Annotated in this window: 110 protein-coding genes and 1 tRNA gene (1 of these 111 cut by a window edge); 59 read left to right on the top strand and 52 right to left on the bottom strand. The window is 64.2% G+C overall.

Annotated features, from left to right (window positions below; genetic code table 11):
• From ABLE86_RS01860 to ABLE86_RS01840, 5 genes are all read right to left on the bottom strand, one after another.
• A protein-coding gene (locus tag ABLE86_RS01860) for a methylenetetrahydrofolate reductase (protein WP_348777212.1) crosses the window boundary here: on the bottom strand, positions 1-18 show its beginning. It extends 1092 nt beyond the left edge of the window; only the first 18 of its 1110 coding nucleotides appear in the window; the start codon lies at positions 16-18; its stop codon lies beyond the left edge, outside the window.
• Positions 15-599: a methylenetetrahydrofolate reductase C-terminal domain-containing protein gene (locus ABLE86_RS01855; protein WP_348777211.1), complete on the bottom strand. Its 585-nt coding sequence runs from the start codon at positions 597-599 to the stop codon at positions 15-17. Before ABLE86_RS01855 ends, ABLE86_RS01860 begins: the two co-directional genes overlap by 4 nt.
• The gene (locus ABLE86_RS01850) at positions 592-894 is read right to left on the bottom strand and encodes a virulence factor (RefSeq protein ID WP_348777210.1); all 303 of its coding nucleotides are present in this window, start codon (positions 892-894) and stop codon (positions 592-594) included. The genes ABLE86_RS01855 and ABLE86_RS01850 overlap by 8 nt, the downstream gene beginning before the upstream one ends.
• Positions 895-1053: 159 nt before the next feature.
• A complete protein-coding gene (locus ABLE86_RS01845) occupies positions 1054-1833 on the bottom strand; it encodes a formyl transferase (protein ID WP_348777209.1) in 780 nt (259 codons plus the stop codon).
• Positions 1834-1929: 96 nt separating this feature from the next.
• Positions 1930-2562 (bottom strand): DUF1638 domain-containing protein, encoded by a 633-nt coding sequence (locus tag ABLE86_RS01840; RefSeq protein ID WP_348777208.1) that lies wholly within the window; start codon positions 2560-2562, stop codon positions 1930-1932.
• Positions 2563-2648: 86 nt separating this feature from the next.
• On the opposite strand from ABLE86_RS01840, the gene ABLE86_RS01835 reads away from it, so the two are divergent.
• Complete coding sequence (locus tag ABLE86_RS01835; protein ID WP_348777207.1) at positions 2649-2789, top strand: EncA/B family entericidin; 141 nt, start codon at positions 2649-2651, stop codon at positions 2787-2789.
• A 79-nt stretch (positions 2790-2868) separates the two neighbouring features.
• Here ABLE86_RS01835 and ABLE86_RS01830 read toward each other — a convergent pair whose 3' ends face one another.
• Positions 2869-3567, bottom strand: a complete 699-nt coding sequence (locus ABLE86_RS01830) for a B12-binding domain-containing protein (RefSeq protein ID WP_348777206.1) — start codon at positions 3565-3567, stop codon at positions 2869-2871.
• A 249-nt stretch (positions 3568-3816) separates the two neighbouring features.
• Here ABLE86_RS01830 and ABLE86_RS01825 point away from each other — a divergent pair, with 249 nt between their 5' ends.
• The 6 genes from ABLE86_RS01825 to ABLE86_RS01800 all read left to right on the top strand — a co-directional run bounded on the left by ABLE86_RS01825 (position 3817) and on the right by ABLE86_RS01800 (position 9289).
• Complete coding sequence (locus ABLE86_RS01825; RefSeq protein ID WP_348777205.1) at positions 3817-5400, top strand: trimethylamine methyltransferase family protein; 1584 nt, start codon at positions 3817-3819, stop codon at positions 5398-5400.
• 96 nt (positions 5401-5496) lie between these two features.
• Positions 5497-6186, top strand: coding sequence for a hypothetical protein (locus tag ABLE86_RS01820; protein ID WP_348777204.1), 690 nt, complete (start codon positions 5497-5499; stop codon positions 6184-6186).
• A 109-nt stretch (positions 6187-6295) separates the two neighbouring features.
• Complete coding sequence (locus tag ABLE86_RS01815) at positions 6296-6973, top strand: FadR/GntR family transcriptional regulator (protein ID WP_348777203.1); 678 nt, start codon at positions 6296-6298, stop codon at positions 6971-6973.
• 33 nt (positions 6974-7006) lie between these two features.
• A complete protein-coding gene (locus ABLE86_RS01810) occupies positions 7007-8275 on the top strand; it encodes an MFS transporter (protein ID WP_348777202.1) in 1269 nt (422 codons plus the stop codon).
• A gap of 176 nt (positions 8276-8451) precedes the next feature.
• Positions 8452-8886, top strand: a complete 435-nt coding sequence (locus ABLE86_RS01805) for a DUF1810 domain-containing protein (RefSeq protein ID WP_348777201.1) — start codon at positions 8452-8454, stop codon at positions 8884-8886.
• Between the two features lie 160 nt (positions 8887-9046).
• Positions 9047-9289, top strand: a complete 243-nt coding sequence (locus ABLE86_RS01800; RefSeq protein ID WP_348777200.1) for a hypothetical protein — start codon at positions 9047-9049, stop codon at positions 9287-9289.
• Positions 9290-9303: 14 nt separating this feature from the next.
• Here the strand turns inward: ABLE86_RS01800 and bmt are convergent, their stop codons facing one another.
• Both bmt and ABLE86_RS01790 read right to left on the bottom strand, forming a co-directional pair.
• Entirely contained in the window at positions 9304-10332 is a 1029-nt protein-coding gene (gene bmt, locus ABLE86_RS01795) for a betaine--homocysteine S-methyltransferase (RefSeq protein ID WP_348777199.1), read from the bottom strand.
• A gap of 79 nt (positions 10333-10411) precedes the next feature.
• On the bottom strand, positions 10412-11263 hold the full coding sequence (locus ABLE86_RS01790; RefSeq protein WP_348777198.1) for a helix-turn-helix transcriptional regulator: 852 nt from the start codon (positions 11261-11263) through the stop codon (positions 10412-10414).
• A gap of 215 nt (positions 11264-11478) precedes the next feature.
• On the opposite strand from ABLE86_RS01790, the gene ABLE86_RS01785 reads away from it, so the two are divergent.
• The 3 genes from ABLE86_RS01785 (at position 11479) to ABLE86_RS01775 (ending at position 13928) form a co-directional block, all read left to right on the top strand.
• A complete protein-coding gene (locus ABLE86_RS01785; RefSeq protein WP_348777197.1) occupies positions 11479-12492 on the top strand; it encodes a fatty acid desaturase in 1014 nt (337 codons plus the stop codon).
• Between the two features lie 41 nt (positions 12493-12533).
• Complete coding sequence (locus tag ABLE86_RS01780) at positions 12534-13307, top strand: PhnD/SsuA/transferrin family substrate-binding protein (RefSeq protein WP_348777196.1); 774 nt, start codon at positions 12534-12536, stop codon at positions 13305-13307.
• Between the two features lie 153 nt (positions 13308-13460).
• Entirely contained in the window at positions 13461-13928 is a 468-nt protein-coding gene (locus tag ABLE86_RS01775; RefSeq protein ID WP_348777195.1) for a DUF1203 domain-containing protein, read from the top strand.
• Between the two features lie 85 nt (positions 13929-14013).
• Here the strand turns inward: ABLE86_RS01775 and ABLE86_RS01770 are convergent, their stop codons facing one another.
• The 3 genes from ABLE86_RS01770 to ABLE86_RS01760 all read right to left on the bottom strand — a co-directional run bounded on the left by ABLE86_RS01770 (position 14014) and on the right by ABLE86_RS01760 (position 18899).
• Positions 14014-16584 (bottom strand): FAD-dependent oxidoreductase, encoded by a 2571-nt coding sequence (locus ABLE86_RS01770; protein ID WP_348777194.1) that lies wholly within the window; start codon positions 16582-16584, stop codon positions 14014-14016.
• 4 nt (positions 16585-16588) lie between these two features.
• Positions 16589-17035, bottom strand: a complete 447-nt coding sequence (locus tag ABLE86_RS01765; RefSeq protein WP_348777718.1) for a DUF559 domain-containing protein — start codon at positions 17033-17035, stop codon at positions 16589-16591.
• A 286-nt stretch (positions 17036-17321) separates the two neighbouring features.
• Positions 17322-18899 (bottom strand): trimethylamine methyltransferase family protein, encoded by a 1578-nt coding sequence (locus tag ABLE86_RS01760; protein ID WP_348777193.1) that lies wholly within the window; start codon positions 18897-18899, stop codon positions 17322-17324.
• Between the two features lie 232 nt (positions 18900-19131).
• On the opposite strand from ABLE86_RS01760, the gene ABLE86_RS01755 reads away from it, so the two are divergent.
• The 3 genes from ABLE86_RS01755 to ABLE86_RS01745 all read left to right on the top strand — a co-directional run bounded on the left by ABLE86_RS01755 (position 19132) and on the right by ABLE86_RS01745 (position 22370).
• Positions 19132-20310, top strand: a complete 1179-nt coding sequence (locus ABLE86_RS01755; RefSeq protein WP_348777192.1) for an MFS transporter — start codon at positions 19132-19134, stop codon at positions 20308-20310.
• 207 nt (positions 20311-20517) lie between these two features.
• On the top strand, positions 20518-21900 hold the full coding sequence (locus ABLE86_RS01750) for an aspartate aminotransferase family protein (RefSeq protein WP_348777191.1): 1383 nt from the start codon (positions 20518-20520) through the stop codon (positions 21898-21900).
• 59 nt (positions 21901-21959) lie between these two features.
• Complete coding sequence (locus ABLE86_RS01745) at positions 21960-22370, top strand: carboxymuconolactone decarboxylase family protein (protein WP_348777190.1); 411 nt, start codon at positions 21960-21962, stop codon at positions 22368-22370.
• Positions 22371-22683: 313 nt separating this feature from the next.
• On the opposite strand, the gene mmsB is transcribed toward ABLE86_RS01745, so the two are convergent.
• Positions 22684-23568, bottom strand: coding sequence for a 3-hydroxyisobutyrate dehydrogenase (mmsB, locus tag ABLE86_RS01740; protein ID WP_348777189.1), 885 nt, complete (start codon positions 23566-23568; stop codon positions 22684-22686).
• Between the two features lie 197 nt (positions 23569-23765).
• Positions 23766-24932 (bottom strand): isobutyryl-CoA dehydrogenase, encoded by a 1167-nt coding sequence (locus ABLE86_RS01735; protein WP_348777188.1) that lies wholly within the window; start codon positions 24930-24932, stop codon positions 23766-23768.
• A 284-nt stretch (positions 24933-25216) separates the two neighbouring features.
• On the opposite strand from ABLE86_RS01735, the gene ABLE86_RS01730 reads away from it, so the two are divergent.
• A complete protein-coding gene (locus ABLE86_RS01730; protein WP_348777187.1) occupies positions 25217-26686 on the top strand; it encodes a cobyric acid synthase in 1470 nt (489 codons plus the stop codon).
• Here ABLE86_RS01730 and ABLE86_RS01725 read toward each other — a convergent pair whose 3' ends face one another.
• From ABLE86_RS01725 to ABLE86_RS01695, 7 genes are all read right to left on the bottom strand, one after another.
• Positions 26687-27121, bottom strand: coding sequence for a VOC family protein (locus tag ABLE86_RS01725; RefSeq protein WP_348777186.1), 435 nt, complete (start codon positions 27119-27121; stop codon positions 26687-26689).
• 87 nt (positions 27122-27208) lie between these two features.
• Complete coding sequence (locus ABLE86_RS01720; protein WP_348777185.1) at positions 27209-27994, bottom strand: TSUP family transporter; 786 nt, start codon at positions 27992-27994, stop codon at positions 27209-27211.
• Between the two features lie 80 nt (positions 27995-28074).
• Entirely contained in the window at positions 28075-29700 is a 1626-nt protein-coding gene (locus ABLE86_RS01715; RefSeq protein ID WP_348777184.1) for a dipeptide ABC transporter ATP-binding protein, read from the bottom strand.
• Positions 29697-30569, bottom strand: a complete 873-nt coding sequence (locus ABLE86_RS01710) for an ABC transporter permease (protein WP_348777183.1) — start codon at positions 30567-30569, stop codon at positions 29697-29699. Before ABLE86_RS01710 ends, ABLE86_RS01715 begins: the two co-directional genes overlap by 4 nt.
• Positions 30566-31513, bottom strand: a complete 948-nt coding sequence (locus ABLE86_RS01705) for an ABC transporter permease (RefSeq protein WP_348777182.1) — start codon at positions 31511-31513, stop codon at positions 30566-30568. Before ABLE86_RS01705 ends, ABLE86_RS01710 begins: the two co-directional genes overlap by 4 nt.
• 79 nt (positions 31514-31592) lie before the next feature.
• Positions 31593-33074, bottom strand: a complete 1482-nt coding sequence (locus ABLE86_RS01700; RefSeq protein ID WP_348777181.1) for an ABC transporter substrate-binding protein — start codon at positions 33072-33074, stop codon at positions 31593-31595.
• A 143-nt stretch (positions 33075-33217) separates the two neighbouring features.
• Positions 33218-34498, bottom strand: coding sequence for an acetylornithine deacetylase/succinyl-diaminopimelate desuccinylase family protein (locus ABLE86_RS01695; RefSeq protein ID WP_348777180.1), 1281 nt, complete (start codon positions 34496-34498; stop codon positions 33218-33220).
• 284 nt (positions 34499-34782) lie between these two features.
• On the opposite strand from ABLE86_RS01695, the gene ABLE86_RS01690 reads away from it, so the two are divergent.
• The 4 genes from ABLE86_RS01690 to ABLE86_RS01675 all read left to right on the top strand — a co-directional run bounded on the left by ABLE86_RS01690 (position 34783) and on the right by ABLE86_RS01675 (position 40058).
• Positions 34783-35190 (top strand): L,D-transpeptidase, encoded by a 408-nt coding sequence (locus ABLE86_RS01690; RefSeq protein WP_348777179.1) that lies wholly within the window; start codon positions 34783-34785, stop codon positions 35188-35190.
• A 142-nt stretch (positions 35191-35332) separates the two neighbouring features.
• Positions 35333-38179: a molybdopterin oxidoreductase family protein gene (locus ABLE86_RS01685; protein ID WP_348777178.1), complete on the top strand. Its 2847-nt coding sequence runs from the start codon at positions 35333-35335 to the stop codon at positions 38177-38179.
• Between the two features lie 184 nt (positions 38180-38363).
• On the top strand, positions 38364-39131 hold the full coding sequence (locus tag ABLE86_RS01680; RefSeq protein WP_348777177.1) for a 4Fe-4S dicluster domain-containing protein: 768 nt from the start codon (positions 38364-38366) through the stop codon (positions 39129-39131).
• Between the two features lie 3 nt (positions 39132-39134).
• Complete coding sequence (locus tag ABLE86_RS01675; protein ID WP_348777176.1) at positions 39135-40058, top strand: DmsC/YnfH family molybdoenzyme membrane anchor subunit; 924 nt, start codon at positions 39135-39137, stop codon at positions 40056-40058.
• 15 nt (positions 40059-40073) lie between these two features.
• On the opposite strand, the gene ABLE86_RS01670 is transcribed toward ABLE86_RS01675, so the two are convergent.
• The 7 genes from ABLE86_RS01670 to ABLE86_RS01640 form a co-directional block, all read right to left on the bottom strand.
• Complete coding sequence (locus tag ABLE86_RS01670) at positions 40074-40241, bottom strand: hypothetical protein (protein WP_348777175.1); 168 nt, start codon at positions 40239-40241, stop codon at positions 40074-40076.
• A gap of 64 nt (positions 40242-40305) precedes the next feature.
• Positions 40306-41283 (bottom strand): lipid A biosynthesis lauroyl acyltransferase, encoded by a 978-nt coding sequence (locus ABLE86_RS01665; protein ID WP_348777174.1) that lies wholly within the window; start codon positions 41281-41283, stop codon positions 40306-40308.
• 8 nt (positions 41284-41291) lie between these two features.
• Positions 41292-42320, bottom strand: a complete 1029-nt coding sequence (locus tag ABLE86_RS01660; RefSeq protein WP_348777173.1) for a zinc-binding dehydrogenase — start codon at positions 42318-42320, stop codon at positions 41292-41294.
• 136 nt (positions 42321-42456) lie between these two features.
• Entirely contained in the window at positions 42457-43728 is a 1272-nt protein-coding gene (locus ABLE86_RS01655; RefSeq protein ID WP_348777172.1) for a beta-ketoacyl-ACP synthase, read from the bottom strand.
• A 12-nt stretch (positions 43729-43740) separates the two neighbouring features.
• Positions 43741-44934: a beta-ketoacyl-ACP synthase gene (locus tag ABLE86_RS01650; RefSeq protein ID WP_348777171.1), complete on the bottom strand. Its 1194-nt coding sequence runs from the start codon at positions 44932-44934 to the stop codon at positions 43741-43743.
• Between the two features lie 40 nt (positions 44935-44974).
• Positions 44975-45259 carry an acyl carrier protein gene (locus tag ABLE86_RS01645; RefSeq protein ID WP_348777170.1) on the bottom strand — a complete coding sequence of 95 codons (285 nt, stop codon included), beginning with the start codon at positions 45257-45259 and terminating at the stop codon, positions 44975-44977.
• A 161-nt stretch (positions 45260-45420) separates the two neighbouring features.
• Complete coding sequence (locus ABLE86_RS01640; protein ID WP_348777169.1) at positions 45421-45978, bottom strand: histidine phosphatase family protein; 558 nt, start codon at positions 45976-45978, stop codon at positions 45421-45423.
• Positions 45979-46116: 138 nt separating this feature from the next.
• On the opposite strand from ABLE86_RS01640, the gene ABLE86_RS01635 reads away from it, so the two are divergent.
• From ABLE86_RS01635 to ABLE86_RS01625, 3 genes are all read left to right on the top strand, one after another.
• Positions 46117-47067: an AEC family transporter gene (locus tag ABLE86_RS01635; RefSeq protein ID WP_348777168.1), complete on the top strand. Its 951-nt coding sequence runs from the start codon at positions 46117-46119 to the stop codon at positions 47065-47067.
• A 203-nt stretch (positions 47068-47270) separates the two neighbouring features.
• Positions 47271-48728 (top strand): NAD-dependent succinate-semialdehyde dehydrogenase, encoded by a 1458-nt coding sequence (locus ABLE86_RS01630; RefSeq protein ID WP_348777167.1) that lies wholly within the window; start codon positions 47271-47273, stop codon positions 48726-48728.
• A gap of 66 nt (positions 48729-48794) precedes the next feature.
• Complete coding sequence (locus ABLE86_RS01625; protein ID WP_348777166.1) at positions 48795-49814, top strand: aldose epimerase family protein; 1020 nt, start codon at positions 48795-48797, stop codon at positions 49812-49814.
• Positions 49815-49833: 19 nt separating this feature from the next.
• Here ABLE86_RS01625 and ABLE86_RS01620 read toward each other — a convergent pair whose 3' ends face one another.
• On the bottom strand, positions 49834-50751 hold the full coding sequence (locus ABLE86_RS01620; RefSeq protein WP_348777165.1) for a sugar kinase: 918 nt from the start codon (positions 50749-50751) through the stop codon (positions 49834-49836).
• 141 nt (positions 50752-50892) lie between these two features.
• On the opposite strand from ABLE86_RS01620, the gene ABLE86_RS01615 reads away from it, so the two are divergent.
• Together ABLE86_RS01615 and ABLE86_RS01610 are read left to right on the top strand one after the other, a co-directional pair.
• Positions 50893-51333, top strand: coding sequence for a FixH family protein (locus tag ABLE86_RS01615; protein WP_348777164.1), 441 nt, complete (start codon positions 50893-50895; stop codon positions 51331-51333).
• Positions 51330-52544, top strand: a complete 1215-nt coding sequence (locus ABLE86_RS01610; protein WP_348777163.1) for a cytochrome c peroxidase — start codon at positions 51330-51332, stop codon at positions 52542-52544. The genes ABLE86_RS01615 and ABLE86_RS01610 overlap by 4 nt, the downstream gene beginning before the upstream one ends.
• On the opposite strand, the gene ABLE86_RS01605 is transcribed toward ABLE86_RS01610, so the two are convergent.
• Entirely contained in the window at positions 52541-52990 is a 450-nt protein-coding gene (locus tag ABLE86_RS01605; protein ID WP_348777162.1) for an Lrp/AsnC ligand binding domain-containing protein, read from the bottom strand. The two genes, ABLE86_RS01610 and ABLE86_RS01605, sit on opposite strands and share 4 nt — an antisense overlap.
• Positions 52991-53132: 142 nt before the next feature.
• On the opposite strand from ABLE86_RS01605, the gene putA reads away from it, so the two are divergent.
• Positions 53133-56759 (top strand): bifunctional proline dehydrogenase/L-glutamate gamma-semialdehyde dehydrogenase PutA, encoded by a 3627-nt coding sequence (gene putA, locus ABLE86_RS01600; RefSeq protein ID WP_348777161.1) that lies wholly within the window; start codon positions 53133-53135, stop codon positions 56757-56759.
• A 68-nt stretch (positions 56760-56827) separates the two neighbouring features.
• On the opposite strand, the gene ABLE86_RS01595 is transcribed toward putA, so the two are convergent.
• The 5 genes from ABLE86_RS01595 to hemB form a co-directional block, all read right to left on the bottom strand.
• A complete protein-coding gene (locus ABLE86_RS01595; protein ID WP_348777160.1) occupies positions 56828-57724 on the bottom strand; it encodes a DMT family transporter in 897 nt (298 codons plus the stop codon).
• Between the two features lie 52 nt (positions 57725-57776).
• Positions 57777-58535 carry an arginyltransferase gene (locus tag ABLE86_RS01590; protein WP_348777159.1) on the bottom strand — a complete coding sequence of 253 codons (759 nt, stop codon included), beginning with the start codon at positions 58533-58535 and terminating at the stop codon, positions 57777-57779.
• Between the two features lie 149 nt (positions 58536-58684).
• Entirely contained in the window at positions 58685-59155 is a 471-nt protein-coding gene (locus tag ABLE86_RS01585) for an RDD family protein (protein WP_348777158.1), read from the bottom strand.
• A 155-nt stretch (positions 59156-59310) separates the two neighbouring features.
• A complete protein-coding gene (locus ABLE86_RS01580) occupies positions 59311-59607 on the bottom strand; it encodes a nucleotidyltransferase domain-containing protein (RefSeq protein WP_348777157.1) in 297 nt (98 codons plus the stop codon).
• A gap of 38 nt (positions 59608-59645) precedes the next feature.
• Positions 59646-60677: a porphobilinogen synthase gene (gene hemB / locus ABLE86_RS01575; RefSeq protein ID WP_348777156.1), complete on the bottom strand. Its 1032-nt coding sequence runs from the start codon at positions 60675-60677 to the stop codon at positions 59646-59648.
• 186 nt (positions 60678-60863) lie between these two features.
• On the opposite strand from hemB, the gene ABLE86_RS01570 reads away from it, so the two are divergent.
• The 11 genes from ABLE86_RS01570 to ABLE86_RS01520 all read left to right on the top strand — a co-directional run bounded on the left by ABLE86_RS01570 (position 60864) and on the right by ABLE86_RS01520 (position 71325).
• Entirely contained in the window at positions 60864-61907 is a 1044-nt protein-coding gene (locus ABLE86_RS01570; protein WP_348777155.1) for an enoyl-CoA hydratase/isomerase family protein, read from the top strand.
• Between the two features lie 29 nt (positions 61908-61936).
• Positions 61937-62335, top strand: a complete 399-nt coding sequence (locus ABLE86_RS01565) for a DUF6163 family protein (RefSeq protein WP_348777717.1) — start codon at positions 61937-61939, stop codon at positions 62333-62335.
• A gap of 166 nt (positions 62336-62501) precedes the next feature.
• On the top strand, positions 62502-63017 hold the full coding sequence (locus tag ABLE86_RS01560; protein ID WP_348777154.1) for a winged helix DNA-binding protein: 516 nt from the start codon (positions 62502-62504) through the stop codon (positions 63015-63017).
• Positions 63018-63384: 367 nt separating this feature from the next.
• The gene (locus ABLE86_RS01555; RefSeq protein ID WP_348777153.1) at positions 63385-64638 is read left to right on the top strand and encodes a L,D-transpeptidase family protein; all 1254 of its coding nucleotides are present in this window, start codon (positions 63385-63387) and stop codon (positions 64636-64638) included.
• Positions 64639-64873: 235 nt separating this feature from the next.
• Complete coding sequence (gene glyA / locus ABLE86_RS01550) at positions 64874-66187, top strand: serine hydroxymethyltransferase (protein ID WP_348777152.1); 1314 nt, start codon at positions 64874-64876, stop codon at positions 66185-66187.
• Between the two features lie 512 nt (positions 66188-66699).
• A complete protein-coding gene (gene nrdR, locus ABLE86_RS01545) occupies positions 66700-67179 on the top strand; it encodes a transcriptional regulator NrdR (RefSeq protein WP_348777151.1) in 480 nt (159 codons plus the stop codon).
• Complete coding sequence (ribD, locus tag ABLE86_RS01540) at positions 67166-68293, top strand: bifunctional diaminohydroxyphosphoribosylaminopyrimidine deaminase/5-amino-6-(5-phosphoribosylamino)uracil reductase RibD (RefSeq protein ID WP_348777150.1); 1128 nt, start codon at positions 67166-67168, stop codon at positions 68291-68293. The genes nrdR and ribD overlap by 14 nt, the downstream gene beginning before the upstream one ends.
• A 24-nt stretch (positions 68294-68317) precedes the next feature.
• The gene (locus tag ABLE86_RS01535) at positions 68318-68926 is read left to right on the top strand and encodes a riboflavin synthase (RefSeq protein ID WP_348777149.1); all 609 of its coding nucleotides are present in this window, start codon (positions 68318-68320) and stop codon (positions 68924-68926) included.
• 223 nt (positions 68927-69149) lie between these two features.
• Positions 69150-69605, top strand: a complete 456-nt coding sequence (ribH, locus tag ABLE86_RS01530) for a 6,7-dimethyl-8-ribityllumazine synthase (RefSeq protein WP_348777148.1) — start codon at positions 69150-69152, stop codon at positions 69603-69605.
• A 2-nt stretch (positions 69606-69607) separates the two neighbouring features.
• Positions 69608-70105, top strand: coding sequence for a transcription antitermination factor NusB (gene nusB / locus ABLE86_RS01525; RefSeq protein WP_348777716.1), 498 nt, complete (start codon positions 69608-69610; stop codon positions 70103-70105).
• On the top strand, positions 70102-71325 hold the full coding sequence (locus ABLE86_RS01520; protein WP_348777147.1) for an MFS transporter: 1224 nt from the start codon (positions 70102-70104) through the stop codon (positions 71323-71325). The genes nusB and ABLE86_RS01520 overlap by 4 nt, the downstream gene beginning before the upstream one ends.
• 35 nt (positions 71326-71360) lie before the next feature.
• Here ABLE86_RS01520 and ABLE86_RS01515 read toward each other — a convergent pair whose 3' ends face one another.
• Positions 71361-71678 carry a hypothetical protein gene (locus ABLE86_RS01515; protein ID WP_348777146.1) on the bottom strand — a complete coding sequence of 106 codons (318 nt, stop codon included), beginning with the start codon at positions 71676-71678 and terminating at the stop codon, positions 71361-71363.
• On the opposite strand from ABLE86_RS01515, the gene ABLE86_RS01510 reads away from it, so the two are divergent.
• Both ABLE86_RS01510 and ABLE86_RS01505 read left to right on the top strand, forming a co-directional pair.
• The gene (locus tag ABLE86_RS01510) at positions 71677-72171 is read left to right on the top strand and encodes a DUF2165 domain-containing protein (RefSeq protein ID WP_348777145.1); all 495 of its coding nucleotides are present in this window, start codon (positions 71677-71679) and stop codon (positions 72169-72171) included. The genes ABLE86_RS01515 and ABLE86_RS01510 overlap by 2 nt on opposite strands.
• A 234-nt stretch (positions 72172-72405) precedes the next feature.
• The gene (locus tag ABLE86_RS01505; RefSeq protein WP_348777144.1) at positions 72406-74544 is read left to right on the top strand and encodes a sodium-translocating pyrophosphatase; all 2139 of its coding nucleotides are present in this window, start codon (positions 72406-72408) and stop codon (positions 74542-74544) included.
• 78 nt (positions 74545-74622) lie between these two features.
• On the opposite strand, the gene ABLE86_RS01500 is transcribed toward ABLE86_RS01505, so the two are convergent.
• Positions 74623-75129, bottom strand: coding sequence for an outer membrane protein assembly factor BamE (locus ABLE86_RS01500; RefSeq protein WP_348777143.1), 507 nt, complete (start codon positions 75127-75129; stop codon positions 74623-74625).
• Positions 75130-75254: 125 nt separating this feature from the next.
• On the opposite strand from ABLE86_RS01500, the gene ABLE86_RS01495 reads away from it, so the two are divergent.
• From ABLE86_RS01495 to ABLE86_RS01470, 6 genes are all read left to right on the top strand, one after another.
• Positions 75255-75794, top strand: coding sequence for a ubiquinol-cytochrome C chaperone family protein (locus tag ABLE86_RS01495; protein WP_348777142.1), 540 nt, complete (start codon positions 75255-75257; stop codon positions 75792-75794).
• A gap of 16 nt (positions 75795-75810) precedes the next feature.
• A complete protein-coding gene (locus ABLE86_RS01490; protein ID WP_348777141.1) occupies positions 75811-76371 on the top strand; it encodes a DUF177 domain-containing protein in 561 nt (186 codons plus the stop codon).
• Between the two features lie 109 nt (positions 76372-76480).
• Complete coding sequence (plsX, locus tag ABLE86_RS01485; protein ID WP_348777140.1) at positions 76481-77548, top strand: phosphate acyltransferase PlsX; 1068 nt, start codon at positions 76481-76483, stop codon at positions 77546-77548.
• Between the two features lie 8 nt (positions 77549-77556).
• Positions 77557-78528, top strand: coding sequence for a beta-ketoacyl-ACP synthase III (locus ABLE86_RS01480; RefSeq protein WP_348777139.1), 972 nt, complete (start codon positions 77557-77559; stop codon positions 78526-78528).
• Between the two features lie 191 nt (positions 78529-78719).
• Positions 78720-79043, top strand: coding sequence for an integration host factor subunit alpha (locus ABLE86_RS01475; RefSeq protein ID WP_348777138.1), 324 nt, complete (start codon positions 78720-78722; stop codon positions 79041-79043).
• Between the two features lie 320 nt (positions 79044-79363).
• Positions 79364-79903, top strand: coding sequence for a MerR family transcriptional regulator (locus ABLE86_RS01470; protein WP_348777137.1), 540 nt, complete (start codon positions 79364-79366; stop codon positions 79901-79903).
• Between the two features lie 24 nt (positions 79904-79927).
• On the opposite strand, the gene ABLE86_RS01465 is transcribed toward ABLE86_RS01470, so the two are convergent.
• The 9 genes from ABLE86_RS01465 to moaA form a co-directional block, all read right to left on the bottom strand.
• Complete coding sequence (locus ABLE86_RS01465) at positions 79928-80203, bottom strand: DUF2188 domain-containing protein (RefSeq protein WP_348777136.1); 276 nt, start codon at positions 80201-80203, stop codon at positions 79928-79930.
• Between the two features lie 47 nt (positions 80204-80250).
• On the bottom strand, positions 80251-81150 hold the full coding sequence (locus tag ABLE86_RS01460; protein ID WP_348777135.1) for an NAD(P)-dependent oxidoreductase: 900 nt from the start codon (positions 81148-81150) through the stop codon (positions 80251-80253).
• A gap of 190 nt (positions 81151-81340) precedes the next feature.
• Positions 81341-82171 (bottom strand): ABC transporter permease, encoded by an 831-nt coding sequence (locus tag ABLE86_RS01455; protein WP_348777134.1) that lies wholly within the window; start codon positions 82169-82171, stop codon positions 81341-81343.
• A complete protein-coding gene (locus ABLE86_RS01450) occupies positions 82168-82884 on the bottom strand; it encodes an ABC transporter permease (RefSeq protein ID WP_348777133.1) in 717 nt (238 codons plus the stop codon). Before ABLE86_RS01450 ends, ABLE86_RS01455 begins: the two co-directional genes overlap by 4 nt.
• Positions 82885-82988: 104 nt before the next feature.
• The gene (locus ABLE86_RS01445; protein WP_348777132.1) at positions 82989-83765 is read right to left on the bottom strand and encodes an ABC transporter substrate-binding protein; all 777 of its coding nucleotides are present in this window, start codon (positions 83763-83765) and stop codon (positions 82989-82991) included.
• A 206-nt stretch (positions 83766-83971) separates the two neighbouring features.
• Positions 83972-84484 (bottom strand): molybdopterin-guanine dinucleotide biosynthesis protein B, encoded by a 513-nt coding sequence (gene mobB, locus ABLE86_RS01440; protein WP_348777131.1) that lies wholly within the window; start codon positions 84482-84484, stop codon positions 83972-83974.
• 137 nt (positions 84485-84621) lie between these two features.
• Positions 84622-85830: a multidrug effflux MFS transporter gene (locus ABLE86_RS01435; protein ID WP_348777130.1), complete on the bottom strand. Its 1209-nt coding sequence runs from the start codon at positions 85828-85830 to the stop codon at positions 84622-84624.
• 2 nt (positions 85831-85832) lie between these two features.
• Positions 85833-86750 (bottom strand): DMT family transporter, encoded by a 918-nt coding sequence (locus ABLE86_RS01430; protein ID WP_348777129.1) that lies wholly within the window; start codon positions 86748-86750, stop codon positions 85833-85835.
• A gap of 242 nt (positions 86751-86992) precedes the next feature.
• Complete coding sequence (moaA, locus tag ABLE86_RS01425; protein WP_348777128.1) at positions 86993-87988, bottom strand: GTP 3',8-cyclase MoaA; 996 nt, start codon at positions 87986-87988, stop codon at positions 86993-86995.
• A 208-nt stretch (positions 87989-88196) separates the two neighbouring features.
• Between moaA and ABLE86_RS01420 the strand changes: the two genes are divergently transcribed.
• Entirely contained in the window at positions 88197-88547 is a 351-nt protein-coding gene (locus tag ABLE86_RS01420; protein ID WP_348777127.1) for a DUF971 domain-containing protein, read from the top strand.
• Positions 88548-88615: 68 nt separating this feature from the next.
• Positions 88616-89224 (top strand): pyridoxamine 5'-phosphate oxidase family protein, encoded by a 609-nt coding sequence (locus ABLE86_RS01415; protein WP_348777126.1) that lies wholly within the window; start codon positions 88616-88618, stop codon positions 89222-89224.
• 6 nt (positions 89225-89230) lie between these two features.
• Here the strand turns inward: ABLE86_RS01415 and ABLE86_RS01410 are convergent, their stop codons facing one another.
• A complete protein-coding gene (locus tag ABLE86_RS01410) occupies positions 89231-89683 on the bottom strand; it encodes a MarR family transcriptional regulator (RefSeq protein WP_348777125.1) in 453 nt (150 codons plus the stop codon).
• A gap of 47 nt (positions 89684-89730) precedes the next feature.
• Between ABLE86_RS01410 and ABLE86_RS01405 the strand changes: the two genes are divergently transcribed.
• Entirely contained in the window at positions 89731-90642 is a 912-nt protein-coding gene (locus ABLE86_RS01405) for an alpha/beta fold hydrolase (RefSeq protein ID WP_348777124.1), read from the top strand.
• A gap of 9 nt (positions 90643-90651) precedes the next feature.
• Here ABLE86_RS01405 and ABLE86_RS01400 read toward each other — a convergent pair whose 3' ends face one another.
• A complete protein-coding gene (locus ABLE86_RS01400) occupies positions 90652-91047 on the bottom strand; it encodes a rhodanese-like domain-containing protein (protein ID WP_348777123.1) in 396 nt (131 codons plus the stop codon).
• Between the two features lie 275 nt (positions 91048-91322).
• Between ABLE86_RS01400 and ABLE86_RS01395 the strand changes: the two genes are divergently transcribed.
• Positions 91323-93200: a L,D-transpeptidase family protein gene (locus tag ABLE86_RS01395; protein WP_348777122.1), complete on the top strand. Its 1878-nt coding sequence runs from the start codon at positions 91323-91325 to the stop codon at positions 93198-93200.
• Positions 93201-93365: 165 nt separating this feature from the next.
• Here the strand turns inward: ABLE86_RS01395 and ABLE86_RS01390 are convergent.
• Both ABLE86_RS01390 and ABLE86_RS01385 read right to left on the bottom strand, forming a co-directional pair.
• Positions 93366-93440: transfer RNA gene (locus ABLE86_RS01390), tRNA-Val, on the bottom strand.
• A 66-nt stretch (positions 93441-93506) separates the two neighbouring features.
• Positions 93507-94190, bottom strand: coding sequence for an HAD family hydrolase (locus ABLE86_RS01385; protein ID WP_348777121.1), 684 nt, complete (start codon positions 94188-94190; stop codon positions 93507-93509).
• Between the two features lie 160 nt (positions 94191-94350).
• On the opposite strand from ABLE86_RS01385, the gene rpiA reads away from it, so the two are divergent.
• From rpiA to ABLE86_RS01365, 4 genes are all read left to right on the top strand, one after another.
• Complete coding sequence (rpiA, locus tag ABLE86_RS01380; RefSeq protein WP_348777120.1) at positions 94351-95049, top strand: ribose-5-phosphate isomerase RpiA; 699 nt, start codon at positions 94351-94353, stop codon at positions 95047-95049.
• A 19-nt stretch (positions 95050-95068) separates the two neighbouring features.
• Positions 95069-95638, top strand: coding sequence for a DUF2059 domain-containing protein (locus ABLE86_RS01375; protein ID WP_348777119.1), 570 nt, complete (start codon positions 95069-95071; stop codon positions 95636-95638).
• Positions 95639-95742: 104 nt separating this feature from the next.
• Entirely contained in the window at positions 95743-97134 is a 1392-nt protein-coding gene (gene gor, locus ABLE86_RS01370; protein WP_348777118.1) for a glutathione-disulfide reductase, read from the top strand.
• 133 nt (positions 97135-97267) lie between these two features.
• On the top strand, positions 97268-98641 hold the full coding sequence (locus tag ABLE86_RS01365; RefSeq protein ID WP_348777117.1) for a 3-deoxy-7-phosphoheptulonate synthase class II: 1374 nt from the start codon (positions 97268-97270) through the stop codon (positions 98639-98641).
• Positions 98642-98788: 147 nt separating this feature from the next.
• Here ABLE86_RS01365 and ABLE86_RS01360 read toward each other — a convergent pair whose 3' ends face one another.
• On the bottom strand, positions 98789-99859 hold the full coding sequence (locus ABLE86_RS01360) for a GGDEF domain-containing protein (protein WP_348777116.1): 1071 nt from the start codon (positions 99857-99859) through the stop codon (positions 98789-98791).
• A 340-nt stretch (positions 99860-100199) separates the two neighbouring features.
• On the opposite strand from ABLE86_RS01360, the gene ABLE86_RS01355 reads away from it, so the two are divergent.
• The 8 genes from ABLE86_RS01355 (at position 100200) to gltX (ending at position 108325) form a co-directional block, all read left to right on the top strand.
• Complete coding sequence (locus ABLE86_RS01355) at positions 100200-100610, top strand: GFA family protein (protein WP_348777115.1); 411 nt, start codon at positions 100200-100202, stop codon at positions 100608-100610.
• Between the two features lie 105 nt (positions 100611-100715).
• On the top strand, positions 100716-101513 hold the full coding sequence (locus ABLE86_RS01350) for a class III extradiol ring-cleavage dioxygenase (RefSeq protein WP_348777114.1): 798 nt from the start codon (positions 100716-100718) through the stop codon (positions 101511-101513).
• A gap of 51 nt (positions 101514-101564) precedes the next feature.
• On the top strand, positions 101565-101924 hold the full coding sequence (locus tag ABLE86_RS01345) for a diacylglycerol kinase (RefSeq protein WP_348777113.1): 360 nt from the start codon (positions 101565-101567) through the stop codon (positions 101922-101924).
• 33 nt (positions 101925-101957) lie between these two features.
• A complete protein-coding gene (locus ABLE86_RS01340) occupies positions 101958-102671 on the top strand; it encodes a DNA-3-methyladenine glycosylase I (protein ID WP_348777112.1) in 714 nt (237 codons plus the stop codon).
• A 54-nt stretch (positions 102672-102725) separates the two neighbouring features.
• A complete protein-coding gene (locus ABLE86_RS01335; protein WP_348777715.1) occupies positions 102726-104411 on the top strand; it encodes an NAD+ synthase in 1686 nt (561 codons plus the stop codon).
• Positions 104412-104440: 29 nt separating this feature from the next.
• On the top strand, positions 104441-104860 hold the full coding sequence (locus ABLE86_RS01330) for a GNAT family N-acetyltransferase (protein ID WP_348777111.1): 420 nt from the start codon (positions 104441-104443) through the stop codon (positions 104858-104860).
• A gap of 196 nt (positions 104861-105056) precedes the next feature.
• The gene (locus ABLE86_RS01325; RefSeq protein WP_348777110.1) at positions 105057-106859 is read left to right on the top strand and encodes an ABC transporter ATP-binding protein; all 1803 of its coding nucleotides are present in this window, start codon (positions 105057-105059) and stop codon (positions 106857-106859) included.
• Between the two features lie 92 nt (positions 106860-106951).
• The gene (gene gltX / locus ABLE86_RS01320; protein ID WP_348777109.1) at positions 106952-108325 is read left to right on the top strand and encodes a glutamate--tRNA ligase; all 1374 of its coding nucleotides are present in this window, start codon (positions 106952-106954) and stop codon (positions 108323-108325) included.
• On the opposite strand, the gene ABLE86_RS01315 is transcribed toward gltX, so the two are convergent.
• Positions 108243-109385, bottom strand: a complete 1143-nt coding sequence (locus ABLE86_RS01315) for a DUF2865 domain-containing protein (protein ID WP_348777108.1) — start codon at positions 109383-109385, stop codon at positions 108243-108245. The genes gltX and ABLE86_RS01315 overlap by 83 nt on opposite strands.
• 124 nt (positions 109386-109509) lie before the next feature.
• Positions 109510-111837 (bottom strand): NADP-dependent malic enzyme, encoded by a 2328-nt coding sequence (locus tag ABLE86_RS01310; protein WP_348777107.1) that lies wholly within the window; start codon positions 111835-111837, stop codon positions 109510-109512.
• Positions 111838-111993 lie beyond the last annotated feature (156 nt).

Here is a 111993-nt window from a genome sequence, read left to right as displayed (position 1 = left end):
CGGCGTGGCCATGTTCATGCAGGTTCCTTGTTTGCGGCCTCGCGCGCGGCGGCGGCTTGCGCGGTCACGCGCAGCCAGGCCGAGGTTTCGCGCAGCGACTGGTCGACCGGCTTCTGGACGTTGAGGATGGCGTCGCCATTGGCCATGTTGCGCGAGCCTTCCCATGCCTTCACCCACACGCAGGGCATGTCGGGCTCGACCTCGCAATTGCCGTTGGCGCGCACGCCGCCGCAGGGGCCATTGCGCAGCTGCTTGGGGCAGTTCATCGGGCAGGACATGCCGGTGGAGGAAAGCACGCACTGGCCGCACATGCGGCAGTCGAACATGAAACCCTTCACGCGCTTTTCGACGAACTTCACCGGCGCCTCGACGCGGGCGTAGCCGATGCCCTTCCACAGCGGATGCAGCAGAAGGAAAACATCCGCGAAACGGGCGTAAAACCATTCGAGCAGGCGCGAGTGGCGGATCGACCACAGGCGGACACTGTACTTGCGCTGCACGCGCCGCTGCGGCGACACGTCGGCCGGCTTGTAGTCGCTCTTCGGCGCGGCCTTCTTGACCAGGGTGGCCTGGGTAACGATCGGCTTGGTGTCAGACATTTTCCTTGCCGCCTGCTTTCACGAGGGCAACCAGCCGCTCGCGGGGATAGTCGCTGTCGAGCGCGGCAGCGGCCTTGTCGGCCTCGGCTTCCAGGTCGTCGCCCACCGGCACCGGGTCGGCCTTACGCCACTCGGCCAGGTAGGCGTCGGTGTCGCCGGCGCCGGTGCGCATGGCGCACATGTCGATCGCCTCGGTGAAGCGCAGCGGCAGCTCGCGCTTGGCATTCTGCCGGCCCTTCTTGACGATGACCTGGGCGGGAATGTCGCGCCAGTAAACTATGATCAGATCGGCCATTTCGGTCTCGCTTTGTTGCTGATCGAGCATTGCCGCAACCGTCGCCATCCCGCTTGTTATGGGACGACGCGCGCGCCTTCAAAAGCGACGTAGGGCCGTGTCGCAAACAGGAATAGCGATGAGGCATTCAGGTGGGAGCGAAAACCTGCTGCGCGGGGCCTACCAGACGCCCCGGCTGATGCCGTTCCAGAGATAGGTCCATATCGGCGGATGGTACCATTGTTTCGAGGGCAGGCCGGTGTCCAGCGGCGTCAGGCGGTCGGCCAGTGCATCCTCGAGGGCGCGCACGCACATGCCCCGCGACATGGCGGCCAGCCGCAGCGCATAGGAGGCGATGTTGTCGCCTTGGCCGGGCTTGCAGCGCAACTGGTAGAGCACCGCGCCGGTGTCGACGCCTTCGTCCACCAGATGAATGGTGGAGCCGAAATTTTCCGTATCGCCGGTAGCCAGCGCCCAATAGGCACCATTCATGCCGCGGTATTTCGGGTTTATGGCGGCGTGGTAGTTGAGCACCGGACAGTCGATTGCCGCGAGCGTGCGACGCGTCAGCATACGGCAGCCGGCCAGGAAAACGACGCCCGGCCGGATTTCGCTGATCGCCGCCAGGCATTCGGGCGAATTGGCCGAAGGCACACGCACGATCCGCTGGCTGGGCCGCGGCTCGGTGATGAGGTTGTTCTCGGCGATTATATTTTCCATGCGGCCCGCCAGGAAACGCTTGCCGAGTCTTGTTAGCACCATCGTGGCCGCTTGCCCGCCGACAGAGATCCAGCCTTGCCGGCGCGCCCGTCGCCTGAGGATGCCGGCCTTGGATTCCGGCGTTTCGAGGATGACGATAACCGGGCCGAGCGCTTCGTTGATGGCGTTGATGATGGCCCAGACATGCGGGCCGCCTTCGGTCACCACGACGATGGGCTTCTTGTCCGGATGGGGAATCATGGGAACTCGACAGGCGCTGGGTGCGGGGGCTGCTTAGTCAGCCGGCCGCTGCCATATTTTTGCACGGCGAGTTTTACCGGCCGCTTAATGCCGCGCTCAGGCGCCGGGGTCTGCCGCCTTCGCCAGCGACGAGGTCAGGTCGCCATAGCCGGTGAAGCGGCGTTCATAGGCAAGGCCAAGAAGTTTGGCGGCATCTTCCGCCACCTTGTCGAGTTCGGGGTCGTTGGTCTGGGCCAGATAGACCACTTTCTGGTAGTGCCCGAAATAGTCGCGGATCAGTTCCGGATGGCGGTCGAGACCCAGCGGCTTGATGAAGAAGGCGTCGAACTGCCGGCACAGGAAATCGGTCATGTAGAAGGAAAGCATGTCGCCATCGGCGATCGCCTCGAAGGCCTTCATGCCTTGGTAGAAGGCGAAGCAGTGGGGCCCGGCCATGCGCTCCACGCCATGCTTCTCGCACACGCTGTCGAGCATTCCGCCGGTACCGCAATCGGCATAGCCGACGAAGATGCGGTCATATCCTTCGGCCTTGGCCTTGAGGATGGCCTTGTCCAGCGCAGGCGGAATGCGATCGGGATAGTAGTGGAACTCGGCCGGCAGGCAGGTGAGGTCGAGATGGTCGAGCGCAAGCTGCTCCTTCACCGCCAGAATCTCGCGCGCAATCATGCCGCAGGCGATCACCAGGAGCCGGTCGGGACTGTCTTTGGCGATGTTCGGTGCGGTTTCCATGGCGAGTGTGGGCTTTTTGTCCTTGCGCGTATATCTCGACTATCTAATACCAGCGCGGCCTGTTTGTATCCAAGAGGGAGACGCCCATGAAACTGTCGCGCTTTGCGTCGCTTGCCGCCATTCTGGCTTGCGCACTGGCGATTTCCGCCTGTGCCAATACGGTTCGCGGCGTCGGCAAGGACGTCAAGTCGACCGCGAAGGCCGTCAAGGAGGCCGTCGTCAACTAGGGGCAGGTTAGGGGCGGGGGCCCCGATCCGGCTGTCGCCGGAAAGAAAAAGGCCGCGCTTCAGCGCGGCCTTTTCCGTATCAGGCGGAGGCGCGGGCGTTATGCCGGCGCTTCATGTATTCCTTGGCTGTCTCGACTGCCACCGCCGCGTCGCGGCAATAGGCATCGGCGCCAACGGCCTTGCCGAACTCCTCGTTCAGCGGCGCGCCGCCGACCAGCACGACGTAGTCGTCGCGGATGCCCTTTTCCTTCATCGTGTCGATGACGACCTTCATGTAGGGCATGGTCGTGGTCAGCAGGGCCGACATGCCGACGATGTCGGGCTGATGCTCCTCGATGGCGGCCAGATAGTTCTCGACCGGGTTGTTGATGCCGAGGTCGACCACGTCGAAGCCCGCGCCTTCCATCATCATGCCGACGAGGTTCTTGCCGATGTCGTGAATGTCGCCCTTGACCGTGCCGATCACCAGCTTGCCCTGCTTGGGCGCGCCGGTGGCGGCCAGCAGCGGGCGCAGGATGGCCATGCCGGCCTTCATGGCGTTGGCGGACAGCAGAACTTCCGGCACGAACAGGATGCCGTCGCGGAAATCCTCGCCGACGATGCGCATGCCCTCGACCAGCGCTTCGGTGAGCACCTTGTAGGGAACCCATCCGCGCTCGAGCAGGATGTTGGTGCCTTCCTCGATTTCCTCCTTGAGGCCATCGTAAAGATCGTCGTGCATCTGCTGCACGAGTTCGTCATCGGAAAGCTCGGAAAGGATGATCTCGTCGTCGGACATTTTCTGGCTCCTCGTGGCCGCGGCAACTCTTCTTCGCGGCGCGAAATTTCGTCCCAATAACTAGCTTGCAAAGGCATGCGCGCCATAGCTGATTTGCGACTTCCGGCAAAAGGAAAGCGACCGCCAAATCGCGTCGGTTTTGTCGATTTTGAGACAGCTCTTGGCGCTCGCGGGCCGTTTCGCTAATGGTGCATGGCTACGATCCTGACAAGGGCGCGAACTGAGGCGCCCCATGTGTGATTTCTAAGGATGACTTCGATGGAAGAGAACCTCTCGGCAGAGCAGGAAGGCTCCGGCACGCGGCGCGGCCGTGGTGCAAGCGGCGGTGCTGCGGCGCGCCGCGCGGCCCGCTCGGGCGGCGGCCCCGGCGTGCAGCAGACCTACATCAACCGCAACATCAAGGTCTACGAAGTCCTCGACGAGGAAGGCCTGTCGCTGATCGAACAGAACGCCGAGACCGTTCTGGAGGAAGTCGGCATCGAGTTCCGCGACGACGCCGAAGCGCTCGCGATGTGGAAGGAAGCCGGCGCCGACGTGAAGGGCGAGCGCGTGCATTTCCCCAAGGGGCTCTGCCGCTCGCTGCTGAAGACGGCGCCCTCGACCTACACCCAGCATGCCCGCAATCCCGCCCGTTCGGTGCAGATCGGCGGCAACTCCACCGTCTTCGTGCCGGTTTATGGCCCGCCCTTCGTACGCGACCTCGACGGCAATCGCCGCTATGCCACGATCGAGGATTTCCAGAATTTCGTGAAGCTTGCCTATATGGCGCCGTCCATCCATCACTCGGGTGGCACGGTGTGCGAGCCGGTCGACGTGCCGGTCAACAAGCGCCATCTCGACATGATCTATGCGCACATCAAATATTCCGACAAGCCTTTCATGGGCTCGGTCACGGCGCCCGAGCGCGCGGAAGACACGGTGGCGATGTGCAAGATTCTGTTCGGCGACAAGTTCGTCGAAGAGAACACGGTGCTCACCAGCCTCATCAACGCCAACTCGCCGATGGTGTTCGACGAGACCATGCTTGGCGCGCTGAAAGTCTATGCCCGCAACAACCAGGCCTGTATTGTCACGCCGTTCATCCTCGCCGGCGCCATGAGCCCGGTGACGGTGGCCGGCACGCTGACGCAGGTTCTGGCCGAAGTGCTGGCCGGTGCCTCCTTCACGCAGCTCGTGCGCCCCGGCGCGCCGGTGATCTTCGGCACCTTCGCGTCGTCGATCTCCATGCAGTCGGGCGCGCCGACCTTCGGCACGCCGGAACCGTCGCTGGTGTCCTATGGCGCGGCGCAGTTCGCCCGCCGTCTCGGCCTGCCGTTCCGCACCGGCGGGTCGCTCTGCGCCTCCAAGGTTCCGGACGCGCAGGCAGCCTATGAAAGCGCCAACACGCTGAACTCGACAGTGCTGGCCGGCACCAACTTCGTGCTGCACGCCGCAGGCTGGCTCGAAGGTGGCCTGGCTTCCTGCTACGAGAAGTTCATGATGGACATCGACCAGCTCGGCATGCAGCAGAAGTTTGCCGAGGGAGTGGACCTGTCGGAGAACGGCCAGGCCATGGACGCCATCCGCCAGGTTGGGCCGGGAAGCCACTATCTCGGTTGCGACCACACCCAGGCCAACTTCCAGAGCGCGTTCTACCGCTCGTCGATCGCCGACAACAATTCCTACGAGCAGTGGCTGGCCGAAGGGCAGAAGACCGCGCCGCAGCGCGCCAACGAGCTCGCCCGCCGCTGGCTGGAAAGCTACGAGGCGCCGTATCTCGACCCGGCCATCGATGAGGCGTTGAAGGACTTCATCGCCAAGAAGAAGGATTCGATGCCCGACGCCTTCACTTGAAGAGAGCCCGATTCAGGCCGGGCTAAAGTGGCCAACATCATCCACCAGGAAGTCTGGCGGACGGCGTTTTCCGATCCGGCCAGGAAGGGGTGACGTTTGTCGCCCCGCTTCCTTGAAGAAATTTCCGCCGCGCTGGCTGGGCATGGTCTCATCCCGCGCGGCGGTTTTGTTTTTGATGCCGCCGAGGACGCGCCGCCCGGACCGTCGGGTTCGCCGGCCATGTCTGTGCTGCTGGTGGGGCAGGCGGGCGCTGCGCCCTGGGGGCATTTTTCACTCTGGCGGAAAAGCCAGCCGTCCGACCTTGAGAACCCGCTGGATGCATGGTCTCGCGAGGTGATCGGCAAGGTCGCAAAACAATTCGGCGCGCGCGCCGTGTCGCCATCCGACCGGCCGTGGCTGCCGTTCCAGCAATGGGCCATGCGTGCCGAGGGTCTAAAGCCGTCGCCGCTCGGCATTCTCATGCACCCGGAATACGGCCTGTGGCACGCCTATCGCGGTGCGCTGCTGTTCGAGGTTGAGATTCCGATTCAAGCGCCTCGCAAATCGAGTCACCATTGCGATGCATGTAGCGGAAAACCTTGCCTGAACTCCTGTCCGGTGGGTGCCTATTCGGCGTCCGGGTTCGCCTATGACGAGTGCCTGGCGCATGTGCGCGGAGCCGGTGGTGCAGTCTGTCGCGGCACCGGCTGCCTTGACCGCAACGCCTGTCCGCATGGCGCGCAATACCGCTATCCGGCCGAGGTGCAGGCATTCCACATGGCAAGCTTTGCCGATCCCGAGAGGTGATCGAGGCGGCCGCACGCTCGCGCGATCTTGACCGCGCTGTTCCTCCGCCTCGGTTGACGCGAGTTGGCCGGTGCAGCTATCAAGTCATCAGATGATCTGATGAATGTTCATGCAGCCCGTAACCCGAACCAATCTTGCCGACAGCGCCGCCGAAAGCCTTCGCGGCGAAATCGCCAGCGGGCGCTGGGTGGTGGGCGAGCGCATTCCCAATGAGGCCGCGTTGAGCGATATGCTGGCGGTCAGCAGGGGCACTGTACGTGAGGCGGTTAGGGCGCTGGTGTCGCGGGGCCTGCTGGAGACGCGCCAGGGCTCGGGCACCTATGTACGCTCTGCCGTCGATCCTGCCGGGACGCTGAAGCGGCTGCGGCGCACGGGCCTGCGCGACCAGTGGGAAGTGCGCGCTGCACTCGATGTGGAGGCGGCGCGACTGGCGGCGCTGCGCCACATGCCGGAAGATATTGCGCGCATGCGCCGGCTGTTGGCCGAGCGCGGCGCGGTGGCCGAAGGCGGCCGCGAGGCCTTCATCCGTCGCGACATCGCTTTTCACAAGGCGGTCGTAGCCGCATCCGGCAACCGGGCGATGGTGGAGATCTATGAGTTCTTCACCGCCGCGATCATGGAGCTCATCGATTCGACCATCGCGGGCGAACTGCCCGAACCGGATGCCGAGGCTCACGCCTCCATCATTGATGGCATCGCTTCGGGCGATCCCCAACGAGCCGAGGCGGCGGTCCGGGCCTTCGTGGCGCCCGTTCTCCTCGAACTCGACAGGCTTCTCGCAGAATAATTCAGGATTTTTGGGCCGCGGCGCAGGTTTTTCATGACAACGAATGCTCTAGACGATCAACTCATCGACGCGGAAACCGATAGCCTGCCGCAACCGCAGCCGCCGGTGCTCGCTAGCCCCGCTGCGCGCATTCTGCTTGGCGCCAGCCTGGTGCTGATCGCCTTCAACCTTCGCCCGCTGTTTTCCAGCCTTTCGGTGCTGCTGCCGGAGGTGATGCGCGAAACCGGGCTCTCGACCACTGGCGCCAGCCTGTTGACCACGCTTCCGGTGGTCTGCCTCGGGGTGTTTGCACCGCTGGCGCCGAAACTGGCGCAGCGTTTCGGGGCCGAGCGCACCCTGCTGGGCGCGTTGCTGGTGCTCGCACTGGGCACGGCCCTGCGCGGGGTGGAATCGGTGCCGCTGCTGTTTTTCGCCACCTTCTCCGCCGGTGCGGCCATCGCCGTCGGCAATGTGCTGCTGCCGGGGCTCGTGAAGCGCGATTTCGCCGACAAGGCCGCAATCATGACCGGGCTCTACACGATGGCGCTGTGTGGCGGCGCAGCCAGCGGCGCCGGGCTGACATTGCCGATCGAGCACGCCTTGGGCGGCTCGTGGTTGGCCGCGCTCGCCGCCTGGTCGCTTCCGGCCGTGATCGTGTTGCTGATCTGGGCGCCGCAGGCGCTGGGCCAAAAGGCCCAGGCCAGCCATGCCGGCTACCGGGTGGTGGGGCTGTGGCGCGATCGGCTGGCCTGGCAGGTCACGCTGTTCATGGGGCTGCAGTCGGCCCTTGCCTACTGCGTCTTCGGCTGGCTGGCTCCGATCCTGCGCGAGCGCGGCTTCGACGCCGCCGAGGCGGGCGCCATCGTTTCGCTATCGGTCATGGTTCAGGTCATCACCTGCCTGGCGGTGCCGTCGATCGCCGTCCGTTGCAAGGACCAGCGCGGCATCAACGTGGCGCTGCTCGCCGCTGCCGTGATCGCGCTGCTGGGGCTGTTGTTCGCGCCGACCTCGACCGTGCTTGTCTGGGCGGTGCTGCAAGGCATCGGGCAGGGCGGCCTGATCGCGGTTGCCATGACGGTCATCGTGCTGCGTTCGCCCGATCCGCATGTCGCGGCGCATCTGTCGGGGATGGCGCAGGGTGTCGGCTATGTGCTTGCGGCGATCGGACCTCTGATGGTCGGCCTTATTCGCAGCTGGACTGGCAGTTTCGACGCGGCCGCGCTGCTCTTCATCGCTCTTGGAGGCGGCGCGGCAATCATGGGCGCCGGCGCCGGCCGCGCGATCTATGTCGGGGCAAGAACGGTGAGGATAGAGGACCGCTGAAACCTGCTTGGTGGCAGCCCCTCCACCGCTGCGAAACCTTGCCCTCGCTTCGCGCTGGGATATCTATCGCATCGGAGGTGAGGGAGCGGAGATGACGAAGCGAGACGCTGAATTCAACCCCGCGAACGCCCCCGCAACAGTGGAGTCACGCCCGGAGACGCTCAAGGAGGGCTGAGATGGCGGCGGCTTCGGACCCTTTCGACCTCGCCCGCTTCGTAAGGGCACAGGATCCCGTCATAGCGTCTGTGCGCGCCGAACTGAAAAACGGCCTCAAGGTCAGCCACTGGATGTGGTTCGTCTTTCCCCAGATTGCCGGCCTTGGCATGAGCGCCATGTCGCGGCGCTATGCGATTTCATCGATCGACGAGGCGCGCGCCTATCTGGCGCATCCGCTGCTCGGGCCCCGCCTCAGGGATTGCGTGGAAGTCCTGCTCGACCTGCAGAGCTTGTCGGCTCATGACATCTTCGGCAGTCCAGACGACCGCAAGCTGCGGTCATCGCTCACATTGTTCGAGCAGGCTGCCCCCGGGGAGGCGCTGTTTGCCCGCGCGCTGGAGCGCTATTTCAGCGGAAATCGGGACAACGCCACTCTCGAGCGGTTGGCTTCGTAAGAAAAGGCGAAGCTCTGAACTCGCCAAAAACTTGAATCAAATGCAGGCGCCTGCGGACACCCTTTGGCAAGGCGCTTTTGCTATGGGCACGCCATTCAGATTTCGGGGGGCGTGGATGCAAATTGGCAGAGCGGGAGGCTCGGACCTTGGTCGTGCAGTCATGGCTGAGGTGCCGCAGGGTGCTGCATCGCGCGGGGCCGATACCGAACGCCTCAGGCAGGATGTTGCCGCCGCGCGCGACGTCGCCCGCTCGGCGCTTGCCAACGAGCGATTTGGCCGCATGCTGGAGCAGATGTTCAGCCCCTCCCTGTCAGACGCGCTGATGCGGATGACGGACCATGGCGGCAGCAGCACTGACCTGCGCACCGCCCAATTGCGTTACGAGGAAAGCGTCTCGGACTGAAACGGACGCCGGGGTCAGCTGCGGCTGCGCCGACGTTCGCGGCGCGCGCCGCCATCCGCCTCGCCGGCCGAGGCGCCGCTCTCGTCCGCAGTCTTGTTGCGCAGCGGGCCGATGCGATCGACGATCGTCTCGAGTGTCGGGCGGGCGGCCTTGTGGTGCGTGTCCAGCGCCTGGCGCATGGCGGCAAGGTGGCCGAACGAGGTGCCGCAGCATCCGCCGATAATCTTCGCGCCACTGTCCACCGCCAGCCGCACATAGTCGGCCATCAGTTCCGGCGTGCCGGAATAGTGGATTTCGCTGCCGTGGAATTCGGGGATGCCGCAATTGCCCTTCACGATCACCGTCGCCTCCGGCTTGGCGGCGGTCATGTCGAGCAGCGAGGCGAGAATGTCGGAAGCGCCCACGCCGCAATTGGCCCCGACGGCGACCGGATTTTCGCTCAAGCCTTCTGAAACGCCATGGATGTCCTTCGGCGCCAGCCCCATCATCGAGCGGCCGGCGGTGTCGAAGGAGACAGTGTAGGTGTAGGGCAGGCCGACATCGATCGCCGCCTGTGCTGCCGCGCGTGCCTCGTCCGGTGCGGACATGGTCTCGATCCAGGCGATCTCGGCGCCGCCGTCCTTCAGGCCCCTGATCTGCTCGGCAAATGCCTCGACGGCTTCCTCATAGGTGAGGGCGCCGAGCGGCACCAGAAGCTCGCCGGTCGGGCCGACCGAGCCGGCCACGATGACCTTGCGGCCGGCCTTGTCGGCAACGGCATGCGCGATCTCGGCGGCGCGCTTGTTGAGCTCGTAAACACGGTCCTGCGCATGGTGCAACTTCAGGCGATGCCGCGTGCCGCCGAAGGAGTTGGTGAGGATGATGTCGGCGCCCGCGTCGACAAAATTCTGGTGCAGTGCCGTGATCTTTTCAGGCGCGGTCTCGTTCCACAGCTCCGGCGCTTCTCCGGCCGCCAGCCCCATGCCGAACAGGTTGGTGCCGGTGGCGCCGTCGGCGAGAAGCACGCCCTTTTCCGCCAGGAGCGCGTCGATGGGGTTGTTCATGGAACGATGCCTTCCGAATAGGGAGAGTTGAGATAAGGATATAAAGAAGTCCTTATATCCAGTCAACGGAGCGCAGGCGCTATGCCGGCGAAAGCTCCGTCTCGGCCAATTGGCGGGCAAAGCCGGCTGCCTCATGGGCGTTGATCTCGGCACTGCGGATCAGATTGTCGAAATGCCGCGTCAGCGTGCGGATGGGGGCCGTGGCGTTGAGAACCAGATACATGTCGCCGACATAGATGGCGGCACGATAGGGTCCGAAGATGGTGTAGGGCACCGAATAGCGCAGCCGCCCGTCGTAGAGGAACAGCCGGAAGGTCGGGTACAGGTCCTCCAGCAGGTCGGCCATGTGGAGAAGCTGGTCGCGCCGCTCGCGTTCCGACAGGCCGGTCCACACGCCCATGCCGCGCGCGAATATCTCGAGCGTATGGCGGGGCATGCAAACTTCCATGTCGGTTTCCGGCCGCCGCGTATAGTCGATGCGGTACTGGGTCTCGCCGGCCTGCGTCTGCCGGCTGCGGTTGGAAATGTCGGCCTCGTATTCCACCAGGACGTCGGTGCGCAGCAGGTCGGGAATGCCGGCCGGCACATAGCGGATCTTGGTGCCGGCCGCTTCCGAATGCCATTTGGCCAGCAGCGTGCGGTCGAAGCCGCCAGGGCCTTCCTCGATCTCCAGGCTTTCGCGGATTTCTCCGGTCAGGCCCTCGTCGTGGCTGAGGCCCAGCAGCCAGTCGAGAGAAACCTTGTGCTCGGCCGCGATCGTCATCAGCGTCTCGGCCCGGGGCAGGCGGGTCGTCTCTTCCGACAGGAGTTGCGAAAGGGCGGAGCGGTCGATGCCGACCGAGGCCGCAAAGGCGGACTGATTCTGGCCGGAGCGCTGAAGCAGGGTCCTCAGCCGCTCTCGAAACAGTCCGGAAAGATCACGTTTGTCCACCTTGAGGCTCCCGGCAGGCTTTGTTCTGAAAACATCGCGCTTATGAACGTCCGCAACAGTGCATTCGTTCCATGCGTTTGTTTACAATGCGCAACAAATGAGGATCAACAAGACCAAAATAAACATTCTGTTCCCATTGTCGCGTTGAATCTTGGCCTGACTACTGACAGCATCCTGTCAGGACATGCCGCTACAAGGCATGCGGGGATTGGGGCATGGCATACGATTACGACACATCGGGCGGCACTGCGCCCGCAATTGAGTGGCCGACGGTCGGGCTGATCGCGGTGACCTACGGCGGCTGGGCGGGGGCCGGTCTTTTCCTCTGGCCGAACTATCCGGTTCTGGCGCTACTGATGCTGACGGTTACGCTGGCCCTGCAGTCGTCATTGGTCCACGAGGCGCTGCATGGCCACCCGACGCGCAAGGCTTGGGTCAACGAATTGCTGGTCGGCCTGCCGATAGGGCTGGTTTATCCCTATCGCCGCTACAAGGCCCTGCATCTGCGCCACCACGCGGACGAGAACCTCACCGACCCCTTCGACGATCCGGAAAGCTACTACCATGCCGTCTGGAAGCATCAGGAGCTTCCGCGCTTCATGAAAAGGCTGCTTGCCTTCAACAACATCATGTTGGGGCGCTGCGTGCTCAACCCGTTGCTGGGCACGGTCGGGTTCCTGCTTTCCGAAGCGCGGCTGATGGTCGAAGGCGACCGCGCCGTGCGCAAGGCGTGGCTGCTGCACGCAATTGGACTCGCCATTGTCATTCCGCTGGTGGTGTTCGTTTTCGAAATCCCCTTCTGGCTTTATGTGCTGGTGCCGGTCTGGCTCGGCCAATCGCTGATATCGGTGCGCACATTCGCGGAGCATCAGTGGTCCGAGCGGCCGGACGGGCGCACGATCATCGTCGAGCGTTCGCCGCTCGCCATCCTGTTCCTCAACAACAATTTGCATCTCGTGCACCACAAGCGCCCTACGGTCGCTTGGTACAAGCTGCCGAAACTTTTCCGCGAACGCCGCGAGGAGTGGGTCGCCATGAACCGCGGCTACGTGTTCCCAAACTATCTGGCGCTGCTGCGCGAATATGCGTTCCGGGCCAAGGAGCCGGTGGTGCACCCGGCCCTGCGCCGCGCGCCGGATGTCGGTCGCGCCTTCGCGCCACGCATGCGCGCCCGCTCGGTGCATGGGCTGGGCACCGCGCCCGTTCCGGCCGAGCCCCCCAAGGAATAGTTTTGCTTGTCAGCCCTGCCTGTCCCTGGCGAGATGAGGTCATGAACCGATTCATCGCGGCACTGCCCATGTATGACTGGCCCGAGGCGCGGGCCGAGACGGATGCCGAGTGGGCGCGCCTGCGCGATGCCTTCCGCGCGGCCGGCATTGACGCGCCCGAGCATCTTGCCCGCCAAAATGCCGACATGCCGCCGGTGCCGGGCGGCATACGCGACGGCGAAGGCAATGTGATCGCGCCCGACCCCGCCACGCTGCCGCCCGACGAATTTGACCTGCCGACGCTGTGGCGGCACCCCGACCTGCTGTTTGCCCAGGCATGCTGGGGGCCTATGGAGCTTGGCCTTGCGCGGCATGTGCGGGTGGTGGGCCAGCCCGACTATTCCGCCTTCGAAGGCGGGCAGGGTGAGCTTTATTCCAGCGTGCTCTTGATGCGGGCGGAGGAGCCGTCTGACCTCAACATCCCGGTTCATGGCTCGTCGCGCCTGCCTCTCGACCTGATCCGGAGCAAACGCTTGGCCTACAACAGCGACGACTCCATGTCGGGCATTATCGCGCTCACGCGCGATCTTGCAGCGATGGGCGAAAGCCTCGATGTGTTTTCGCAGCGCCTCGAAACGGGGGGCCACCGGCGGTCCATCGTCGCGGTTGCCGAAGGCAAGGCGGATGTGTGCGCCGCCGATTGCCGGAGCTGGGCCATGGCGCGGCGTTTCGAGCCGGCGTCAGGGCGCCTGCGCGTCGTGGGCTGGACAGGGTTGCGAAAAGGGCTGCCGATCATAGCCGCGCGCGGCGCTCCCCACTATTCAGTGCCTCTTTAATAACCGCCCCCAGTCCGCCTCAACAAGCGAGAGCCGGACGGGACAGTGTCGCATGTCCGGAAGCACTTGCGTTCAGACCCGCGAGCACGAAACGGGTGGCTGGCGAGCCGTATTGCTGGCTTGATCGGAGCAACCGATCATAGGAGCCCCATCATGACCTTCCGAATTACCGGTCTTTCGCCGGAACCCTTCCGTTCGCTTTTCGGCTTGTCGGAGGCTGAACTGGCCGCGCGGGGAGTAAGGCGTTATCTTGTCGACGAAAAGCCGGGCTTTCCCGACCGGATCGAGATGCGCGAGGCTAATCCCGGCGAAACGGTCCTTCTGCTCAATCACGTCTGTCAGCCAGCCGACACACCCTACCGAGCTTCACACGCGATCTTCGTGCGGGAGGGAGCTACCGAGCGCTACGACGCTGTCGGCCAAATCCCCGAGGTGATGCGATCGCGGCTGTTGTCGCTGCGCGCCTACGCCAATGACGGCATGATGCTCGACGCCGACGTCGCGGAGGGTGCCGGTATCGAGCCGCTCATAGAGCGACTGTTTGCCAACGCCGAGGTGAGCTACATCCACGTGCACAACGCCAAGCGGGGATGCTATTCGGGCCGGATCGACCGGGCCTGACGGTTTTTTCCAATCCGGGCACCGTGCGAAACGAAGCGGGGGCGAGGCCTTCCGCCCCGTCCCGTTGGTCTGAGCGATAGGTTGCCTATCCCCGCATCTTCTCGCCGGCCGGGTCGAACAGCGGCAGGACGTTGATGCGGGCAGGGCGACGCTTGCCCAAAATCTCGATCTCGAACATGCCTTCGCTCTCGTCTTCCGCGAGGGCTGCGGGCACATACCCCTGAGCCAGCGACTTCTGCACGTAGTGCGCATAGCCGCCCGATGTGACCCAGCCCACCACGCGCCACTCGCCGTCGACAATTCCGCGCACGGCGGAGGCGCCATCGGCAGCAGCCGAGCCGCGCACTTCCTTGCCGGTCTCGTCGAAGCGCGGCGCGCCGTAGCCATGCGGCTTTTCCACCGTGCCGTAGTCGGTCGAGATTTTTGCCCAGATCGGCTCGTCGCCCATGACGTCGGCGCCGTCGGCCTCCACCACCATGGAGACGCGGCGCAGTTTTGGATCTTCGGCCTGCTCCTTCGCGGCCGCCTCGCGGCCGATGAAGTCCTTCTTTTCCATGCGGATGAAGCGATCCATCGAGCCTTCGAACGGGCCGTAGATGGGGCGCAACTCGCGGAACCAGGTCGGGAAATTCTTTTCCAGGCGCATGGACAGCAGCGCGCGCATGCCGAAATCGACGATGCCGAATTCCTCGCCTGCCTCCTTGATGCCCTTGTAGACGAGGCGCTGATAGGCCGGCTCCATCCAGATCTCGTAGCCGAGGTCGCCGGTGTAGCTGATGCGGTTGACCATGCAGGGCGCACCGCCCACGGCCATCTCGCGGAAATCCATGAAGCGGAAAGCCTTGGTCGAAACGTCCGCATCGACCAGCTTGGCGAGCAGGTCCTGCGCCCGCGGGCCGGCAATCGACAGACCCACCAGCGTCTGGTCGAAGCGGTGGAGCTTGACCGAGCCGTCCTTGGGTAGGTGGCTCTCGAACCAGCGCATGTGGTATTTCTGTGCGGCGGAAGAACCCCAGATCATGAAGCGGTCTTCGGCTGCCTTGGCGATGGTGAAGTCGCCGATCAGCTTGCCGAATTCATTCAGCATCGGGGTCAGCACCAGGCGGCCGGTCTTCGGCATGCGGTTGGTCATCAGCCGGTTGAGGAAATCTTCCGCGCCGGAGCCGGACACTTCATACTTAGCGAAGTTTGCGATCTCGGTCACGCCGACGCGCTCGCGGGTCGCGCGCACCTCGTTGCCGATGTGCTCGAAATCATTGGAGCGGCGGAAGGAGACGATGTCCTTCGGCTCGCTGCCCTTCGGCGCGAACCACAGCGGCGTTTCCAGGCCCCAGCTGTCGCCCATGACGGCGTTGTTGGCGATCATGGTGTCGTAGAGCGGGGTGGTCTGCGCGGGTCGTGCGGCCGGCAGTTCCTCGTTGGGGAAGCGGATCGAGAAACGGCGCGAATAGTTTTCGCGCACCTTAGCGTTGGTGTAGCGCAGCGTCGCCCACTCGCCATAGCGGGTCACGTCCATGCCCCAGACGTCGAAGCCCGGATCGCCATGCACCATCCAGTTGGACAGCGCCAGCCCGACGCCGCCGCCCTGTGAAAAGCCGGCCATGACGGCGCAGGCGGTCCAGTAGTTGGTCAGGCCCTGCACCGGGCCGACCAGCGGGTTGCCGTCGGGCGCGAAAGTGAAGGGGCCGTTGATGATCTGTTTTATCCCCGCATTCGCAATGCCCGGGAAGTGCTTGAAGCCGACTTCCAGCGACGGCGCGATGCGGTCGATGTCGGGTGGCAAGAGCTCGTGGCCGAAGTCCCAGGGCGTATTGACCGGCGACCAGGGCTTGCAAGCCTTCTCATAGGTGCCGAGCAGGATGCCGTTGCGCTCCTGGCGCGTGTAGATCTCGCCCTTGAAGTCGAGCACGCCGACGAGCTCGCGGCCGGTCGACTTGTTGAATTCTTCCACCTCCGGCATCGGCTCGGTGAGCAGATACATGTGCTCCATGGCCAGAACCGGCAGCTCCAGGCCCACCATGCGGCCCACCTCGCGCGCCCACAGGCCGCCGCAGTTCACCACATGCTCGGCCTTCACCGTGCCCTGCTCGGTGACGACGTTCCAGGTGCCGTCCACGTCCTGCGTCAGCTCCTTGACCGGGTTGCGCAGCACGATCTCGGCGCCCAGCTTCTGAGCTGCCTTGGCGTAGGCGTGCGTGGTGCCGGAGGGATCGAGATGACCTTCGACCGGGTCCCACATGGCGCCGACGAAATTCTTCTCGTCCATCAGCGGGAACATCGCCTTGGCTTCGGACGGCGTGATCAGCTCGGTGTCCATGCCGAGATAGCGGCCCTTGGCATGCGCCAGCCGCAGGAAATCCATGCGCTCAGGGCTGTCGGCCATCATGATGCCGCCGGTCAGATGCAGCGAGCAGGACTGGCCGGAAATCTCCTCCAGCTCCTTGTAGAGCTGCACGGTATAGGCCTGGAGCTTCGCGACATTGGGGTCGCCGTTCAGCGTGTGGAAGCCGCCCGCTGCGTGCCAGGATGAGCCGGACGTCAACTCCGACCGCTCGATCAGCATGACGTCCTTCCAGCCGGCGCGAGCGAGGTGATAGAGCACAGAGCAGCCGACGACACCGCCGCCAATGACTACAGCTTTTACGTGGGATTTCATGGGCTTAGATCTCTTGGTTGAAAGAAGTGGGTCGGGAATTCAATTGCTGTGCAAACACGAAGCGCAGGTCGAACGCGTTGACGTTCTCGGCAAGCCGGCCGTCGAGGGCAGCGAGGATGGTTTCGCAGACGGACGCGCGGTGCTTGAGGACGTCGGTGTTCCAGAAGCGCAGGACGGAATAGCCTTGTGCTCGCATGAATTCGTCGCGGACGCGGTCGTGGGCGCTGTCTGCGTGCTGTGATCCGTCGATTTCGATGACGAGCCACCGCTCGCGGCAGGCGAAATCCGCAAAATAAGGGCCAATCGGCAGTTGGCGCGTGAAACGATAGCCACCAAGCTTTCTGTTCTTCAGCTCAAGCCAAAGAAGAGCTTCGGCTTGATTGCCACCCTGGCGAAGTCTGCGGGCGCGAATGGTTGTTCCTTGCTTGCGGCGGCTGCGGGTTGCATCGATGCCTTCCCCCACTCCGTCGCCGCTTCGCGTCGCCACCTCTCCCCCCTCCGGAGGGAGAGGAAAGGAGCCAGGTTCGGCGGCCTCTCGCCCTTCCTCCCCACCTTCCGAACAGAAAGGAAAGGAGCCAGGTTTGCCGAGCTCGCGCCCTTCCTCTCCCCCTTCCGGAGAGAGCGGAAACGAGACAGGTTCGGCAAGCTCGCGCCCTTCCTCTCCCCCGTCGATCGGGGGAGAGGTGGTCGGCGCAGCCGACCGGAGTGGGGGTCGATTTGCCGCCACCATCATCGGCTCAAAAATCCGTCGGAGCGCCGCCTTCGGCCTTGCGCTTTTCCACGAAGGCGTCGAGTTCCTCGCGGATGGCCGGGTCGATCGGCGGTTCCTCGTAATTCGCCAGGCGTTCCTTCCAGACCCGATTGGCCTTCTCCACCGCAGTCGGCGATCCGGCCTCCGCCCAGGTCTCGAAGTTGCGCCAGTCGGAGATGACCGGTGCATAGAACGCGGTCTTGTAGCGCGCCTGCGTATGCGCGGTGCCGAAGAAGTGGCCGCCGGGGCCGACATCGCGGATAGCGTCGATGGCCAGCGCATCCTCCGACACGTCGAGCGGAGTCAGGAATTCCGCCACCATCTGCAGCAGGTCGATGTCCAGTATGGTCTTCTCGTAGGAGCAGGTCAGGCCGCCCTCCAGCCAGCCGGCGGCATGCTTGATGAAATTGCCGCCGCCCTGGATGCAGCCCCACAGCGAAAACACGCTTTCATAGGCCGCTTGCGCGTCCACCGCATTGGCGGCGCAGACATTGGAGGTGCGATAGGGGATTCTGTAGCGCCGGGCGAGCTGGCCGCCCACGAGCTGGGCCTTCATATATTCCGGCGTTCCGAAGGCGGGTGCGCCCGACTTCATGTCGACATTGGAAGTGAAGCCGCCATAGCCCACCGGCGCGCCTTTCCTTACCATCTGGGTGAAGGCAATGCCGGCAAGCGCCTCGGCGTTCTGCTGCACCAGCGCGCCGGCCACGGTGACGGGCGCCATGGCGCCGGCCAGCGTAAACGGCGTGACGATGACCACCTGCCCATGCGAGGACATCTGAATGATGCCTTCCATCATCGGAATGTCGAGCTTCAGCGGCGAGTTGGTGTTGATGATGGTAAGCAGCGAGGGCTCTTCCACGAACTGCTCCATCGGCACCCCGCGGCCGATGCGGCAAATCTCGATGCCGTCCAGATTGCGCTCCCGGCCCAGCGAATAGGCGTGGAAAGCCTTGTCGGTCAGCAGCACGAAGTCGCGCAGGCACTCCAGGTGCCGGATGGAGGGATGCAGGTCCACCGGCTCGACCGGATAGCCGCCTGTGACGTGAAGGATGTTGTGCATCTGGCCGAGCTTCACCAGATTGCGAAAATCCACCTGGTTGCCGGCCCGCCGGCCCCGGTCGAGATCGGAGCAGTTTGGGGCGGATGCCACCTGCGAGAAGACGAGGTTGTTGCCGCCGAGTTGCACATTGTGCGCGGGGTTGCGGGCATGCAGCGTGAATTCCGGCGGCGCGTGCGAAATCAGTTCCAGGATCATGTCGGCGTCGAAGCGCACGCGCTCGGAACCCTCGCGCACATCGGCGCCGTGGCGCTTCATGATCGCCCGGGCTTCGTCATGCAGCACGTCGACGCCGATTTCCTTCAGCACACGCAGCGAGGCGAGGTGAATCGCTTCCAGCTCGTCGTCGGAGACTATACGCGTGGGCTCGAACGGTATGCGCAGTTGCATGAACGGCGGCTGCTCGAAAGCGGCCGAGCCGCCGGCGCGTTTGCCCGCGCGGCCGCCACGGCGGGAGCGTTCGTGGGCGGGCGCGGGTTCTGCTGGATAGAGGGCGGCGGTCATCGTGGTCCTCACGGCAATGGCAATGCGCGGTAGAGCCGCATAATGGACCGCGGTTTTCGCCTTGATTGCGGATGCGACGACCATTAGCGCGAGCAAAGCGACATGCCAGCGGGCAGGGAGGTCGCAATTCCGCCTGTCCGGTCGATCGCCCAGCCCTGGAGCATCCAGACGGGGGCGCGGGGCGCTAGGGTGGCGCGTTCGGGAAGAGCAGGGCATGCACGGAGGGGGAAGCATGGACGTCGTTCGCAACAAAACTCAGCTGTCTGCGGACGTGCCATGGGTGCCGATTCTCGGCGTCATCGCCACCGTCTCGGTCTTCGCCCTCGCGCAGGGGCTCAGCTATCCGCTTTTCACCTTCCTGATGCAGAAGCAGGGCATGCCGCCGGCGCTGATCGGCCTGTCGGCGGCCATGACGCCGCTCGGCCTCATCGTGTCTGCGCCCTTCGTGCCGCTGCTGGTGCAGAAGGTGGGGGCGCGGCGCATCGTTGTCAGTTGCGCGCTGGCGGCGGGCGCGCTGTTCCTGCTGGTGGGCCTGCTGCAGAACGCGTTCGCCTGGTTTGTGCTGCGCTTCCTCATCGGCATTGTCATCGACCCGCTCTATGTGCTCAGCGAGGTCTGGATGCTTTCGCTTGCCCCGCCGTCACGGCGAGGCAGGCTGATGGGCGTCTATACGGCAATCATCGGCGCGGGGTTCGCGGCGGGGCCGTTCAGCCTCATGGTGGTGGGCACCGCTGGCTGGCCTCCTTTCGCCATCGGCATCACGGCCTTTCTGACCTGCGCCGTCTGCCTGGCGATCATCGCCCCGCGCTTGCCTTCGATGATCGACGGCAGTGGCCACACGCCGCTGTCCCGCTTTGTCCGGCATGCGCCAGCGCTGCTTCTGGCGGTCGTCGTTTCCGCCGCCTTCGAACAGAGCGCGCTGGCGCTGCTGCCGGTCTACGGCGCCAGCTACGAGATCGCCGAACGCGTCATGGCGGCGCTGCTTGCCACCATGATCGCGGGCAATATCGCACTGCAGATTCCGCTTGGACTTCTGGCAGAGCGCTTCACCGCCCGTGCCGTGATGATCGCCTGCGCGGTGCTGAGCCTGATAGGTGCGGCGCTGCTGCCGGCGCTGATCGAAACTCCGGCAATCTGGCCGATGCTGTTCGTGCTCGGCGCCGTTTCCTACGGCATCTACACCATGGCGCTGATCGAGCTCGGCAACCGTTTCACCGGCTCGATGCTGGTGACCGGAAATGCCGCCTTCGGGCTGATGTGGGGCCTGGGCGGCATTGCCGGGCCGCCGGGCGCGGGCAGCATCATGCAGTTCATCGGCGTGCAGGGCCTGCCGGTCTTGCTGGGTGCGCTTTGCGTCGTGCTGATCGGCTTCGCCTGCTTCCGTGCCTGGCAACGCGGAAACGAGGGTTGAAAATCTGCCCCCGCCTCGTTTAGATTTGCGCGATGGTTCCAAACCGCATTTCCTGCGCGCATCTGATTGCCGTGACGCCTTCGCCGCGTACACGGCATGCGGAGCTTTTGCGCCTGTGCGCGCGCATCGGCTATTCGCCGCCGTCCTTCTTCCGCTGAAACACACGACCGGCCTTGCCGGAATGATTCAACTGGAAGGGACAATCCCATGACTTACCAGAACTTTTCGCTTTCGCAGCTGCAAGCGATCGACGCCGCACACTATCTGCACCCGTTCACCGACCACAAGGACCTGCGTGCTGCCGGCACGCGCATGATCGTGCGCGCCGACGGGCCGTTCATCTATGATTCCGAAGGTCACGCGCTGCTCGACGGCATGGCCGGCCTGTGGTGCGTCAACATCGGCTATGGCCGCCACGAGCTGGCCGAAGCAGCTTACGAGCAGATGAAGGAGCTGCCCTACTACAACTCCTTCTTCCGCTGCGCGACGCCCACCCCGGTGCTGCTCTCCAAGAAGCTGGCGGAAATCGCGCCCAAGCACATCAACCAGGTGTTTTACGGCTCGTCGGGTTCGGAATCGAACGACACCGCGCTTCGCCTCGTGCGCCACTACTGGGCGCTGGAAGGCAAGCCGCAGAAGAACATCATCATCTCGCGCAACATGGCCTATCACGGCTCCACGGTTGCCGGCACGTCGCTGGGCGGCATGGAAGGCATGCACGAGCAACTGGGCGGCGCGGTGCCCAACATCGTCCACGTGATGCCGCCCTATTCCTATGGCCTGGCGCTGCCGGGCGAGAGCGACCACGACTTCGGCTTGCGCGCGGCCAAGGCTGTGGAGGACGCCATTCTGGAGGCCGGCGCCGAAAACGTCGCCGCCTTCATCGGCGAGCCGATCATGGGCGCTGGCGGCGTGAAGATCCCGCCGGCAAGCTACTGGCCGGAAGTGCAGCGCATCTGCCGCAAATACGACGTGCTCCTGATGCTCGACGAGGTCATCACCGGCTATGGCCGCACCGGCGAGTGGTTCGCCGCGCAGTCGATGGGCATCGAGCCCGATACCATCACCACGGCCAAGGCGCTGACCTCCGGCTATCAGCCGCTGTCGGCGCTGCTGGTCGGCGACCGCATCTCCAAGACGCTGGTCGAGAAGGGCGGCGAGTTCTACCATGGCTACACCTATTCGGGTCACCCGGTGGCCTGCGCGGTGGCGCTGAAGAACCTCGAGATCATCGAGAGCGAGGGCCTGATCGAGCGGGTGAAGAACGACACCGGCCCGTATTTCGCAAAAATGCTCCAGGAGCGCATCTCCGACCACCCGCTGGTGGGCGAAGTGCGCAGCTTCGGCCTGATGGGCGCGATCGAGATCGTGAAGGACAAGGCCACGCGCGAGCGCTTCCAGCCGGAAGGCAGCGCGGCCGTCGTCGTCCGCGACCACGCGATTGCGCAGGGCATGATGATGCGCGCCACCGGCGATTCCATGATCCTCTCGCCGCCGCTGATCTGGACCCGCGAGACCATCGACATGGCGGGCGACCGCATCGCCAAGGCACTCGATCTCGCCTTGGCCGACCTGAGCAAGGCCAAGTAATTTGTCCAACGACGGGCGCGGAACTCCTCCGCGCCCGTTTCACTTCCGGGAGGCGTTTCATGAGCGGCAAGCCAATCGTTCCCCTGATCGAATACGAGGCGGCAAGCGACGAGGTCCGAGCCGTCTATGACGACATCATGCGAACCCGTAATGTCGACTGGATCAACAACTTCTGGAAGGTTTTGGCGCATGACCCGGCGCTGCTCAAGCGCACCTGGGAAACGCTGCGCGACGTGATGGCACCCGGCGCGCTCGATCCTCTCGTCAAGGATATGATCTACATCGCCGTCTCGGCGACCAACGGTTGCGAATACTGCACCTATTCGCACACCGCCTCGGCGCGGGCCAAGGGCATGAGCCAAGCCGAATTGATGGAGCTGCTGGCGGTTGTCGGCATGGCCAATGAGACCAACCGGCTCGCCAACGCCTTGCGTCCGCCTGTGGACGAAAAATTCCAGCCGCGCGACTGAGCATCGGACTCTGCCGTCGGGGAACAGGGGCTGGCTCGGGAAGCCTTGAAAAAATTGAAAAGGCAAAAACCGCGTCCTCCGCTGGTCGGAAGAGCACGGCTTTGCCATAGATACGCATGGCCCTTCGCCACCCAGATACGCTGCGAAGGTAACGGCTCCGGTACGCAAGACCTGATCCGGAGCGGTTGGCGGCTGCGTTGTCCGCCTGCACATCGTTCTAGCGGCACATCGTTACCGCGTGGTTAGCGAGAGCTTAATTAAACCTAAATTTGTATCTTTTTCGCGACTTTCGGATGGAAAAGTCGGGCCGTGCTTATGCGCCGCTTCCGCGCAGGAAGTTGATGATGCCCGAGAAGTCGGCGCCGCCCTGGCCCTGCGCGTTGAACAGGGCGTAGAGCTGCGCGGCCTCCGCCCCGAGCGGCGTGACGGCGCCGGCGCCCTGCGCGGCTTCCTGCGCCAGCTTCAGGTCCTTCAGCATCAGCGCCGCCGCAAAGCCGGGCTTGTACTCGCGATTGGCCGGCGAGGAGGGCACCGGCCCCGGCACCGGGCAATAGGTGGTCAGCGACCAGCACTGGCCGGACGAAGTGGACGCGACGTCGAACAGCGCCTGGTGCGACAGGCCGAGCTTTTCGGCCAGCACGAAGGCTTCGGCCACGCCGATCATCGAGATGCCGAGGATCATGTTGTTGCAGATCTTGGCTGCCTGGCCCGCCCCGTCGCCGCCGCAATGCACGATGCGGCCCGCCATCGGCTGCAGGATCGGCTCGGCCCTGGCGAAGGCCTCATCCGAACCACCGGCCATGAAGGTGAGGGTGCCTGCCGCCGCCCCGCCGGTTCCGCCCGAAACCGGCGCGTCGATCGAGGGCAGGCCGTGCCGTGCCGCGATCGCATGCGCCTTGCGTGCCGATTCCACGTCTATGGTGGAGCTGTCGATGAACAGTGTGCCCGCCGCCGCCTTCGGCGCGATGTCCTCATACACCGCCAGCACATGCTTGCCCGCCGGCAGCATCGTGATCACCACTTCCGCGTCCTTCACCGCCGCGGCGGCATCTGCCACCACAGTCACGCCATGCGCGCGCGCGGCGGTCAGGTTCTCGGCGATCAGGTCGAAACCCTGCACCTTGTGCCCGGCCTTGACGAGGTTGGCGGCCATGGGGTTGCCCATATTGCCAAGGCCGATGAAGGCGATGGTGGTCATGTTTGCTCCTCCAAATACGTTGTGGACGAAGCACCCTCACTCCGGCTCGCTGCGCTCGCCACCTCTCCCCCCTGCCCGGGGGAGAGGAAACGCTTCCGTGCAGCCGGCGCCAGTCCAGCTTGGGTTCCTCTCCCCCAGGCAGGGGGAGAGGTGGCCCGAAGGGCCGGAGTGGGGGTGGTTGAACCGTTCCAAGATCGTTAGCGCCCGATCAGGCTGCGCGCGATGATCACGCGCATGATCTCGTTGGTGCCTTCCAGGATCTGGTGCACGCGCAGGTCACGCACCAGCTTTTCCACGCCGTAGTCGTGCAGATAGCCATAGCCGCCGTGCAGCTGCAGCGCCTCGTTGGCAACGTTGAAGCCTGTGTCTGTGACGAAGCGCTTTGCCATGGCCGACCATTTTCCGGCATCGGGCGCCTTGCGGTCGAGCTTGGAGGCGGCGGTGTAGAGGAAGATGCGCGCTGCCTGCAGCTCCGTCTCCATGTCGGCGAGCCGGAACTGCAGCGCCTGGAACTGGTTGATCGCCTGGCCGAAGGCCTTGCGGTCTGCGGTGTAGGCGAGCGCCTTTTCGAGCGCAGATTGCGCCCCGCCCAGCGAGCAGGCGGCGATGTTGAGCCTGCCGCCGTCCAGCCCCGCCATGGCGATGCGGAAGCCGGCGCCTTCGTCGGAGAGCAGGTTTTCGGCCGGCACCTTGCAGTCCTCGAAGAGCACCTGGCGCGTGGACTGCATGTGCCAGCCCATCTTGTGCTCCTGCGCGCCGAAGGAAAGGCCGGGCGCATCCTTCGGCACCACCAATGTGGAAATGCCCTTGGGGCCTTCCTGGCCAGTGCGCACCATGGTCACGTAGATGTCGCTGTCGCCCGCGCCGGAGATGAACTGCTTGGCGCCGTTCAGCACATAGTCGCCGCCCGAGCGCACCGCCCGCGTCTTCAGCGCCGCCGCGTCCGAACCCGAGCCCGGTTCGGTCAGGCAGTAGCTCGCCAGCAGCTCCATGGAGGTCAGGCTCGGCAGGAAGCGCTCGCGCTGCTTCTCATCCCCAAACGTGTCGATCATCCACGCCGCCATGTTATGGATGGAGATGAAGGAGGAAAAGGCCGGGCAGGCCTTCGAGAGCGCCTCGAACACCAGCACGGCATCCAGCCGCTTCAGCGCCGAGCCGCCGACATCGTCGCGCACATAGATGCCGCCGAAGCCGAGGCTTCCGGTCTCGCGGATTACGTCGGCCGGAAAATGGTGGTTTCGGTCCCATTCCAGCGCCTGCGGCGCGACGCGGTCCTGAGCGAAGGCCTCGGCCATTTCCTGGATGGCGCGCTGCTCCTCGTTGAGTTCGAACTGACCGGCGTCCGGTTCCGCGGCGGCGTCCATGGCGTGCTCCCGAGATTCCTTCCGACACCAAAAGGCCGGCTGGCCTGCGGGCGTCGAAAATGTTCGCATTGCCGCATGATCCGATCCGAAAAGTCTGCGACTTTCGCGGTGCGGGTCTAGGCACGCTGATCAATCTAGACCAATGATGCCCCCGCGCAAGCCGACCTTGTGCGGAGCGGCCGCTTGGGAAATGTTCGATAGGGGGCACGTGTGACGACGATTTTTGCAGGCCGGCTGGCGGCGTGCTCGACCATCAACGGCGTGGCCGGGCAAGGGTGAGCGGCGTGGCAAAGGCGATCATGCTGCAGGGCACCGGCTCGGATGTCGGCAAGACGGTGCTGGTCGCCGGCCTGTGCCGGGCAGCGAAGAAGCGCGGGCTGAAAGTGCGTCCGTTCAAGCCGCAGAACATGTCCAACAACGCCGCCGTCGCCGACGTTCCGGGCGAGAGCGGCGGCGGCGAGATCGGCCGCGCCCAGTGGCTGCAGGCCATCGCCTGCGGCGTTGCGCCCTCCATCCACATGAACCCTGTTCTGCTCAAGCCGCAGAGCGATGTCGGCGCGCAGGTCGTAGTGCAGGGCAAGGTGTTCGGCCAGGCCAGGGCGCGCGACTACCAGGCCATGAAGCCGCATCTGATGGGCGCCGTGCTCGATTCGTGGGCGAAGCTCGGTGAGGATGCCGACCTCGTCATCGTCGAGGGCGCTGGCTCGCCAGCCGAAATCAACCTGCGTCCGCGCGACATCGCCAATATGGGTTTTGCCACGCGCGCCGACGTGCCGGTCATCCTCGTAGGCGATATCGATCGCGGCGGGGTCATCGCCTCGGTCGCCGGTACGCACCTGATCCTGCCGGAGGAAGACCGGCGCATGGTCGTCGGCTATCTCATCAACAAGTTCCGCGGCGACGTGACCCTGTTCGACGACGGCATCGCGGCCATCAACCGCTTCACCGGCTGGCCGTGCTTCGGCGTGGTGCCGTGGCTGAAGGCCGCGGCCCTGCTGCCATCGGAAGACTCGGTCATTCTCGAACGGCTGACGGCGGGCGAAGAGAAGGCGCTGAAGGTGGCGGTGCCGATGCTCGGCCGCATCGCCAATTTCGACGATCTCGATCCGCTGCGCGCCGAGCCGCAGGTGGAAGTGGTGTTCGTTGCGCCGGGCCAGCCGCTGCCTGCGGATGCGGGGCTGGTGGTCATCCCCGGCTCCAAATCGACCATCGCTGACCTGATACGGTTTCGCGAGAACGGCTGGGACCGCGACCTGGCCGCCCATCGCCGGCGCGGCGGCCATGTGGTAGGCATTTGCGGCGGCTACCAGATGCTCGGCCGCGTGGTGCGTGACCCGCACGGCATCGAAGGCTCGGTCAAAGAGACCGAGGGGCTCGGCCTGCTCGACATCGAGACTGTGATGGAGCCCGAAAAGACCGTGCGCAACGTCATGGCCCGCTCGGTGCATTTCGACACGCTGCTCGAGGGCTACGAGATCCATCTCGGCGTGACCAGCGGCCCGGACTGCCTGCGGCCCGTCGCCGTCATCAACAATGCCGAAGATGGCGCTACCTCGGCCGACGGCAAGGTGTTCGGCACCTATATGCACGGCCTTTTCGGCGCCGACGCGTTCCGGGCCAGGTTCCTCGAAAGCCTCGGCATCAAGGGTGCCGGTATCGACTATCGCGGCGAGGTCGAGCGCGCGCTGGATGAGATCGCGACGCATCTGGAGAAGCATCTCGATGTCGACGCGATCCTTGCCGCCGCGCGGTGATCAATCCGCGGGCTCATAGGCCTTCGGCCAATAGGTGCCGAAGGACCAGACATTGCCCTCCGGGTCGGCGCAGATGAATTCGCGGCTGCCGTAGCTGCGTTCCACCAGGGTTTCCAGGATCGTTGCGCCAGCCGCCTCGGCGCTGGCAAACATGGCCTCGACATCGTCCACCGCGATATAGGTGGCCTTGCCGCCGTTCTCTCCCGGCCATCCGACGACCTTGCCAAAACCGTCGTCGCGCGCCGTGCCGATCATGATCATGGACGAGCCGAGCGCCAGCTCGGCGTGCTGCACCATGCCCGCGTCGTCGTCATAGCGGGCGCGGACGATGAAGCCGAAGGCATCGACCAGCCAGCCGATCATGTAAGCGGCATCGCGATAGCGGAAGGTGGGATAGATGCGGGGCGGCTCGGCAGGCGTCGTGACGGCAGTCATGGTGTCCTCCGGTTGTATGCTGCGGATAGGCATAGTGCCGGAAGCGCACTCCGTGGTCACGGCGAAATTTTGCGGCCGCGCTTGCCTTCAGGCGCCGATCAGCGTCCGCAGCGGGTGCGCCGGGTCCATCAGAAGCTTCACCGCAAGCGCGACGCAGATGACGACCAGCAGCGGCTTGATCAGTTTTGCGCCGTTGCGGATCGCCATATGTGCGCCCACGCGCGCGCCCAGAAACTGCGCCACGCCCATGATGATGCCGACCTTCCACGAGATCACGCCAACGAACGCGAAGGCAGCGAAGGCGCCGAGGTTGGACGCGAAGTTGAGCAGCTTGGTGTGTGCGGTGGCCTTCAGCACGCCGAAGCCGGCCAGCGCCACGAAGGCCAGCATGAAGAAGGAGCCGGCGCCGGGGCCGAACACGCCGTCATAGAAGCCGATGGCCGGCACGATGACGAGCCCGAACAGGAAAGGCGACAGGCGCTCGGCGCGGTCGATATCGTTCAGGTTGGGCTTTAGCGCGAAATAGAGCGCGATGGCCACCAGCACCACCGGCAGCACGAGGTTCAGGAGCTTGGCCGGCAGCACGGTTGCCAGCAGCGCGCCCGCCACGCTGCCCAGGCACGACATGAGTGCGGAGGGCAGTTGCCGGCGCAGGTCGACATGGCCCTTCGCCGCATAGGTGATGGTGGCCGAGCCGGAGCCGAACAGGCCTTGCAGCTTGTTGGTGCCAAGCGCCTCCACGGGTGGGAAGCCGGCAAGCAGCAGGGCGGGAACGGTGATCAGCCCGCCGCCGCCAGCGATGGAATCCACGAAGCCGGCGACGAATGCCGCGGCTGCAAGGAAAGCAATGATTTCGGTGGCGAGGTCGAACATGGGACCTGTCGGGTGGGCGTTCAGGCGGTTCGACCACAGGCCGGGGCTTTGCGCAAGCCGGATTTCGTGCCAGCGAGGACCTACCCCTGTTCCTGCAGCTTCTTCGCAATCGCACGGCGCAGGTCGGGAGAGGCGGAGACGAGAGCCTTGGCCGCTTCCGACTGCGGGTTGTCGAGCACTTCCGAGGTTTTGCCCCGCTCCACGATCCGGCCGTCATGCATCACCATCACGTCGTCGGTAATGGCACGCGCCACCGAAAGGTCGTGCGTGATGAACAGATATGCCACGCCCAGCCGCTGGTTGAGGTCGGCGAAGAGGTCGAGGATCTGCGCGCGGATCGAGACGTCCAGCGCCGAAACCGGCTCGTCGGCCACCACCAGCTTTGGCCGGGTAATGATGGCGCGGGCAATCGACAGGCGCTGGCGCTGGCCGCCGGAAAATTCGTGCGGATATTTGTCCATGTCGGCGGGCTTCAGCCCGACGTCGTGCAAGGCGCGCGCCACCATCTCCCGGCGCTCAGGGCTTTGCGGCTCTTTCTCCAGCGTGTGCAGCGGCTCTGCCACCAGCCGCTCCACCTTATGCCGTGGGTTGAACGAGCCGTAAGGGTCCTGGAATACCACCTGCATGTTGCGCCGCGCCGGCTTCAGTGCGGCCTCGTCGCGGCCAGTCAGGGGCGCGCCCATGAAGCGGATGGCGCCGCCTGTCGGCTGGTCGAGCGCCAGGATCATGCGCGCCAGCGTCGACTTTCCGCAGCCCGAACGCCCCACCAGCGCGACCGACTGGCCTTCCTTCATTGAAAAGGACACGCCATCCACCGCGCGCACCGGTTCCGGCTTGCGAAACAGCGAGGTGCGGTGGCCCGGATAGTCGCGTGTCACGCCCTCGACGGACAGGAGATCGTGCGTGGGCTGCTCGGTCCCCGAGATTCTTGCCCGCGCCGGCACATGCATGGAGGCTTGGGCAAGCTGCCGCGTATAAGGATGTTCCTGCGCGGAAAGCGTCGGCGCGGTATCGCCTGCTTCCATCACCTGGCCATTGCGCATGATGGTGACGCGATCGGCCATCTCGGTGACGACGGCCAGATCGTGCGAGATCAGCAGCAGCGCCATGCGGTTTTCTTCGACCAGATCGCGCAGCAGGTCGAGGATCTGCGCCTGCAGAACCACGTCGAGCGCGGTGGTGGGCTCGTCGGCAATCAGCAGCTTGGGTTTTAGGGCACAGGCAATGGCGATGACCACGCGCTGGCGCTGCCCGCCGGAAAGTTCGTGCGGATAGCGCGACAGCGGGAATTTTGTTTCCGGCAGCCCGACACGGTCGAGGATTTTTCGGGCGCGGTCTTCCGCCTCGGCGCGAGAGGTACGCGCGTGCCAGCGAATGCCCTCGGCCACCTGCTCGCCGATGGTCTTGACCGGGTTCAGAGCCGTCATCGGCTCCTGGAACACCATGCCGATGTCATCGCCGCGCAGCTTGCACATGCGTTCCTCGCCGACGGCGAGGATATCGACGCCGTCGAAATGCACGCGGCCGCTCGCCTTGGCGACGCTCGGCAGCAACTGCATGATGGTCAGCGCGGTCATCGACTTGCCCGAACCGGATTCGCCCACCAGTCCCATCACCTCGCCGGCGTTAAGCGCCAGGTCCACGTCCTTCAGGATCGGGATGCGGCCGATGTTCAGCGACAGCTTTTCGATTTCCAGCAGGCTCATCGCTGGCGCCTCAGCTTGGGATCGATTGCGTCGCTGATGCCGTCGCCGAGCAGGTTGAGGCCGAGCACGGTGATGACGATTGCCAGGCCGGGGAACAGCGCCAGCGACGGGGCCACTGCCATGCGCGTCTGCGCGTCGAACAGCATGCGGCCCCAACTCGGCATCGGCGGCTGCACGCCGAGCCCGACATAGGACAGGCCGGCTTCGGCCAGCACGCCGAGCGCGAACTGGATCGTGCCCTGCACCAGAAGCAGATTGGCGATGTTGGGCAAGATGTGCTCGAGCGTGATCCGCGCCTTGCCCTTGCCGGCGGCCCGGGCGGCGAGGATGAATTCGCGCGGCCAGATGGCCAGCGCGCCTGCGCGCGCCACGCGGGCGAAGACCGGGATGTTGAATATGCCAATGGCGACGACGGCGTTGATCGCGCTCGGCCCGAAGATCGCGGTGATCAGGATAGCCATCAGCAGGGCAGGGAAGGCGAATACCACGTCGTTGAAGCGCATCAGCACCTCATCGACCACGCCGCCGCGCGCGGCCGCCCAGCAGCCGAGCGGCACGCCTACGCCTAAGCCGATCACCACGGCCACCAATGCCACCGCGATCGAGGCGCGGGCGCCGACCATGATCATCGACAGCACGTCGCGGCCGAACTGGTCGGTGCCGAAGGGATGCGCGGCCGAAAGCGGCAGCATGCGGTCGGCCACCACCAGCTTGGTCACGTCATAGGGGGTCCAGAAGAACGACAGCAGGGCTGTCGCGGCAATGATCGCGATCAGGATCGAGCCGACCACGAAGGAGCGGTTGCGCAGCGCCAGCGCGAGGAAACCGGGCTGCGGCTCGGGAGCGGGTTCCCGGACAATGATCGTCATCGTCTTGTCCTCAGGCGCGGGTCGACGATCGCGTAGGAGAGATCGACCAGCAGGTTGACGAGCACCACCACCGCCACCAGCAGCATCACCACGCTTTCCACCACGATCAGGTCGCGCTGGGTTATGGCCTGGAAGACTAGCCGGCCGAGGCCGGGAAGATAAAAGACATTCTCGATGATGATGGTGCCGGCCAGCAGGAAGGCGAATTGCAGGCCCAGGATCGTCAGCACCGGGATCAGCGCGTTGCGCAGCGCATGGCGCCACAGCACCATGTTGCGCGGCAGGCCTTTGGCGCGCGCGGTGCGGATATAGTCCTCGCCCAGCACGTCCAGCATGGCCGAGCGCGTCACGCGCGACAGGATCGCCGCCTGCGGCAGGGCAAGCGCAATTGCCGGCAGGATAAGCGACTTCAATGCAGGCCACACGCCTGCGGACCAGCCGGGAAAGCCGCCAGCCGGCACAAGGTGCAGCCAGACCGCGAAGACGTAGACCAGCAGCAGCGCGAACCAGAAGTTGGGCACTGCCACGCCAAGCTGGGCTGCGCCCATTGAGATGGTGTCGGCCATGCGCCCGCGCCGCTCGGCTGAAAAAATGCCGACGGGAATGGCAATCAGCGTGGAGAGCGCCAATGCCATCAGCGCCAGCGGCAGCGAGACCACGACGCGTTCGGCGACGAGGTCGCGGACCGGCACGTTGTAGGTGTAGGACTTGCCGAAATCGAACACCAGCAGCCGGCCGATCCAGTCGAGGTAGCGGACGAGCAGAGGCTGGTCGAGGCCCATCTGGTCGCGCAGCGCCTGCACCGCGTCGGCCGTCGCGTTCATGCCCAGCATCAGCCGCGCCGGGTCGCCGGGAACGATCTCGATCACCGAGAACACCACCACCGAGGCAAGCGCGAGCGTCACCACGGCAATCAGCAGCCTCTTGGTCAGGTAGGCAGTCATGGGTTGTCAGCCTGCCCAAAAAGCAACTGCCCCGGAAGCAGTTTCGGCTCCGGGGCAGCATTTCTCAACAGATGCTTGCTCAATCCGCCCACTTCACCTTGGTCAGGTCGTTGGCAGGGATCGGCGAGTTTTCCCAAAGGCCCTCGAGCTTGGCGTCCCACACGCCGATCTTGGGCAGCTCGAACAGGAAGCCCACCGGCGCATCCTGCGCGAGGATCTTCTGCGCTTCGCCGTAGAGTTCCTTGCGCTTGGCCTCGTCGGAAGTGAGGTTCAATTCCTCGATCACCTTGTCGAAGCCGGGGTTGTGGTAATTGAAGTAGTAGTCCTTGCGGGCATAGATATCGATGTCGTTCGGCTCGGTGTGCGAGACGATCGTCATGTCGTAGTCCTTGTCGGTAAAGACCTGCTTCAGCCAGTCGGCCCATTCGAGCGGGATGATCTCGGCGTCGATGCCGATCTCGCGCAACTCCGAGGCGATGATCTGGCCGCCGTCGCGGGCATAGGGCGGGGGCGGCAGCTTCAAGGTGGTCTTGAACCCGTTTTCGAGGCCGGCTTCCTTCAGCAGTTCCTTGGCCTTTTCCAGATCATGCGGATAGGTGCCGGTCAGGTCGATATAGGCCGGATTGTGCGGTGCAAAATGCGAGCCGATCGGCGTGCCGAGGCCGTTGGACGCGCCGTCGATTATCGCCTTGCGGTCGAGCGCATGCGAAATCGCCTGACGGACCTTGATGTTGTCGAAGGGCGGCTTCTTGTTGTTCATGGCCAGGATGGTCTCGCCCTCGGTCGAGCCGACCACCACCTTCAGGCGCGGGTCGGCCTCGAGCTGGGACATGCTGTCGCCCACCGGCATGTTCGGGAAGGCCTGCACGTCGCCGGACAGCATCGCCGGGACCGCGGCCGATGCATCGGGGATGATGCGGAACTCGACCTTGTCGAGATGGGCCGGCTCGCCCCAGTAGTGGTCGGCCTTGACCAGCTTGATCGCGGAACCGCGCGCCCAGCTGTCGAACTTGAACGGGCCGGTGCCGATAGGCTTTTCCTTGTTGGTGTCGGCAGATTTGGGCGAGACGATCACCGCATCGCCCCAGCCCATATTGTAGAGGAACGAGCCCTGCGGGTGCTTCAGCGTCACCTTGACGGTCGTCGGGTCGACAACCTCGACTGTGTCGATGGCCTCGAAAAGCCCCTTCTGGGCGTTGGTCGAATCCGGCGCGCGGGCCCGGTCGAGCGAGAACTTCACATCGTTGGCGGAGAAATCGGAGCCGTCGTGGAATTTCACGCCGCTGCGCAGCTTGAAGGTGTAGACCTTGCCGTCGTCGGAAACGGTCCAGCTTTCAGCCAGGTCGGGCAGCACTTCGCCTTGGGGGCCGATGCGGGTCAGGCCCTCGAACACGTTGGCATAGACCACCTCGCGGATAGCCGCGGCGGCACCCGCCGTCGGGTCGAGATGCGGGGGCTCCAGCACCATGCCGAGCACGAGATCGGTTCGCGCAGCCATGGCCGCGGTGCCGGAGGTCAGCGCCAAAGCCGCCGCCACAAGGATCGCTTTCCAGGATTTCATCTTTGACCAACTCCCATTACTGCCGCAGCCAGCGGATAGAAGCGTGAATCTGCCGCTGAGTAAACCGCGTTCTGTTGCAGTGCAGCGAAACAGACGGATATTTACCCGGGAAACTATTCCCGCTGGCCCGGAGCGGGCCGAAATCAGCCGCCTGCCTGGCCGCGTAGCAGCAGGCCGAGGCCGATTGCCATCACCTTGGCCGACTGCAGCATGTCCTTGATTCCTACCCACTCGTCCGGCCGGTGGGCGAGGTCGAGAATGCCGGGGCCATAGGCGATGCAGTCGTAGATGTGGCCGATGCGGGCGATGTGCTTCTGGTCGTAGGTGCCGGGCGAGATGACATATTCCGGCTCGCTGTCAAAAATTTCGTGTATGCCCCTGGCCACCGCCTTAACAACCGGCGCGTCGCGCTCGGTCATGGTCGGCTGCACCTCCATGATGTCGCGAATGTCGTAGTCGAATTTGGGCCGCTCGCGCTTCAACCGCTCGAGTATCGCGGTGACCTCGCCCTTCACCTCGTCCAGCTTTTCTTCCAGCAGGAAGCGGCGGTCGATGGTTATCCGGCACCGGTCAGGCACGTTGGGCGAGGGCAGGCCGGGACGAAAATCCTCGGTCTGGCCGCCATGGATTGAGTTGATGTTCAGGGTCGAGCGGCGCGCGCCTTCCGGCACCACGGGCATCGTCGTCTGCTTCCGGTCGAGGGCGGGGAATAGTTCTTCCTCGAAGGCGGTGATCACCGCGCCCATGTGGCGCACCGCGCAGTCGCCGAGAAACGGCATCGAGCCGTGCGCGATCTCGCCCTGGGTTTCGATCTCGGCCCACCACACGCCGCGATGGCCGAGGCAGATGCGGTCCTTGTTGAGCGGCTCGGGAATGATCACGTGGTCCACCCGCGGCCTGGAAAAATAGCCCTTGCCGGCGAGATAGGCGACGCCGCCGAAGCCGCCGGATTCCTCATCCACAGTGCCGGAAATCTCGATCGCGCCGGGAAAGTCGGGATAAACGTCCATGAAGGCCTCGGCCGCGATGATGGAGGCGGCGAGCCCGCCCTTCATGTCGCAGGCGCCGCGGCCATAGACACGCCCGTCCTTCACCACGCCGGCGAAGGGATCGAGCGTCCAGCCGTCGCCGGCCTCGACCACGTCAATATGCGAGTTGAAATGCACGGTCGGCCCGGGGCTGCGCCCGTCGAAGCGAGCCACGACGTTGGTGCGCGGGTAGCGGTCGCAGTCGCCGGGCGTGCCTTCGCCGCGAATGTATTCAACGCCGAAGCCGCGTTTGCGCAGGCGCTCGCCGATATATTCGGCGCAGGGGCGATAGGCTTCGCCGGGCGGGTTGACTGTGGGAAAGCGGATGAGGTCTGCGGTCAGCGCGACGAGTTCGTCGACACGGTCGTCGAGTGTTCTCAGCAGCTTTTCAGTCATGCGGCAACACGAACCTGACCTTGTTCCGGGCGACTTGGCGTCAGTCTACACGGCCGAAGTGCGAAGTCGAGCAGCCGAGGCCTGCTGGCCCAAAGGTTAGGCCAAGAATGGGCAAGTGAAGGCAATACGCGGGGCAAAAGCTGGGGGCTTCGCTGAGCCGCCAGATTATTGAACCGGCGGAAATTCCGGCGAATACAAAAATTAGAGCTGCGGTCTTCTTTTTCAAAGCTTGTGGGCTAAATCTGTGGTTGAAAGACGGTTTTGCAATGCACCAAGCGATCTTTATGGCTGTAGTGCTGACCTTCTCTGCGGTTCCGGCGAAAGGCTGGGCGGCCGGACTTGTCGCCAATATCGAGCTTTCCAAACAGACGATGACCGTCACGCGGCAGGGCCGTGTGATCTACAAGTGGCGCGTTTCCACTGCGCGCAGGGGCTATGTCACGCCACGCGGCGTCTGGCGGCCCATCCGCATGACCCCGATGTGGTACTCCCGCAAATACGACATGACGCCGATGCCCTATTCGGTGTTCTTCCGTGGCGGCTATGCAATCCACGGCACGAATGCGGTGCGGCATCTCGGCCACGCGGTCTCGCATGGCTGCGTACGGCTTTCCACGCCAAATGCGGCGCGCTTCTATGCGCTGGTTCAGGAAGCGGGCCCCCAGAATACCCGCATAGTCGTTTCCAACTGACAGCCCGCGGCGATTGCAGTTCCTGCAGCAGGAATTTGCGGCATCCTGCTATAATCGCGGACGAATTTTGCGGTGAAATGATCTGTATGGGCATTTCATTTCGGCGCCCCGCTGGGTACGAGTCGGGCGAGGAGCAGTGCTGATGAATTCCGACCCACGCGTCGCCTTGTCCAATCCGGTTGCCGACGAGGTTCGCAAGACGACCTGTTACATGTGCGCCTGCCGCTGCGGCATCGATGTGCACCTGAAGGACGGCAAGATCCGCTACATCGAGGGCAACCGCGATCATCCGGTGAACCGCGGCGTGCTGTGCGCCAAGGGCTCGGCGGGCATCATGCAGCACTATGCGCCGGCCAGGCTTCGCGCGCCGCTGAGGCGGGTCGGCCCACGCGGTTCCGGCCAGTTCCGGGAAATCTCGTGGGAAGAGGCACTCTCCACTGCTGCCAAGTGGCTGGGCGATGTGCGCCGCACGGACCCGAAGAAGCTTGCCTTCTTCACCGGCCGCGACCAGTCGCAGTCGCTCACGGGCTTCTGGGCGCAGCAGTTCGGCACGCCGAACTATGCCGCCCATGGCGGCTTCTGCTCGGTCAACATGGCCGCCGCCGGCATCATGACGCTGGGCGGCGCGTTTTGGGAATTCGGCTCGCCCGACTGGGAGCGGACAAAGCTCTTCGTCATGTTCGGGGTGGCCGAGGATCACGATTCCAACCCGATCAAGATGGGCATCGGCAAGCTCAAGCAGCGCGGCGCGCGCTTCGTGTCGGTCAATCCGGTGCGCACCGGCTATTCGGCCGTCGCCGACAGCTGGATCGGCATCCGGCCCGGCACCGACGGGCTCCTGATCCTGTCGGTCGTCCATGAACTCTTGAAGGCGCGCAAGATCGATGTCGACTATCTCGTGCGCTACTCGAACGCCTCGTGGCTGGTCATCGACGCGCCGGGCACGGCCGAGCATGGTCTGTTCGCGCGCGATGCCGAGGGCAAGGTGCTGGTTTTCGAGACCGTTACCGAGCGGCCGGTGCCCTTGGGCACACCCGGCGCGCGGGCAGCGCTTTCGGGCCGCTTCGAGCTGGCCGACGGGCGCTTTGCGGTACCTTCTTTTCAGCTTCTGGCCGAAAAATATCTCGATCCGAAATATGCGCCGGAAGCGGTGGCGGATGAGACGGGCGTTTCGGCCGATGTGATCCGCGGCCTTGCCGCAGAGATCGCCCGCGTCGCCTTCGATGAGGTGATCATCGTCGAACAGCCGTGGACCGACGTGAACGGCGAGCGCCACCCCTATTTCCTCGGGCGGCCGGTGGCGTTCCATGCCATGCGCGGCATCTCCGCCCATTCCAACGGTTTTCAGACAGCGCGCGCGCTGCACATGCTGCAGGTGCTGATCGGCGCGGTCGATTGCCCCGGCGCCTTCCGCTTCGAGCCGCCTTATCCAAAGCCGATGACCGCGCACCCGACGCCGCACGGCAAGGCCGAGCACTTTGGGTCCGAGAAGCCGCTTGCTGGCCCCCATCTCGGTTTTCCGCGCGGGCCGGAGGATCTTCTGGTCGACGCCGAAGGCAAGGCCACGCGCATCGACAAGGCGTTTTCGTGGGACGCGCCGATCTCCGCGCACGGCATGATGCACATGGTCATCGCCAACGCCCATGCCGGCGACCCGTACCCGATCGACGTTCTGTTCATGTACATGGCCAACATGGCCTGGAACTCGTCCATGAACACCGCCGGCACCATGAAGATGCTGACGGACAAGGACCCCGAAACCGGCGAATACCGCATCCCCAAGATCATCTATTCCGACGCCTTTTCATCGGAGATGGTCGCCTATGCGGACCTCGTTCTGCCCGACACCACCTATCTGGAGCGCTACGACTGCATCTCGCTGCTCGACCGGCCGATCTCGGAGCCGGACGCGGTGCAGGACGCCATCCGCTGGCCGGTGCTGCAGCCGGATCGCGACGTGCGCGCCTTCCAGACCGTGCTGCTCGATCTCGGCGCGCGGCTGAAGCTGCCGGGCTTTGCCGACAACCACGGTCATCCGCTCTATAAGGATTATGCCGACTACATCGTGCGCCATGAGCGCCGGCCGGGTATCGGCCCGCTCGCAGGTTTCCGCGGCACCAATGGCGAGAGGGCAGGGCGCGGTGCCGCCAATCCCCACCAGCTCCAGCGCTATATCGAGAACGGCTCGTTCTTCTCCGCGCATATCCCGCTCGAAGCGCAGTTCATGAAGCACGCCAACCAGGCCTATCAGGACTTTGCAGTGCGCATGGGCTTTTTCGACACGCCGCACCCGGTGACATTCCAGCTCTATCTGGAGCCGCTGCAAAAATTCCGCCTCTCGGCGGAAGGCCTGCGCGAGCCGGTGGCGCCCGAGACGCATCGCGAGCGCATATTGCAGGCCTTCGACCCGCTGCCGCTTTGGTATCGCCCTTTCGAGGAGGCGCTGGTCGACCGCGAGAGCTATCCCTACCACGCCATCACCCAGCGGCCGGCGGCGATGTACCATTCCTGGGGCTCGATGAACGCCTGGCTGCGCCAGATCCATACGAAGAACCCGCTCTATGTGCCGGGGCCGATCTGCGACGAGCTCGGCCTCGTCGACGGCGACTGGGTCTGGGTCACGTCGAGCCACGGCCGCATCAAGGTCGAGATCGCGCGCATGGAGGCGGTGAATTCGCGCACGATGTGGACCTGGAACGCCATCGGCAAGCGCAAGGGCACCTGGGCGCTGGACGCCAACGCGCCGGAGGCGACCAAGGGCTTCCTCTTGAACCATCTTATCAACGAGCTTCTGCCACCGCGTGGCGACGGCATGCGCTGGTCGAACTCCGATCCCATCACCGGGCAGGCGGCGTGGTACGACCTTCGCGTGCGCATCGAAAAGGCGGAAGCCGGCGCGGTCACCGAGCCGCATTTCCCCGCCATCGCGCAGCCGGAGCCCGAGCCGCGCCCTACGGTGCTGCGGTACGGACAGGAGTGGGCGACATGAGAATTGTCGTCATACCCCCACCCCTAACCCCTCCCCACAAGGGGGAGGGGAATGACCGGCCCCGGCATCTATCGGCAAACGCCCTTGCGCCAGCGCGCCACTTCCCCTCCCCCTTGTGGGGAGGGGTTAGGGGTGGGGGTTCTTCAAAGGCCGGCCGTTCCATAGGCTGTGAGGGCGCGCGCCCATGACCACACTCCCCACCCAGCCCACGCCAAAGAAACTCGGCCTCGTCATTGACCTCGACACCTGCGTCGGCTGCCACGCTTGCGTGGTGAGCTGCAAGGAGTGGAACACCGGCGGCTACGGCTCGGCCCTGTCGGACCAGGATCCTTACGGCGCCGACGTCTCCGGCGCATGGCTCAACCGCGTGCACAGTTTCGAGGTCGTGCCGGAGGGCGGCGAGGTCGTGGGCGAGGCGGGGCAGGCTCGCATCGTGCATTTTCCAAAGTCCTGTCTGCATTGCGAGGATGCGCCTTGCGTCACCGTCTGTCCCACCGGCGCGTCCTACAAGCGCTCCGCCGACGGCATCGTGCTGGTGGACGAAGACAAGTGCATCGGCTGTGGGCTGTGCGCCTGGGCCTGCCCCTATGGGGCGCGCGAGATGGACCTTGCCGCCGGCGTGATGAAGAAATGCACGCTGTGCATCGACCGCATCTACAACGAGACGCTTGAGGAGGAGGACCGCGTGCCGTCTTGTGTGCGCACATGCCCGGCCAATGCCCGCCATTTCGGCGATCTCGGCGACCCTAATTCAGCCGTGTCCATCCTCGTCGCCGAACGCGGCGGTATCGACCTGATGCCGGAGCAGGGCACGCGGCCGGTCAACAAGTACCTGCCGCCACGCCCGCGCAAGTCGCTGGCTGAAAGCGCGCAAACGCTGCCGCTGGCGGAAAATACCGAGGGAGCAAAGGGCTTTTTCGCCTGGCTCGACGGCATGCTGGACAGAATCTGACCCATGCATCCAGCCTTCTCGATCATCATCTTCACCACATTTTCCGGCCTCGGCTACGGGCTTGCGGCGGTACTCGGGCTTGGGCTGCTCGATCCGGCGGCAACCGCCACCAAATGCGCGCATGGGCTGGCGCTTGCGTTGATTTCGGCGGGTCTGTTGTCCTCGACAGGGCATCTTGGTAACCCGCAACGCGCCTGGCGGGCGTTTTCGCAATGGCGGTCGAGCTGGCTGTCGCGCGAGGGCGTGATGGCAATCATCACCTTCGTGCCGCTGCTGGTATCGGCATGGGCTTGCGTGTTCGAGGGGCGCTACCCGCCACTGCTGGGGCTTGTTGGAACGCTGCTTTGCATCGTCACCGTCTACTGCACGGCGATGATCTACGCGTCGCTGAAATCGGTGCAGGCCTGGTACACGCGGCTGACGCCAGCCTGCTATCTGCTCTTCGCGGCTGCGGGCGGGTTTGTGCTTGCCAGCGTCTTCGCTTTCGCAGGCGGCGGAAACACGCGCATGCTGCCGCTGCTCGCGGTATTATTCCTCATCGCCGCCTGGGCGACAAAACTGCGTTGGCGCGAACGCATGAAAAGCGTTGCTCCGTTGTCTACGCCCGAAAGCGCCACCGGCCTTGGCAATATCGGTCGCGTGCGCCTGTTCGAGCGGCCGCATGCCACCGAAAACTATCTCACGCGCGAAATGGGATTTCGGGTCGCGCGCAAACATGCCGACAAGCTGTGGCGCATTGCGCTGATGCTTGGCGGAATTGTCCCGGCGGTGCTGCTTTTGGCGCTTGCTTTGCTCGCAGGCGAGGGGCCTCTGGCCATAGGTGTCGCCGCGCTCGCTGGTCTGGCGTTCGCGGTCGGCATTCTGGTCGAGCGATGGCTGTTCTTTGCCGAGGCCCGGCACGCAGTGATGAACTATTACGGCGGGTGAGTTCCGCGGCGTCGTTTAACTATCTTCGTGTTGCCTGGAATTGCGCTTGTCCAGCCGGGCAAGGCGTTCCACCAGCTTTCGGATGGCAAGCTTCTGGGCGTCCCTCTCGCTGCGCCGCTGCAAACCCCATGGTGTCCACAGCGTGGCGCCGGGCCTGTCCGCGGTTTCCGTCTGCTTGTTCATCGCCGCCTCCTCACGTCACGAAAAGTGGACGGTTGAAATCTGGCTTTATTGCGTCAGAGACGGCTTAATTTCGGGTAAGGGATTTCAGGCCGCGCCTGCGCCGGCCCTTGCTCAGCATCCAGCGCTTGTGGAACCACATCCATTGGCCGGGATGCTCGCGCACCCAGCGCTCGACCACGTCGTTCAGCAATTGAGCGGTTGCCGGCACGTCCACGCTGCCTTCGGCATCGCGCGGCAATTCCAGCTTGTCCTCGATCTCCAGCCGGTAGCGGTTGCCGGGCAGGCGTATGCAACGCGCCGGGTAGACGTCGCAGTCATACTGCCGCACCAGCTTGGGCAGCAGCGGGCTGGTCTCGCAGGCGCGGCCGAAGAAGGTCGTGGGCGTGCCGTTGATGAACTTCTGATCGACCAGAACGCCGATGGTGCCGTTGTTGTCCAGAATGCGGGCGAGCGCGAAAGAGGCGCCGGCGCGGGAGGCGAGCAGGTCGCCCATGATCGCCCGGCGGGTCGAGAAGATATAATCGGCGATGTAGGGGTTGTTGGGCGGCCGGAACAGCGCCGTTACCTTCATGCCGAATGTCGCCCCGGCAATGGGCAGCAGCTCGAAATTGCCAAGATGCCCGGTGAAGATGATGTGCGGCTTGTTTTCTGTTGCGATCTTCGCGAACAACTGTTCGCCCGAAACCTCCACGCGGCCCGGCTTGGAGGCATAGGGGTCGTAGTCGAATATGGCGTCGAGGAAGATATATTCCGCCGCCAGCCGGGCCATGTTGCCCCACATGTCGAGGGCGATGGCCTTGATCTCGTCCTCGCTCTTTTCGGGGTAGGCGTGGCGCAGATTGTCGAGCGCCACCTTGTGGCGGCCGACCAGCGGCCCGAGCCTGCGGGCGGTGCGGTCGGCGAAGTCCAGCGCGGTGTCCATGGGCAGGCGGCGCAACAGCGCCAGCAGCGCCTTGGCGACCTGCGCGGTCAGCCAATAGCGCGTCTGCGTGAGGCGCTGTGACAGGCGATAGAGAAGGCCCTTCACGGCCGTACCCCGCATCTTGGCCCTCAACCGACGCGAAGGACGATCTTGCCGAACACGTCGCGGCCTTCCATGCGCTTGAGCGCCGCGTCGATGGAATTGAAATCGACCTCGGTGTCGATCACTGGGGCGACGAGGCCGGCGGCCATTTTCTGCATGGCGTTGGCCATGTTCTCCATCCGGCAACCGAAGGAGCCGAGCAGCTTCAGCTGCTGCTGGAACAGCATCATCAGGTTCACTTCGGTCGAGACGCCGGAGGTCGAGCCGCAGGTGACGAGCCGGCCGCCACGCTTGAGGCTGAACATGGAGCCAGCCCAGGTGTCCTTGCCGACATGTTCGAACACCACGTCCACGCCTTTCTTCTTGGTCAGCTTGCGCACGACGCCCTCGAAGCGGTCCTCGCGATAGTTGATGACGTGGTCGGCGCCCAGCGCCTTGGCCTTCTCGATCTTGTCGTTGGAACCCACCGTGGTGATGACGGTGCAGCCCATCTTCTTGGCGAGCTGGATGGCGGCCGAGCCGATGCCCGAGCCGCCGGCGTGGACCAGGATCGTCTCGCCGGGCTCAAGCTTGGCGTTGTCGAACAGCATGTGCTCGACGGTCCCGAAGGTGACGGGCGCGACAGCCGCGCCGATGGCGTCGACGCCGGGAGGGGCGGGCACCAGCAAGCGCGCCGGCAGGTTGATCTTCTCCTGCGCAAAGCCGTCGAGATGGAAGCCGTGCACGCCCGAAACGTGCTCGCACAGATTGTCGCGGCCTTCGCGGCAGGGGCGGCAGAGGCCGCAGGTGCGCGCGCCATAGATCGAGACGAGCTGTCCGGGGGCCAGGCCGGTCACGCCGGGCCCCACCGCCTCGACCTCGCCGGAGGCTTCCGCGCCGACGGTGAGCGGCAGCTTCCGCTTGGCAAACGCCATGCCGCGCCAGCCCCAGACGTCGATGTGGTTCAGCGCAACGGCCTTGATGCGTAGCGTGACTTCGCCGAGCGCCGGTGCCGGCGGCTCGGGTATCTCCACCGTCTCGAGCTTGCGATCCTCGACGAGTTGCAATGCGCGCATCGGGCCTTTTCCTTCATGAAGCATGTTTCCCGACCGCCTCTCGGCGCCCGAACAAAATCACGCAGCAAAATAAAATGGAGCGCGCCGCGGCCGGTCGGGTCGCTTCATCGCACTCCGGAACCTTTTGAAGGGTCGATTAGACCGGTTCCCGCGCCATGACAAGGCAGGTGTTCTGGCCGCCGAAGCCGAATGAGTTGGAAAGCACGGTCGAAACCTGCGCGTCGCGCTTCTTGTTCGGCACCACGTCCAGCTCGATGGCCGGGTCGGGATTGTCGTAGTTGATCGTCGGCGGGATCACGCCTTCGCGCATGGTCAGAAGCGAGAAGGCCGCCTCGATGGCGCCCGCGGCCGACAGCGTGTGGCCGATCATCGACTTGTTGGAGGAAATCGGCGTGGTGCGCATGCGCTCGCCGAACACGGTCGACAGCGACATATGCTCCATCTTGTCGTTTTCCGGCGTCGAGGTGCCATGCGCGTTGACATAGTCGATGCCGTCTTCGGCGAGGCCGGCGTCTGCAAGCGCTGCCCTCACCGCGCCGATCGCGGGCGAGCCGTCCGGCTTGGAGCGCGTGCGGTGGAAGTCGTCGGATTTTTCGCCGCAGCCGCGCAGGATACCCAGCACGGTGGCGCCGCGCGCCACTGCGCTTTCCAGCGATTCCAGTACCAGCGCCGCCGACCCTTCGGCGAGGACAAAACCGTCGCGGTCCTTCGAGAACGGTTTTGAAGCCTTCTCGGGCACGTCGTTCTGCGTGGAGAGCGCCGAAAGCAGCGAGAAGCGAATCAAGGCCTCGGCGGTCGCCGAACCGTCCGCGCCGATCGACAGCGCGCGGTCGCACTCGCCGCGACGGATGGCCTCGACGCCAAGCTGGATGGCGGTGGCGCCCGAGGCGCAGGCGGTGGAGAGCGTGATCGGCAGGCCGCGCGTGCCGAACTCGTCGGCGAGGCGGGCGGCGATGGAGCCGAACTGCGAGGTCTCGAAGATGTCGAGCGTCGGCAGGTTGCGGGCAACCGTGAACAGGCGGTCGGTGGCGCTGCCATCCTTGCCGTTGAGGTAGAGGGCAAAGCGGTCATGCCAGTCTAGCTCGACAGGAGGCGAGGCGAGGAACAGCGGTCCGCCGAAATTCCCCGTGTCAAGGCCGGCTTCCGCGATCGCCTCGCGGCCGGAGCGCTCGGCCAGTTCAAAGGTCAGCGCGCTGGCGCCCTTGTTGCTGGACGGCAGGAAATCGACCGTGCCGGCGATGGTGGTGTTGAGGTGTTCGACCGGAAAGCGCGTGATCTTGTGAATGCCAGAGCGGCCGGAGGTGAGGGCCGCCCAGTTGTCGGCCTTGCCGACGCCGAGCGAAGTGACGACGCCGATGCCGGTGACGGCGACGATGGGCCTGCCGAGATGGTCGTTGTACTTAGCCATGTGCGTTCCGGTTCAGTCGGGGGCGCCAACCAGCGCCATGCCCTCGAAATAATGATAGCCGATCGCGGTCGCCAGCACAGAGCGCGGCGCTCCCTCATAGGCTCTTTCGTTCGCCGCATCGAAGGCCGGGTAGCCGGCCTTGCGGTCGATGGCCAGTGCGGCGAGTGCCACCGCAAAGGGGAACTGCGCTTCCTTCATGTGGCCGGTCAGCGAGCCAAATGCGCGCGCCACGAGCTGCGGATTGCGCTCCAGCGCCGCTCTTTCGGCCTTGGTCGCGGCATGCGCGCCGGAAGCGCCGGACATTGCCAGCAGCGGGCCGTTGGCCGGCAGGTCCGCCTTGCCAAGCAGACCGGCGATGGCTTCGCCCAGGTCCTGCTTGCGCCGGCGCGTGAGGTCGGAAACCACGGGGCCGAGCGTGGCATAGATGCGGCCACCGCGCGCCTCGGCATGCTGGCGCGATTCCAGCACCAGGAAGGCCGCGCCGGAGCCGCTGACCACGCCGCCGCCTTCTGCGCCTTCGCGCTGCCACACCGGCTTCCACCGGCCGCGATGCAAATAGCCGCCAAGCTCATAGCCCAGCAGCATGTCGGGATGTTCGGTCTGGAACGCGCCGCCCACCAGCACATGGGTCGACTGGCCCGAGCGGATGCGCGCAGCCGCCGTGTCGACCGCCGAAACCCCGGCGCCTTCCTCGCCCATGAAGGTGCGCGAGGAGCCGGTGACCTTGTGGACGATGGAGATGTTGCCGGCGAGCAGGTTGGAAAGCTGCGCCAGGAAAAGCGTCGGCCGCAGCTCCGTGGTCAGCTTCTCGTTCAGCAGTACGTCGCGGTCGTTGCGCGCTTCGGAGGCCGCGAGGATCGCGTTGTCCACCGTCTCGTCGCGCTCGCCGCCGCCGGCCGCCACCACCATGTCCATGGAGGCGCACAGGGTTTCGTCGCCCTTGATGCCGGCGTCGTCCAGCGCAAGGCCGGCCGTGTAGGTGCCGAGCCGCTGCCAGGTCTCCATCTGCCGCTGGTCGCCGCGCTTGGCGATCTGCAGTCCCCAGTCGATCTCGGGCAGCGGGTGGATGGAGTAGGGCGGATAGCGTTCGGCATCCACCACCGGTTGCGTGTCGGCGGCGGTCAGCTTCTGCCAATGGGCATCGGTGCCTTCGCCCAGCGACGAGACAAGGCCGATGCCGGTGATGACGACGTCGTGGGCGCTCATGGATAGGTGTTGTCGGTTAGGCCGCCGGTCCCGTCAAGGGTCAGGCGACAGCCTTAGCTGCCACCAGACCGTCGATCTTGGCGCAGAGGTTCTTCATCAGGAAATATTCGTCGGTCGAAACCTTGCCGTCGTTGACGTCCTGCGTCCACTTCTCGAGCGGCACCTTGATTCCGAATTCCTTGTCGATGGCAAAGACGATGTCGAGGAAATCGAGGCTGTCGATTCCGAGATCGTCGATGGTGTGGCTCTCGGGCGTGATGGTGTCGATGTCGATCTCGCTCGTGTCGGCGATGATCTTGGCTACTTTCTCGAATGTCGTGGACACGGCTTTTCCTTTGAAATGCAGGCGGATTCCTTTCCGCGCAGGGTTGATCGGCTCTCTAATCCGTTTTTCTGGGCAGGAAAAGACCAAATCGCCCTTTTGGGGCCGGCGCCCGGCGCGCCGGGTCTTTCCCTCAGGTCATCGCATGCGGCGTTCGTAGCTGGTCAATTGAACACGATTCGGCCCAGAATATGGAGCCCCTTGCCGTCGGGCCGCACGATAATCGCCTCTCCTTCGCGGGCGTTGGCGCCGGTCAGAGCCGCGATGACCTCCTGGTGGGTTACCAGCACGAGATTGCCCGAGCCCGAGAAGGCGCGGATCTCGTTTAGGATCGCCTCCTTCTGCTCCTCGCTCACCTCGGTGCCCGGCGACGGCTGGTCGAGCGGCGCGAAGGGCTCCACGATCCTGTCATTGAAGGCGATGCGGGCGGTTTCAAGCGCATTGCAGTAGCGGCTGGAAAGCACGCGCTCCACAGTTTCGGCCCGCGCTGCAAAAAGCGCGCCCATCTTTCGCGCCTGCTGCTTGCCGCGGTCCGAAAGGTTCCGCTGGGTTTCACATTTGCTGATGTCGAAATTGGCCGGTTCGCCGCTGCCTCCCGGCGTGATGGCATTGCGCAGCAGCACGACGTGGCCGCCGGCGCGCAGCAGCGCCCAGCCGGCCTCCGTGGCCGATGCCGGCGCGAGCACCACAAGCAGAAACAGGACGGTCATTACGATGCGCATGCAGTTTCCCCGGCGATTCGCCGGATATAGGGAGAGGAAAGCTGCGCGAAACGCAAGCCGCGCCTTGCAGGCAGGGGTGTTGCCAGCCCGATCTGTGGCCGATTGCACAGGCCGCACGGCTCCCGTATCACCGCAATCATGTCTCCTCTGGTCGAAACAGTCCTGTTCGTGTTCGGTCTGGTCGCGCTCGGCTATCTGGCCGGCCTGTCCGGCTATCTGAAAGCTGAGGTGGGAGACGCGCTGTCGCAGTTCGCCGTTGGCGTCGCGCTGCCGATCCTGCTGTTTCGCACCATGGTCAACGCCGATTTCCAGGGCGCAGCACCTTGGACCCTGTGGGCGACCTATTTCGTGGCGGCTGCCGTCGCCTGGACTGCCGGCCACATCGTCACCACCCGCGTCTTCGGGCGCGATCCGCAGGCCGGCGTGGTCGGCGGCGTGGCGACGGCCTTCTCGAACCTGCTCCTGCTCGGCATTCCCTTCATGCTCGGCGTCTTCGGCCAGCAGGGGGTCGACATATTGTCGCTGATCATTTCTGTGCACCTGCCGACGATGCTCGCCGCCTCCATCGTGCTGTTCGAGGTCTTCGGCGGTCGGGCGAACGGGCCGGCCGACCCGCTGCAGGTGGCGCGCGACTTCCTGCGCCGGCTCTACACCAACCCGCTCATCATCGGCATTCTTGCGGGGCTGTTCTGGCGCTTTGCCGGGCTGCCCATGCCCGGCCTTCTCGGCCGCCTCATCGACGCGCTGGGCGGTATCGCAGGGCCGCTGGCGCTGTTCGGCATGGGGCTTGGGCTGCGCAAATTCGGCATTTCGGGCAATGTCCGCCCCGCCATGTTGCTTTCGGGGCTGAAGCTGATGCTGATGCCTGCCGTGGCGCTGGCCATGGCCTGGCTGCTCGGCCTGCCGCCCTTGTCGGCCAAGGTGGCGGTCGCGGCGGCGGCGCTGCCATCCGGCGTCAATTCCTATCTCATCGCCACCCAGCTCGGCACCGGCCAGGCGCTCGCCTCGAACCAGATGACCATCGCCACCGCCTGCGCCGTCGTCACCACCGCTTTCTGGCTGGCGGTGGCGCAACTGGCGTTCGACTGACGCTGGACCATAAAGCTCATGGATCAAGCCGATTGATCCAGATGCTGCCGCCGGGTTAGAGGTGGCGCACTTGCGGCGAAAGCCATATATTTCTGGCACATCGCGCAACATCGGCGGCAAACTGCCGGAGAGTTCTTCGGCAGACAACGACGAATCCCACAGGAACCGGCGCGTTGCGGCGCGCCGCACGAGAGGCGAGACGAATGCTCCAGAAATCCAGCCATTTCATGCGCCAGGCAAACCTGATCAACGGCGAATGGGTGCAGGCCGATTCCGGCAAGACCATCGACGTGATCAATCCGGCGACCGGCCTCACCATCGGCACGGTGCCGCGTTCGGGCGCTGCCGAGACGCGCCGCGCCATCGAGGCCGCCAACGAGGCCTTCAAGACCTTCCGCAAGACCTCGGCTCTCGAGCGTTCGAAGCTGCTGCGCAAGCTGCACGATGCGATCATGGACAACCAGGACGCGCTGGCCGAGCTGCTCACCATCGAGCAGGGCAAGTCGCTGGCCGAGGCCAAGGGCGAGGTCGGCTCGTCGGCCGCCTATGTGCTCTGGTTCGCCGAGGAAGCTCGCCGCGCCTATGGTGACGTCGTGCCTTCGCCGTGGGCGGACCGCCGCGTGCTGGTCACCAAGGAGCCGGTCGGCGTCATCGCGGCGATCACGCCTTGGAACTTCCCGTCGTCCATGCTGTCGCGCAAGCTGGGCCCCGCACTCGCCGCCGGCTGCACCGCCGTCGTCAAGCCTGCCTCGCAGACGCCTTACTCCGGCCTCGCCTGGGGTGCGCTGTGCGAGGAAGTGGGCTTCCCGAAGGGCGTCGTCAACATCGTCACTGGCTCGGCCGGCGAGATCGGCGACGAGATCTGCGCCAACCCGCTGGTCAAGAAGATCACCTTCACCGGCTCGACCGAGGTCGGCAAGATGCTGATCGCCAAGTCGGCTTCGACGGTCAAGAAGGTCTCCATGGAACTGGGCGGCAACGCGCCGTTCCTGGTTTTCGACGATGCCGATCTCGACCGCGCGGTCGAGGGCGCCATCACCGCAAAGTTCCGCAATTCCGGCCAGACCTGCGTCTGCACCAACCGCTTCTTCGTGCAGGCCGGCATCTATGACAGGTTCGTCGAGAAGCTGGCCGCCGCCTCCAGCAAGCTCAAGGTCGGCTCCGGCCTCGATGAAGGCGTGCAGCAGGGCCCGCTCATCGACGTCAACGCTGTCGAGAAGGTCGAGGAATTCATCGCCGACGCCACCGCCAATGGCGCCAAGGTGGTTGCCGGCGGCAAGCGCCACGAGCTGGGCGGCTCCTTCTTCGAGCCCACCGTCATCGCCGACGCCACGCCGAAGATGAAGTTCATGAAGGAAGAGATCTTCGGTCCGGTTGCACCCGTCTTCAAGTTCGAGACGGAAGAGCAGGCGATCGAGCTCGCCAACGACACCGAGTTCGGCCTCGCCTGCTATTTCTATACGGGCGATCTCGGCCGTGCTTTCCGCGTCATGGAAGGGCTGAAATACGGCATGGTCGGCGTCAACGAAGGCCTGATCACCACGCCCGAAGCGCCTTTCGGCGGCGTGAAGGAATCCGGCCTCGGCCGCGAAGGCGGGCACCAGGGCATGGACGACTATCTCGATACCAAATATGTCTGCATCGGCGGTCTCGGCCTCTGATCCTTGACACGATCACGGGCGTGGCCTCATGGTTTCGCCCGTGACACATTTCTGACCGGAGCGAGCATGTCAGGCGGCAAGGTCTTCGGTACAACTGATGACGGGCAGCCTGTCCGTCGCTTCGAGATTGCCGGCGGCGGCCTTTCTGCCAAGATCATCAACTGGGGCGCGGTGGTTCAGGACCTGCGCATTGCAGGCCACGATGCGCCTTTGGTGCTCGGCTTCGAGCGCTTCGCCAGCTACCCCGCTTTCTCTCCTCATTTCGGTGCCATCGTCGGACGCTTCGCCAATCGCATCCGCGGCGGCCGCTTCACGCTCGAGGGCCGGCGCTATCAGATCGACCCCGACCGGCCGGAAGCCAACGGGCTGCACGGCGGGTCCAACGGCTTCAGCCGCCGGGTGTGGGACGTGCTGGTGCAAGGGCCCGACTTCGTCACGCTGGGCCTGCACGATCCTGATGGCGAGATGGGCTTTCCCGGCGCGCTCGATGTGCGCTGCACCTATCGGCTGAAAATCCCCGGAACGCTGGCTGTGGAGCTTACCGCGACCTGCGAGGAGCCGACGCTGTGCAATCTCGCGCACCATTCCTATTTCAACCTCGATGACGGCGGCAGCGGCGACATCCTCGACCATCGGCTGATGCTGACTGCCTCGGCATATCTGCCCGTCGATGCCGAGATGATCCCCACTGGCGTCGTGCAGCCGGTAGACGATACGCCGTTCGATTTCCGCCACGCCCGCCCAGTGCGAATGGAGATTGAAGGCGAGCAACTCGCCTACGACAACAATTACTGCCTTGCCGCGGCGCGCGGGCCGCTCAAGCAGGCGGCATGGCTGCAGGGCGCAAGATCCGGGCTGGAAATGGAAGTCTGGACAACGGAGCCTGGCGTGCAGCTCTATATCGGCCAGCACATTTCCACCGAGGCGAGGGGGCTGGGCGGGCGGCACTACCAGCCCTATGCGGGCCTGTGCCTGGAGCCGCAAGTCTGGCCGGATTCGCCCAATCGGCCCTATTTCCCGCAGGCCACGCTGTGGCCTGGGCAGATGTACCGCCAAACGACCGAGTATCGCTTCAGGATGGGATAGCCGGCACCGCAGCGGGACCTCACTGGTCGAACGCCATCTTCAGCGTGGCGAACGGCGCCAGTGCGCCGCGCACCTGCACCACCGCCGCCGCGACGCGATGTGCGCGCTCGGCCGCTTCCTCGGGCGGCAGGCCCAGCAATCGCGCCGCGAGATAGCCGCCATTGAAGGCGTCGCCCGCGCCGGTGGTGTCGAGCGGGACGACGGCGCGGGTCGCCGGAACGGTGAAAGTATCCTCGTAATGCGAAACCAGCGCCGCGTGCTCGCCGTTCTTGACCACGATTTCGCCGATGCCTGCCTTCTGCAGGCGCTGCACGGTGGCCTCAGGCGTGGCGTCGCCGTAGAGCTCCTGCTCGTCCGGGAATGTCGGCAGCGCAATGTCGGTCACCTTCAGCGCCTCGTCGATTGCGCTGCGCGCGCTGGCTGGGTCGGGCCACAGGCGCGGCCGCCAGTTGGGGTCGAAGGCAATGTGCGAGCCATGCGCCCTGGCATGCGCGACAGCCTGCAGCAGGGTGCGCCGCGCGCTTGCGTCCAGAATCGCAAGGGTGATTCCGGAAAAGTAGACAAGTGTCCGCTGCTCGAGGCTCTTTGCCAACGCAGCAGGGCTGCTGGCGAGCTGGCGGGCAGCCGCATCGCTGCGCCAGTAGGTGAAGGAGCGTTCCGCGCCCTCAAGCTTAATGGCGTAGAGGCCGGGCCGTGCGCCGCGGATGATTGGGCTCGCCGCAATGCCTATGTCGTGCTCGCGCAGGAAAGCGATCTGGTCCTGCGAGAAGGGATCGTCGCCGAAGGCCGAGACATAGTCGATCTCGTGGCTGGAGCTCAGCGCGCGAATGGTCCAGAGCGTGTTGAACGTGTCGCCGGCAAAGCCCATTCGCCAGGTGCGGCCGGCTTGCCCGGACAGCTCGAGCATGCATTCGCCGATTGCCGCGATGCGGACCATGCGCTCCTCCCAGCTAGAATTCTAACGCGTTGTGCCACGCCGACCATTGTCGCTTGCAAGTTGTTATTGAAACTTTGCGCCGCCGTCATCAGGCATTACCTTGCGCGCTCCCGCGTAAGGGAATCGGCAGAGGAGAGGGAATTGGGTTTCAACTGGCGTTATCTCGTGGCGCTCGCCGGCCTGCTGGCCGTGGCGCTGATGGCTTTCACCCGGCTGCAGAGCGAGCCATCGTCGGTGTCCGCGCCCAATTTTGCGCTCAGCAAGCCGAGCGAAAACGGAGCCTATCTCGTTGCCATCGAGCCTGAAGCGCCGCCGGTGAAGGTGGGCGAACTGCACAGCTGGGTGGTGACGGTCAAGATGCCCGACGGCAAGCCGTTGGACGATGCCAGCATTGCGGTCGATGGCGGCATGCCGGCGCATGGCCATGGCCTTCCCACCAGCCCGCGGGTCACCGCGCAACTTGGCGAGGGGCGCTATCGGGTGGAGGGCGTCAAGTTCAACATGGGCGGCGCCTGGGAATTCCGCTTTGCCGTTTCAGCTGCGGCCGGCGACGACGAGGCGGTGTTCAACCTCAAGCTATGATCCGCACGCGCCGCATCTTGCCCTCCCTGCCGGTGGCGGCGTTTTTGCTTGCCGGCCTGCTCGGCTGCAAGCCGGCGCCGCTCACCGAGGCCGAGCGCAAGGCGGTAGCCTCGTTGTCGCTTTCGGCAATGCCGCCGCTGCCGGCCGATCCTGCCAACCGCTATGCCGATCTGCCCGCCGCGGCAGCCTTCGGCGCCACGCTGTTTTTCGACCAGCGCCTGAGCCGCGACGGCAATGTTTCCTGTGGCACCTGCCATCTCGTCGACCGCCAGTTCCAGGACGACAGGCCGCTCGCCGTCGGCATTTCCACCACCAGTCGCCGCACCATGCCGCTGGCGGGTACCGCGCGCAGCCCGTTCCTGTTCTGGGATGGCCGCCGCGACAGTCTGTGGGCGCAGGCGCTGGGGCCGCTTGAGGACGCGCGCGAGCATGGCGGCAACCGTGCGGCCTACGCGCACCTCATGAAAGAAGGTTTCGCCGCGCGCTACGAACAAGTTTTCGGGCCGCTGCCCGATCTTTCAGCCGTGCCGCCAAATGCAAGCCCGCTGGGCAGCGAAGCCGAACAAGCCGCCTGGGAGGGCATGAGCGAGGCGCAGCAGGATGCCGTGAACCACGTCTTCGCCAATATCGGCAAGGCCATCGCCGCCTTCGAGCGCACCATCGTGCACGAGAAGACCCGTTTCGACCGGTTCGCCGAGGCGCTGGCCGCCGGCATTGAGCCCGCGGGCGAAGCCGCTCTTTCCGACGAGGAGCTTTACGGCCTGCGGCTTTTCGTCGGCAAGGCCAACTGCGTCGAGTGTCACAACGGGCCGCGCTTCTCCGATGACCATTTCCACAACACCGGCATCTCGCCGGCCGCCGGCTTGCCGGAAGATCTCGGCCGCGAGGCGGCGGTGCCTCAGCTGCTCTCCGATCCGTTCAACTGCCTTGGGCCCTATAGTGATGCCGAGCCGGAAGCCTGCGGCGAGCTGCGCTTCATGATCACGTCCGGCCCCGAGCTGCGCCGCGCCTACAAGACGCCGTCGCTGCGCGGCGTGGCTGACCGCCCGCCCTACATGCACGCCGGGCAGATCGCCACGCTGGAGGGGGTCATCGAGCATTACGTTCGTGCGCCTGCCAGCCCGGACGGAAATTCGGAAGTCCTGCCGCTGAAGATTTCCGAGCGGGAAAGGGCGGCGCTTATAGCTTTCCTGAAGACGCTTTCGAACTAGCGATCTTTTACGGTTTCCATCGCCACGAAGGTCGAGGTTTGCGCCACATGAGGCAGGGCGGAGATGCGCTCGCCCAGCACCCGGCGATAGGCGGCGATGTCCTTGGTGCGCACCTTCAGCAGGTAGTCGAAGCTGGCCGCAATCATGTGGCACTGCTCTATCTCGCGCACGCCCTGCACCGCGCGGTTGAAGGCGTCCAGTGCCGCCGAGCGTGTGTCGGAGAGCTTCACCTGCACGAAGGCGACATGGCCTTCGTCCATGCGCTCATGGTCGATCACCGCCGAATAGCCGCGGATAATCCCTTCCTGCTCCAGGCGTTTCACCCGCGCCTGCACCGGCGTCTTCGACAGGCCGACCTGGGTGGCAAGTTCGGCCATGGAAAGGCGCCCATCGCGCGACAGGGCGGCGAGTATGTTACGGTCGATGCGGTCCAATTGGTCTTTCATCGGCTAGAATGCACCCGGCACTGGCGGAATCTATCCTCATCTATAGTTCATTCGGACTATCCGGTTCAATCCTTTGGGCCGCCCGGCATCGGGGGGTATGATAAGCATCGAAACAGTCCCAAAACCGTTTCGTTCCGGCAGGATGTCCATGACCGCTCCATTGCTCGATTCCATTCGCAAGCAGATCCGCGCCAATTATCTCCCCGATGAAGACAAGGCCTTGGCCAGGCTGGTCGAGGCGGCGGGTTTGAGCGAGGCCGAGCGCAAGGCGATTTCCGCCCGCGCCGTCGGCCTGGTCAACGCCGTGCGCGGCTCGACCGACCCGCGCCTGATGGAGGTTTTCCTCTCCGCCTATGGCCTGTCGACCAAGGAGGGCGTGGCGCTGATGTGCCTGGCCGAGGCGCTGCTGCGCGTGCCCGACACCCAGACCATGGACGACCTGATCCAGGACAAGATCGCTCCGCACGACTGGTCGGCGCATGGCAGCAGCTCAAGCTCCATCTTCGTCAACGCCTCCACCTGGGCGCTGATGCTCACTGGCCGCGTGCTCGACGAAAGCGAGGACGGCATTGCCGGCACGCTGCATGCCATGGTGCGCCGGCTGGGCGAGCCGGTAATCCGCAAGGCGGTGGCGGCCGCCATGCGCGAGATGGGCGAGCAGTTCGTGCTTGGCCGCACCATCGAGGAGGCCGTCAAGCGCGGCCGCTCGATGCTCGCCAAGGGCTACCTCTATTCCTACGACATGCTGGGCGAGGCGGCCCGCACCGAAGAGGACGCGCTGCGCTATCTGCGCGCCTATGCCGATGCCATAACCTCGCTTTCCGCCCACTCCAAGGGGCAGGACATCCGCTACAATCCCGGCATCTCGGTAAAGCTCTCGGCCATCCATCCCCGCTACGAAGAGGCGCAGAAGGAGACCATGCTGCCGGTCATGGCCGAGCGCCTGCTGTCGCTGGCCGTCGCCGCCAAGAAGGCCCGCATGGGCCTCAACATCGACGCCGAGGAGGCCGATCGCCTCGACCTGTCGCTCGACGTCATCGAGCGCGTGCTGGCCGATCCGCAGCTGGAAGGCTGGGACGGCTTTGGCGTCGTCGTGCAGGCCTATGGCCCGCGCTGTGCCTTCGCCATCGACTGGCTCTATGGGCTGGCCCAGAAACTCGACCGCAAGATCATGGTGCGTCTGGTCAAGGGCGCCTATTGGGACACCGAGATCAAGCGCGCGCAGACGCTCGGCCTCGACGGCTATCCGGTGTTCACGCGCAAGGCCAACACCGACGTTTCCTACATCGCCTGCGCGAAAAAACTGCTGGCGATGACCGACCGCATCTATCCGCAGTTCGCCGGCCACAATGCGCATACGGTTTCGGCCATCCTTGCCATGGCGCCGGACCGCACGTCGTTCGAGTTCCAGCGCCTGCACGGCATGGGCGAGGCGCTGCACGAGACAGTGCGCAAGGCCGAAGGCACCCGCTGCCGCATCTATGCGCCGGTCGGCGCACATTCCGACCTGCTCGCCTATCTGGTCCGCCGCCTGCTCGAAAACGGCGCCAACTCCTCCTTCGTCCACCAGCTCACCGACGAGAGCGTCAAGGCCGAGGACATCGCCCGCGACCCGTTCGAGACCGTGGCCACCCAGGGGCCGGCCGCCAACCCGGCCATCCCAACTCCGTCGGCCATCTTCGGCGCCGGCCGCCTCAACGCCAAGGGTTTCGACATCACCGATCCGGTGACGCTGGCAGCGCTCGACAAGGCGCGGCAGGAATTTTCCGGGCTGGAGCGCTGGCATGCCAAGCCCATCACGCGTGCGGTCGGAAATGGCGCCTCGCGCCAGATCGTCAATCCGGCCAACCCCGGCGACATCGTCGGCAGCGTGACGGAAGCCTCGGCCAAGCAGGTCGACGCCGCCGTGCGCATCGCGCTCGAGACGCAGCCGACCTGGGCCGCGCGCCCGGTTGCGGAGCGTGCCGAGATCCTGCGCCGCGCCGCCGACCTCTATGAAGCCAATGCCGCCGAGTTCTTCGCGCTTGCCACCCGCGAGGCGGGCAAGACGCTGGCCGACGGCGTGGCCGAACTGCGCGAAGCGGTCGACTTCCTGCGCTACTATGCCAGTGAGGCCGCGAAGGCCGAGGCTGGCACCGAGGCGCGCGGCGTCATCGTCTGCATCTCGCCGTGGAATTTTCCGCTTGCCATCTTCACCGGCCAGATCGCGGCTGCCCTCGTCACCGGTAACAGCGTGATTGCCAAGCCTGCCGAGCAGACGCCGCTGATCGCCTTCCGCGCCATCGAGCTTCTGCGCCAGGCGGGCATTCCGGAGGACGTGATCCAGCTTCTGCCGGGCGACGGCCCGACCGTCGGCGCGCCGCTCACGGCCGATCCGCGCATTGCCGGCGTCTGCTTCACCGGCTCCACCGAAGTCGCCAAGGTCATCGAGAAGCAGCTGGCCGAAACCGCAGCTCCGGATGCCATGCTGGTCGCCGAGACCGGCGGCCTCAACGCCATGATCGTCGATTCCACCGCGCTGCCCGAACAAGCGGTGCGCGACATCGTCGCCTCGTCCTTCCAGAGTGCCGGCCAGCGCTGCTCGGCCCTTCGCGTGCTCTACGTCCAGAAGGACGTGGAGCAGAAGATGCTGCACATGCTGAAGGGCGCGATGGACGCGCTCAACATCGGCGATCCGTGGCAGATCTCCACCGATGTCGGCCCGGTCATCGACGAGGAGGCGCAAGCCGCCATCCGCGACTACAACACGAAGATGGAAGGGCAGGGCCGCCTCGTCGCCAAGCTCGATGCGCCGAAGGACGGCCGCTTTGTGGCGCCGCATGTGTTCCGCGTCTCCGGCATCGGCGAGATGGAGCGCGAGATTTTTGGTCCCGTGCTGCACGTCGCCACCTTCGAGGCTGACGAGATCGACAAGGTCATTGGCGACATCAACGCCAAGGGTTTTGGCCTGACCTTCGGCCTGCACACCCGCATCGAGAGCCGCGTGCAGCATTTCGTCGACGGCATCCATGCCGGCAACATCTACGTCAACCGCAACCAGATCGGCGCGGTGGTTGGTTCGCAGCCCTTCGGCGGCGAGGGGCTTTCCGGCACCGGCCCCAAGGCGGGCGGCCCGCACTATCTGCGCCGCTTCCGTCGCGCCGCAGGCGCCGCAAGCGCCGAGGTGCCGGCCGGCAAGCCGGTGACGGCCACCGAGATTGCCACCCGCTTCCCGCAAGCAGCTTCCGAATGGAGCCAGGCGAGCGACCGTATCGCGGTTTTGCGCAAGCATCTGCGTGGCAAGGGCGCTGCGGCAATTTCTGCCGCTGCCGCCCTCGACTACGGCCAGGTCGACCTGCCCGGGCCGACTGGCGAGGCCAACACGCTGGCGCTGACGCCGCGCGGTAACGCGCTGTGCCTTGGGCCGGATGCCGAGACGCTGCTGGCGCAGGTCGTGCAGGCGCTTGCCGCCGGCAATGCCGTGCTGGCCGTTGCGCCGGGCGCGCCGGCCGCACTTCATGCGCTCACCGGCAAGGGTCTGCCGCTTGTTGCGATCGACGGCGAGGTGCCGGCCGAGGTGCTGGCCCCGCTCGATCTTGGCGTCGTCGCGTTCTCGGGGGATGCCGAGCGCGCGAAAAAGATCCGCAAGGCACTCGCCGCTCGCAGGGGGGCGATCGTGCCGCTGGTCAACGAGGTCATCTACCCGGCGGCCTACGCGCATGAGCGCGCCGTCTGCGTCGACACCACCGCCGCCGGGGGCAATGCCAGCCTGCTTGCCAGCGCTTCCTGAACGAAAATCGGCGCGGTCCTTGGGCCGCGTCGTTCGTCAAAGGTCGGAGATGACAGCCCCGCGTCGGTTCATGCCGGTTGCTGCACGGCTACCGCCGCCCGGCGCCGGCCGTCATGCAGTTGCCATAGCGAATGCGCCACCAGCGCGGTGATCAGTATGGTGCCGCCGATCAGGCTGTTGCGGGTCGGAACCTCGGCAAAGATCATCCACACCCAGATCGGCGCCAGAACCGTTTCGAGCAGATAAAACATCGCCACTTCCGGGCTCGAAAGATATTTCGGGCCATTGGCGAGGCAGAAGAACGAGATCGGCATCACCACGGCGCCGTTGAAGATGATCCACCATGGCGCGGAGACGTTGATGCCGGTCTGCGACACCATCACCGCAGCCACGGTGAACGGAAACACCACGCCGACCAGTGAGGCCAGGCCCATTTCCTGGCCGCTGGCCCGCGAGATGGTGATGGCCGAGGCGATGCAGAGCGCCGAAATCAGGCCCATGAGATTGCCGAACATCTGCCCTGTGCCGATCGAATCCCAGACGATGATCAGCACGCCCAGGATCATGATCGCCATGGTCGCAAGCGTCGCCGGCTTCGGCCGCTCCTTCAGGAACAGCCACGACAGCAGTGCCGCGAACATGGTGTTGAAGGCCAGGATGAAGACGAGGTTCGCGGTCGAGGTGTGATACACCCCAGTGATGAAGGCAACCGAACCCAAGCCGTAGAGGGCGGCCACCACGAGGCCGGCGCGCCCGGGAATGAGTTTCGGCGCCCTGCTGCTGAGCGAGCGCCACACCGCCCAGATGATCATTGCCATAATGAACGTGGTGCCGGTGCGCAGGAACAGGATCGTCCAGCTGTCGCCGCCGGCAAGGCGGATCAATGGGATGTCGACGGTAAGCGTCAGCCCTCCGAGCGCGGTCAGCGCCAGGCCTTTCGCATGGTTGTTGCTTGAAGCGGACAAAGAAGGATTAGCTCCGGAAAAGGGATGGTTGTGCCGCTACGATGCGAGCCGGTCAGACGGCTTCGGGCACGTAGCGTTCCCAGCCCTTCGACCCCAGGTGCTCCTGCGGCGTGAAGCGCACCTTATAGCTCATCTTGCGCGAACCATTGACCCAATAGCCCAGATAGACATGGGGCAGCCCTGCGGCACGAGCGCGCGCAATGTGGTCGAGTATCATGAAGGTCCCCAGCGAACGTTGGGGCAGGTCGGGATCGAAATAGGAATAAACCATAGACATGCCGTCGGCCATGATGTCCGAAAGCGCCACTGCAATCAGTTCGCCCCGGCCCTTGCCGGTGATGAAGCTGTCGGGTCCGCGCTTGCGATACTCGATGATCTTGGTCTTGACGTGGGTGTCCTCCACCATCATGGCGTAGTCCAGCACGGTCATGTCCGACATGCCGCCCTTGCGGTGGCGGGCGTCGAGATATTTGCGGAACAGCGAATATTGTTCGGTCGAGGGCTCGGCGTCGTGCAGGGCGCCGATCAGGTCGGAATTGTGGTGCATCACGCGTCGCATGTTGCGCGTCGGCTCGAATTCGTTGGCCAGAATGCGCACTGACACGCAGGCCCGGCAGTTTTCGCAGGCCGGACGGTAGGCGATGTTCTGCGAACGCCGGAACCCGCCCTGTGTCAGCAGGTCGTTCATTTCCGCTGCCTTGTCGCCGACCAGGTGGGTGAACACCTTCCGCTCGAATTGGCCTTCAATGTAGGGGCAAGGCGAGGGCGCGGTCAGGAAGAACTGCGGAGACTGGGTCGGATGTTGAGTCATCGCCTGCCGATTTCGATCTCGAACTGAACCCGGATAATACCCCTACCTTGGCTTCGCCGGCAAAAAATTCAACTGGATATTGGCTGATGGTCGTATGCCCGGGCGCAAATCCGCACCGGGCGCTTTTCGCCCCGGCTGGCCGGAGGAAATCAGCGGTCGCTGCGCGTTACCACCGTGCCGAGCAGCAGGTCGTGCAGCGTGCGCTTGCGGTCGGTAAAAAGTGTCGCCAGCAGGATCAGCGGCGTCAGGACCACGTTGCCGGCCCAGAACAGCACGGTGTGCACCACGGCCAGCAGCCCGTCCACGGGCTTGCCGTCGAGCCGGTCGAGGCGGATGCCCATGATGCGCATGCCGGTGGTGGCCTGGTTGCGGCCGCCCAGCGTGTTCCAGATGTAGATCAGGGCGACGAGCGGAAACAGCACGCCGAAGAGGCCCCAGCCGAGGCCGAGCGTGATGATGCCCAGCAGGAACACCAGAATGGCGAAGGGAATCATCAGGAGGCCGATGATCAGATAGTCGATGCAGAAGGCGATGACGCGGCGCGTCAGCACGCCTTCATAGGCGCGGACGTCGTCCAGCCGCGTCGTGATGATTTCGCCGTCGAGAACACGCGTGTTCATTTTCACCTTCCCAGCCGAGGCGGGAACAGCCCCGCCTGCATGATCCTACTAGAAATGGTGACCGGCGGCGACGTTTCAATGACTTTGAGTTGTTCGCAGATTTTGCTTCGAGGTTCCCCGCATCCGTTGAGCGTGCAGAACTTTGCGCGCTGCCATCAAAAAACGCGAATCGCGTTGCGTTCGATGTCGTCCTTCAACATCGGATGAAGGCTGTCTCGGGTGGTTATGTCGACATCGGTTGACATCGTCTCTTCCAGGAACTGCTTGATGCCGACAAGGTCGATAAGGGAAAATCGCTTGTTGGTATCATAGTCGATGAACAAGTCGAGATCGCTGTCTGCAGTATCTTCGTCGCGGGCTGTTGACCCGAACAGGTAAAGCTCCGTCACGCCCATCCCCCGGATGGTGTCGGCATCTTTCCGCAATTGTTCGATTGCCTGCGCTTTATTCATCGAGGCATTCTACAGCAAAACCGAACCGGGATCGACTGCTACCCCTTCAGCATCTCCGCCACTTCCGGCGCGAAATAGGTCAGCACGCCGTCGCAGCCGGCGCGCTTGAAGGCCAGCAGGCTTTCCAGCATCGCCTTCTCGCCGTCGATCCAGCCATTGGCGGCGGCCGCCTTGATCATCGAATACTCGCCCGAGACCTGGTAGGCGAAGGTCGGCACCTGGAACTCGTCCTTCAGGCGGCGGATGATGTCGAGATAGGGCAGACCTGGCTTGACCATCAGCATGTCGGCGCCTTCGGCCAGGTCCTGCTCGGCCTCGCGCAATGCCTCGTCGCTGTTGGCATGGTCGATGTAGTAGGTCTTCTTGTCGCCCTTGAGCAGGCCTTGCGTGCCGACCGCCTCGCGATAGGGGCCGTAGAAGGCCGAGGCGAACTTGGTCGCGTAGGACATGATCGCCACGTCCTGGAAGCCATTGGCGTCGAGCGCGTCGCGGATCGCGCCAATGCGGCCGTCCATCATGTCCGACGGGGCGATGATGTCGGCGCCAGCGGCCGCCTGGACGACGGCCGCGGCCGCCACCTGATCGACCGTCTCGTCATTGACAATGACGCCGTCGCGCAGGATGCCGTCGTGGCCGTGGCTGGTGAAGGGATCGAGCGCGGCGTCGGTAATGATGCCGATCTCCGGCACCGCCGCCTTGAAGGCGCTGGTGGCGCGGTTGATCACGTTGTGCGGGTCGAGAATGTGCGAGCCGGTTTCGTCACGCAGCGACATCTCGATATTGGGAAAGGTGGCGATCGCCGGAATGCCCAGCTTTGCCGCGCGTTCCACCTCCTTTACCGCGAGGTCGATGGAAAGCCTGAACACGCCAGGCATGGCCGGGATGGGCTCGCGCCGATCCTTGCCGTCGATCACGAAGATCGGCCAGATCAGGTCGTCCACGCTCAGGCGATTCTCCTGCACCAGCCGACGCGACCAGTCGGCCTTGCGCATGCGCCGCAGCCGCCTGCTGCCGGTGATCTCGTCGACGGAGCGCGCGCCGGCGGCTTTCGGGCGGGAAATCTTGTTCATCGGGCATTCTCCAGCTAGGCCGCATACTTGGCGGCTTATTAGCACGCGGGCCCGCCCTTCACCAACCCGCAGGGATGGGCCAGCGCCTCGATTGGCGCCACCGGACGCGGAAAGATTGACGCACCCGGCCGCAATCCGTAGGACTTACGGGTCCCGGGACACGGGTGGCAGGTAAGGGATTCGTCCATGGATTTTGGCGGCGGCGACGACATCCGTTTCGAGCGACTGGGCAAGGCCGGCGTTGTCACTCTCGCGCGCCCGAAGGCGCTGAATGCGCTCACCCATCCCATGGTCCAGGCGCTGGCGCGGGCGCTTGCCGCGTGGCAGCATGACCCGGCGGTGGCGCTGGTCGTCATCAAGGCCGAGGGCAGGGCGTTCTGCGCCGGGGGCGACATTCTCGATGTCTACAATGCCGGTCGCGCCGGCAATCCGCCGGTTGAATTCTTCGCCGACGAGTACCGGCTCAACGCCGCCATCGCGCGCTTCCCAAAACCCTATGTCGCGCTGATCGACGGCATCGTGATGGGCGGCGGCGTGGGCATTTCCTGCCACGGCTCGCACCGGGTGATGACCGAGAACGCGCAGTTCGCCATGCCGGAGGTCGGCATCGGCTTCTTCCCCGATGTCGGCGGCAGCCACATCCTGCCCCGTCTCGACGGCAACTTCGGCATGTATCTGGGGCTCACCGGCAACCGCATCCGCTACGGCGACGCGCTCGGGTCGGGGCTGGCGACCCACACAACCAGGGCCGAACGCCTGGAGGGGCTGCTGGCGCGGCTGGCGGAGACGGGCGATCCAGACGCGGCACTGCGCGAGGTTTCCGAACCGGTCGAGCGCGAGACCGGCCAGGCCACCTTGGAAGCGATCGCCAGGCATTTTTCGCACGAGACAGTGGCAGGCATCGTGCGCAGCCTGGAGCAGGCCGCGGGCGACGATGAATTCGCAGCCGCCACTCTCGCCACGCTCCGGGGGCGCTCGCCAACGAGCGTTCACATCGCTCTCCGGCAGATAAGGTCCGGGGCAGGGCTCACCATGGATGAGTGCATGCGCATGGAGTTCCGCATCCTCAACCGGGTGCTGTATGGTCATGACCTGTACGAAGGCATACGTGCCGCGTTGGTGGACAAGGACAACAAGCCGGTGTGGCAACCGGCTTCGCTCGAGGCCGTCGATCCGGTGGCGATCGACGCCTATTTCGCGCCACTGCCGAATGGGGAACTGGTGCTGTGAGCGAGCGATTGGTCAAGGCCGCCGGCGTGATGGGCCCTTCCGTGGCGGAGAGCGCCTTCGGATGGTTCCTGCGCATCATCTCGGTCTACTGCCTGCTGTTCGGCGTTCTCTACTGGGTTCGGCTCATCGGGTTCTACGATGCGCCGCTGTGGCGCTTCGACCTGATGCCGGTCCATTGGCAGGTCGCCGCAACTCTGCTCGCGGTCTTCTACCCCTTCGCGGCGATCGGCCTGTGGATGCTGGCGTCCTGGGGGCCGGTGATCTGGATCATCTGCGCGGTAACGGAGCTGACGATGTATGCCGGCTTTCCCGATCTCTTCGGGCATCGGCTTGCCGTCGTCGTCTCGCACGTCTTCGTCGCGCTCATCTACGTGGCCTTCCGCGTGATGATCTTCCTGCAGAAAAGCCAGGCCGAACGACAGGGTTAACAGACCCCCTCCGGGTCGCCCTTTATTAACCCTCCGCGCAAGGTCGTTCCAGGTAAGGCGTTGTTAAGCCTGGTGTTTAAGTCGAATTTTATCGGTCGGCGCTAGTGTCGCGATCAAGGTGAGAAAAACAAAACAATCACCCGGCGACAAACGAGAGGCAAAGACCATGATCAATTCCCGCCCCGCGGCGAAGACCGCCAATGTATCCGATGAGCGCGTCGACTCGCTGCGCACGCTTTACATGGAATCCCTGCAGCTTGTCGAAAGGCTGCACCGCCGTTTGCTCGACGTGATCAAGGACGAGTTCGATCGCAACGGCCGCAGCGACATCAATGCCATCCAGGCGCTGCTTCTGTTCAACATCGGCAATGCCGAGCTCACCGCCGGCGAGCTGCGTTCGCGGGGCTACTATCTGGGCTCGAACGTCTCCTACAATCTCAAGAAGCTGGTGGAGCTCGGCTTCATCAATCACCAGCGTTCGCGCATCGACCGCCGTTCGGTCCGCATCAGCCTGACGGAGAAGGGCGCCGAGGTGGCCGAGGTGGTCGGCAAGCTTTACGAGCGCCACATCGGCTCGATCGAGCAGGTAGGCGGCATCAATGCCGAAGAATTCCAGCAGATGAACCGCGCGCTGCAGCGTCTGGACCGCTTCTGGAACGACACCATCGCCTATCGCATGTGAGCTAGGCCGTTCTGTCCCGCCGGATACGCCCGGCGAAGGAGAAAGGGGCTCCACGCCGTCGGGCAAGCCGCGACGCCTCACGAATCGCGGCCGCATGAACCTCCAGTCTGGGCTGGTGTCTTCCCTCACCGGCCCTCCTTTTTCCCGCGCCGCCTTTTCGCGCGCGCGGCCACGTTACTGCCATATTCCGATGGATACCGGTTAGATGAACTAGACCGCCGGCTGAGAGGATTTGGCTGCGGGGGAACTCCGATGGAATGGGCGCGCTTGCGTGCCCCTATGGTTGGCTGATTGTTAAGAGTGGCCACCATACATTACGGGCAATTTTGTCCGTTCGGTGCAATGCAGGATAGTGTCTGGAATGCCCATGAATACAACTCGCCGTTCTTTCCTTACCGCCGCCGGTGCGCTTGCCGCTTCGGCTGTCGCTGGCGCTGCCAGCGCGCAGAACGTGGTCGACGAAATCCTGCAGTCGTCGCGCCGCGGCAATTGGAATGACACATTCGACGCGCGCGCCAGCGAGGGCGGCAAGGTGGCCACGACGCTGCCGATTTTCAGCCCGCAGACCGTATCCTACGTCGAGCGCGCCATCATCCAGTATCAGGATATCGTGGGTCGCGGCGGCTGGCCGGTCGTGCCGGCAACCAAGAAGCTTCAGCTCGGCGTCACCGATCCGGACGTGCCGGTGCTGCGCAAGCGCCTGATGGTTTCCGGCGACCTGTCATCGCAGGCCGGCATCTCGCCCACCTTCGACACCTATGTCGACGCGGCGGTCAAGCGCTTCCAGGCGCGTCACGGCCTGCCGGCCGACGGCGTCCTCGGCAGCTATTCCTATGCGGCGATGAATATCAGCGCACCGGTGCGCCTTGGGCAGCTCGAGACCAATCTGGGGCGGCTGCAGTCTCAGGCCGGAACGCTCGGCGAGCGCTATGTCAACGTCAACATTCCCGCCGCCCAGATCGAGGCGGTCGAGAACGATCGCGTGGTGCTTCGCCACACGGCCATCGTCGGCAAGGTTGACCGCCAGTCGCCGATCGTCAATTCGAAGATCAACGAGATCATCATCAATCCTTACTGGAATGCGCCGGTGTCGATCGTCCGCAAGGATATCATCCCGCTGATGCGCAAGAACCCGAACTACCTGAAGGACAACAAGATCCGCCTGATTGCGCCGAACGGCAGCGAGGTCGATCCGATGACCATCGACTGGTCGACCGAAGAGGCGGCGAAGTATCTTTTCCGGCAGGATCCCGGCGCCATCAACGCCATGGCCTCGGTCAAGATCAATTTCCCGAGCCCGGACGGCGTCTACATGCATGATACGCCGCAGCAGAGCAGCTTCGGCAAGCTGATGCGTTTCGACTCCTCCGGCTGCGTGCGTGTCCAGAACGTGCGCGATCTCGTCACCTGGATCCTGCGCGACACGCCGGGCTGGAACCGCCAGCGTTTCGAGCAGACCATCAAGTCCGGCGCCAACACGCCTGTCCCGGTCACCAATCCGGTGCCGGTCTATTTCACCTATGTCTCCGCCTGGTCGACGGGCGATGGTGTCGTCCAGTTCCGCGACGACATCTATGGCAAGGACGGGGTCGACGAACTGCAGATTTCGTCGGCGCAGTAAAGCGCTGGGGCAGAACCAATGAAGAGGCCGTCCGTTTGGGCGGCCTTTTGCGTTGGCAGCTACCAATTGCCGCAAAGGAACAACCAAATTTCGCGCCGCGTGCGTGGCGACGCTCCGGCAAGTGTGCTATGGGCGCGCCTTGCGCCGCAAATCCCGGGAGGGGCATCGGGGTTTCGGCGGCGATAAAGGTCCAACATGAGTGCCCGCGCCCCAGGCAGCAAGGATTTTACCCGAAATGGCAAGAGACTCGGCCGAATTCCAGCACTTCGAATCCTTCTTCGGCACTCCGCTTGCCGATGCCGATCCGGAGATTTTCGGCGCCATCCGCAATGAACTCGGCCGCCAGCGCCACGAAATCGAGCTGATCGCCTCCGAAAACATCGTCTCGCGCGCCGTGCTCGAGGCGCAGGGCTCGATCATGACCAACAAATATGCCGAGGGCTATCCGGGCAAGCGCTACTATGGCGGCTGCCAGTTCGTGGACGTGGCCGAGGAGCTCGCCATCGAGCGTGCCAAGAAGCTCTTTGGCTGCAACTTCGCCAACGTGCAGCCCAACTCCGGCAGCCAGATGAACCAGGCCGTGTTCCTGGCGCTGCTGCAGCCGGGCGACACCTTCATGGGCCTCGACCTCAATTCGGGCGGCCACCTGACCCACGGCTCGCCGGTCAACATGTCCGGCAAGTGGTTCAAGCCGGTGTCCTATGGCGTGCGCAAGGACGACCACCTGCTCGACATGGACGAGATCGAGAAGCTGGCGCACCAGCACAAGCCCAAGCTGATCCTGGCCGGCGGCACCGCCTATTCGCGCATCTGGGACTGGAAGCGTTTCCGCGAGATCGCCGACGCGATCGGCGCCTATCTGATGGTCGACATGGCCCACATCGCCGGTCTGGTCGCCGGTGGCCAGCACCCGTCCCCGCTGCCTTATGCGCACGTCGTCACCACCACCACGCACAAGTCGCTGCGTGGGCCCCGCGGCGGCATGATCCTGACCAATGACGAGGATATCGCCAAGAAGATGAACTCGGCCGTGTTCCCCGGCCTGCAGGGCGGCCCGCTGATGCACGTCATCGCCGCCAAGGCCGTGGCCTTCGGCGAGGCGCTGAAGCCCGAGTTCAAGACCTATGCCGCCAACATCGTGGCCAACGCCAAGGCGCTGGCCGAAAGCCTGAAGGAGACCGGTCTCGACATCGTCTCGGGCGGCACCGACAACCACCTGATGCTGGTCGACCTGCGTCCCAAGAACGCCACCGGCAAGCGCGCCGAGGCGGCTCTCGGCCGCGCCAACATCACTTGCAACAAGAACGGCATTCCCTTCGACCCGGAAAAGCCCTTCGTCACCTCGGGCGTCCGCCTCGGCACCCCTGCCGGCACCACTCGCGGCTTCGGCCAGGCTGAGTTTCGCGAGATCGGCAACCTCATCGCCGAGGTGCTGGACGGTCTGAAAGCGGCGAACTCCGATGAAGGCAACGCTGCCGTCGAAGCTGCCGTGAAGCAGAAGGTCGTGGCGCTGACCGACCGCTTCCCGCTCTATCCGTATCTCGGATAAGCATATCGACTTCGGTCTTCAGAACGGCTGTCGCGCTGAACCCGCGGCAGCCGTTTTGTGTTTGGGCCGAGTGGTTTGATCGCTTGTACTTTCACCGAAGTGCCGGTTTTGCCGTCGAGGCATGGATTCCCGACACTCTCCGCTCACTTCGTTCGCTCACGAGGTCGGGAAGACGAATGAGGTGTGGCTGTTCACCTTGATCGGCCTCGATCCACTAGCCACTAGCCCGACATAGGCGACGCGGTGCCGGGGGCTCAAACACCGACCATTTGTGGAAGCGGCCATGAAGCCGTCATTCCCGACCTCGTGAGCGAGTGTAACGAGCGGAGAGTGTCGGGAATCCATGCCTCGACCGTGCCGACACACAAGCCTTGGGGACATTTTCGTCCGGAAAGACAAGATACGCACCGTTCACTGCGCAACAGCGTTGGATTTCCGCCTTCTTGCTTCCTACTTGAACGGAAAGCCACTAGCTTCGAGGCCTGAAAGAATCGCGAGCGAGCGGGATATCCATGCGCTGCCCTTACTGCCAGTCGGAAGACACCCAGGTCAAAGACTCCCGTCCCGCCGAGGACGGGGCGGCAATCCGTCGCCGTCGCGTCTGCCCGGATTGCGGCGGCCGCTTCACTACCTTCGAGCGCGTGCAACTGCGCGATCTCGTCGTGGTGAAGAAGTCGGGCCGCAAGGTGCCGTTCAGCCGCGACAAGTTGCTGCGCTCGATGGAGATCGCCTGCCGCAAGCGCAATGTCGATCCTGATCGCATCGACCGCGCCGTCACCGGCATCGTGCGCCAGCTCGAGAGCTCGGGCGAGACCGAAGTCACCACCGGCGAGATCGGCCGGCTGGTCATGGAGGCGCTGAAGGCGCTGGACGACGTCGCCTATGTCCGCTTCGCATCCGTCTACCGCAATTTCCGCGAGGCCAAGGATTTCCACGACGTGCTCGGCGAACTGAAGGGCGAGGACGAAGAGGAGCAGCATGGCGAGCGCTGACGCGGATCGGCAGGCTACCGACCGCCGCTTCATGGCGGCCGCGTTGCGGCTGTCGCGCAAGCATGCCGGGCTCACCGGAACAAATCCCGCAGTCGGCACGCTCATCGTCCGCGACGACGGCAACGGCCCGGTGATCGTCGGGCGCGGCGTCACGGCCATCGGCGGCCGGCCGCATGCCGAGGCCGAGGCGCTTGCCGAGGCGGGCGAGAGGGCGCGCGGCGCTACCGCCTACGTCACGCTTGAGCCTTGCGCTCATCATGGCCGCACCCCGCCCTGTGCCAATGCTCTCGTTGCCGCGGGCATTGCCCGGGTGGTGGGCGCCGCCAGCGATCCCGACCCGCGTGTTGCGGGCAAGGGCTACGCTATCCTGCGCGCCGCCGGCATCGAGGTCGTCGAGCGAGTTCTGGCCGAGGAGGCGGCCGACCAGCTTGCCGGCTATCTGAGCCGTTCGGTCAGCATGCGCCCGCAAGTCACGCTGAAGCTTGCGCTTTCAGCCGATGGCATGATCGGTCGGCCGGGCGAGGGGCAGCTACCCATTACCGGGCCGATTTCGCGCAGGCAGGTGCATCTGATGCGCGCTGAGGCAGATGTCATCCTTGTCGGTATCAACACAGCGCTGGCCGACGACCCCGAGCTGACGGTGCGGCTGCCGGGCCTGGAAGACCGCTCGCCCATTCGTCTCGTGCTCGACCGACAGGGGCGGCTGTCGCCGCAGGGCAGGCTGGCGCGCTCGGCCGAGTCCGTGCCGGTGTTCCTCGCCGTGGGGCAGGAGGCGGATGCCGGCCGCAGGGCGGTGCTTTCGGCAATGGGCGTGAAGCTTCTGGCCACCGACGCTTTCGAAGGCCGCATCGCGCTGCCGGAACTGCTGGAAGACCTGGCCGCGCAGGGCATGATGAATGTCATGGTCGAGGGCGGGGCCGAAACGGCGCGCAACTTCCTGGCCGACGATGTGGTCGACCGGCTGGTCATCTTCCAGGGACCGGGCCGACTTGGCGCCGACGGCATTGCGGCGCCGGTCGACAGGGAGCATATCCCGGAGGGTTTTCGTCTGGTGCGCGAGGCGCGCTTCGGCGACGACACCTATGCGGAATGGGTCAAGCTTCGGACCGATTGATGTAAAGGCGCCTAGAGGTTTTAGATGTTTACCGGAATTGTCACCGATGTGGGCGCCGTCGCCTCCGTTTCACCGCTGCGCGAAGGCGTGCGGCTGCGCATCGACACCGCCTACGACCCCAAGACCATCGCCATCGGCGCCTCGATCGCCTGCAGCGGCGTGTGCCTGACCGTCGTTGCCTTGCCTGAAACCGAGTCCAACATCCGCTGGTTCGAGGTCGAGGCGTGGGAAGAAGCTCTGCGGCTCACCACCGCCTCCGGCTGGAAGGCCGGCACGCGGCTGAACCTGGAACGCGCGCTGAAGATCGGCGACGAACTCGGCGGCCACATCGTTTCCGGCCACGTCGACGGCATGGCCGAGATCGTGGCGCGGCAGGAGGAGGGCGATGCAGTCCGCTTCACGCTGGAAGCGCCGCGCGAATATGCGAAATTCATCGCGCCCAAGGGCTCGGTCGCACTCGACGGCACCTCGCTGACCGTCAACAAGGTGAACGGCAACCGCTTCGATGTGCTCCTGATCCAGCATTCGCTCACCGTCACCACCTGGGGCGAGCGACAGGTCGGCGACAAGGTCAACCTCGAGGTCGATACCATGGCCCGCTACGCCGCGCGGCTGGCTGAGGCTGCGGAGTAGCCCGCTACCACAGCCTGATCTGAGGCGTGAGCGATGGGGCGCCACGGTCGGGTTTGGCGAAAAGCGCGACGAGATCTTGGGTTCGACATTTTTTTGTCGCCCTCATGGCACACACGGGAGGAACGTTAGGGCAGTGCAAGTGCGACCCTATCGCGCCCCGGGCAATCTTGCGCTTGCGAAGTCGGCCGCTTCGGCCTAAGTCACCGCCTTTCCGGAGACCAACATGGCCAGCACACGACCACCCCACCTGCTCATCGTCGAAGCCCGTTTCTATGACGACCTGGCCGACGCACTGCTCGAAGGCGCCAAGGCGGCGCTTGAAGAGGCTGGCGCGACCTACGAAGTGGTCACGGTTCCCGGTGCGCTGGAAATTCCTGCGGTGATCTCGTTTGCGCTGGACGGAGCCGAGAACGGCGCCACCGACTATGACGGCTTCGTTGCGCTTGGCACCGTTATCCGCGGCGAAACCTATCACTTCGATATCGTTGCAAACGAGTCGAGCCGCGCGCTGATGGACCTGGCCACCGATGAATCCCTGGCCATCGGCAATGGCATTCTCACCGTCGAGAACGACGATCAGGCCTGGGCGCGCGCCCGTCGTCACGAGGGCGACAAGGGGGGCTTCGCGGCCCGCGCCGCACTCACCATGATCGCCCTGCGCAACCGTCTGGGGGCATGACGGTGACCCAACCCGAGACCGATAAACCGCAGCTTCGACAGGCCAACAAGCGCGGCGCTGCCCGCCTGGCCGCGGTGCAGGCGCTTTACCAGATGGACGTGGCCGGCAGCGGCCTGCTTGAGACCACCGCCGAATACGAAGCTTTCCGCCTGGGCAAGGAAGTCGATGGCGATCTCTACCGCGAGGCCGATGCGCAGTGGTTCCGCGCGATTCTGGCCGGCGTGGTGGAGAACCAGAAGACGGTCGACCCCATCATCCGACAGGCGCTAACCGACGACTGGCCGCTGTCGCGGCTTGATTCCACGCTGCGCGCCATCCTGCGCGCCGGCGTCTACGAACTGATGCACCGCGCCGACGTTCCCGTCGCCGTCATTGTCTCGGAATATGTCGATATCGCCAAGGCATTCTATGTCGAGGACGAGCCCAAGCTGGTGAACGCCGTGCTCGACCGCGTGTCGCGCCGTGTGCGCGGCGAGGGTCGCGGCAAGGGCGCATCGTGAGCGAGGCGGCCGAGCGCAGCGCCCGGCGAACCGCGGTCACTCTGGCCGCGGCTCAGGCCATCATCGGATCGGCCACGCCGATCTGCATCTCGCTGGGCGCGCTGGCCGGCCACTATCTTCTGGATGCAGACAAGTCGCTGGCCACAGCCCCGGTCACCGGCTTCAATGTCGGCACCGCACTTGGCGCGCTTCCCGCGGCCGTCATCATCCGCTGGCTCGGTCATCGCCATGGTTTCATGGCCGGCACGCTCGTCACCGCGTTTGGCGGCTTCATCGCCACCTTGGCGCTGTTCCAGATGAATTTCTGGCTTTTTGCCGCCGGCCTCATGGCCGTCGGCATCGGCAACGCCTTCGTCCAGCAGTTCCGCTTCGCGGCCGCGGATAATGCGCCAAGCGAATTCAAGGCGCGTGCTATTTCCTTCGTGCTGGCCGGCGGCATCATCACCGCCATTCTGGGGCCTCAGATCGTCATCTTCACGCGCGAACTGCTGGCGCCGGTCATGTTCGCCGGGTCCTTCGCGGCAATCGTGGGGCTCGCGGCCATCGGCGCCGTCATCCTGTCCTTCCTCAAGATGAAGGGCGCCGCAAAAGGCCATGGCGGCCCCCAGGACACCGGCCGCCCGCTCCTGCAGATCGTCTCGCAGCCGCGCTTCGCCGTGGCGCTGTTGTGCGGCGTCGGCTCCTACGCACTCATGACCTTCGTCATGACCGGCGCGCCGCTGGCCATGGTCGGCTGCGGCTTCTCGCCCGACGAGGCGACGCTTGGCATTTCGTGGCACGTCATGGCGATGTTCGGGCCCAGCTTCTTCACCGGCCGGCTGATCCACCGCTTCGGCGCGCCCACCATCGTGGCCGCCGGCTTCGTGCTGCTGGTGGGCTGCGCGCTGGTGGCGCTGTCGGGCATCGAGCTGTGGCAGTTCTGGACGGCGCTGATCCTGCTCGGGCTAGGATGGAACTTCGGCTTCATCGGCGCGACCGCGCTGGTCTCCGAAACCTACGAGCCGGCCGAAAAGGGCAAGGTGCAGGGTTTCCACGACTTTGTCCTCTTCAGCAGCGTCGCCTTCGCCTCGCTGATGTCGGGCCAGGTCTACAACGCGCATGGCTGGGAGATGCTGAACTGGGTGGTCTTCCCGGTTACCATCGTTTGCCTGGGGGCGCTTGCCTGGCATCTTGCCTCGCGCAGAAGACTTGCGGCGGCAGCGGCCGAAAACGAGGCCTGATAAGCCTCAAACGCGGTCGGGGTCTATTTCGGCTTTCAACCCCGCCCGCCCTGCGCCGGAAAGTCCAGCGTCACTTCCAGCCGCGTGCCGTCTTCGCCCGCAATCCATCGGCGGCGCAGCAGGGCAAAATCATGGTCTGCGCCGCCCGCATGCAGCGTAACCACGTCGCCGACTTGGCAGTCGGCGGGCAGGACGACGGCAAGAACCTTGTCCAGAATGTCTAGTCTCGCCGCGTAACTTTTGGCCGTGATGGTCAAGGCAATGACCACATCCGCCGAGATTGCGTCCCCCTCGGGACTCAGGGCCTTATGGGGCGGGTTTTTCAAGGACCCGTTCTCAGGAGCTTTCGACATGACTATCCGCTATTCCAAAATAATCATGTGTTTTTGTCTGGGCGTATTCGCTTTTCTCGTCACCTTCGGCAACATAACCGATTACGGCTCGAATTACGCCTTCGTTCAGCACGTGCTGAGCATGGACACCACTTTCCCCGGCAATGCGCTGATGTATCGTTCGATCACCAACCCGGCATTGTGGACGGCCGGCTATTGGCTGATCATCTTCGGCGAGGGGCTTACCTGCGTCCTGTTTCTGACCGCCGCCTGGAAGCTGTGGCAGGCGCGGGCGATGCCGGCGGTGGCCTTCAACCGGGCCAAGCGGTTCGTGGTCATCGCCGCCACCATGGGCTTCCTGGTCTGGTATTTCGGATTCATGGTTATTGGCGGCGAATGGTTCGCCATGTGGCAGTCGCGCACCTGGAACGGCCAGGACGCGGCTTTCAAGTTCTACATCACCATTCTTGCGGTGCTGATCTTCGTCAACCAGCCTGACGCCGAGCCGGCCTGACGCGGCCGCGAGTGATTCGCTCACGGCGGGCGCGCATCGCGGCCGCCAAGGGCATTTGCCGCGCCGGAACAGGGCGAAAGCGGCGATTCCCGAACCAAACTCCGAACAAAGCTTGACGTTCGGTAACCCGTTTCGCACAACTTGCAGCAGATCGTGCGGCAAATAGCCGCCGATCTCCATCGCGCGGCCCGGGGAGAGGGTTCTGCCGGGCCCACAATCAGGGAAGATCGGCATATGACTTTGCTTTACGTCGTCATTGCCTGCGGCTTGCTATCTGTCCTCTACGCCATCTGGGCGACACGGTCGGTACTTGCATCTGACCAGGGCAGCGCACGCATGCAGGAAATTTCTGCTGCCATCCGGGAGGGGGCACAGGCATATCTTGCGCGTCAGTACACAACCATTGCCGTGGTGGGCGTGGTTGTTTTCCTTCTGGCCTGGTGGCTGCTTTCCGCTATGGCGGCGATCGGCTTCCTGATCGGTGCGGTGCTTTCGGGCGCGGCTGGCTTCATCGGCATGCATGTGTCGGTTCGCGCCAATGTGCGCACGGCGCAGGCCGCTTCCAACAGCCTCGCGGCGGGGCTCGACATCGCCTTCAAGTCCGGCGCAATCACCGGCATGCTGGTGGCCGGCCTCGCGCTGCTCGGCGTCTCCGTCTACTATCTGGTCCTCACCGGGCCGATGGGCCTTGCGCCCGACAGCCGCGCCGTCATCGACTCGCTGGTGGCGCTGGGCTTCGGCGCTTCGCTTATCTCCATTTTCGCCCGTCTGGGTGGCGGCATCTTCACCAAGGGCGCCGACGTGGGCGGCGACATGGTGGGCAAGATCGAAGCCGGCATTCCGGAGGATGATCCACGCAATCCGGCCACCATCGCCGACAATGTCGGCGACAATGTCGGCGACTGTGCCGGCATGGCGGCCGACCTTTTCGAGACCTATGCGGTCACCGTCGTCGCAACCATGGTGCTGGGCGCGATCTTCTTCGGTGGCACCGCCGTGCTCGACAGCGTGATGCTCTACCCGCTGATGATCTGCGCCGCCTGCATCGTCACCTCGATCATCGGCACGTTCTTCGTCCGGCTGGGCGCCAACAACTCCATCATGGGCGCGCTCTACAAGGGCATCATCGTCACCGGCCTTCTGTCCATCCTCGGACTGGCGGTGGCCACATCTCTCACCATCGGCTGGGGCGAAATCGGCACGGTGGGCGGCGCTGTCGTTATGGGCAGTCGCCTGTTCATCTGCGGGGTGATCGGGCTGATTGTCACCGGCCTCATCGTCGTCATCACCGAGTACTATACCGGCACCGGCAAGCGGCCGGTCACCTCCATCGCCCAGGCGTCCATCACGGGCCATGGAACCAATGTCATCCAGGGCCTCGCGGTATCGCTGGAATCGACCGCCTTGCCGGCGATCGTCATCGTGGGTGGCATTATCACCACGTTCCAGCTCGCGGGTCTGTACGGGATTGCCATTGCTGTGACGACCATGCTCGGCCTTGCCGGCATGATCGTGGCGCTCGACGCCTTCGGGCCGGTGACCGACAATGCCGGCGGCATCGCCGAGATGGCCGGTCTGCCGAAGGAGGTGCGCCAGTCCACCGACGCGCTCGATGCGGTGGGCAACACCACCAAGGCAGTCACCAAGGGCTACGCCATCGGCTCGGCTGGCCTCGGCGCGCTGGTGCTGTTTGCCGCCTATTCCAACGACCTGCGCTACTTCGCGGCCAATGGCGACAAGTTCCCCTACTTCCAGGGCATGGGCGAGGTCTCCTTCGACCTGTCCAATCCCTATGTCGTCGCCGGCCTGATCTTCGGCGGCCTCATTCCCTATCTATTCGGCGGCATGGCCATGACGGCGGTTGGCCGCGCTGCCAGCTCGATCGTGGAGGAAGTGCGCAGGCAGTTCAGGGAAAATCCGGGCATCATGGCCGGCACGCAACGGCCGGACTATGCCCGCGCGGTCGACATACTGACCCGCGCGGCGATCAAGGAGATGATCGTGCCGTCGCTGCTGCCGGTGCTGGCGCCGATAGTCGTCTATTTCGGCGTGCTGCTCATCTCCGGCTCCAAGGCATCGGCCTTTGCTGCGCTGGGCGCCTCGCTGCTAGGCGTCATCGTCAACGGCCTGTTCGTCGCCATCTCCATGACTTCGGGTGGCGGCGCTTGGGACAATGCGAAGAAATCCTTCGAGGACGGCTTCACCGACAAAGGCGGAGTCCGGCACCTCAAGGGCTCGGAGGCCCACAAGGCTTCTGTCACCGGTGACACGGTGGGCGATCCCTACAAGGACACCGCGGGGCCGGCGGTGAACCCGGCAATCAAGATCACCAACATCGTCGCGCTGCTTCTGCTCGCCGTTCTGGCGCACTAGCGAGGGCTTCGCCGACAAAGAAAAACCCGCGGAGCGATCCGCGGGTTTTTTCGTATCCGTCAAAGCCGTCGCGGGCTGCTAGCTCGGGCCGCCCATAGGAAGGGCGGGCTTGGTGCGGCCGGAAATGAGCTGGCCGATGAAATTCTGGTCCTTGCCGCTCGTCGGCGTCGTGCGCGCGATGAAGTCGAACACCTTGCCGTCCTTCATGCCGTAGTTGGCGATCTGGGTCACGCGGCCGTCAGTGCCGAAATAGACCGCCAGAACCCGCTGGTCCACCAGATGCGGCTTCATGAAGGCTACCGGCCGCTTGCGGGTCTGCGAGATGTAGTAGAACACCTCGTTGTCGAAGGTTGCGGTCGTCGAGGGGCTGCCAAGCGCAAGCAGAACCTGCTCGCGGCTGGAGCCGACCGGCACCAGGTCGATCTGCTGCTGGTCAATGACATAGCCCTGCGTCAGCGTTTCGCCCGGGGTCAGCCCGGCGAAGGTCTGGGACGAGTTGCATCCGGAAAGCATCGCGACTGCAACAATCGTTGCCGCGCCAAGAAGGGCAGGCGAATGGGTGGTCTTGAATTTCAGCGAGTCCAACAACAACTCCTTCAGATCAGTCAGGCGCCCGCACCTTGCACAGAGCCGCAAAACGGGTAAACCAGCTTGCGCGCCGATGCAACACAGCCGCGCCCCGAAACGGGTCCCCACGGAGGCTGCCCCCCATGTTCCAGCGCCTGTTTGGCCGCGAACGCAAGAACCGAGCAATTACCGACGCGCTCTATGCCGAAATCGTGGCAGCGGCGCGGCAGCCGGTGCTGTATGCCGAATGGGAAGCGCCCGATACGCCCTTGGGCCGCTTCGAGATGCTGGCGCTGCATATGTTCCTGTTCCAGCACCGGTTGCGCGACGAGGCTGGCGCCTCGCGCGACATCGCGCAGACGTTGATCGATGATTTCTTCGCCGATGTCGAACAATCGCTGCGCGATTTCGGGATAGGCGACATGGGCGTGCCGAAGCGCATGAAGAAGCTTGCGCGCATGTATTATGGGCGCACCGCCGCCTATTCCGACGCGCTGGAGCGCGAAGACAGGGTCGCCTTGGCTGCCGCGCTCGAACGCAATGTGCGCCCCGACAGCTTGCCCTGGCCGCAGGCCGAGGCGCTTGCCGCCCACGTCATCGATACCCACAAGGCGCTCGCCGCCCAGGCGTCGGACGCCATTCGGGCCGGAACGATCCACTTCCCGCCCGCCCATGCAGCCTAACAGGACGGAGGCCCCGATGAGACACCACAAGCAACCGCCGGCCAGCCCGATCTCCTTCGTGGCCAATGTCGCACGCATGCCGCAGAAGGGGCTGCCCGTGGTCATCGAGGCAGACGAGAAGCAGCGCGAAGCGCTCGCCGAGGCCCACGGCCTCGAGGCGGTAAAGAGTCTACGCGCGGAACTCATGGTCACGGCGTGGAAGCGCAACGGCGTCAGGGTAGCCGGCACTGTCGTGGCCGATATCGTGCAGACCTGCGTGGTCTCGCTCGAGCCGGTCGAGAACCACATCGAGGAAGAGGTCCAGGGACTTTTCCTGCCGGAAGATTCCAAGCTTGGGCGCCTTGGCTTCGATGGTGGCGGTGAAATCATGCTCGATGTCGAAGGCCCCGACAGCCCGGAAACCTTTGCCGGCGACACGATCGACGTCGGCGCGCTGGCGGAGGAATATTTCGGTCTGGCCATCGATCCCTATCCGCGCAAGCAGGGCGCTGCGATCTCGTCGAGCGCCGACGAAACGGACGAGCCTGTCGAAGGCGAATTGCAGCGAAAGCTGCGGGCCGTCGTCGACAAAAGCTGAAGACTTCACCTATCGTTGCGAATTGGCGGTTGTGCGCTGCCTTAAAACCGCTATTTTCGCCAAGCTTTCAGCAAGCTTGCCTTTCCGACCAATGTGAGATGAACACCGCGTGATCAGGATATCCATCGATGCCATGGGCGGCGACCACGGGCCTGCGGTCATCATTCCCGCGCTCGTGGCGGTAGCCACGCGCCGCAACGATGTGCGTTTTGTCGTCTTCGGGCGCGAGGACGTCGTGCGGCCCGAGCTCAACAAACATCCCAGGCTCGCCGAAATCACCGAGTTTCACCACTGCGATGTCGCCGTGGGCATGGACGACAAGCCCAGCCAGGCGCTGCGCCATGGGCGCGGCAAGTCTTCGATGTGGCAGGCGATCGATGCCGTCAAGAACGGCAGCGCCGATGCCTGCATCTCGGCCGGCAACACCGGCGCGCTGATGGCGATGTCGAAATTCTGCCTGCGCACCATGGCCACCATCGACCGGCCGGCCATTGCCGCCATCTGGCCGACAACGCGCGGCGAGAGCGTGGTGCTCGACGTGGGCGCCACCATCGGGGCCGACGCCCACCAGCTCGTCGATTTCGCTATCCTCGGCTCGGCCATGGCGCGCGCGCTGTTCGGCATGGAGCGCCCGACGGTCGGCCTGCTCAATGTCGGCGTCGAAGAGATCAAGGGCCAGGAAGAGGTCAAGGATGCCGGCCGCCTTCTGCGCGACGCCGGCCAATTGGCCATGGACTACAAGGGCTTCGTCGAGGGCAACGACATCGGCAAGGGCACCGTCGACGTGGTGGTGACCGAAGGCTTCGCCGGCAATATCGCGCTCAAGACCGCCGAGGGCACGGCGCGCCAGATCGCCGAATATCTGCGCGCCGCGATGAGCCGCACGCTGATGGCGCGAATCGGCTATCTCTTCGCCAAGGGTGCCTTCCAGCGCCTGCGCGAGAAAATGGACGTGCGCAGGGTCAATGGCGGCGTCTTCCTCGGGCTGAACGGCATAATCGTCAAGAGCCATGGCGGCGCCGACTCGGAAGCCTTCGCGGCGGCGATCGAACTCGGCTATGACATGGTCAGGAATCGCCTGCTGGACCGAATCGAGGCCGACCTCGACCTTTTTCACGCGCGGCGCCCGCAATCGACCGCCCGGCCCGCCGAACCGGCGGACGACAGTAACGAATAGGACTTTCAATGATCAGATCGATTGTGCGGGGCATCGGGTCCGCGCTGCCGCGCCGCATAATGAAGAATTCCGACTTCGAAAGCGTGGTGGAGACATCGGACGAGTGGATCGCGCAGCGCACCGGCATCCGACAGCGCCATATAGCGGCCGACGACGAGACGACCGCCTCGCTGGGTGAAGCGGCGGCGCGCGCAGCGCTCGACAATGCGGGGCTGACCCCGGCCGACATCGACCTGATCGTGCTTGCGACCTCCACGCCCAACAACACTTTCCCCGCCACCGCGGTCGAGATCCAGAACCGGCTCGGCATGCATCACGGCTTCGCCTTCGACATGCAGGCGGTGTGCTCGGGCTTCGTCTATGCCATCACCACGGCCGATCTCTACATTCGCGGGGGCATGGCCAGGCGCGTGCTGGTGATCGGCTCCGAAACCTTCTCGCGCATCCTCGACTGGAGCGACCGCTCCACCTGTGTGCTGTTCGGCGACGGCGCGGGCGCGCTGGTGCTGGAAGCCGATGAAGGGCAGGGCGCCATTGCCGATCGCGGCATTCTGGCGGCCAGCCTGCGCTCCGACGGCGCGCACAAGGACAAGCTCTATGTCGATGGCGGCCCTTCCACCACCGGCCAGGTCGGCCATCTGCGCATGGAAGGCCGCGAGGTCTTCAAGCATGCGGTGGGCATGATCACCGACGTGATCGAGGCGGTGTTTGCCCAGTCCGGCGTCGGCGCCGACGACATCGACTGGTTCGTGCCGCATCAGGCCAACAAGCGCATCATCGACGCCTCCGCCAGGAAGCTCGGCATCGCCGAGGAAAAGACCGTGGTCACGGTCAACCTGCATGGCAACACCTCGGCCGCGTCCGTGCCGCTGGCGCTTTCGGTGGCGGTGGCCGATGGCCGCATCAAGAAGGGCGACCTCGTTCTGCTCGAGGCGATGGGCGGCGGCTTCACCTGGGGCGCGGTGCTGCTGCGCTGGTAAGCGTGCCCGGGCGGGCGTTGAAAGCGCCCGCCGCACATGGCCAACAGAGGCGTGCGCCGGCCCCGCGGCGGCGAAAACGATTCAAAATCAATTGGAAAGACCCAATGTTGGGTCCTTGACCTCGTCGGGGCAATTTTCTAACGTCTCGCTTAATCGCAATTTCAGTTGTCTCTTGGATGGTTGCCGCTCGCATGGCAGGAAAGACACTTACGCGCGCCGATCTTGCAGAAGCCGTGTACCGAAAGGTCGGCCTTTCCCGCACAGAATCCGCGCAGTTGGTCGAGGCCGTTCTCGATGAGATCTGCGAAGCGATCGTTCGCGGCGAGACTGTAAAACTTTCTTCCTTCGCCACCTTCCACGTTCGCGACAAGAACGAGCGCATCGGCCGCAATCCCAAGACGGGCGAGGAAGTGCCCATCCTTCCGCGGCGGGTGATGACCTTCAAGGCCTCGAACGTGCTGAAAGACCGCATCCTCAGCGCGCACCAGAGCAAGGGCAAGGCCGGCGAGAAGTAGGCCTGCGGCTCGGCGCTTTCGGGCCCGCGCTTGCGGCGCGGTTGATAAGGCCACCGGCGATTTCGGCCGGGCTTGAATGTTGCGGCACAAATCGCTGAAATAAAGTACGAATCGGCTTTGTGCGATCTCGGTTGCCGGGCAGTACTGCCGCGGGTCGTGTTTTCAACCACGATCCAGGTACGGAAACCGGTTTTCGACGAAAAGATTGCGGCCGAACAACAAGATAGGCCCGTGTCCCGCAGCGGCGAGGCACGGCCTTCGAGACGAAGCCCCATCGCGAAGGCCGTGCGATCGGGCTGCTTGCGAGCGAGGGTTGCGCCATGGAAAAAAGTCCCGACGCCTTCCGCACCATCAGCGAGGTAGCCGAAGACCTCGATCTGCCGCAGCACGTGCTGCGTTTTTGGGAAACGCGCTTCACCCAGATCAAGCCGATGAAGCGCGGTGGCGGCCGCCGCTACTACAGGCCCCAGGATGTCGAGCTGATCAAGGGCATCCGCCACATGCTCTACGACCAGGGCTATACCATCAAGGGCGTGCAGAAACTGCTGCGTGAAAACGGCAACCAGTTCCTGGTCGCGATCGGCAATGGCGATGTCGCGGCGGTGGAAGCCATCGCCCAGCGCAAGCAGACCGAAGCCACGCCGATGACCCAGGCCGCGCAGCCGCGCCTGGATGAAGAGATGGTGGTAGGCGAGCCGCGCGCCAAGCCGAGCCGCCGTTTCTTCGGCCTTGGCAAGGCAGACGACGAGGGGCCGGTGCAACCCGGCAGCGGCAAACTCTCGCGAGACAACCGCGCGCTGCTGCAGGAAGCGCTGTTCGACCTGCTGGAATGCAAGCGGCTGCTTGACCAGGTTCGCTGACCTGCTCAAGCGGCCTCCGGCCGTTTAGCTGTCCGTCTTGTCGTCGGTTTCGGAAGCCGGCGCGTCGGTCACCTCGGTCTCCGGGCGGTCGCTTCCTACCGCCAGTTCCTCGTGCCATTCGCCTTCCGAATCCTGGTAGGAAATGCCTTCGGTCTTGCCCGACAGCCGCTGCTCGGCTGCCGCAGCCCTGGCGGCGTTCAGCGCTTCCTCATGGGTGCGGAAGGTCTCGGAATACACGTCGCCGAGCTTGTAGGCCCAGCCACCGTCGTGTTCCACGATCTGGTAGGTCACCTTGTTCATCGTCATGCTCCCGTTCTCAAACCGGCATGCATGACAGGGGGCTGACGCTATCTGTCGAGCCGCGCCATAAGCGAGCACGTGTCCCAGCGTCCGCCGCCCATGCCCTGCACTTCCTTGTAGAACTGATCGACCAGCGCGGTGACGGGCAGCGCCGCCCCGTTGCGGTCGGCCTCCTCGAGGCAGATTTTCAGGTCCTTGCGCATCCAGTCCACTGCGAAGCCGAAGTCGTACTTGCCGTCGCGCATCGGCTTGTGACGATTTTCCATCTGCCACGATCCGGCCGCGCCCTTGGAGATCACCTCCACCACCTTCTCGATGTCGAGCCCGGCGCGCTTGCCGAAGTTGATGCCTTCGGCCAGGCCCTGCACCAGCCCGGCAATGCAGATCTGGTTGATCATCTTGGTGAGCTGGCCCGCGCCCACCGATCCCATCAGCCCCACCATGCGCGCATAGGCATCGATCACCGGACGCGCCTTGTCGAACACCTCCTGCTCGCCGCCGACCATCACGGTCAGCACACCGTTTTCGGCGCCTGCCTGACCGCCGGAAACCGGCGCGTCGAGGAAGAAGAAGCCGCGCTCCTGCGCCGCTGCCGCCAGTTCGCGCGCCACCTCGGCCGAGGCCGTCGTGTTGTCGATGAAGATCGCGCCCTTCTTCATCGACTGGAAGGCGCCGTCCGGTCCAATGGTCACGCTGCGCAGGTCGTCGTCATTGCCCACGCAGCAGAACACGAAGTCCTTGCCTTCGGCGGCTGCACGCGGCGTCGGTGCATGAGCGCCGCCATGTTCGGCCACCCACTTCTGCGCCTTGGCTGCGGTGCGGTTATAGACGGTGACGTCGTGGCCGCCCCTGTTCTTCAGATGGGCGGCCATCGGATAGCCCATCACGCCCAGTCCCAGAAACGCCACCGATGCCATTCTCGATCCTCTCGCTGATTTTTTTTGCATAGTGCTGTCAGCGCAAGGTCTATGGCATGGGCGGAATTCGTCAAGGGAGAGCTACGCGTGGCGACTGGTCCAGCAGCAGCGATGACAGGTCCGGGGCAGGTGAGCCAGAGGCGCCGAAGCATCGGGCAAGGGCAGCACCGGCTGCCGCACGGCCGGCGTGTTGGCGCCGGCCGGTGAGGGAATGAAAAAGCTATCGCTTCAGGTGGCGGGTGATGCGTCGTTCGACCCAGTCCACCCCGTTGCGCAGCGTTTCCACCATCGACAGATAGATCAGCGCCGCCCATAGATAGGTCTGGAAGTCGAAGGTGCGCGAATAGGCCCTGCGCGTCTCGCCCATCAGGTCGTAGACGGTGATGATGGCAATGATTGCCGAGCCCTTGATCATCAGGATGATCTCGTTGCCATATGGGCGCAGTGCCACGATCAGCGCCTGGGGCAGGATGATCTTGCGCATGGTCTGGAACTTCGACAGGCCAAGCGCGGCCGCTGCCTCCCACTGGCCCTTCGACACGCTCTCTATCGCGCCGCGCAGGATCTCGGCCTGGTAGGCGGCGGTGTTGAGCGAGAAGGCAAGCACGCCGCAATACCAGGCCTCGCGGAAGAAGGTCCACAGCCCTACCGCTTCCAGTTGCGGACGGAAGGAGCCCAGGCCGTAATAGATCAGGAAAGTCTGCGCCAGCAGCGGCGTGCCGCGGAAGAAATAGACATAGCCATAGGCAAGCCCGTTGAGCAGCCGGTTCTTCGCCATGCGCGCATAAGCGATCGGCACTGAAAGCAGTGCGCCAACCACCATCGAAACGGATACCAGCGTCAGGGTCACCCCGACGCCACGCAGATAGAGCGGCGCGTATTTCTCGAAAAGCGCCGGGTTCCATGCGTTGAACAGGTAGAGCACCAGCCCGATGCCCATCAGCCCCCACAGCGCCACGAGTGCGGTTCCCACCACGCGCTCGCGCGGCCAGCCGCGTGCGGGCAGGGGCGGGCGGTCGACGATCTGGGAAGGTTGAACCGTGGCGCTCATCGCTTCGCCTCCGTCTTGCCGACGGCACGCTCGATGGCGCCGATGCCGAAGGAGGAGATGATGGCCAGCGCCAGGTAGATCAGGCACGCGACGCTGAAGAACAAGAAGGCCTCCTTCGTCACGCGCGCCGCGATCTGCGATTGGCGCAGGATGTCCGAAAGGCCGATCACCGACACCAGGGCAGTGTCCTTGAGCAGGATCAGCCAGAGGTTGGCGAGGCCAGGAAGTGCGATGCGGACCAGTTGCGGCAGGATGACCAAGCGCATCGTCTGGCCCTTGGAGAGGCCGATGGAATAGCCGCCCTCGTACTGGCCGAGGGGGATGGCACGGAAGGCCGAGAGAAACACTTCGCTGGCGTAGGATGAAAACACCACGCCCAGCGCCACCATGCCGGCGACGAAGCTGTTGATCTCGACGTTCGTGCCGGGGCTGAACAGCTGCACCGCCTGCTGGATGCCGAATTGGGCGCCGTAGAACACGAGAAACAGCGTCAGCAGTTCGGGCAGGCCGCGGAAGATGGTGGTGTAGATATTGCCGGCCAGCCGCAGCGACGGTTCCGCCGATTGCTTCGCCACCGCCACCAGGAAGCCGATGATCAGGCCCAGCGGCAGCGTGGCCAATGCCAGCGATACGGTGACGAACACGCCGTAGGCAATGCTACGGCTCCAGCCTTCGGGGCCCCAGCTGAGCAGCGTCCAAATTGCGCTCTCCATGCATGTGCCTTCTTTTTCGGGAGTTTTCTTGTGATGGCCCGTAACATTGCAAACGGCGGGATTTGGTCCCGCCGTTCGGTGGTCAGAGCGACGATGTTGCGCGTTTATCCGCCATAAACGTCGAACTTGAAGTACTTGTCATTGATTTCCTTGTACTTGCCGTTGGCGCGGATCGCGTCGATGGCGGCGTTCAGCTTCTCGCGAAGCTCATCCTCGCCCTTGCGGATGGCGATGCCGGCGCCGCGGCCATGGATCTCTTCCACCGGGGTGATGGTGCCCACCAGCTTGCAGCAGTCTCCTTCCGGGGAATCCAGCCACTGCTGGATCGCCACGATATCGTCATTCACCGCGTCCAGGCGGCCATTGGCGATGTCGAGCTGGTATTCCTGCGCGGTCGGATAAGGCTTCACCGTGCTGTCGGTGTAGGTCTGCTCCGAATAGTTGAAGTGCGTGGTCGAGCCCTGCACGCCGATGGTCTTGCCGGCCAGGTCTTCCTTGGTCACGCCCTTGATGTCGCTATCCTTGGGCGCGGCGATGGCCGGCGGCGTGTTGTAGTATTTGTTGGTGAAGTCGACCTTCTGCAGGCGTTCCGGCGTGATCGACATCGAGGCAATGATGGCGTCGAACTTGCCGGCCTGAAGGGCGGGGATGATGCCGTCCCAGTCCTGGGTTACGAATTCGCACGTCACCTTCATTTCGTCGCACAGAGCCTGGGCAATGTCGACATCGAAGCCTTCGAGCTTGCCGTCGGCGGTCAGGTTGTTGAAGGGCGGGTAGGCGCCCTCGGTCCCGATCTTGAGAACCTTGTCCTCCGCCTGTGCAGCGCCCATCGCCAGCGCGATGGCCGACGCCGCAAGGGCAATACGCATTGCAATACGCATAGTGTTCCTCTCTGTTTTCACTTCCGCTGCTTGATGCAGCGTTGTCGGAGGCCTGGCTGGCGCTCCACTGGCGCGGATACTCCCACTCTTTGCGCCGAAAAAGCAACTGCAAAACCGCGGCCTAAGCACGACTTCATGCAAACATTTCCACATCTTGGCGGATGTTTGCGGGCAGGGCGCCCGGCTGCGCAAGTTCTGACGTTAGGTCAGCTTCGTCTCAGCCCGACCGCCCTTTCGATGAAATCGGCGATGGCCGGCACGTCATCGATGTCGAAGACTGGAATCGTCTCGCTTTCTATCGGGTGATCTGCCGCAATGGCGACGATGTGCGGGTCGCTGGCCGAAAGCGGAGTGCCGTTCTTGGCCTCGCGCCTGCGCGCCTCGATCTTGAGGTGGTTCTCGCGCTTGTAGCCTTCCACCAGCACCAGGTCGCAGGGCGACAGCCGGGCCAGGATCGCTTCCAGCTTGGGCTCTTCCTCGCCGTGCAGTTCATGCATCAGCGCCCAGCGCTTGCCCGAAACGATCGCCACTTCGCCGGCGCCGGCCTGGCGGTGACGAAAACTGTCAGTGCCTGCCTGGTCGATGTCGAAGGCGTGGTGCGCGTGCTTGACCGTGGAGACGCGCCAGCCGCGCGCGGTCAGCGTGGCCACCAGCCTTTCGGTGAGCGTTGTCTTGCCGGAATTCTTCCAGCCGGTAATTCCGAATACGCGCTGTGTCACCTGTCGTCGCCTGTGTAGTTTCCGGGCGTGCGCGAGGCTGCCCGCCATTTGTCATTGCCAAGGCATGGGCGGTTTTTTGTTCCCCGTCCAGCAGCGCAAGCCGCTCGCGACAAAAATTTCCACCCCGCGGCAGGGGATCACCATGCCTCGGCAGCGTCCAACGTGGCGCGCATCACGTACCAGGTGCTCAGTACCGCGGCCACCGACGACAACAGCATCAGCCACAGCAGCGGATAGGGGCCGGTTTCGGGCGTCAGCAGCGCGCCGGCCAGCACCGCCAGCGCTGCCCCGCCGCCAATCGTCAGCGCGCCGCCCAGCCCGGAGGCCGAGCCGGCAAGGTGGGCGCTGACGCTGACAATGCCGGCGTTGGCGCTGGGCAGCGTGACGCCGTTGCCGACGCCGATGAACAGAACCGGTCCGAACAGCGACAGCGGATGGTTGTAGCCGAGCATGAAAAGCGTGATCGACAAGGCCATGCCGCCGATGGCGATGACGTTGCCGCAAAGCATCATGCGGTTGATGCCGAGCTTGCTCGAAAACCGGCCGGACATGAAGTTACCGAACATGTAGCCGATCGAAACGATGGCGAAATAGAAGCCGTATTGCGATGCCGTCAGGTGCAGCATTTCCGACGCGATGTAGGGACCGCCGCCCAGGAAGGCGTAGAAACCGCCCGAGGTGAAGACGGCTGTGAGCGTGTAGCCCCAGAAGCGCTGCGAGCCGATCAGTTCCGGATAGGCACGGAACTGGGCAAGCAGATTTGGCGAGCGCTCATGGTTGGTCTCGCCTAGGTCCATCCAGACGATGGCGAAGGCAAATACCCCCACTGCGAGCATCAGCAAGAAGGTCGAATGCCAGCCATAGAGTTCGTCGAGGAAGCCGCCGATCACCGGCCCGATCATCGGCGCCAGGCTCATGCCCATGGTGATGTAGCCGATCTTGCTCGCCGCCTGCGCGGCCTCCACCGTGTCGCGCACCACGGCACGCGAGAGCACGACGCCGGCGGCCGAAAATGCCTGCAGCAACCGGCAGCCGAGCAGGAACTCGATCGTGGGCGCATAGAGGGCGGCAACCGTGCCGACGATGAAGATCGCGAAGCAGACGAGCATCACCGGCCTGCGGCCGAAGCGGTCGGATGCGGGGCCGATGAAGACCTGGAGCAGGGCGGTCGCGGCCAGGTAGAGCGACACCACCAGTTGCACCACCGCGTAATCGGCCTCGAAATGCCGCGCCATGCCCGGCAGCGACGGCAGGAATACGTTCATGCACAGCGCGCTTGTCGCGGCCGCCGTCACCAGCGTCATGATGTTCGGCGCCGTCGCGCGGTTGAAATGCTGGCGTGCCATGATCACAGGCCGTCGGGCGCCATTGCCGGGCTGGTGCTTTGCGCGGCGGGGGCCGTTGCGCTCGCCCGTTCGCGGTAGAGCGTATAGAGCCCCGATCCGACGATGATGATTGAGCCGACGATCATGGCCAGGTCGGGAACATCGCCGAACATCAGGTAGCCGAGCATGATCGCCCACAGCAGCGCGGTGTAGCGGAATGGCGCGACGAAGGAGATGTCGCCGGTGCGCATCGACATGATGATGAACTGGTAGCCGAACAGCAGAAGCACTGCGGCAGCTGCAAGAAGCCCGACATGGCCCGCGGTCATCGGCGTCCAGCCGCCGAGCGGCACGATGAGGAACCCGCCGCACAGCGTCACCACGATGGCGGTGGCCACCGAAACCAGCAGCGACGGCACGTGCGTTGGCAGGCGCCTGGTGGTCAGGTCGCGCAGCGCCGAAAAGCCGACGCTGAGCAGCGCGAGCAACGCAAAAGCGTTGAAGCCGTCGAAGCCGGGGCGCACGATGATCATGACGCCGGTAAAGCCGACCGCAATCGCCATCCAGCGCCGCCAGCCGACGCGCTCACCCAGAAACAGCGCCGCCCCCATCGTCACGGCCAGCGGCAGCGCCTGCAGCACGGCCGAGACATTGGCGATGGGCATCTGCTGCAGCGCCAGCAGGTAGAACACGGTGGCGCACAACTCGCCCATGGCACGCAGGGCCACCATGGGATGGAAGACCAGTTGCGGCGCGCGCAGGGCGCCCTGATGCCACGCCAGCAGAACGATCAGCGTGGTGGCAAACAGGCCGCGCACCAGCATCACCTGTCCGAGGTTCATTTGTTCGGCCGCGAACTTGACCAGCGCGTCGTTGATGGTGAAGCCCGCCATCGACACCACCATGAACAATGAGCCGCGCAGATTTTCTGAAATGGTCAAGGCATTACCGATTCTTTTTACTGGGATACCCAATGCTATATCATTGGCAGAAAAAGCAACGGCAAAGGACTGTGCCACAGGGACTTTGCGGCGCGCGGATGGGAGGGTTTCTCGGGCGCGGAGAGCCTGTGCCGCGAAAGCGAAGTAGGCGCACGGCCGCGATGACCCCTCCCGCATCCTCCGCCGCGCTCGGATGCGACCTCCCCTCAAGGGGGAGGGTCAGGCGCGAGCGCGGGAAAAACTCACCCGCCGGTCACGCTCATGTGGCGCGAGACGGCGGGGCGCTTGGTGCGGCGGTCGATGACGAAGTCGTGGCCCTTGGGCTTGCGGCCGATGGCCTCGTCGATGGCGCTTGAGACGAGTTCGTTGCCTTCCGAGGCCCGCAGCGGCGCGCGCAGGTCGGCGGCATCCTCCTGGCCGAGGCACATGAAGAGCGTGCCGGTGCAGGTCAGCCGCACTCGGTTGCAGCTTTCGCAGAAATTGTGCGTCATCGGCGTGATGAAGCCCAGCCGGCCGCCGGTTTCGGCAACCTCGACATAGCGGGCGGGGCCGCCGGTCTTGTAGGGAATGTCGGTGAGGGTGAACTGGCGCTCGAGGTCGGCCCGAAGCAGCGACAGCGGCAGGTACTGATCGGTGCGGTCCTCGTCGATCTCGCCCATCGGCATGGTCTCGATGACGGTCAGGTCCATGCCCCGTCCATGCGCCCAGCGCAGCATGTCGGGCAACTCGGCGTCGTTGAATCCCTTCAGCGCCACGGCGTTGATCTTGATCTTCAGCCCGGCGGCCTGAGCAGCATCGATACCGGCCATGACCTTGTCGAGGTGGCCCCAACGGGTGACGGCGTGGAATTTCTGCGGATCGAGCGTGTCGAGCGAGACATTGATGCGCTTCACGCCGCAATCCGCGAGTTCGGAAGCGAAGCGGGCAAGCTGCGACCCGTTGGTGGTCAGCGTGATTTCCTCAAGCGCCCCGCTTTCGAGATGGCGCGAGAGCTGGCGCACCAGGTGCATGATGTTCTTGCGCACCAGGGGCTCGCCGCCGGTCAGGCGCAGCTTCTTGACGCCCTTCTCGACAAAGACTGTGCACAACCGGTCAAGTTCTTCCAGCGTCAGGAGGTCCTTCTTGGGCAGGAAGGTCATGTCCTCGGCCATGCAATAGGTGCAGCGGAAATCGCAGCGGTCGGTGACCGAGACGCGCAGATAGGTGATCGTGCGGCCGAATGGATCGATCATGTTCATGCGACTGCGTTTCCTCCAACGGGTGCCGGGCCGGCGATTTGAATGTCGTATAGTCGGCTTCGTCATTCAAGATAGGCTATAACGCTAGCCAGTAACAATCCCGAGGCCGTTGGCGCAATGCAGAGCTTTGGCGCAACGGCCATTTGCCGCTTTGCGGATCGCCGCAAGGCGCGTAGGGATGAAGCAGGCATTCAGGAAGGGTGGGATCATGACGGCGCCGAAGGAACTCAGGGTATCGAAGGATCGCAGGACGCTGACGGTGACCTTCCCAAATCACGCTCCGTTCGAGCTTTCCGCCGAACTGCTCCGTGTGCTTTCGCCTTCGGCCGAGGTTCAGGGCCATTCGCCCGACCAGCGGGTGACCGTGCCTGGCAAGCGCGACGTGGCCATCCTGAAGATCGAGCCGATAGGGAACTATGCGGTGCGCATCACCTTCGACGACAGGCACGACACTGGCATCTTCACGTGGGATTACCTGCACACGCTGGGCCACGAGAAGGAACAGCGATGGACCGGCTATCTGGCCGAGTTGGAGGCCAAGGGGTTGTCGCGGGGTTGACGGGCTGGCGTCACCGGGGTGTCATGGAGATGAAATAGGCGCGGGAGAGCAAACGGGAGGTTCGGGACATGTCCATCATCACCACCGTCGAGGAGCTCGAAGCGCTTTATGGCGTCCCCGGCGAGACGTCGCTGGTCAAGGAGCTTGACCGCATCATTCCCGAATATGCCGCCTTCATCGAGGCTTCCCCCTTCGTGGCGCTCGCCACCTGCGGGCCGGAGGGGCTGGACTGCTCGCCGCGCGGCGATCTTGCCGGCTTCGTGCGCATCCATGACGAGCGCACGCTGATGATGCCGGACCGGCGCGGCAACAACCGCGCCGATTCGCTGAAAAACATCATCCGCGACGGGCGGGTGGGGCTCTTGTTCCTCGTGCCCGGCTCCGGCACCACGCTGCGGGTCAACGGCCGCGCCCACATCACCACCGATGCCAGGCTCTGCGCCTCCTTCACCGTCGAGGGCAAGCCAGCGCGCTCCGTGACGGTGGTTGCGGTGGAGGCCGTCTATTTCCAGTGCGCGCGTGCGATCCACCGCTCCGAACTTTGGAACCCGGAAAAGCATGTCGACCCGAACACGCTGCCGACGCCGGGCCAGATACTGGCGGTGACCAGCAAGGCGCGCATCGACGGCGAGGCCTACGACCGCGAATGGCCGGAGCGCGCAGCCAGCATGTGGTGATGCCGGCTATTCCGGCTTGAGGGCTTCGATCACCCTGCGCATGTGGTCGCCGAGCAATTCGCATTCGTCAGGGGTGGATTGGTCCATGACCTTGTCGACCAGCGACATATAGATCTTCAGCGCCTCCATCAGCAGCGCCGCACCCGTGGGTGTCAGTGAAAGCCGCAGGATGCGCTTGTCCTTGCCGTCGCCTTCGCGGCGCAGCAGATCCCTTTTCTCGAGCTGCGGCAACAGCATGGTGATGTTGGAGCGCCCCACCAGCAGCTTGCGGGCAAGCTCGTGCTGCGAAAGCCCGGGGTGGCGATAAAGGTTCATCAGAACGTCGAGTTGCGCGGGCTTGAGGTCCAGCGGCGCCAGCGCCGAGCCGAGGGCGCGTTCGACCGAATGGCAGGCGCGCGCCACCGCCACCCAGTTGCGGAATCGCGGGTTGTCCCAGGGTAGTTCTTGCTTATTGTTCATGATTGAACTATTGTGTTCATGTTTGAACCTTTCGATGGATTGATAATATGACACCAATCGCGCTGAAGGTCATCCGGGGCGTTTTCGGCGCAGCCGAGCTTGTTGCGCCGCGCCTCGGCGGGCGGGTCGGTTTCGAGCTTTTCTGTCGCACACCTAATCCCAAGGCGCTGAGCGAGGGCGAGCGCAAGGCAGTTGAACGCGCTGCCGACCTGATGGCCGAAGCGCGTCACCACAGGCTGAAAGTGGGCCGGGACTGCGTTGCGGCGCATGAATTCCGGCCGGGGGAAGGGCGATTGGCGGCCGGCACGGTGCTGGTGATTCATGGCTGGCGCTCGCGCACCGAATATATGCGCGCCCTGATCGACGGTTGCCGCACCGCCGGTTTCCGCGTCATTTCGCTCGACCTGCCCGGCCATGGCGCATCGCTAGGCCGGCGGCTGAATCTGGTTAGCGCAGTGGCTGCCTCGCGCGCTGCGGGCGACTGGTTCGGCCCCTTCGACGCCGTTATCGGCCACTCCTTCGGCGGAGCGGTTGCGGCGAATGCCACAGCAGGCGCGGTGGACGGCATTGCGCCGCTTGAAACGGGGCGGCTGGTCATGATCGCGGCGCCAAACTCGCTTTCGCAAGTGTTCGATAGCTTTCGCCGGCAGGTGAACCTTGGCGGCCGCTCGGCCTCGGTAGTTGACCGCCGCGTCAGGAACCTTTCAGGCCACGGACTTGCGCATTTCACTGGCGCGAAGCAACTCGCGAGATTGAGCACACCGACGCTGGTCGTGCATGCGCCGGACGACGCCGAAGTTCCGGCCGACGATGCCCGAGCGCTAGCTGCAGCGGGCGACCATGTTCGGCTGCTCTGGGCCTATGGCCTTGGACACCGGCGCATCCTGTCCGACCCCGCTGTCGTCGATCAGGTGGTCGACTTCGTCACACAGGTATCGCAGCCGGCGCCGTCGCACTGAAGCAACGGCTCAGCTTTTCTTATCCGGCATGATGACAGGCAGCCCTGCCTGCTTCCATGCAGCGAAGCCGCCAAGGATATGCTTGACCGGTTCGAGCCCCATGTCCTGCGCGGTCTTGGTGGCAAGCGCGGAGCGCCAGCCGCCGGCGCAGAAGAAGACGAAGCTCTTGCCGGATGAGAAGAAAGCCTTGTGATAGGGGCTGTCCGGATCGATCCAGAATTCGAGCATGCCGCGAGGACAATGCTCAGCACCGGGAATTTGGCCTTCTCGCTGCAGTTCGCGCGGATCGCGCAGGTCGACGAAGACGATGTTGGGATCGTCGAGGAGGGGCACTGCCTGTTCCGGCGAGATCGCTTCGATCTGGGCATTTGCTTCGTCCAGGAGGTCCTTGTAGCCCTTCTTCATTGCTCTCTCCCACTTTGCACTGCGTGTGTTTCGTCCTTGCATATTCATGGCACGGCAGCCGTTCTGCCGCCACTGGCGGCTTCCAATTCACATGCAAACCGGTGCATCCGGCAAGCTGAAACCGCGCCGCAACACTCGGCTCGAAATACACGAAGCTTTAACCAAATCGGTGTGAATCGGGAGGGTGGCGTCTTATACCCGCCACGGGCGAACCGGTTCCTTGCGCGCGAAGTTCGGCAGGAATCCTGCCGACTTCCCATGGGAACGGGTGATCGATGAAGTTCTTCACTAAGAGACATGCAATCCTTCCGGTGGCAACGCTTGCCGGAGCGCTGGCAGCGGGCGTGCCGCAAGCCGAGGCGCAGGCCTTGTTCGACGTGCTGTTCGGCGGCGGACGTGTTCAACGCGCGCCCAAGGGGGAGTTTCCTCCCGTCCCCAGGGCCGCACCGGAAACGCCGGCATCACGGCCCGCGGAAGCCAAGCCGATCAAGAAAATCACCGGTCCAACTTACTACACCTACAAGGCCGATCCCTTGGTACGGGTGGAGTTTGGAAACATCGGCGCAGCGCCGCAGCGCGTTGCCTACGATCCTTCGCTGCGTGGCAGCACCTTCAGGGATGCGCTGCAGGCACTCGAAGGCTTCGACCTCTATGCCGAAAGGGACGTGGCCAGGGCGGTTGCTGCCTACTATGCCGCGAACCCGGATTTCATCTGGGTCTCGGGCGTGAACGCCAACAGCCGCGCCAAGGAAGCGGTGAGTGTACTGGACGAGGCGGGCGACTATGGACTGCGTGCGTCGGACTACGCGGTCAGCCTGCCGCCGGCACTTTTTGACCTGGACGACGTCGCGGCACGCCAGCGAGAACTGATCCGCTTCGAGATGACGCTTTCGGCGCGCGTCCTGCGCTATGTGCGCGATGCGCGGGGTGGCCGCGTCGACCCAAACCGAATTTCCGGTTACCACGATTTTCCCGCCAAGCCGCTCGACATGGTCAGTATGCTTTCCAGGCTGGCCCGTACGGAGGAAGCGCGGACGTTCCTGGAATCGCGCCATCCCCAGAATGCCGAGTTCCAGGCCTTGCAGGCCGAGCTCAAGGCCCTGGAAGCCAGTGTCGAGAATGAGATCATCGTCGACCGCAAGCTCTTGCTGAAGCCGGGCCAGACCAGCGCGGAACTGCCCAAGTTGCTGCGGCTGATCGCCCGCGACTATGGCGCCGAGCTCGAGAACCATCGCGAAGTGCTGGACCGCCTCGGTGCGAGCGAGGTCTATGTCGAAGAGCTCGTGCCGGTCATCGAAGCCGTGCAGAAGAAGCTCGGCCTCAAGCCGGACGGCGTCGTCGGCCCGCAGACGGTGATGAAGCTGGCCGGTGCGCCGAAGGCAGAGCGCCTGGAAAAGGTGATCCTGGCGATGGAGCAGCTGCGGTGGCTGCCCTCCGACCTCGGCAGTCCGCGCGTCTTCATCAACCAGCCGGCCTTCACCGCCAGCTATATCGAAGGCGACGCGGAAAAGCTGAAAATGCGCGTGGTGATCGGCCGTCCGAGCAACCAGACCAGCTTCTTCTACGACCAGATCCAGCAGGTTGACTACAACCCCTACTGGGGCGTTCCGCAGTCGATCATCGTCAACGAGATGCTGCCGCGTCTCCGCAGCGATCCCGGCTACCTGGACCGCTCCGGTTATGAGGTAACCGACGCCAAGGGCCAACGCATTCCGTCTTCGTCGATCGATTGGAACCAGTACGGCGGAAATGTTCCCTTCAGCGTGCGCCAGACGCCCAGCGAGGCCAATGCGCTTGGCGAACTGAAGATCCTGTTCCCCAACAAGCACGCCATCTACATGCACGATACGCCGCAGAAGGGCCTGTTCAGCCGTGATTCGCGCGCCTTCAGCCATGGCTGCATCCGCCTGAGCGATCCGCGCGGCATGGCCGCTGCCTTGCTGGGGACCGACGTCGACTACGTGGCGAAGAAGCTGAAGCAGGGCCATTCTTCGGAAAAGGTCGCGCGCAAGATTCCGGTCTATGTCGCCTATTTCACTGCCTGGCCGCAGATGGACGGCACGGTAGAGTATTTCAACGACGTCTACGACCGCGATTCGCACCTGAAGCTTGCGCTGGAAAAGGTCGAGGCATCCCGCACGCGCAGCATGTGACATCAAGCCGGCCGCGGGCAGGGCGCATCAATCGCTTGCCCGCGGCTGCTTTGTGCCCGCAAAATTTAGAAAAATAATCCGAAGTCCAACGCGCTTGGGAAAGCGCCTGCACCTGTGTTGCCACGGTGCGAACTGGTTCGGAAAAACAATAAATTCAAAGGGGGATGGTGGGCGATGTAGGGATTGAACCTACGACCCCACCCGTGTGAAGGGTGTGCTCTCCCGCTGAGCTAATCGCCCGCTGCTGCCCGAAGGCGAAGCGTGCCGCGATATAGGAGACGAGCACGCCCGAAGTCAAGCCACTGATTACGCTCTTGTTGCCGCGATCAGGCCTTCGGCGAGGCCGACCGTCAATTCGTCATAGTGGGAAATGATCCGCGAGGGTTCGAATTCGCGCACATGCCGGTCGGTATAGCCGAAATCGACCGCCACGACCGGAATTCCGGCAGCCTTGGCGGTGTCGATGTCGGTCCGCGAATCGCCGACCATCACGGCCCGCTCCGGATTGCCGCCGGCCTGGGCGATGGTTTCGGTGAGGTGACGCGGGTCGGGCTTGCGGAAGGCGAAGGTGTCCTGCCCGGTGATGGTCGCGAAGCGACGGCTGATGTCGAGCGCATCCAGCAGTCGGCGTGCGAATTTCTCGGTCTTGTTCGTGCACACTGCCAGCAGGAAGCCCGCGGCTGCGAAACGGTCGAGTGCGTCGAGCACGCCTGGGTAAGGTTGGGACCGCCCCGGAATGTTTTCGCCATAGTGGTCGAGGAAGAGAGCAAAGAGCCGGTCATGCTCATCCACAGGCAGCAGCTTTTGTTGGGCCGCATAGGCGCGTTCGATCATCACTCGGCCGCCGTGGCCGAGGAAGCTGCGGAACCCGGTCGCATCGGTTTGCGGTACTCCGCCGGCCGCAAGGCTGTGATTGAGGCTGTCGAGCAGATCAGGCGCCGTGTCGATCAAGGTTCCATCAAGGTCGAATACGATGATCGGGCGGCTCATTGGCGGTCCTGCTCCTTGCGCTACACTGATGATGGGTTGGGCATAGCCCGCGAGCCACTGCGGGGCAACCCTGGGGCATTGGGCCTGCAAGGCAGAAAACCTTTGCCGCAAGCCCTAAAAATGATAGGAGCGCCAACCAGACAGGAGGGCGGCAATTCCCATGGATGCACGTGCGTTGAAGATTGAGGCCGCCCGGGTGGCGCTTGGCCATGTTCCGGACGGAGCCCGGCTCGGTATCGGGACCGGTTCCACGGCCGAAGAGTTTGTGCGGCTGCTGGCCGAAAAGGTGGCCGCCGGCATGAAGATCATCGGCGTGCCGACTTCCGAGCGAACCGCCGCCTTGTGTGTGGAACTTGGCGTGCCGCTGTCGACGCTGGACGAGACGCCGGAACTCGACCTTACAGTCGACGGTGCTGACGAGATCGATCCGCAGCTTTCGCTGATCAAGGGCGGCGGCGGCGCGCTGCTGCGCGAAAAGATCGTCGCTGCGGCTTCGAAGAAGATGATCGTCATCGCCGACGAAACGAAGATGGTCGAGGCCCTGGGCAAGTTTCCGCTGCCGATCGAGGTCAACAAGTTCGGCCTCAAAGCAACCGAGCGCGCCATAGCTTCCGTTGCGGAAAGTCTCGGACTCTCCGGCCCGCTTACATTGCGGATGACGAACGGCGCGCCGTTTGTTACAGACGGTGGACATTTCATTCTTGATGCATCTTTTGGCCGCATTCCCGATCCAAGAGCGCTGTCAAATGGTCTTTTCGCCGTTCCGGGGGTTGTCGAACACGGTCTGTTCCTTGGTTTGGCGCAAGCGGCTATCATCGCCGGCGCCGACGGTGTCAGAACGGTACATGCGACCCGATAAACAGGAGTTTTATCCCATCATGATCTTGGCCCACCGTGTTCGTCGCTTTTCCACCGTTCTGGCGGCGTCAGTCGTGCTTGCAGCCGCTGTGCCGGCTTTCGCGCAGGACGTCTCGGAAGCGCATCTGAAGGCCGCCCGCGATGCGGTCGCGGCGATCAAGGCCACTGACCTCTTCGATGGTATCCTGCCGCAGGCCGCATCCGCGCTGAAGTCCGAGATGATCCAGAAGAACCCGGATCTTCAGGAGGTCATCACCAGCACCGTGGACGATACGGCGCTGAAGCTCGCCAGCCGCCGCGCCGACCTGGAGAAGGAAGCGGCGCTCGCCTATGCGCGGGTGTTTTCTGCCGACGAACTCAACGCGATTGCTGGGTTCTACACATCCCCGGCTGGCAAGAAGCTGCTTCAGGACGGCGTGATCGTCACCCGCGAGGTTGGCAAGGCTGCCGATATCTGGCAGCGCGGCATCGCCCGCGATCTGGCCGAGCAGTCGGCGACCGCGCTCGAGGAGATCATCAAGGCCAAGGGACTGATACCGCCGCCGGCGCCCGAAGCCGCCACCGACGGCGACGCTTCGACCGCCAACTAGGCAACGGGCCCCACGGTCTGAGACGAAAAGCCCGGCCGCGCCGGGCTTTTATTTTGGCTGTTTGCCTCCTAACTGTGGCCAGCGCTGCCAACGGAGATGGAATCATGACTGCATACGACTACGATCTTTTCGTCATCGGTGGCGGCTCGGGCGGCGTGCGCGCGGCGCGTGTGGCGGCCTCCCTGGGCAAGCGCGTGGCGATAGCGGAAGAGTTCCGGTTCGGCGGCACCTGCGTCATCCGCGGTTGCGTGCCCAAGAAGCTCTATGTCTATGCGTCGCAATTTCCGGAGCACTTCGAGGATGCGGCCGGCTATGGCTGGACGGTGCCGAAGCCGAGCTTCGATTGGCGCAAGCTGGTGGACAACAAGGAGCGCGAGATTTCGCGGCTCGAAGGCCTCTATCAGAAGGGCGTTGCGGGCGCCGGCGGCGAGATTTTCCACACGCGCGCCACGCTGGTGGACAGGCACACGATTCGTCTGGAGAACGAAGACCGCACCGTTACCGCCGACCAGATCCTGATCGCGACTGGCGGGCGGCCCAATCCGCACGCTGCGCTTCCCGGCCACGAGCTTTGCATCTTTTCCGACGAGGCATTCGACCTGCCAGAACTGCCGAAGTCGATCGTGATCTCCGGTGGCGGCTATATCGCCGTGGAATTCGCCAACATCTTCCACGGCCTCGGTGTCGAGACGACACTGATCTATCGCGGCAAGGAAATCCTCGGCCGCTTCGACATGGACCTGCGGCAGATGCTGCATGAGGACATGGAGAAGAAGGGCATCCGGATCATGCTGCACACGGTCTTCGAGAAGGTCGAGAAGCGTGCGGATGGCTGCCTCGATGCGCACGTGACCGGCGGAGAGGTGCTGACGGTGGACCAGGTGATGCTGGCGATCGGCCGTATTCCCAACACTGAAAATCTCGGCCTGGAAGGCGTCGGCGTCGAGATGGGCAAGATGGGCGAGATTGTCGTCGACGACTACTCCCGCACCAACGTCGACAATATCTGGGCGGTGGGCGACGTCACCAATCGCGTGCAGTTGACCCCCGTGGCCATCCACGAGGCGATGTGCTTCATCGAGACGGCGTTCAAGAACAATCCAACCAAGCCGGATCACGAGTGCATCGCCACGGCAGTGTTCTCGCAGCCGGAAATCGGCACCGTCGGCCTCTCCGAGGACGAGGCGGCCAAGCGCTTCGCAAACCTCGAGGTCTATCGCGCAACCTTCCGCCCGATGCGCCACACCCTGTCGGGCCGGCAGGAAAAGATGCTGATGAAGCTGGTGGTCGATGCCGACACGCGGCGCGTGGTTGGCGCGCATGTGCTTGGCCCCGACGCCGGCGAAATGGCGCAGCTGCTGGGTATTCCGCTGAAGGCTGGCCTGACGAAGGACGATTTCGACCGGACCATGGCGCTGCATCCGAGCGCGGCGGAAGAGCTTGTGACGATGTACAAGCCTACCTATCTGGTGAGGAACGGCCAGCGCGTGGAGTAAGGCCGCCAAACTCGTTCGCTCCAGCCGGAATCCGGGGTAGAATAGCCACTTGGCTTCCGGTATAGGGGCATGTCCCGAAAATGCGGACGTTTCCGGGCGGTTCCTGTCGCGAAGACATGTATTGGGTGCAACAATGACTAAGTGGTCTCCGAATTCCTGGCGCAACAAGCCGATCCAGCAGGTTCCGGCCTATCCGGATCAGGCTGCGCTGTTTGAAACCGAGGCCCGTCTTGCCACCTTTCCGCCGCTCGTTTTTGCAGGCGAGGCGCGCAAGCTGAAGAAGCAGCTCGCCCAGGTTGCTGCCGGCGAGGCCTTCCTGCTTCAGGGCGGCGACTGCGCCGAAAGCTTCGCCGAGCACGGCGCGGACAACATCCGCGACTTCTTCCGCGTCTTCCTGCAGATGTCCGTGGTTCTGACCTATGCCGGCGCGCAGCCGGTGGTGAAGGTGGGCCGCATCGCCGGCCAGTTTGCAAAGCCGCGTTCTTCCGACAACGAGACGCGGGATGGCGTGACGCTGCCCAGCTACCGCGGCGACATCATCAACGGCATCGACTTCGACGAGAAGTCGCGCGTGCCGGATCCGGCGCGCCAGGAAATGGCCTACCGCCAGTCGGCCGCCACGCTGAACCTGCTGCGCGCCTTCGCGCAGGGTGGCTATGCCAGCCTGGAGAACGTCCATCGCTGGATGCTCGGCTTCGTCTCCGACAGCCCACAGGGCGAGCGCTACGAGGCGCTTGCCAACCGCATCACCGAAACCATGAATTTCATGAGCGCGGTCGGCATCACCTCGGAGAACAATTTCGCCCTGCGCGAAACCGATTTCTACACCAGCCACGAGGCGCTGCTGCTCGGCTACGAGCAGGCGCTGACCCGCGTCGACTCCACTTCGGGCGATTGGTACGCCACCTCCGGCCACATGATCTGGATCGGCGACCGTACGCGCCAGGCCGACCATGCACATATCGAGTACTGCCGTGGCATCAAGAACCCGCTCGGCCTGAAGTGCGGACCGTCGCTGACTCCCGATGGCTTGCTGGAGCTGATCGACCTCCTGAACCCCGAGAACGAGGCGGGCCGGCTGACGCTGATCGCGCGCTTCGGCGCCGACAAGGTGGGCGATCACCTGCCCAAGCTGGTGCGCGCCGTGCAGAAGGAAGGCCGCAACGTCGTCTGGTCCTGCGACCCGATGCACGGCAACACGATCACCGCGGCCGGCTACAAGACCCGTCCGTTCGACCGTATCCTGGGCGAAGTGCAGGCGTTCTTCGACGTGCACGCAGCGGAAGGCACGCATGCTGGCGGCATTCATGTCGAGATGACAGGCAAGAACGTGACCGAGTGCACGGGCGGCGCACGCGCCATCCGCGACGAGGAACTGCAGGACCGCTATCACACCCATTGCGACCCGCGCCTCAACGCCGACCAGGCGATCGAACTGGCTTTCCTGGTTTCTGAGCTTCTGAAGAAGGGCGCGAAACGCAGCGAGAAGAAGGCGGCTAGCGCCTGAGCGCGGTTGCACTCTTGAATCTGAAAAGCGCCGGCTTACCGGCGCTTTTCTGTTGGGCGCGTGAGATGGCTGAGAGTGGCGAAGACGACCGCTGCAGGCTAAGGCCGACGCCATGTCGGCGGCGGCTTTACGGCAGGTCGGCCCGGCTCAGTCCTTGCGGTACAGCTTCCAGTTCTTTCCCGTCCGCGCCGAAATATCCGAGTACCTGGTCACGCGATTGCGGCCGTCCACTTTCGACCGGTATAGGGCACTGTCGGCCTTCGCGTAGAGATCGTCGGCGCTCTCTGCGTCGGAAGCCATGCAGACGCCCATGGACACGGTGATGGGCCCGCAGTCCTGCTGCGGTTCGCCCCACCTGAACGGCGTCTGTTCGATCAGCACCCGAAGATGGTCGGCGATTTCGAACGTCGACTGCTCGCTGGTTCCGTCGACGATGAGCGCGAACTCCTCTCCGCCGGTCCTCGCCACGAAGACCGCTTCATGGGTGCTGCTCTGGAGAATGTCGGCGATCACCTTGAGGATCCTGTCGCCGACGGGATGGCCGTACTGGTCATTGACCTCCTTGAAGCTGTCGATATCTGCAAGGATCAGAGCCTTGAACAGGATGCCCCTGTTGCTGTCGTAGATCGCGGCAAGCTCCTTGTCGAAGGCGCGCCGGTTCCAGATATCGGTGAGGGGGTCTGTGGCGGCCAGCCGCTTGTACTCCTCGAGCTTTGACTTGACGCTTTCCAGCTCGGCGGACTTTTCGCTCAGCGTGTCGGCTATCTGCCTGCCGTGGTCGATCGTCGAATTGGTGGCAGTCGTCATGGCGCGAGCGATCTTCTGCAGCAGTTCCTTGCTGATCAGATCGCGGTTGTTCAGCCCACTCGAGGTCTGGTCGAGGATCTGGCCGTATTTTTCCAGATGCTGGTGTTCGGAGCGCAAAAGGCGGGCAATGTCCTCAAGCTCCTGAGCGACCACCTCGCGGGCTTGCTCCACGATCGACTGGTTGTGATTCTGGGCGAAATACTTGCGGCCGATCTGGTCGAGGCGCTCCTGTGTCGGGTGGTGGCCCAACTCGATCACTTCCAGGCTGAGTCGGGGATTCGAGCCGGACAGGGCCTCGTAGAAAATTTCATAGTTGCGCGGCAGGCTTGCCACTCGCATTTGGCGCATCGTCGCAACCACATTGGCCGCGAGGTCATGGCTTGGCTCGTTGTGGGCGACAGCAGGCTGCATCCTTGCTCCACTCTCCATTGGGTGCCTAAGGCGGCTCCCGCGTCCGATGTCAGGCAATTCGACAATCAGAAATTGGTCAGGGGCTTGGATTTTCAAAACAGCACAAGAATGCCCCCCGCAATCTGCGATGTCTGTCTCCCAGGGAAATACAACGCGTTCGTATAAAAATTCTCTTAACTTTTTACAATAGAGATTTCAGTAATAGGTGTTGAAATACTGGATCGTCGCTTCTGCCGTAAGTTGTCAGGCTAGATGTCGCAAATGCAGCAGCTGGGTGGCCCTGCCTGTGATGACTTTACGTCATGCGAGCGGCGGTGCGAGTGTGTAGGAGCAGAAGGCGATGAAGACGGGATCTTGCGGCTGCGGCGCGGTCCAATTCACGGCAGAGGGGCCCCTACGGGGCGTTGTCTATTGCCACTGCACGCAGTGCCGCAAGCAAAGCGGACACTTCTTTGCGGCAACCAATGTTTCGGATGCCGACCTGGATATTCGCGGCTCGGAAAACATCACCTGGTATCGAAGCTCCGAGGTCGCCCGGCGAGGATTTTGCCGCGTGTGTGGGTCGGTCCTGTTCTGGAAGCACGATGAACTCGACACCGTCTCGGTAATGGCAGGCGCTTTCGACACGCCTTCCGGCCTCGTGGGCGAGAGCCATATCTTTGTCGCCGACAAGGGCGACTATTACGCCATCGACGACGGACTGCCGCAATTTCTCAAATCCACACCGACGGTCAAGGTGGCGCAGGACTAAGCGCCATGGGAGGAAGCGTCATCGTTTCCTGAACGGTTCGTCTCGCGCCCGCGATCTGCCGAAGACAGGCATTCCGCCCTATGATGCAGGCCAAGGAGAAAGCCCATGGCCACCATGCCCACCTTGTTCGTTTCACACGGCGGTCCGGACATCGTCATCAAGGACACGCCGGCGCGCCGCTATCTCGAGACGGTTTCGACCCTGGTTCCCCGGCCCAAGGCAATTGTGATCATGTCGGCGCATTTCGAGACGCATGGGGTCACCGTGGTGACCGACCCCAAGCCCGACATGATCTACGATTTCAGGGGCTTTGCTCCGGAACTATACGAAATGGTCTATGCCGCGCCCGGTGCGCCGGTGCTGGCGGAAAAGGTCATGGCATTGCTGGAAGACGCAGGCCTGTTGCCGGCGCGGCTCGGCCGACGCGGCTATGACCATGGAACCTGGACACCAATGAAGCTGGCCTTTCCCGAGGCCGACATACCCATCGTGCAGGTGTCGATCGACCCCAACGCAGATGCTGCCTGGCACTACGCGATCGGCAAGGCACTTGCTCCACTGCGCGAGGAGGGCGTGTTGCTGGTCGGTTCCGGCCACATCACGCATAATCTGCGCGCCTATTTTTCAACCATGCGGCAAGGAGCGGCTGTCGATCCCGAACTGGCGGGAAAGGTCGAGGCATTTACGCAGTGGTTTGCGCAGAAGCTCGCCGCCAACGACACCGAGGCCTTGCTTGACTGGAAGAGAGAGGCGCCCTTTCCTGCCGACAATCACCCGACCGACGAACACCTGATGCCGATCTTCTTTGCCTATGGTGCGGCGGGCGCCGGCGCCAAGGCAGAGCGCGTCCACAATTCCGTCGACCACGGCTTTTTCGCCAACGACTCATACCTGTTCCACTAGGGGTGGATTGGGATACATGATCCTTTTGCAACGATTCGTAAGGGGGTCTGAATGGAGCGACTGGTCAATGCCTTCCGCAATTCAGTCAGGGCATTCGGCCGCCTGATCCGGAGCGAGACCGCATTTCAGCAGGAGGTCATCCTGCTTGCCTTGGCCATTCCGGCGGCGTGGTTTCTGTCAACCAGCTGGAGAGGCTTCGCGGTGCTTATAGGGGCGGTGTTGTTCCTTATGCTGATTGAGGTGCTGAACACCGGCATCGAGGCGGCTTGCGACGCTGTCTCGCGGGATTTCCACGGTGATATCCAGCTTGCCAAGGACTGCGGGTCGCTTGCGGTTCTGATCGCGATCGTCATCGTGGCGGGCATCTGGGGAGCCGCATTAATAGAACGGATAACCGACCTTCCGCTGTAGGGAAGCAACAGGATTGCCAGGGGAGGATTCCACATGCTCGATTTTGGGAGGATCCGCGCCCGTGCGGCTAGCCGCAAGGGCGGCGAAGACGTTCTTGCCTCGCTGCTGGGACCGGTGCCGGACAATGCGGCGTTGGCGAGCGTTTCCGACGACCGCATCCTGTCGACCATGGCCGAGCGGGTGTTCGCGGCCGGTTTCGTCTGGCGCGTGATCGAGCAGAAATGGCCGGAGTTCGAGGACGCATTCCTCGGCTTCGAACCGAAGCGTCTGTTGTTCCAGCCGGACGACTTCTGGCACGATCTGGCTTCCGACAAGCGCATCGTGCGCAACCCGCAGAAAATCAGGTCCGTACGCGAGAATGCGGCCTTCGTCGAGCGCGTTTCGAAGGAGCATGGCGGCTTCGGCAAGTTCCTGGCCGCATGGCCTGCCGACGACCAGATCGGGCTGATGGCCTATCTGGGCAAGCATGGCAGCCGGCTTGGCGGCAACACCGGACAGTATTTCCTGCGCTGGCTTGGCTGGGACACTTTCGTCATGTCGCAGGACATGGTCGCGGCACTGCGCGACGCTGGCCTCGAGATCGGCGACAATCCAACATCGAAGCGCGATCTTGCGCGCGTCCAGGAGCAGATCAATGCCTGGGCCGGGCAGACCGGCCTGCCGCGCTGCCATATCTCCCGTATTCTCGCCATGTCGATCGGCGAAAATTACTCCACGCAGAGGCTACGAGAACAAGTCGGCGAATAGGTGGGTGGAGTTACCGCATTGCCCGAGAAAGGCGGCCGCGCTACACCGCTTCGCATGAACACCAAGCCCATACTTCGCGATATTCTGCGCATCGCCGTTGCTCAGCTCAATCCGATCGTCGGCGACGTAGCCGGCAATCTCGCCAAGGCCCGTGAAGCGAGGGCGGATGCCGCGCGTCAGGGTGCCGACATCGTTCTCTTCACCGAACTTTTCATCGCCGGCTATCCGCCCGAGGACCTGGTGTTGAAGCCCGCCTTCCTTGCCGCCTGCGAGCGCGCCGTGGAAGAATTTGCCGCCGAAACCGCCGACGGCGGCCCGGGCGTCATCATCGGCACGCCGCTGAAGCGCAAGAGCGGCGTGCATAATTCCATCATCGTGGCCGATGGCGGCAAGATCCTTGCCGAGCGCTACAAGATCGACCTGCCGAACTACGGCGAGTTCGACGAGAAGCGCGTGTTCCAGGCCGGGCCTGACCTGCCGGGGCCGGTCAATTTTCGCGGCGTCAGGCTGGGCATTCCGATCTGCGAAGACGTCTGGGGCGAACTTGGTGTTTGCGAGACGCTTGCAGAGTCCGGAGCCGAAATCCTTTTGGTCCCCAACGGCTCGCCGTACCATCGCGGGAAAGCCGACATCCGGCAGCAGGTTGTCATCAGGCAGGTGATAGAAACCGGCCTGCCGATCATCTATGCCAATCAACTCGGAGGCCAGGACGAACTGGTCTTCGACGGTGCCTCCTTCGCAATCTCGGCCCGAAAGACGCTCGCTTTCCAGATGAGCCAGTTCGAGGAGGCCCTTTCCGTCACCGTATGGAAGCGCAACGAAGACGGCTGGGAATGCGTCGACGGCCCCATGTCGAAGCTCCCTGAGCGGGAGGAGGCAGACTACCGCGCCTGCATGCTCGGGCTGCGCGACTACGTCAACAAGAACGGCTTCAAGGATGTCGTGCTCGGCATGTCGGGCGGCATCGATTCGGCCATCTGCGCGGCCCTTGCCGTGGATGCGCTGGGCGAGGAGCGGCTGCGCGCCGTGATGATGCCCTATCGCTACACCTCCAAGGATTCGCTGAAGGATGCCGAAGACTGCGCCCGCGCTCTTGGCTGCCGCTATGACATCGTGCCGATCGCCGAGCCGGTCGAAGGTTTTTCGCACGCGCTGACGCAGATTTTCGAAGGCACGCGCGAAGGCATCACCGAGGAGAACCTGCAGAGCCGCGCGCGCGGAACGATCCTGATGGCGATCTCCAACAAGTTCGGCTCCATGGTCGTGACGACGGGCAACAAGTCGGAAATGTCGGTCGGCTACGCCACGCTCTATGGCGATATGAATGGTGGCTTCAACCCGATCAAGGACCTCTACAAGATGCAGGTCTATGCACTGGCGCGCTGGCGCAACGGCACGGTGCCGCCGGGCGCGTTGGGGCCTTCGGGCGAGGTGATACCCGCGCACATCATAGACAAGGCGCCGTCGGCGGAACTGCGTGAGAACCAGACCGACCAGGATTCGCTGCCGCCGTACCCGGTGCTCGACGACATACTGGAGTGCCTGGTCGAGAACGAGATGGGCGTGGACGAGATCGTCGCGCGCGGCCACGATCGCGAGCTGGTGCACCGCATCGAGCATCTGCTCTATGTCGCGGAATACAAGCGGCGGCAGGCTGCCCCGGGCGTAAAGATCACACGGAAGAACTTCGGTCGCGACCGCCGTTACCCGATCACCAACCGGTTCAGGGATCGCGGCTAGGCGGCATGCGTTCTGCGTCGGGGGCGAACATGGCGGCTTATGAGATCAGCTTCGACCCGGCGCGGATCGATTTTCACGCGACCTGCGAACTACTCAAGTCCAGCTATTGGGGCCGCGGGCGAAGCGATGGCGGCTATGAGCGTGCCTTTGCCAATTCGTTATGCGCCGGCGCCTATCTCGACGGCAGGCAGGTGGCGTTTGCGCGAGCGATTACCGACAGAACCTATTTCGGCTATCTGTGCGACATAATCGTCTGGCCCGAACATCGCGGGCAGGGACTGGGGCAGAGGCTGGTTCGCGCCTTCATCGACCACCCGGAACTCGGCGGCATATTGCACTGGAGTCTTTCCACCTCGGATGCGCACGGAGTTTACGAAAAGCTCGGCTTCGTAAAATCTGCCGACGGGCAATACATGCGGCTGTCTCGCACGCCTTCTATCTCGTTCTGAGGCGGGTTGGCGCGTGCCATCGCGCCATCCGGACGGGTTCGACTCTGGTGTAAAGCCTCGTTACCGCCCGGATTGTGCCCGGCCAGTGCCAAATTCGTTTCGTATGCCGCAACCGCCCCGGCGGTTTTCCGGCTCGTCGCGGTTTCCAACATCTGAACTCTCTGGGATCGGGCCGCCTGTCGCGTCCGAATGAAGCATGGCACGTTTTCACATGGATTGGCGCGGCGGCGCTTTCCGCAGCGTTCTCCGATTTGCCTTTCGGCATTGGCAGCGTCAGCCGATCCGGCTGGCGGTCATCTCGGTAGCCTTCCTCGTTTCAACAATGGCGGACGTCCTGATACCGCTTTATTCGGGCAAGCTGGTTGCTGCCGTTGCGGACGGCGCGGCCAGCGACGCGGTGGCGTGGAATGCTGCGCTTGTCGCATTCCTGATGCTACTGGGTTTGGGTTTGGGCGCCATAGTTACGCGCCACGTGGCCTTCATGGGCATGGTGAACCTGGGGCTCAACATGATGTCCGAAATTGCGGTGGACGCGTTCCACCGCATCCAGCGCTTCTCCACCAACTGGCACGCAAATGCCTTCGCCGGCTCGACCGTGCGCAAGGTGACGCGCGGCATGTGGGCGCTCGACCTTCTGAACGACACGCTGCTGATCGCGCTGCTGCCCTCGGTCATCATGCTGGTGGGCTCCACGCTGCTGCTCGGATGGTACTGGCCGATGATGGGCGCGATCGTGGCGCTTGGGTCCATCATTTACGCCGCGATGACCATGCTGTTGTCGCTGGCATATGTGGCCCCGGCGGCCAGCCTTGCCAACAGCTGGGACACACGGCTGGGAGGGGTGCTTGCCGATGCGGTAACCTGCAATCCGGTGGTGAAGGCGTTCGGGGCCGAAACGCGCGAGGAAGCCCGCCTCTCCAAGGTGATTGGCAAGTGGCATCACAGGACCGCGCGCACCTGGACGCGTGGAGCGATCAATGGCACCGCGCAGGGCATGACGCTTCTCGTTCTTCGGGCGGCGGTGATCGGTTTTGCATTGCTGCTGTGGTCGCAGGGCAAGGCAAGCGCCGGCGACATCGCCTTCGTGCTGACCTCGTTCTTCGTGCTGCAAGGCTATCTGCGCGACGTAGGCGTGCATGTTCGCAACCTGCAGCGTTCGGTAAACGACATGGAGGAACTGGTCGCAATGTTCGACGAGCCGCTGGGCATCGAGGACAAGCCTTACGCAAGGCCGATCATCATCGACGAGGGCCGCATCGATTTCGAGCAGGTGACCTTCCACTACGGCACCCATCACACGCCGCTCTATCGCGACTTTTCCGTCTCCATCGCACCGGGCGAGCGGGTGGGGCTGGTGGGGCATTCCGGTTCTGGCAAGACCACCTTCGTGAAGCTCGTGCAGCGGCTCTACGACGTCAACAGCGGGCGCATCTCGATCGACGGGCAGGATATTTCGCAGGTACAGCAGGATTCGCTTCGCGGGCAGATTGCCATCGTGCAGCAGGAGCCCGTGCTTTTCCATCGCTCGCTGGCCGAGAACATCGCCTATGCGCGGCCTGGCGCGACGCAGGCACAGATCGAGAATGCCGCGAGGCTCGCCAATGCGCACGACTTCATCACCCGCCTGCCGAAGGGTTATGGCACGATGGTGGGCGAGCGCGGCATGAAGCTTTCGGGCGGAGAGCGCCAGCGCGTGGCCATCGCCCGCGCCTTCCTCGCCGACGCGCCGATCCTGATCCTGGACGAGGCGACGTCGAGCCTGGATTCGGAATCGGAGGTGCTGATCCAGCAGGCCATGGAGCGGCTGATGGAGGGGCGCACCACGCTTGTCATCGCTCATAGGCTCTCGACAGTGCGCTCGCTGGACCGGCTGCTGGTATTCGATCGCGGCCGCATCGTGGAGGAGGGCGACCACGACGCGCTGATCCGCCTGAAGGGCGGCATCTACCGCCGCCTGTTCGAGCGTCAGGCGCTGGAACTGACCAAGGGGCTTGTCTGAGGCAGTCTGGGGCCGCGCTTTGGGCGCGGTCCCGAGCCTGCCAGCGCTTTGCCAGCCTTGCCAAGGCCAAATGCATCCGTTAACCGGTGCAAATGACCGTAACCGTTCGCTTCGCCCCGTCGCCGACGGGCCTCATCCATATCGGCAATGCGCGTACCGCGCTGTTCAACTGGCTGTTCGCCATGAAGAATGGCGGCCGCTTCATCCAGCGTTTCGACGACACGGACATCGTGCGTTCGAAGCAGGAATATGCCGACGCCATCCTGTACGACCTGCATTGGCTGGGCATCTTCCCGGATGCCACCGAATATCAGTCGCGTCGCTTCGACCGCTATGACGCGGCGGTGGAGAAGCTGAAGACTGCGGGCCTGCTATACCCTTGCTACGAAACCCAGGAGGAGCTGGAGTTGCGTCGCAAGATCCGGCTGTCTCGCAAGCAGCCGCCCGTCTATGGCCGCGAGGCGCTGAAGCTGACGGCGGAAGAGCGCGAGGCGCTCGAGGCCGAAGGCCGCAAGCCGCACTGGCGCTTCCTGTTGCCGAATTTTTCCACCGATCCGTTCGAGCCCGAACGCACGGAAGTCCAGTGGAATGACCTCGTGCGCGGCGACGAAACCGTCGATCTCGCTTCTCTGTCGGATCCGGTCCTGGTGCGTGAGGACAGCACTTATCTCTACACGCTGCCTTCCGTGGTGGACGATATCGAGATGGGCGTCACGCACATCATCCGCGGCAACGACCATGTCACCAACACCGGCGTGCAGATCGCGCTCTTCAAGGCGCTGGGAGCGGAGCCGCCCGTGTTCGGCCATCACAACATTCTGACCACCAGCGACGGCGAGGGGCTTTCCAAGCGCACCGGGGCCCTGTCCATCTCGGGCCTGCGCGAATCGGGCATCGAGCCTATGGCCGTGGCTTCGCTGGCGGTGCTGATCGGCACTTCGGAAAGCGTTGCCGCCATGCCGACCATGGCGGAACTGGCCAGCCGCTTCGACCTCGCAACCACGTCGAAATCCGCCTCGAAGTTCGACCCCGAGGAGCTTATCGTCCTCAACCGCGCGCTGCTCCACAACATGCCGTTCTCGCAGGCGCGGGACCGGCTTTCGGCGCTCGGCATTTCCGGCGAACAGGCAGAGCCTTTCTGGCTTGCCGTACGCGGCAACCTCGACAAGCTGGCCGATGCCGCCGGCTGGTGGCGCATTCTGCGGCAAGGGCCCGACCAGCCGATCGAACTGGCTGGAGAAGACGCCGACTTCGTGTCGCAGGCACTCGATCTCCTGCCGGAAGAGCCGTGGGATCGCTCGACCTGGAAGGACTGGACCGGCGCTGTGAAAGAGGCAACCGGCCGCAAGGGCAAGTCGCTGTTCATGCCGCTTCGGCTGGCGCTTACCGGCCGTGCCTCCGGGCCGGAACTCGCAGATTTATTGCCTCTTCTGGGTCGGGAAGGAACGTTGGCCCGACGACCCTGACCTTGCGGTCCGGGTCCAGGTCGCGAATGGCCGCAGGCTCGTCGCCGGCGGCGACCGTTGCCATTGCTTCGGGGCTTGCGACGCTTTCCACGCTTGCGGCAGGCGCTGGCGGCTCCGGCTTGACGATCGATGCCGAGAATTCCGGTTCGGCCTCGGTCGGAGCTATGGCCGCAGCGGGCTGAACCTCGGCCGCTTCCTGCTGCGGCGGGTTTCCGGCGATGATCTCGAAATTCCTGGGCGCGTTGCAGCTGCAGCCTTCGGGCGTGGCGGAGCTTCGATAGCGAAAAGCCGCCGGCAGTCCGGAATAGGGCATGCTGGACTGCGCCGAGATCATTTCGGTTGCCGTGTCGCCGTCGGCTTCCCCGTAGAAAAGCTGCATTTCGGCATTGGGGCACGCCGCCTGGCAGTTCTTCTGGTCACGCGTAAATTGGCCGCGCGAAGAGGCCGGCGACATCGGGAAATAGTAACCGTCGCAGGTGCGTACGCAGAAGGTGCGATAGGTGCCAGCAAGGCGGCCGATGCCTTCGCCTGGGTTCAGCACTCTTTGAACTTTGCGTTCGCCGGCCTCGGCGGCCGTCTGCTCGGTCGCCCGCGTCCGGCTCAGAATCCGTTCAATGGCGCGAGCATTTTCGGTCGCGGCCTCTATGCGCTGCGGTGCCTGCCGGCAGCCATTGGCGTCGATCGCAGCAATGATCTGGGCCTGTGACCTGCCCGGACGGACACGGCCACGCTTGCGCTCCAGCGCATCCAGATTGCTTTCCATTCTGGCGAGATTGTCGTTGAGCTTGGCGCAATCCTCGACCGCGCGGCCGAACATGGAAAAGCCGCATCCGGCGGCGCGGGCCCGGTTGCGCACCCGAACGATCTGTTCGCGCTGCTTGGCGATTGCGGCGTCATATTTTTCGGTGCGGGCTGTCTTTGCTCCACCGGCGAGTTCGGCCTCGAGCTGGCGGCACAGGCGAGCATCGGCAAGCGCCAGCGGCATACTGGCGAGGAGCCCTGCAAATATGGCGGAAAAAACAGCGATTGCGCGCACGAACCCGTTCGATCCGGCCGTCATCATGTACCCCAAGAAACTCAACTTGGCCGGCTGCCGGGCAGCCGGCGAAAATCCGCCTCCGACTAGCACGAGCAGGTTAACTGCCTGTTTGCAGTTTGGTCCTGCCCGTGCGGGACTGACGCTGTCAGTCCGAGTTAGCCATGGTTGCTTGCGCCTTGTGCGAGGCTTCGACCACTGCCAGCGCCGTCATGTTGACGACACCGCGCGACGTAACCGAAGGCGTGAGGATATGCGCCGGCTGCGCCGCGCCCAGAAGGATCGGCCCGACATGCAGGGCATCCATCATCTGCTTCACGGCGGTAAGAGTGATGTTGGCCGAATCGAGGTTCGGGAACACCAGCAGATTGGCCTCGCCCTTCAGCGTGGAGTGTGGATAGACCCTCTGCCGCAGATGTTCGGCAAGGGCCGAATCCGCATGCATTTCGCCGTCGCTCTCAAGATCCGGTGCGACCTTCTTCAGGATGGCCGCGGCTTCCCGCATCTTCAGGGCGCTGGGTGTGTCCCGCGAGCCGAAATTCGAATGCGACAGCAGCGCCGCCTTTGGCTCGATGCCGAAGCGCCTGATCTGTTCGGCTGCCAGGATGGTCATTTCGGCGATTTCTTCCGCACTCGGGTCGACGGTGACATAGGTGTCGGTGAGGAAGATCACGCCACGGCTCGAAATGAGCATCGACAGCGTCGACAGGTCGCGATGGCGCACACCCTCGCGCGCGCCGATGATCAGGGTGACATTGCGCAGGTGCCGCGCGAAGCGGCCTTCGAGGCCGCAGATCATCGCATCGGCATCGCCGCGGCGGGTCGCCAGCGCGGCGATCGCGGTGGTGTCGGTGCGCACCATGGTGCGGGCGGCTTCCTGGGTGATGCCGCGCCGCCCGCCAAGCTGGATCATCAGGTCGACATAGTCGCGGTAGCGCGGATCGTCCTCGGGGTTGATCAGCTCGAAGTCGGTGCCGGCGCGAATGCGCAGGCCGTAGCGCCGCAGCCGCGTGTCCACCACGCTTGGGCGACCGATCAGGATCGGCTGCGCGATGCCTTCCTCCAGAACCACCTGCGCGGCCCGCAAAACGCGCTCGTCCTCGCCATCGGCATAGATCACGCGCTTGGCCGACGAGGTCTTCGCCGCTGCGAATACCGGCTTCATGACCAGGCCTGAGCGGAACACGAAGCGGTTCAGGCGATCGATATAGGCCGGGAAGTCGGTGATGGGACGCGTGGCCACGCCGCTGTCGCAGGCGGCCTTCGCAACCGCCGGAGCGATCCGCAGGATGAGACGTGGATCGAAGGGCGAGGGGATCAGGAAGTCAGGTCCGAAAGTCGGCGTCTCGCCGGAATAGGCGCGGGCCGCGACGTCGGAAGGCTCCTCGCGGGCCAGTCCGGCAATGGCACGCACGGCGGCCAGCTTCATCTCTTCGTTGATCGCGCTCGCGCCGCAATCCAGCGCACCGCGGAAGATGTAGGGGAAGCAGAGGACGTTGTTGACCTGGTTCGGGAAGTCGGAACGGCCGGTGCAGATCATTGCGTCGGGCCGTGCCGCACGCGCTACCTCGGGCATGATCTCGGGGGTCGGGTTGGCCAGCGCCAGGATCAGCGGCTTTTCCGCCATGTGCTGCAGCAGTTCAGGGCGCAGCACGCCGGCGGCCGACAGCCCAAGGAAAACGTCGGTGCCGCCGATGACGTCGTCCAGCGTGCGCGCGTTGGTGTCCTTGACGTAGGGGGCCTTCCAGCGGTCCATCTCTTCGACGCGCCCCTTGTAGGCGACGCCGTAGCGGTCGGTGACCCAGATGTTCTCGATCTTCGCGCCGAGCGAGACCAGCAGGTTGAGGCAGGCAAGAGCTGCAGCGCCCGCGCCGGAGGTGACGATCTTGACGTCCTCGATCTTCTTGCCGGCGAGTTCCAGCCCGTTTAGGACAGCGGCTGCGACGATGATGGCGGTTCCGTGCTGGTCGTCATGGAAGACCGGAATGCGCATCCGCTCCTTGAGGCGCTCTTCCACTTCGAAGCATTCGGGCGCCTTGATGTCTTCCAGGTTGATGCCGCCGAATGTGGGTTCCAGCGCCGAGATGGTCTCCACCATGCGCTCGATTTCCGGCGCGTCGATCTCGATATCGAACACGTCGATGCCTGCGAATTTCTTGAACAGGACGGCCTTGCCCTCCATCACCGGCTTGGAGGCCAGCGGGCCGATATTGCCGAGGCCCAGAACAGCAGTGCCGTTGGAAATCACGCCCACAAGGTTCGCGCGCGCCGTATAGTCGGCCGCGGTGGCCGGCTCGTCGCGGATTGCAAGGCAGGGGGCTGCCACGCCGGGCGAATAGGCGAGCGCCAGGTCGCGCTGGTTGCCAAGCGGCTTGGTGGCCTGGATCTCCAGCTTTCCCGCTACCGGATATTTGTGGAAGAACAGCGCCGCCTCATCGAGGTCGGAGCGTTTGGTGTTGTCTGTTTCCATGTCCATTTCCGCCGCTTACCCCGCGCACGGTCGCATTCGACCGCCTTTTGCCCTAGCAATCCGTCTTTCAGACATCGTCGAGTGGTCGGAAAGGCGTGGGATCGATAATTCCAGTGATTCCAATTGCTTGGAACCACTATTTCGCCAATTGAGTCAGATGTG

Source organism: Mesorhizobium sp. KR2-14, from assembly GCF_040049255.1.
In the GTDB taxonomy this organism is placed as follows: domain Bacteria; phylum Pseudomonadota; class Alphaproteobacteria; order Rhizobiales; family Rhizobiaceae; genus Pseudaminobacter.
Note: the sequence above shows the minus strand (reverse complement) of the source record. Positions and strands in the feature narration are given on the sequence as shown.

Excerpts from the sequence above, each read along its gene's own strand:
- ABLE86_RS01855 (WP_348777211.1), bottom strand. The coding sequence starts at position 599 with ATGTCTGACACCAAGCCGATCGTTACCCAGGCCACCCTGGTCAAGAAG.
- ABLE86_RS01850 (WP_348777210.1), bottom strand. The coding sequence starts at position 894 with ATGGCCGATCTGATCATAGTTTACTGGCGCGACATTCCCGCCCAGGTC.
- ABLE86_RS01845 (WP_348777209.1), bottom strand. The coding sequence starts at position 1,833 with ATGATTCCCCATCCGGACAAGAAGCCCATCGTCGTGGTGACCGAAGGC.
- ABLE86_RS01840 (WP_348777208.1), bottom strand. The coding sequence starts at position 2,562 with ATGGAAACCGCACCGAACATCGCCAAAGACAGTCCCGACCGGCTCCTG.
- ABLE86_RS01835 (WP_348777207.1), top strand. The coding sequence starts at position 2,649 with ATGAAACTGTCGCGCTTTGCGTCGCTTGCCGCCATTCTGGCTTGCGCA.
- ABLE86_RS01830 (WP_348777206.1), bottom strand. The coding sequence starts at position 3,567 with ATGTCCGACGACGAGATCATCCTTTCCGAGCTTTCCGATGACGAACTC.
- ABLE86_RS01825 (WP_348777205.1), top strand. The coding sequence starts at position 3,817 with ATGACTTCGATGGAAGAGAACCTCTCGGCAGAGCAGGAAGGCTCCGGC.
- ABLE86_RS01815 (WP_348777203.1), top strand. The coding sequence starts at position 6,296 with ATGCAGCCCGTAACCCGAACCAATCTTGCCGACAGCGCCGCCGAAAGC.
- ABLE86_RS01810 (WP_348777202.1), top strand. The coding sequence starts at position 7,007 with ATGACAACGAATGCTCTAGACGATCAACTCATCGACGCGGAAACCGAT.
- ABLE86_RS01805 (WP_348777201.1), top strand. The coding sequence starts at position 8,452 with ATGGCGGCGGCTTCGGACCCTTTCGACCTCGCCCGCTTCGTAAGGGCA.
- ABLE86_RS01800 (WP_348777200.1), top strand. The coding sequence starts at position 9,047 with ATGGCTGAGGTGCCGCAGGGTGCTGCATCGCGCGGGGCCGATACCGAA.
- bmt (WP_348777199.1), bottom strand. The coding sequence starts at position 10,332 with ATGAACAACCCCATCGACGCGCTCCTGGCGGAAAAGGGCGTGCTTCTC.
- ABLE86_RS01785 (WP_348777197.1), top strand. The coding sequence starts at position 11,479 with ATGGCATACGATTACGACACATCGGGCGGCACTGCGCCCGCAATTGAG.
- ABLE86_RS01780 (WP_348777196.1), top strand. The coding sequence starts at position 12,534 with ATGAACCGATTCATCGCGGCACTGCCCATGTATGACTGGCCCGAGGCG.
- ABLE86_RS01775 (WP_348777195.1), top strand. The coding sequence starts at position 13,461 with ATGACCTTCCGAATTACCGGTCTTTCGCCGGAACCCTTCCGTTCGCTT.
- ABLE86_RS01770 (WP_348777194.1), bottom strand. The coding sequence starts at position 16,584 with ATGAAATCCCACGTAAAAGCTGTAGTCATTGGCGGCGGTGTCGTCGGC.
- ABLE86_RS01760 (WP_348777193.1), bottom strand. The coding sequence starts at position 18,899 with ATGACCGCCGCCCTCTATCCAGCAGAACCCGCGCCCGCCCACGAACGC.
- ABLE86_RS01755 (WP_348777192.1), top strand. The coding sequence starts at position 19,132 with ATGGACGTCGTTCGCAACAAAACTCAGCTGTCTGCGGACGTGCCATGG.
- ABLE86_RS01750 (WP_348777191.1), top strand. The coding sequence starts at position 20,518 with ATGACTTACCAGAACTTTTCGCTTTCGCAGCTGCAAGCGATCGACGCC.
- ABLE86_RS01745 (WP_348777190.1), top strand. The coding sequence starts at position 21,960 with ATGAGCGGCAAGCCAATCGTTCCCCTGATCGAATACGAGGCGGCAAGC.
- mmsB (WP_348777189.1), bottom strand. The coding sequence starts at position 23,568 with ATGACCACCATCGCCTTCATCGGCCTTGGCAATATGGGCAACCCCATG.
- ABLE86_RS01735 (WP_348777188.1), bottom strand. The coding sequence starts at position 24,932 with ATGGACGCCGCCGCGGAACCGGACGCCGGTCAGTTCGAACTCAACGAG.
- ABLE86_RS01725 (WP_348777186.1), bottom strand. The coding sequence starts at position 27,121 with ATGACTGCCGTCACGACGCCTGCCGAGCCGCCCCGCATCTATCCCACC.
- ABLE86_RS01720 (WP_348777185.1), bottom strand. The coding sequence starts at position 27,994 with ATGTTCGACCTCGCCACCGAAATCATTGCTTTCCTTGCAGCCGCGGCA.
- ABLE86_RS01715 (WP_348777184.1), bottom strand. The coding sequence starts at position 29,700 with ATGAGCCTGCTGGAAATCGAAAAGCTGTCGCTGAACATCGGCCGCATC.
- ABLE86_RS01710 (WP_348777183.1), bottom strand. The coding sequence starts at position 30,569 with ATGACGATCATTGTCCGGGAACCCGCTCCCGAGCCGCAGCCCGGTTTC.
- ABLE86_RS01705 (WP_348777182.1), bottom strand. The coding sequence starts at position 31,513 with ATGACTGCCTACCTGACCAAGAGGCTGCTGATTGCCGTGGTGACGCTC.
- ABLE86_RS01700 (WP_348777181.1), bottom strand. The coding sequence starts at position 33,074 with ATGAAATCCTGGAAAGCGATCCTTGTGGCGGCGGCTTTGGCGCTGACC.
- ABLE86_RS01695 (WP_348777180.1), bottom strand. The coding sequence starts at position 34,498 with ATGACTGAAAAGCTGCTGAGAACACTCGACGACCGTGTCGACGAACTC.
- ABLE86_RS01690 (WP_348777179.1), top strand. The coding sequence starts at position 34,783 with ATGGCTGTAGTGCTGACCTTCTCTGCGGTTCCGGCGAAAGGCTGGGCG.
- ABLE86_RS01685 (WP_348777178.1), top strand. The coding sequence starts at position 35,333 with ATGAATTCCGACCCACGCGTCGCCTTGTCCAATCCGGTTGCCGACGAG.
- ABLE86_RS01680 (WP_348777177.1), top strand. The coding sequence starts at position 38,364 with ATGACCACACTCCCCACCCAGCCCACGCCAAAGAAACTCGGCCTCGTC.
- ABLE86_RS01675 (WP_348777176.1), top strand. The coding sequence starts at position 39,135 with ATGCATCCAGCCTTCTCGATCATCATCTTCACCACATTTTCCGGCCTC.
- ABLE86_RS01670 (WP_348777175.1), bottom strand. The coding sequence starts at position 40,241 with ATGAACAAGCAGACGGAAACCGCGGACAGGCCCGGCGCCACGCTGTGG.
- ABLE86_RS01665 (WP_348777174.1), bottom strand. The coding sequence starts at position 41,283 with ATGCGGGGTACGGCCGTGAAGGGCCTTCTCTATCGCCTGTCACAGCGC.
- ABLE86_RS01660 (WP_348777173.1), bottom strand. The coding sequence starts at position 42,320 with ATGCGCGCATTGCAACTCGTCGAGGATCGCAAGCTCGAGACGGTGGAG.
- ABLE86_RS01655 (WP_348777172.1), bottom strand. The coding sequence starts at position 43,728 with ATGGCTAAGTACAACGACCATCTCGGCAGGCCCATCGTCGCCGTCACC.
- ABLE86_RS01650 (WP_348777171.1), bottom strand. The coding sequence starts at position 44,934 with ATGAGCGCCCACGACGTCGTCATCACCGGCATCGGCCTTGTCTCGTCG.
- ABLE86_RS01640 (WP_348777169.1), bottom strand. The coding sequence starts at position 45,978 with ATGCGCATCGTAATGACCGTCCTGTTTCTGCTTGTGGTGCTCGCGCCG.
- ABLE86_RS01635 (WP_348777168.1), top strand. The coding sequence starts at position 46,117 with ATGTCTCCTCTGGTCGAAACAGTCCTGTTCGTGTTCGGTCTGGTCGCG.
- ABLE86_RS01630 (WP_348777167.1), top strand. The coding sequence starts at position 47,271 with ATGCTCCAGAAATCCAGCCATTTCATGCGCCAGGCAAACCTGATCAAC.
- ABLE86_RS01625 (WP_348777166.1), top strand. The coding sequence starts at position 48,795 with ATGTCAGGCGGCAAGGTCTTCGGTACAACTGATGACGGGCAGCCTGTC.
- ABLE86_RS01620 (WP_348777165.1), bottom strand. The coding sequence starts at position 50,751 with ATGGTCCGCATCGCGGCAATCGGCGAATGCATGCTCGAGCTGTCCGGG.
- ABLE86_RS01610 (WP_348777163.1), top strand. The coding sequence starts at position 51,330 with ATGATCCGCACGCGCCGCATCTTGCCCTCCCTGCCGGTGGCGGCGTTT.
- ABLE86_RS01605 (WP_348777162.1), bottom strand. The coding sequence starts at position 52,990 with ATGAAAGACCAATTGGACCGCATCGACCGTAACATACTCGCCGCCCTG.
- putA (WP_348777161.1), top strand. The coding sequence starts at position 53,133 with ATGTCCATGACCGCTCCATTGCTCGATTCCATTCGCAAGCAGATCCGC.
- ABLE86_RS01590 (WP_348777159.1), bottom strand. The coding sequence starts at position 58,535 with ATGACTCAACATCCGACCCAGTCTCCGCAGTTCTTCCTGACCGCGCCC.
- ABLE86_RS01585 (WP_348777158.1), bottom strand. The coding sequence starts at position 59,155 with ATGAACACGCGTGTTCTCGACGGCGAAATCATCACGACGCGGCTGGAC.
- ABLE86_RS01580 (WP_348777157.1), bottom strand. The coding sequence starts at position 59,607 with ATGAATAAAGCGCAGGCAATCGAACAATTGCGGAAAGATGCCGACACC.
- hemB (WP_348777156.1), bottom strand. The coding sequence starts at position 60,677 with ATGAACAAGATTTCCCGCCCGAAAGCCGCCGGCGCGCGCTCCGTCGAC.
- ABLE86_RS01570 (WP_348777155.1), top strand. The coding sequence starts at position 60,864 with ATGGATTTTGGCGGCGGCGACGACATCCGTTTCGAGCGACTGGGCAAG.
- ABLE86_RS01565 (WP_348777717.1), top strand. The coding sequence starts at position 61,937 with ATGGGCCCTTCCGTGGCGGAGAGCGCCTTCGGATGGTTCCTGCGCATC.
- ABLE86_RS01560 (WP_348777154.1), top strand. The coding sequence starts at position 62,502 with ATGATCAATTCCCGCCCCGCGGCGAAGACCGCCAATGTATCCGATGAG.
- ABLE86_RS01555 (WP_348777153.1), top strand. The coding sequence starts at position 63,385 with ATGAATACAACTCGCCGTTCTTTCCTTACCGCCGCCGGTGCGCTTGCC.
- glyA (WP_348777152.1), top strand. The coding sequence starts at position 64,874 with ATGGCAAGAGACTCGGCCGAATTCCAGCACTTCGAATCCTTCTTCGGC.
- nrdR (WP_348777151.1), top strand. The coding sequence starts at position 66,700 with ATGCGCTGCCCTTACTGCCAGTCGGAAGACACCCAGGTCAAAGACTCC.
- ribD (WP_348777150.1), top strand. The coding sequence starts at position 67,166 with ATGGCGAGCGCTGACGCGGATCGGCAGGCTACCGACCGCCGCTTCATG.
- ABLE86_RS01535 (WP_348777149.1), top strand. The coding sequence starts at position 68,318 with ATGTTTACCGGAATTGTCACCGATGTGGGCGCCGTCGCCTCCGTTTCA.
- ribH (WP_348777148.1), top strand. The coding sequence starts at position 69,150 with ATGGCCAGCACACGACCACCCCACCTGCTCATCGTCGAAGCCCGTTTC.
- ABLE86_RS01510 (WP_348777145.1), top strand. The coding sequence starts at position 71,677 with ATGACTATCCGCTATTCCAAAATAATCATGTGTTTTTGTCTGGGCGTA.
- ABLE86_RS01515 (WP_348777146.1), bottom strand. The coding sequence starts at position 71,678 with ATGTCGAAAGCTCCTGAGAACGGGTCCTTGAAAAACCCGCCCCATAAG.
- ABLE86_RS01505 (WP_348777144.1), top strand. The coding sequence starts at position 72,406 with ATGACTTTGCTTTACGTCGTCATTGCCTGCGGCTTGCTATCTGTCCTC.
- ABLE86_RS01495 (WP_348777142.1), top strand. The coding sequence starts at position 75,255 with ATGTTCCAGCGCCTGTTTGGCCGCGAACGCAAGAACCGAGCAATTACC.
- ABLE86_RS01490 (WP_348777141.1), top strand. The coding sequence starts at position 75,811 with ATGAGACACCACAAGCAACCGCCGGCCAGCCCGATCTCCTTCGTGGCC.
- ABLE86_RS01480 (WP_348777139.1), top strand. The coding sequence starts at position 77,557 with ATGATCAGATCGATTGTGCGGGGCATCGGGTCCGCGCTGCCGCGCCGC.
- ABLE86_RS01475 (WP_348777138.1), top strand. The coding sequence starts at position 78,720 with ATGGCAGGAAAGACACTTACGCGCGCCGATCTTGCAGAAGCCGTGTAC.
- ABLE86_RS01470 (WP_348777137.1), top strand. The coding sequence starts at position 79,364 with ATGGAAAAAAGTCCCGACGCCTTCCGCACCATCAGCGAGGTAGCCGAA.
- ABLE86_RS01465 (WP_348777136.1), bottom strand. The coding sequence starts at position 80,203 with ATGAACAAGGTGACCTACCAGATCGTGGAACACGACGGTGGCTGGGCC.
- ABLE86_RS01460 (WP_348777135.1), bottom strand. The coding sequence starts at position 81,150 with ATGCAAAAAAAATCAGCGAGAGGATCGAGAATGGCATCGGTGGCGTTT.
- ABLE86_RS01455 (WP_348777134.1), bottom strand. The coding sequence starts at position 82,171 with ATGAGCGCCACGGTTCAACCTTCCCAGATCGTCGACCGCCCGCCCCTG.
- ABLE86_RS01450 (WP_348777133.1), bottom strand. The coding sequence starts at position 82,884 with ATGGAGAGCGCAATTTGGACGCTGCTCAGCTGGGGCCCCGAAGGCTGG.
- ABLE86_RS01445 (WP_348777132.1), bottom strand. The coding sequence starts at position 83,765 with ATGCGTATTGCAATGCGTATTGCCCTTGCGGCGTCGGCCATCGCGCTG.
- ABLE86_RS01435 (WP_348777130.1), bottom strand. The coding sequence starts at position 85,830 with ATGGCACGCCAGCATTTCAACCGCGCGACGGCGCCGAACATCATGACG.
- moaA (WP_348777128.1), bottom strand. The coding sequence starts at position 87,988 with ATGAACATGATCGATCCATTCGGCCGCACGATCACCTATCTGCGCGTC.
- ABLE86_RS01420 (WP_348777127.1), top strand. The coding sequence starts at position 88,197 with ATGACGGCGCCGAAGGAACTCAGGGTATCGAAGGATCGCAGGACGCTG.
- ABLE86_RS01415 (WP_348777126.1), top strand. The coding sequence starts at position 88,616 with ATGTCCATCATCACCACCGTCGAGGAGCTCGAAGCGCTTTATGGCGTC.
- ABLE86_RS01410 (WP_348777125.1), bottom strand. The coding sequence starts at position 89,683 with ATGAACAATAAGCAAGAACTACCCTGGGACAACCCGCGATTCCGCAAC.
- ABLE86_RS01405 (WP_348777124.1), top strand. The coding sequence starts at position 89,731 with ATGACACCAATCGCGCTGAAGGTCATCCGGGGCGTTTTCGGCGCAGCC.
- ABLE86_RS01400 (WP_348777123.1), bottom strand. The coding sequence starts at position 91,047 with ATGAAGAAGGGCTACAAGGACCTCCTGGACGAAGCAAATGCCCAGATC.
- ABLE86_RS01395 (WP_348777122.1), top strand. The coding sequence starts at position 91,323 with ATGAAGTTCTTCACTAAGAGACATGCAATCCTTCCGGTGGCAACGCTT.
- ABLE86_RS01385 (WP_348777121.1), bottom strand. The coding sequence starts at position 94,190 with ATGAGCCGCCCGATCATCGTATTCGACCTTGATGGAACCTTGATCGAC.
- rpiA (WP_348777120.1), top strand. The coding sequence starts at position 94,351 with ATGGATGCACGTGCGTTGAAGATTGAGGCCGCCCGGGTGGCGCTTGGC.
- ABLE86_RS01375 (WP_348777119.1), top strand. The coding sequence starts at position 95,069 with ATGATCTTGGCCCACCGTGTTCGTCGCTTTTCCACCGTTCTGGCGGCG.
- gor (WP_348777118.1), top strand. The coding sequence starts at position 95,743 with ATGACTGCATACGACTACGATCTTTTCGTCATCGGTGGCGGCTCGGGC.
- ABLE86_RS01365 (WP_348777117.1), top strand. The coding sequence starts at position 97,268 with ATGACTAAGTGGTCTCCGAATTCCTGGCGCAACAAGCCGATCCAGCAG.
- ABLE86_RS01360 (WP_348777116.1), bottom strand. The coding sequence starts at position 99,859 with ATGCAGCCTGCTGTCGCCCACAACGAGCCAAGCCATGACCTCGCGGCC.
- ABLE86_RS01355 (WP_348777115.1), top strand. The coding sequence starts at position 100,200 with ATGAAGACGGGATCTTGCGGCTGCGGCGCGGTCCAATTCACGGCAGAG.
- ABLE86_RS01350 (WP_348777114.1), top strand. The coding sequence starts at position 100,716 with ATGGCCACCATGCCCACCTTGTTCGTTTCACACGGCGGTCCGGACATC.
- ABLE86_RS01345 (WP_348777113.1), top strand. The coding sequence starts at position 101,565 with ATGGAGCGACTGGTCAATGCCTTCCGCAATTCAGTCAGGGCATTCGGC.
- ABLE86_RS01340 (WP_348777112.1), top strand. The coding sequence starts at position 101,958 with ATGCTCGATTTTGGGAGGATCCGCGCCCGTGCGGCTAGCCGCAAGGGC.
- ABLE86_RS01335 (WP_348777715.1), top strand. The coding sequence starts at position 102,726 with ATGAACACCAAGCCCATACTTCGCGATATTCTGCGCATCGCCGTTGCT.
- ABLE86_RS01330 (WP_348777111.1), top strand. The coding sequence starts at position 104,441 with ATGGCGGCTTATGAGATCAGCTTCGACCCGGCGCGGATCGATTTTCAC.
- ABLE86_RS01325 (WP_348777110.1), top strand. The coding sequence starts at position 105,057 with ATGGCACGTTTTCACATGGATTGGCGCGGCGGCGCTTTCCGCAGCGTT.
- gltX (WP_348777109.1), top strand. The coding sequence starts at position 106,952 with ATGACCGTAACCGTTCGCTTCGCCCCGTCGCCGACGGGCCTCATCCAT.
- ABLE86_RS01315 (WP_348777108.1), bottom strand. The coding sequence starts at position 109,385 with ATGACGGCCGGATCGAACGGGTTCGTGCGCGCAATCGCTGTTTTTTCC.
- ABLE86_RS01310 (WP_348777107.1), bottom strand. The coding sequence starts at position 111,837 with ATGGACATGGAAACAGACAACACCAAACGCTCCGACCTCGATGAGGCG.